General features: G+C 58.3%; 108 protein-coding genes, 6 tRNA genes and 3 rRNA genes (2 of these 117 cut by a window edge). 80 read left to right on the top strand and 37 right to left on the bottom strand.

The window, feature by feature from the left end; genetic code table 11:
• The 3 genes from rpoD to rpsU all read right to left on the bottom strand — a co-directional run.
• Positions 1-992: the 5' portion of an RNA polymerase sigma factor RpoD gene (gene rpoD / locus ACSSVC_RS00825; RefSeq protein ID WP_123726509.1), read on the bottom strand. 856 nt of this gene lie to the left of the window's left edge; the window shows 992 of its 1,848 coding nt (coding positions 1-992); its start codon is at positions 990-992; its stop codon lies off the left edge, out of view.
• Between the two features lie 67 nt (positions 993-1,059).
• Positions 1,060-3,033, bottom strand: a complete 1,974-nt coding sequence (gene dnaG, locus ACSSVC_RS00820) for a DNA primase (protein ID WP_346633099.1) — start codon at positions 3,031-3,033, stop codon at positions 1,060-1,062.
• 480 nt (positions 3,034-3,513) lie between these two features.
• Positions 3,514-3,729 carry a 30S ribosomal protein S21 gene (gene rpsU / locus ACSSVC_RS00815; protein ID WP_002551877.1) on the bottom strand — a complete coding sequence of 72 codons (216 nt, stop codon included), beginning with the start codon at positions 3,727-3,729 and terminating at the stop codon, positions 3,514-3,516.
• Between the two features lie 200 nt (positions 3,730-3,929).
• Between rpsU and tsaD the strand changes: the two genes are divergently transcribed.
• On the top strand, positions 3,930-4,955 hold the full coding sequence (gene tsaD / locus ACSSVC_RS00810) for a tRNA (adenosine(37)-N6)-threonylcarbamoyltransferase complex transferase subunit TsaD (RefSeq protein WP_404937787.1): 1,026 nt from the start codon (positions 3,930-3,932) through the stop codon (positions 4,953-4,955).
• Positions 4,956-5,002: 47 nt separating this feature from the next.
• Here tsaD and plsY read toward each other — a convergent pair whose 3' ends face one another.
• Positions 5,003-5,572 (bottom strand): glycerol-3-phosphate 1-O-acyltransferase PlsY, encoded by a 570-nt coding sequence (plsY, locus tag ACSSVC_RS00805; RefSeq protein ID WP_346633097.1) that lies wholly within the window; start codon positions 5,570-5,572, stop codon positions 5,003-5,005.
• Between the two features lie 74 nt (positions 5,573-5,646).
• Between plsY and folB the strand changes: the two genes are divergently transcribed.
• Positions 5,647-6,000 carry a dihydroneopterin aldolase gene (gene folB / locus ACSSVC_RS00800; RefSeq protein WP_123726505.1) on the top strand — a complete coding sequence of 118 codons (354 nt, stop codon included), beginning with the start codon at positions 5,647-5,649 and terminating at the stop codon, positions 5,998-6,000.
• Positions 5,991-6,506: a 2-amino-4-hydroxy-6-hydroxymethyldihydropteridine diphosphokinase gene (folK, locus tag ACSSVC_RS00795; RefSeq protein ID WP_492611901.1), complete on the top strand. Its 516-nt coding sequence runs from the start codon at positions 5,991-5,993 to the stop codon at positions 6,504-6,506. Before folB ends, folK begins: the two co-directional genes overlap by 10 nt.
• Before the next feature lie 51 nt (positions 6,507-6,557).
• On the opposite strand, the gene ACSSVC_RS00790 is transcribed toward folK, so the two are convergent.
• The 11 genes from ACSSVC_RS00790 to ACSSVC_RS00740 form a co-directional block, all read right to left on the bottom strand.
• A complete protein-coding gene (locus ACSSVC_RS00790) occupies positions 6,558-7,787 on the bottom strand; it encodes a multifunctional CCA addition/repair protein (protein ID WP_346633095.1) in 1,230 nt (409 codons plus the stop codon).
• 65 nt (positions 7,788-7,852) lie between these two features.
• Entirely contained in the window at positions 7,853-9,415 is a 1,563-nt protein-coding gene (locus tag ACSSVC_RS00785) for a SpoVR family protein (RefSeq protein ID WP_346633094.1), read from the bottom strand.
• Positions 9,412-10,686, bottom strand: a complete 1,275-nt coding sequence (locus tag ACSSVC_RS00780) for a YeaH/YhbH family protein (protein ID WP_446439318.1) — start codon at positions 10,684-10,686, stop codon at positions 9,412-9,414. Before ACSSVC_RS00780 ends, ACSSVC_RS00785 begins: the two co-directional genes overlap by 4 nt.
• 118 nt (positions 10,687-10,804) lie before the next feature.
• Positions 10,805-12,727 carry a PrkA family serine protein kinase gene (locus ACSSVC_RS00775; protein ID WP_011063831.1) on the bottom strand — a complete coding sequence of 641 codons (1,923 nt, stop codon included), beginning with the start codon at positions 12,725-12,727 and terminating at the stop codon, positions 10,805-10,807.
• Between the two features lie 299 nt (positions 12,728-13,026).
• Positions 13,027-13,356 (bottom strand): thiosulfate sulfurtransferase GlpE, encoded by a 330-nt coding sequence (gene glpE / locus ACSSVC_RS00770; protein WP_102861924.1) that lies wholly within the window; start codon positions 13,354-13,356, stop codon positions 13,027-13,029.
• Between the two features lie 33 nt (positions 13,357-13,389).
• Positions 13,390-14,259, bottom strand: a complete 870-nt coding sequence (locus tag ACSSVC_RS00765; RefSeq protein ID WP_346633092.1) for a symmetrical bis(5'-nucleosyl)-tetraphosphatase — start codon at positions 14,257-14,259, stop codon at positions 13,390-13,392.
• Complete coding sequence (gene apaG / locus ACSSVC_RS00760; RefSeq protein ID WP_025131262.1) at positions 14,259-14,639, bottom strand: Co2+/Mg2+ efflux protein ApaG; 381 nt, start codon at positions 14,637-14,639, stop codon at positions 14,259-14,261. The genes ACSSVC_RS00765 and apaG overlap by 1 nt, the downstream gene beginning before the upstream one ends.
• Positions 14,640-14,765: 126 nt before the next feature.
• Positions 14,766-15,578, bottom strand: a complete 813-nt coding sequence (rsmA, locus tag ACSSVC_RS00755) for a 16S rRNA (adenine(1518)-N(6)/adenine(1519)-N(6))-dimethyltransferase RsmA (RefSeq protein ID WP_346633091.1) — start codon at positions 15,576-15,578, stop codon at positions 14,766-14,768.
• Positions 15,575-16,564, bottom strand: a complete 990-nt coding sequence (pdxA, locus tag ACSSVC_RS00750) for a 4-hydroxythreonine-4-phosphate dehydrogenase PdxA (protein WP_346633090.1) — start codon at positions 16,562-16,564, stop codon at positions 15,575-15,577. Before pdxA ends, rsmA begins: the two co-directional genes overlap by 4 nt.
• Positions 16,561-17,877: a peptidylprolyl isomerase SurA gene (surA, locus tag ACSSVC_RS00745; RefSeq protein ID WP_148059765.1), complete on the bottom strand. Its 1,317-nt coding sequence runs from the start codon at positions 17,875-17,877 to the stop codon at positions 16,561-16,563. The genes pdxA and surA overlap by 4 nt, the downstream gene beginning before the upstream one ends.
• Positions 17,858-20,683: an LPS-assembly protein LptD gene (locus ACSSVC_RS00740; protein WP_346633089.1), complete on the bottom strand. Its 2,826-nt coding sequence runs from the start codon at positions 20,681-20,683 to the stop codon at positions 17,858-17,860. Before ACSSVC_RS00740 ends, surA begins: the two co-directional genes overlap by 20 nt.
• Before the next feature lie 130 nt (positions 20,684-20,813).
• On the opposite strand from ACSSVC_RS00740, the gene ACSSVC_RS00735 reads away from it, so the two are divergent.
• Genes ACSSVC_RS00735 through ACSSVC_RS00725 form a run of 3 tightly spaced genes read left to right on the top strand, consistent with a single transcriptional unit; the run spans position 20,814 to position 23,279 of the window.
• Positions 20,814-21,839 (top strand): aminoglycoside phosphotransferase family protein, encoded by a 1,026-nt coding sequence (locus ACSSVC_RS00735; RefSeq protein ID WP_492611900.1) that lies wholly within the window; start codon positions 20,814-20,816, stop codon positions 21,837-21,839.
• A complete protein-coding gene (murU, locus tag ACSSVC_RS00730; RefSeq protein ID WP_404937785.1) occupies positions 21,836-22,510 on the top strand; it encodes an N-acetylmuramate alpha-1-phosphate uridylyltransferase MurU in 675 nt (224 codons plus the stop codon). The genes ACSSVC_RS00735 and murU overlap by 4 nt, the downstream gene beginning before the upstream one ends.
• A gap of 1 nt (position 22,511) precedes the next feature.
• A complete protein-coding gene (locus tag ACSSVC_RS00725; protein WP_404937784.1) occupies positions 22,512-23,279 on the top strand; it encodes a TerB family tellurite resistance protein in 768 nt (255 codons plus the stop codon).
• Positions 23,280-23,328: 49 nt separating this feature from the next.
• On the opposite strand, the gene ACSSVC_RS00720 is transcribed toward ACSSVC_RS00725, so the two are convergent.
• Positions 23,329-24,318, bottom strand: coding sequence for an alpha/beta hydrolase family protein (locus ACSSVC_RS00720; protein WP_346633085.1), 990 nt, complete (start codon positions 24,316-24,318; stop codon positions 23,329-23,331).
• Positions 24,319-24,392: 74 nt separating this feature from the next.
• On the opposite strand from ACSSVC_RS00720, the gene ACSSVC_RS00715 reads away from it, so the two are divergent.
• The 14 genes from ACSSVC_RS00715 (at position 24,393) to ACSSVC_RS00650 (ending at position 39,830) form a co-directional block, all read left to right on the top strand.
• On the top strand, positions 24,393-26,792 hold the full coding sequence (locus ACSSVC_RS00715) for a PAS domain-containing sensor histidine kinase (protein WP_346633084.1): 2,400 nt from the start codon (positions 24,393-24,395) through the stop codon (positions 26,790-26,792).
• A gap of 13 nt (positions 26,793-26,805) precedes the next feature.
• The gene (locus ACSSVC_RS00710; protein ID WP_346633083.1) at positions 26,806-27,435 is read left to right on the top strand and encodes a response regulator; all 630 of its coding nucleotides are present in this window, start codon (positions 26,806-26,808) and stop codon (positions 27,433-27,435) included.
• Positions 27,436-27,683: 248 nt separating this feature from the next.
• Complete coding sequence (locus ACSSVC_RS00705; protein ID WP_346633082.1) at positions 27,684-28,808, top strand: ABC transporter ATP-binding protein; 1,125 nt, start codon at positions 27,684-27,686, stop codon at positions 28,806-28,808.
• A 43-nt stretch (positions 28,809-28,851) separates the two neighbouring features.
• Positions 28,852-29,913 carry an ABC transporter substrate-binding protein gene (locus ACSSVC_RS00700; protein WP_346633081.1) on the top strand — a complete coding sequence of 354 codons (1,062 nt, stop codon included), beginning with the start codon at positions 28,852-28,854 and terminating at the stop codon, positions 29,911-29,913.
• Between the two features lie 145 nt (positions 29,914-30,058).
• Entirely contained in the window at positions 30,059-31,306 is a 1,248-nt protein-coding gene (locus ACSSVC_RS00695; protein WP_346633080.1) for an ABC transporter permease, read from the top strand.
• Positions 31,307-31,319: 13 nt separating this feature from the next.
• Positions 31,320-32,144 (top strand): ABC transporter permease, encoded by an 825-nt coding sequence (locus ACSSVC_RS00690; RefSeq protein WP_016963813.1) that lies wholly within the window; start codon positions 31,320-31,322, stop codon positions 32,142-32,144.
• A 141-nt stretch (positions 32,145-32,285) separates the two neighbouring features.
• On the top strand, positions 32,286-33,434 hold the full coding sequence (locus ACSSVC_RS00685) for an iron-containing alcohol dehydrogenase (protein ID WP_492611899.1): 1,149 nt from the start codon (positions 32,286-32,288) through the stop codon (positions 33,432-33,434).
• Between the two features lie 80 nt (positions 33,435-33,514).
• Positions 33,515-34,189, top strand: a complete 675-nt coding sequence (gene rpe / locus ACSSVC_RS00680) for a ribulose-phosphate 3-epimerase (RefSeq protein WP_123726489.1) — start codon at positions 33,515-33,517, stop codon at positions 34,187-34,189.
• Positions 34,186-35,004 carry a phosphoglycolate phosphatase gene (locus tag ACSSVC_RS00675; protein WP_123726488.1) on the top strand — a complete coding sequence of 273 codons (819 nt, stop codon included), beginning with the start codon at positions 34,186-34,188 and terminating at the stop codon, positions 35,002-35,004. Before rpe ends, ACSSVC_RS00675 begins: the two co-directional genes overlap by 4 nt.
• Positions 35,005-35,075: 71 nt before the next feature.
• Positions 35,076-36,563 carry an anthranilate synthase component I gene (gene trpE / locus ACSSVC_RS00670; RefSeq protein ID WP_346633078.1) on the top strand — a complete coding sequence of 496 codons (1,488 nt, stop codon included), beginning with the start codon at positions 35,076-35,078 and terminating at the stop codon, positions 36,561-36,563.
• Positions 36,564-36,575: 12 nt separating this feature from the next.
• Positions 36,576-37,169, top strand: coding sequence for an aminodeoxychorismate/anthranilate synthase component II (locus ACSSVC_RS00665; RefSeq protein ID WP_446439315.1), 594 nt, complete (start codon positions 36,576-36,578; stop codon positions 37,167-37,169).
• Positions 37,170-37,178: 9 nt separating this feature from the next.
• Positions 37,179-38,228, top strand: coding sequence for an anthranilate phosphoribosyltransferase (gene trpD, locus ACSSVC_RS00660; RefSeq protein WP_346633076.1), 1,050 nt, complete (start codon positions 37,179-37,181; stop codon positions 38,226-38,228).
• Entirely contained in the window at positions 38,225-39,061 is an 837-nt protein-coding gene (trpC, locus tag ACSSVC_RS00655; RefSeq protein ID WP_346633075.1) for an indole-3-glycerol phosphate synthase TrpC, read from the top strand. Before trpD ends, trpC begins: the two co-directional genes overlap by 4 nt.
• Positions 39,062-39,128: 67 nt before the next feature.
• Entirely contained in the window at positions 39,129-39,830 is a 702-nt protein-coding gene (locus ACSSVC_RS00650) for a lipoate--protein ligase family protein (protein WP_346633074.1), read from the top strand.
• Here ACSSVC_RS00650 and crp read toward each other — a convergent pair.
• Positions 39,827-40,471: a cAMP-activated global transcriptional regulator CRP gene (crp, locus tag ACSSVC_RS00645; RefSeq protein WP_123389764.1), complete on the bottom strand. Its 645-nt coding sequence runs from the start codon at positions 40,469-40,471 to the stop codon at positions 39,827-39,829. The two genes, ACSSVC_RS00650 and crp, sit on opposite strands and share 4 nt — an antisense overlap.
• A gap of 234 nt (positions 40,472-40,705) precedes the next feature.
• Here crp and ACSSVC_RS00640 point away from each other — a divergent pair, with 234 nt between their 5' ends.
• Positions 40,706-41,128 carry an OsmC family protein gene (locus ACSSVC_RS00640; protein WP_009045862.1) on the top strand — a complete coding sequence of 141 codons (423 nt, stop codon included), beginning with the start codon at positions 40,706-40,708 and terminating at the stop codon, positions 41,126-41,128.
• 75 nt (positions 41,129-41,203) lie between these two features.
• On the opposite strand, the gene coq7 is transcribed toward ACSSVC_RS00640, so the two are convergent.
• From coq7 to hemJ, 6 genes are all read right to left on the bottom strand, one after another.
• Positions 41,204-41,851 carry a 2-polyprenyl-3-methyl-6-methoxy-1,4-benzoquinone monooxygenase gene (gene coq7, locus ACSSVC_RS00635; RefSeq protein WP_011063796.1) on the bottom strand — a complete coding sequence of 216 codons (648 nt, stop codon included), beginning with the start codon at positions 41,849-41,851 and terminating at the stop codon, positions 41,204-41,206.
• A 127-nt stretch (positions 41,852-41,978) separates the two neighbouring features.
• Positions 41,979-42,317, bottom strand: a complete 339-nt coding sequence (locus tag ACSSVC_RS00630) for a histidine triad nucleotide-binding protein (RefSeq protein WP_011063795.1) — start codon at positions 42,315-42,317, stop codon at positions 41,979-41,981.
• A gap of 69 nt (positions 42,318-42,386) precedes the next feature.
• Positions 42,387-43,175, bottom strand: a complete 789-nt coding sequence (locus ACSSVC_RS00625) for an SDR family NAD(P)-dependent oxidoreductase (protein WP_346633073.1) — start codon at positions 43,173-43,175, stop codon at positions 42,387-42,389.
• Between the two features lie 61 nt (positions 43,176-43,236).
• Positions 43,237-44,154, bottom strand: a complete 918-nt coding sequence (locus ACSSVC_RS00620) for a DUF805 domain-containing protein (protein WP_492611898.1) — start codon at positions 44,152-44,154, stop codon at positions 43,237-43,239.
• Positions 44,155-44,249: 95 nt separating this feature from the next.
• The gene (locus tag ACSSVC_RS00615) at positions 44,250-45,218 is read right to left on the bottom strand and encodes an NAD(P)H-dependent flavin oxidoreductase (RefSeq protein WP_346633071.1); all 969 of its coding nucleotides are present in this window, start codon (positions 45,216-45,218) and stop codon (positions 44,250-44,252) included.
• A 33-nt stretch (positions 45,219-45,251) separates the two neighbouring features.
• Complete coding sequence (gene hemJ / locus ACSSVC_RS00610) at positions 45,252-45,683, bottom strand: protoporphyrinogen oxidase HemJ (protein WP_011063791.1); 432 nt, start codon at positions 45,681-45,683, stop codon at positions 45,252-45,254.
• Between the two features lie 135 nt (positions 45,684-45,818).
• Between hemJ and argC the strand changes: the two genes are divergently transcribed.
• On the top strand, positions 45,819-46,853 hold the full coding sequence (gene argC, locus ACSSVC_RS00605; protein ID WP_346633070.1) for an N-acetyl-gamma-glutamyl-phosphate reductase: 1,035 nt from the start codon (positions 45,819-45,821) through the stop codon (positions 46,851-46,853).
• A gap of 169 nt (positions 46,854-47,022) precedes the next feature.
• On the top strand, positions 47,023-47,373 hold the full coding sequence (gene erpA / locus ACSSVC_RS00600; protein WP_011063789.1) for an iron-sulfur cluster insertion protein ErpA: 351 nt from the start codon (positions 47,023-47,025) through the stop codon (positions 47,371-47,373).
• A 70-nt stretch (positions 47,374-47,443) separates the two neighbouring features.
• Here the strand turns inward: erpA and ACSSVC_RS00595 are convergent, their stop codons facing one another.
• A complete protein-coding gene (locus tag ACSSVC_RS00595; RefSeq protein WP_346633069.1) occupies positions 47,444-48,535 on the bottom strand; it encodes an anhydro-N-acetylmuramic acid kinase in 1,092 nt (363 codons plus the stop codon).
• 3 nt (positions 48,536-48,538) lie between these two features.
• Positions 48,539-49,960 carry a peptidoglycan DD-metalloendopeptidase family protein gene (locus ACSSVC_RS00590; protein ID WP_404940114.1) on the bottom strand — a complete coding sequence of 474 codons (1,422 nt, stop codon included), beginning with the start codon at positions 49,958-49,960 and terminating at the stop codon, positions 48,539-48,541.
• Positions 49,961-50,169: 209 nt separating this feature from the next.
• Between ACSSVC_RS00590 and tyrS the strand changes: the two genes are divergently transcribed.
• The 55 genes from tyrS (at position 50,170) to bfr (ending at position 93,258) form a co-directional block, all read left to right on the top strand.
• Positions 50,170-51,369: a tyrosine--tRNA ligase gene (tyrS, locus tag ACSSVC_RS00585; RefSeq protein WP_404937778.1), complete on the top strand. Its 1,200-nt coding sequence runs from the start codon at positions 50,170-50,172 to the stop codon at positions 51,367-51,369.
• A 552-nt stretch (positions 51,370-51,921) separates the two neighbouring features.
• A 16S ribosomal RNA gene (locus ACSSVC_RS00580) occupies positions 51,922-53,460 on the top strand.
• 123 nt (positions 53,461-53,583) lie between these two features.
• Positions 53,584-53,660 (top strand) — tRNA-Ile (locus ACSSVC_RS00575).
• A 10-nt stretch (positions 53,661-53,670) separates the two neighbouring features.
• Positions 53,671-53,746 (top strand) — tRNA-Ala (locus ACSSVC_RS00570).
• 235 nt (positions 53,747-53,981) lie between these two features.
• Positions 53,982-56,873, top strand: a 23S ribosomal RNA gene (locus ACSSVC_RS00565).
• 148 nt (positions 56,874-57,021) lie between these two features.
• Positions 57,022-57,137, top strand: a 5S ribosomal RNA gene (rrf, locus tag ACSSVC_RS00560).
• The 16S, 23S and 5S rRNA genes sit together here with 2 tRNA genes alongside, the layout of an rRNA operon.
• Before the next feature lie 170 nt (positions 57,138-57,307).
• A complete protein-coding gene (gene birA, locus ACSSVC_RS00555; RefSeq protein WP_346635583.1) occupies positions 57,308-58,270 on the top strand; it encodes a bifunctional biotin--[acetyl-CoA-carboxylase] ligase/biotin operon repressor BirA in 963 nt (320 codons plus the stop codon).
• Positions 58,271-58,428: 158 nt separating this feature from the next.
• Positions 58,429-58,875 (top strand): hypothetical protein, encoded by a 447-nt coding sequence (locus ACSSVC_RS00550; protein WP_346635584.1) that lies wholly within the window; start codon positions 58,429-58,431, stop codon positions 58,873-58,875.
• A gap of 142 nt (positions 58,876-59,017) precedes the next feature.
• A tRNA-Tyr gene (locus ACSSVC_RS00545) sits at positions 59,018-59,102 on the top strand.
• A 24-nt stretch (positions 59,103-59,126) separates the two neighbouring features.
• A tRNA-Gly gene (locus tag ACSSVC_RS00540) sits at positions 59,127-59,200 on the top strand.
• Between the two features lie 26 nt (positions 59,201-59,226).
• Positions 59,227-59,302 (top strand) — tRNA-Thr (locus tag ACSSVC_RS00535).
• Positions 59,303-59,386: 84 nt separating this feature from the next.
• The gene (gene tuf, locus ACSSVC_RS00530; protein ID WP_492611897.1) at positions 59,387-60,580 is read left to right on the top strand and encodes an elongation factor Tu; all 1,194 of its coding nucleotides are present in this window, start codon (positions 59,387-59,389) and stop codon (positions 60,578-60,580) included.
• A gap of 54 nt (positions 60,581-60,634) precedes the next feature.
• Positions 60,635-60,710 (top strand) — tRNA-Trp (locus ACSSVC_RS00525).
• Positions 60,711-60,755: 45 nt separating this feature from the next.
• Entirely contained in the window at positions 60,756-61,124 is a 369-nt protein-coding gene (gene secE / locus ACSSVC_RS00520; protein WP_011063783.1) for a preprotein translocase subunit SecE, read from the top strand.
• Between the two features lie 9 nt (positions 61,125-61,133).
• A complete protein-coding gene (gene nusG, locus ACSSVC_RS00515; protein ID WP_002555501.1) occupies positions 61,134-61,667 on the top strand; it encodes a transcription termination/antitermination protein NusG in 534 nt (177 codons plus the stop codon).
• Positions 61,668-61,785: 118 nt separating this feature from the next.
• A complete protein-coding gene (rplK, locus tag ACSSVC_RS00510) occupies positions 61,786-62,217 on the top strand; it encodes a 50S ribosomal protein L11 (protein ID WP_003176435.1) in 432 nt (143 codons plus the stop codon).
• Entirely contained in the window at positions 62,217-62,912 is a 696-nt protein-coding gene (gene rplA, locus ACSSVC_RS00505) for a 50S ribosomal protein L1 (protein ID WP_123723271.1), read from the top strand. The genes rplK and rplA overlap by 1 nt, the downstream gene beginning before the upstream one ends.
• A 198-nt stretch (positions 62,913-63,110) precedes the next feature.
• Positions 63,111-63,611 carry a 50S ribosomal protein L10 gene (gene rplJ, locus ACSSVC_RS00500; RefSeq protein WP_025132369.1) on the top strand — a complete coding sequence of 167 codons (501 nt, stop codon included), beginning with the start codon at positions 63,111-63,113 and terminating at the stop codon, positions 63,609-63,611.
• Between the two features lie 80 nt (positions 63,612-63,691).
• On the top strand, positions 63,692-64,057 hold the full coding sequence (gene rplL, locus ACSSVC_RS00495) for a 50S ribosomal protein L7/L12 (RefSeq protein WP_060841342.1): 366 nt from the start codon (positions 63,692-63,694) through the stop codon (positions 64,055-64,057).
• A 221-nt stretch (positions 64,058-64,278) separates the two neighbouring features.
• Positions 64,279-68,352, top strand: a complete 4,074-nt coding sequence (rpoB, locus tag ACSSVC_RS00490) for a DNA-directed RNA polymerase subunit beta (RefSeq protein ID WP_346635585.1) — start codon at positions 64,279-64,281, stop codon at positions 68,350-68,352.
• Between the two features lie 64 nt (positions 68,353-68,416).
• Positions 68,417-72,616 (top strand): DNA-directed RNA polymerase subunit beta', encoded by a 4,200-nt coding sequence (gene rpoC / locus ACSSVC_RS00485; RefSeq protein ID WP_346635586.1) that lies wholly within the window; start codon positions 68,417-68,419, stop codon positions 72,614-72,616.
• Positions 72,617-72,817: 201 nt separating this feature from the next.
• Positions 72,818-73,189 (top strand): 30S ribosomal protein S12, encoded by a 372-nt coding sequence (gene rpsL, locus ACSSVC_RS00480; protein WP_003186084.1) that lies wholly within the window; start codon positions 72,818-72,820, stop codon positions 73,187-73,189.
• Between the two features lie 111 nt (positions 73,190-73,300).
• Positions 73,301-73,771: a 30S ribosomal protein S7 gene (rpsG, locus tag ACSSVC_RS00475; protein ID WP_007925959.1), complete on the top strand. Its 471-nt coding sequence runs from the start codon at positions 73,301-73,303 to the stop codon at positions 73,769-73,771.
• A gap of 30 nt (positions 73,772-73,801) precedes the next feature.
• On the top strand, positions 73,802-75,949 hold the full coding sequence (fusA, locus tag ACSSVC_RS00470) for an elongation factor G (RefSeq protein WP_025132366.1): 2,148 nt from the start codon (positions 73,802-73,804) through the stop codon (positions 75,947-75,949).
• Between the two features lie 34 nt (positions 75,950-75,983).
• On the top strand, positions 75,984-77,177 hold the full coding sequence (tuf, locus tag ACSSVC_RS00465; RefSeq protein ID WP_060841339.1) for an elongation factor Tu: 1,194 nt from the start codon (positions 75,984-75,986) through the stop codon (positions 77,175-77,177).
• A 140-nt stretch (positions 77,178-77,317) separates the two neighbouring features.
• On the top strand, positions 77,318-77,629 hold the full coding sequence (gene rpsJ, locus ACSSVC_RS00460; protein WP_003186070.1) for a 30S ribosomal protein S10: 312 nt from the start codon (positions 77,318-77,320) through the stop codon (positions 77,627-77,629).
• A gap of 80 nt (positions 77,630-77,709) precedes the next feature.
• The gene (gene rplC / locus ACSSVC_RS00455; RefSeq protein WP_007924205.1) at positions 77,710-78,345 is read left to right on the top strand and encodes a 50S ribosomal protein L3; all 636 of its coding nucleotides are present in this window, start codon (positions 77,710-77,712) and stop codon (positions 78,343-78,345) included.
• Between the two features lie 12 nt (positions 78,346-78,357).
• Entirely contained in the window at positions 78,358-78,960 is a 603-nt protein-coding gene (gene rplD / locus ACSSVC_RS00450; protein ID WP_007924200.1) for a 50S ribosomal protein L4, read from the top strand.
• Positions 78,957-79,256 (top strand): 50S ribosomal protein L23, encoded by a 300-nt coding sequence (gene rplW, locus ACSSVC_RS00445; RefSeq protein ID WP_002555488.1) that lies wholly within the window; start codon positions 78,957-78,959, stop codon positions 79,254-79,256. The genes rplD and rplW overlap by 4 nt, the downstream gene beginning before the upstream one ends.
• A gap of 14 nt (positions 79,257-79,270) precedes the next feature.
• A complete protein-coding gene (gene rplB, locus ACSSVC_RS00440) occupies positions 79,271-80,095 on the top strand; it encodes a 50S ribosomal protein L2 (protein ID WP_011063775.1) in 825 nt (274 codons plus the stop codon).
• Positions 80,096-80,111: 16 nt separating this feature from the next.
• Complete coding sequence (gene rpsS, locus ACSSVC_RS00435; RefSeq protein WP_002555486.1) at positions 80,112-80,387, top strand: 30S ribosomal protein S19; 276 nt, start codon at positions 80,112-80,114, stop codon at positions 80,385-80,387.
• A gap of 13 nt (positions 80,388-80,400) precedes the next feature.
• Positions 80,401-80,733 (top strand): 50S ribosomal protein L22, encoded by a 333-nt coding sequence (rplV, locus tag ACSSVC_RS00430; RefSeq protein ID WP_003103908.1) that lies wholly within the window; start codon positions 80,401-80,403, stop codon positions 80,731-80,733.
• 13 nt (positions 80,734-80,746) lie between these two features.
• Positions 80,747-81,433, top strand: coding sequence for a 30S ribosomal protein S3 (gene rpsC / locus ACSSVC_RS00425; RefSeq protein WP_007924192.1), 687 nt, complete (start codon positions 80,747-80,749; stop codon positions 81,431-81,433).
• A 12-nt stretch (positions 81,434-81,445) separates the two neighbouring features.
• The gene (rplP, locus tag ACSSVC_RS00420) at positions 81,446-81,859 is read left to right on the top strand and encodes a 50S ribosomal protein L16 (RefSeq protein ID WP_003228729.1); all 414 of its coding nucleotides are present in this window, start codon (positions 81,446-81,448) and stop codon (positions 81,857-81,859) included.
• Positions 81,859-82,050: a 50S ribosomal protein L29 gene (gene rpmC, locus ACSSVC_RS00415; RefSeq protein ID WP_002555481.1), complete on the top strand. Its 192-nt coding sequence runs from the start codon at positions 81,859-81,861 to the stop codon at positions 82,048-82,050. The genes rplP and rpmC overlap by 1 nt, the downstream gene beginning before the upstream one ends.
• Before the next feature lie 2 nt (positions 82,051-82,052).
• Positions 82,053-82,319, top strand: coding sequence for a 30S ribosomal protein S17 (gene rpsQ / locus ACSSVC_RS00410; RefSeq protein WP_003194644.1), 267 nt, complete (start codon positions 82,053-82,055; stop codon positions 82,317-82,319).
• 23 nt (positions 82,320-82,342) lie between these two features.
• Positions 82,343-82,711: a 50S ribosomal protein L14 gene (gene rplN / locus ACSSVC_RS00405; RefSeq protein ID WP_002555479.1), complete on the top strand. Its 369-nt coding sequence runs from the start codon at positions 82,343-82,345 to the stop codon at positions 82,709-82,711.
• Between the two features lie 11 nt (positions 82,712-82,722).
• A complete protein-coding gene (gene rplX / locus ACSSVC_RS00400) occupies positions 82,723-83,037 on the top strand; it encodes a 50S ribosomal protein L24 (RefSeq protein ID WP_007896770.1) in 315 nt (104 codons plus the stop codon).
• Between the two features lie 20 nt (positions 83,038-83,057).
• Positions 83,058-83,597: a 50S ribosomal protein L5 gene (gene rplE / locus ACSSVC_RS00395; protein ID WP_003210069.1), complete on the top strand. Its 540-nt coding sequence runs from the start codon at positions 83,058-83,060 to the stop codon at positions 83,595-83,597.
• Between the two features lie 13 nt (positions 83,598-83,610).
• Entirely contained in the window at positions 83,611-83,916 is a 306-nt protein-coding gene (gene rpsN, locus ACSSVC_RS00390; protein WP_003228726.1) for a 30S ribosomal protein S14, read from the top strand.
• A 207-nt stretch (positions 83,917-84,123) separates the two neighbouring features.
• Positions 84,124-84,516, top strand: coding sequence for a 30S ribosomal protein S8 (gene rpsH, locus ACSSVC_RS00385; RefSeq protein ID WP_011063773.1), 393 nt, complete (start codon positions 84,124-84,126; stop codon positions 84,514-84,516).
• Between the two features lie 12 nt (positions 84,517-84,528).
• Positions 84,529-85,062, top strand: coding sequence for a 50S ribosomal protein L6 (rplF, locus tag ACSSVC_RS00380; RefSeq protein ID WP_025129400.1), 534 nt, complete (start codon positions 84,529-84,531; stop codon positions 85,060-85,062).
• A 10-nt stretch (positions 85,063-85,072) separates the two neighbouring features.
• Positions 85,073-85,423, top strand: coding sequence for a 50S ribosomal protein L18 (gene rplR, locus ACSSVC_RS00375; protein WP_003186037.1), 351 nt, complete (start codon positions 85,073-85,075; stop codon positions 85,421-85,423).
• Positions 85,424-85,426: 3 nt separating this feature from the next.
• The gene (gene rpsE, locus ACSSVC_RS00370) at positions 85,427-85,927 is read left to right on the top strand and encodes a 30S ribosomal protein S5 (RefSeq protein ID WP_007924184.1); all 501 of its coding nucleotides are present in this window, start codon (positions 85,427-85,429) and stop codon (positions 85,925-85,927) included.
• A gap of 2 nt (positions 85,928-85,929) precedes the next feature.
• Positions 85,930-86,106 carry a 50S ribosomal protein L30 gene (gene rpmD / locus ACSSVC_RS00365; RefSeq protein WP_003176408.1) on the top strand — a complete coding sequence of 59 codons (177 nt, stop codon included), beginning with the start codon at positions 85,930-85,932 and terminating at the stop codon, positions 86,104-86,106.
• Between the two features lie 3 nt (positions 86,107-86,109).
• The gene (gene rplO / locus ACSSVC_RS00360; RefSeq protein WP_043192539.1) at positions 86,110-86,544 is read left to right on the top strand and encodes a 50S ribosomal protein L15; all 435 of its coding nucleotides are present in this window, start codon (positions 86,110-86,112) and stop codon (positions 86,542-86,544) included.
• Positions 86,545-87,873 (top strand): preprotein translocase subunit SecY, encoded by a 1,329-nt coding sequence (secY, locus tag ACSSVC_RS00355; RefSeq protein WP_007924182.1) that lies wholly within the window; start codon positions 86,545-86,547, stop codon positions 87,871-87,873. It begins immediately after the preceding gene.
• Positions 87,874-87,897: 24 nt separating this feature from the next.
• A complete protein-coding gene (gene rpmJ / locus ACSSVC_RS00350) occupies positions 87,898-88,014 on the top strand; it encodes a 50S ribosomal protein L36 (RefSeq protein WP_002555468.1) in 117 nt (38 codons plus the stop codon).
• 130 nt (positions 88,015-88,144) lie between these two features.
• A complete protein-coding gene (rpsM, locus tag ACSSVC_RS00345) occupies positions 88,145-88,501 on the top strand; it encodes a 30S ribosomal protein S13 (RefSeq protein WP_003186020.1) in 357 nt (118 codons plus the stop codon).
• 30 nt (positions 88,502-88,531) lie between these two features.
• Positions 88,532-88,921: a 30S ribosomal protein S11 gene (rpsK, locus tag ACSSVC_RS00340; RefSeq protein WP_007924177.1), complete on the top strand. Its 390-nt coding sequence runs from the start codon at positions 88,532-88,534 to the stop codon at positions 88,919-88,921.
• 18 nt (positions 88,922-88,939) lie between these two features.
• A complete protein-coding gene (rpsD, locus tag ACSSVC_RS00335; protein ID WP_011063772.1) occupies positions 88,940-89,560 on the top strand; it encodes a 30S ribosomal protein S4 in 621 nt (206 codons plus the stop codon).
• A gap of 22 nt (positions 89,561-89,582) precedes the next feature.
• Positions 89,583-90,584 (top strand): DNA-directed RNA polymerase subunit alpha, encoded by a 1,002-nt coding sequence (locus ACSSVC_RS00330; protein WP_007970428.1) that lies wholly within the window; start codon positions 89,583-89,585, stop codon positions 90,582-90,584.
• 42 nt (positions 90,585-90,626) lie between these two features.
• The gene (gene rplQ / locus ACSSVC_RS00325) at positions 90,627-91,013 is read left to right on the top strand and encodes a 50S ribosomal protein L17 (RefSeq protein ID WP_007924175.1); all 387 of its coding nucleotides are present in this window, start codon (positions 90,627-90,629) and stop codon (positions 91,011-91,013) included.
• A gap of 176 nt (positions 91,014-91,189) precedes the next feature.
• The gene (locus ACSSVC_RS00320) at positions 91,190-92,638 is read left to right on the top strand and encodes a catalase (protein WP_346635588.1); all 1,449 of its coding nucleotides are present in this window, start codon (positions 91,190-91,192) and stop codon (positions 92,636-92,638) included.
• A 155-nt stretch (positions 92,639-92,793) separates the two neighbouring features.
• On the top strand, positions 92,794-93,258 hold the full coding sequence (gene bfr, locus ACSSVC_RS00315; RefSeq protein WP_025129396.1) for a bacterioferritin: 465 nt from the start codon (positions 92,794-92,796) through the stop codon (positions 93,256-93,258).
• Between the two features lie 117 nt (positions 93,259-93,375).
• On the opposite strand, the gene uvrA is transcribed toward bfr, so the two are convergent.
• Positions 93,376-96,210, bottom strand: coding sequence for an excinuclease ABC subunit UvrA (uvrA, locus tag ACSSVC_RS00310; RefSeq protein WP_346635589.1), 2,835 nt, complete (start codon positions 96,208-96,210; stop codon positions 93,376-93,378).
• Between the two features lie 178 nt (positions 96,211-96,388).
• Here uvrA and ACSSVC_RS00305 point away from each other — a divergent pair, with 178 nt between their 5' ends.
• Together ACSSVC_RS00305 and ACSSVC_RS00300 are read left to right on the top strand one after the other, a co-directional pair.
• A complete protein-coding gene (locus tag ACSSVC_RS00305; RefSeq protein ID WP_346635590.1) occupies positions 96,389-97,783 on the top strand; it encodes an MFS transporter in 1,395 nt (464 codons plus the stop codon).
• Positions 97,784-97,792: 9 nt separating this feature from the next.
• A complete protein-coding gene (locus ACSSVC_RS00300) occupies positions 97,793-98,302 on the top strand; it encodes a single-stranded DNA-binding protein (RefSeq protein ID WP_011063767.1) in 510 nt (169 codons plus the stop codon).
• Positions 98,303-98,398: 96 nt separating this feature from the next.
• Here ACSSVC_RS00300 and ACSSVC_RS00295 read toward each other — a convergent pair whose 3' ends face one another.
• From ACSSVC_RS00295 to ACSSVC_RS00245, 11 genes are all read right to left on the bottom strand, one after another.
• Positions 98,399-99,451, bottom strand: a complete 1,053-nt coding sequence (locus tag ACSSVC_RS00295) for a hypothetical protein (protein WP_492611896.1) — start codon at positions 99,449-99,451, stop codon at positions 98,399-98,401.
• A gap of 14 nt (positions 99,452-99,465) precedes the next feature.
• Positions 99,466-101,292, bottom strand: a complete 1,827-nt coding sequence (locus ACSSVC_RS00290; RefSeq protein WP_492611895.1) for a hypothetical protein — start codon at positions 101,290-101,292, stop codon at positions 99,466-99,468.
• 3 nt (positions 101,293-101,295) lie between these two features.
• On the bottom strand, positions 101,296-102,582 hold the full coding sequence (locus ACSSVC_RS00285) for a hypothetical protein (protein ID WP_492611894.1): 1,287 nt from the start codon (positions 102,580-102,582) through the stop codon (positions 101,296-101,298).
• A 13-nt stretch (positions 102,583-102,595) separates the two neighbouring features.
• Positions 102,596-103,543 carry a hypothetical protein gene (locus ACSSVC_RS00280; RefSeq protein WP_346635594.1) on the bottom strand — a complete coding sequence of 316 codons (948 nt, stop codon included), beginning with the start codon at positions 103,541-103,543 and terminating at the stop codon, positions 102,596-102,598.
• 66 nt (positions 103,544-103,609) lie between these two features.
• Positions 103,610-106,030 (bottom strand): hypothetical protein, encoded by a 2,421-nt coding sequence (locus tag ACSSVC_RS00275; protein ID WP_346635595.1) that lies wholly within the window; start codon positions 106,028-106,030, stop codon positions 103,610-103,612.
• Between the two features lie 12 nt (positions 106,031-106,042).
• Positions 106,043-107,230: a hypothetical protein gene (locus ACSSVC_RS00270; RefSeq protein ID WP_492611893.1), complete on the bottom strand. Its 1,188-nt coding sequence runs from the start codon at positions 107,228-107,230 to the stop codon at positions 106,043-106,045.
• The gene (locus ACSSVC_RS00265; RefSeq protein WP_492611892.1) at positions 107,209-108,654 is read right to left on the bottom strand and encodes an alkaline phosphatase family protein; all 1,446 of its coding nucleotides are present in this window, start codon (positions 108,652-108,654) and stop codon (positions 107,209-107,211) included. The genes ACSSVC_RS00270 and ACSSVC_RS00265 overlap by 22 nt, the downstream gene beginning before the upstream one ends.
• Positions 108,644-109,882: a metabolite traffic protein EboE gene (eboE, locus tag ACSSVC_RS00260; protein ID WP_346635598.1), complete on the bottom strand. Its 1,239-nt coding sequence runs from the start codon at positions 109,880-109,882 to the stop codon at positions 108,644-108,646. Before eboE ends, ACSSVC_RS00265 begins: the two co-directional genes overlap by 11 nt.
• The gene (locus ACSSVC_RS00255; protein WP_346635599.1) at positions 109,879-110,763 is read right to left on the bottom strand and encodes a TatD family hydrolase; all 885 of its coding nucleotides are present in this window, start codon (positions 110,761-110,763) and stop codon (positions 109,879-109,881) included. Before ACSSVC_RS00255 ends, eboE begins: the two co-directional genes overlap by 4 nt.
• Positions 110,764-110,817: 54 nt before the next feature.
• A complete protein-coding gene (locus ACSSVC_RS00250; RefSeq protein WP_492611891.1) occupies positions 110,818-111,585 on the bottom strand; it encodes an EboA domain-containing protein in 768 nt (255 codons plus the stop codon).
• On the bottom strand, positions 111,582-112,280 hold the 3' portion of the coding sequence (locus ACSSVC_RS00245; protein WP_492611890.1) for a UbiA family prenyltransferase. 186 nt of this gene lie beyond the right edge of the window; the window shows 699 of its 885 coding nt (coding positions 187-885); its start codon lies off the right edge, out of view; its stop codon occupies positions 111,582-111,584. Before ACSSVC_RS00245 ends, ACSSVC_RS00250 begins: the two co-directional genes overlap by 4 nt.

Genomic DNA, 112,280 nt, shown 5'->3' with positions numbered 1-112,280 from the left:
GCTTCGGCGTACTTGCTCTTGCCTTTGGCCAGGGCGTCGGTCCAGCTTTCATCTACTTCGTTGCCCGGGAACTGGCGCAGGAAGTCGGCACGCGGCATGCGGGCATCACGCACACAGAGCTGCATGATGGCGCGTTCTTGCTGACGCAGACGATCCAGGGCGCTGCGTACACGTTCAACCAGGCCTTCGAATTGCTTCGGAACCAGTTTGATCGGCATGAACAGTTCGGCCAGGGCCAACATCTCGGCGATGGCTTGCTTGTTCTCGCGGCCGTGCTTCTTCAGCGCCTTGCGGGTGATTTCCATCTGGTCGGAGACGGCGCCAAAGCGCTGTGCAGCGACGACCGGATCCGGACCGCTTTCGGCTTCTTCTTCGTCTTCGGTCGCTTCAGCTTCTTCGTCATCGCTGTCGTCATCCGCTTTCGCAGTTTTGGTGTCGACAGGAGGCGGTACTTCGGCGGCAGGCGGCGTAATGCCGTCGTCCGGGTCGATGTACCCGCTGAGAACGTCAGACAGGCGGCCACCTTCGGTGGTGACGCGAGTGTATTCGGAGAGGATGTGATCAACCGTGCCAGGGAAGTGCGCGATTGCGCCCATCACTTCACGGATGCCCTCTTCGATACGCTTGGCGATTTCGATTTCGCCTTCACGTGTGAGCAGCTCTACCGTACCCATTTCGCGCATGTACATGCGCACTGGGTCGGTAGTGCGACCAATGTCGGTTTCCACAGCCGCCAACGCTGCGGCGGCTTCTTCAGCTGCTGCTTCGTCGGTGTCGGCTTCGGCCAACAAAAGGGCATCCGCATCCGGAGCACTCTCGAATACGTTGATCCCCATGTCGTTGATCATGCGGATGATGTCTTCCACCTGTTCCGGATCTGAAATATCCTCCGGCAGGTGGTCGTTGACCTCCGCGTAAGTCAGGTAACCCTGCTCACGTCCACGGCTGATCAACTCTTTGAGGCGAGACTGCTGTTGCGCTTTTCCGGACATAACACCCTATCCACTGAAGGTCTTGGCGGGCAAAAAACAAGCCGAGGATTATACCCGAGCTATGACCTCACGCGCCAGTTGAGGTCGGGTTTGATGCGGGAACATTGCGTTTTAGAAGCTCAACCAGCTGTATTTTCTCTTCGCTGCTGAGCTCGCTTTGACGCGATTTCCTGAGAAGTTGTTCTAAAACACGCTCGCGTTGGCGAGCGGACAAGCTATTAATGGTGTCGAAAAACTGTTGTTCAAGGTTATCTCCGTCGATCAGCCACTCTTTTTCTGCCAGTGCGGTAAGCAGGTGCCCCTGTTGAGTGCCGTGCCAGCGCGCCATCAGTTGATGAATAGAGCGTAGCTTAGGATTTTTCTGTACGGCTTCGATCAGGGCCACCAGCAACTGAGTGTTGGTGTTGTCGTCATCGGCAAAGTGCCCGGCGTCTTCAACTTTTTCTGCCAGTTGCGGGTGATGCAGCAGGGTGCGCAAGGCTGCCAGCGTAGGAGGCTCCACCGCCGCCGGGACGCGAGGGCCGCGAGGCTGGTCCCGATCGCCCTGGCGCTTGCCTTTGCCGTTCTTGTCCCAGGGCTTGTTTTCCCATTTCTTGCCGCCGCCGCTTTTCTTCGGCGTCCACTCTTGTTGAGGGGCGTACGCTTCCTGATGGGGCTCATGGTAGTCGGCATAATCCGGCATGGCATCGTAGTCGATGCCGGCGTCATAGATCGGGGGGGCTTCCGGTGGGGCGCTGTGAGCTAGCTGATTCACCGTTTCATTGGTCAGGCCGGTGATTTCAGTCAGGCGCTGGCGCATCAGGGTGCGCAGGTTGGCCCCTGGGATTTTCTCGATCAGCGGTGCTGCCAGGGTCGCCAGGTGAGCCTTGCCTTCCAGCGAGCGGGGGTCGGCTTCGTCGATCAGTTGTTGAAAGAAGTAGTCCGCCAACGGTTGGGCGTGCTGGTTGATTCGGGCGCGGAAGGCGTCTGTGCCTTCGGAGCGGACCAGGGTGTCCGGGTCCTCCCCTTCAGGGAGAAACAGGAAGCGTGCGCGGCGTCCGTCCTGCAGGCAGGGCAGGGTGGCCTCAAGGGCGCGCCAGGCAGCCTTGCGTCCGGCTTGGTCGCCGTCAAAACAGAATAATACGTTGGGCACAATGCGGAACAGGCGCTTGAGGTGTTCCTCACTGGTGGCGGTGCCGAGGGTCGCGACGGCATTGCGCAGGCCTTGCTGGGCCAGGGCGATGACGTCCATATAGCCTTCGACGACGATGATCTCGTCGAGGTTGCGATTGTTCTTGCGGGCCTCGAACAGGCCGTAAAGCTCTTGGCCCTTATGGAATACCGGGGTTTCCGGAGAGTTCAGGTATTTGGGTTTGTCGTCCCCCAGAACCCGGCCACCGAAGGCAATGATCCGGCCGCGGGTATCGCGGATCGGGAACATCACGCGATCGCGAAAGCGGTCATAGCGCTTGCCGGTCTCGGCGTTCTCGATCAGCAGTCCGGCATCGATCATGGCCTTCTGCTGCAAAGTGTCGCTGCTCAGGTGCTTGAACAGGTTGTCCCAGCCGGGCGGCGCAAAACCCAGGCCGAAGTCCCGGGCAATTTCGCCGGTGAGGCCGCGCCCCTTGAGATAGTCGACTGCCGCCTTGCGTGCCGGGTGACTTTTCAGTGCCTGGCGATAGTAGTCGGCAGCGGCAGTGAGCAGTGGGTAGAGCGGTGAGTCGGTGGGCTGCCGGGGTTTGCGCTGGCCGCGATTGCTTTCCTCGCGGGGGATCTCCATGCCTGCAGCTTTCGCCAGTTCCTCGACGGCCTGGGGAAAGTCCAGGTTGTCGTGGTCCATGATGAAGCCGAGGGCATTGCCGCCTGCGCCGCAGCCGAAGCAGTAATAGAACTGCTTGTCGGGACTGACGCTGAAGGAGGGCGTCTTTTCCTTGTGGAATGGGCAGCAGGCGGTGTAGTTCTTGCCGGCTTTCTTGATCTGCAGGCGCGAGCTGACTACATCGACGATGTCGGTGCGGTTCAGAAGGTCGTCAATAAAGCTCTGGGGAATAAGCCCGGCCATTGCGTTCTCGTCATCACTGCGGGGAAAAATAGCCCTGGCGACGCTGTCGAAAGATCAGGTGAGGTGAGGCGTGAAGAGTGCGCGGCTCGACCTGGTTTTCGGTGTGATCGCAGTCGGGAAGTGTATCTGCCGAACGTCCACTGACGTTAATTTCAATCAGTATTCGACTATTTGAGGTGGTGCGCTGAGTCCGACAGTGGCTGTTGGAGGGCCTCGGATAGCTCATTTAGCGGGCGCTGCAGAAGGGCGCCTTGGGCTGATCGTCTGTAGGAATCAGTAAGGGTGTGCTCGTCAGTAGCCTTGGAAGGCTCGTCAGAAAAGACGTGCACCGCTGGCAAGAAGCCAGGTCTGACGTGGTGAAGCAGATTCGTCTGGGTCGCATGGGCGGCTTCGACGGTGAAGCATCAAGCGTATTCCGCAAATGCCATTAGCCCGGCTGAGGGCCGGGCTTGGCAGAAGCTTGCAGCGAACGTCTGTGTATTAGTACAGACGTACGGCGCGGCGCTGTTCGCGCTGAACTTTCTTAGCGTGACGCTTAACAGCAGCAGCTGCTTTGCGCTTACGCTCGGAAGTCGGCTTCTCGTAAAATTCGCGGCTACGAACTTCAGCCAGAACACCGGCTTTTTCGCAGGAGCGCTTGAAACGACGCAGAGCTACGTCGAAGGGTTCGTTCTCTTTAACTTTGACGGCTGGCATCCAGAGCTACCTTCATTCATTACCGGGGTCAACGTTCTCGTCGCAAAAATCGCGGCTGAGGTCGTCGGTTTTTAAGGGTTGCGGATGTTAACCCCTCAACGCTCGGAATGCAAAGCCTCTGATCGAAAACCGCTGGTCGGGCGCGGGAGTGGCGACTATTATGCGCGCCTTCGAATTCAGCCTCTACAAGGCGCAAACCCATGCTAGTACTGGGATTAGAAACTTCCTGCGACGAAACCGGCGTCGCGCTTTACGACAGTGAGCGTGGCCTGCTGGCCGACGCGCTGTTCAGTCAGATCGACTTGCATCGTGTCTACGGTGGCGTGGTGCCGGAGCTGGCTTCCCGTGACCACGTCAAGCGCATGCTGCCCCTGATCCGTCAGGTTCTGGCGCAAGCCGACTGTGTCACCACCGAGATTGATGCCATTGCCTACACTGCGGGTCCCGGCCTGGTGGGCGCCCTGCTGGTGGGGGCGTCCTGTGCCCAGGCACTGGCCTTTGCCTGGGGTATTCCAGCCCTGGGCGTGCATCACATGGAAGGTCACCTGCTGGCGCCGATGCTGGAAGAGCAGCCACCGGAATTTCCGTTCGTCGCTTTGTTGGTGTCGGGCGGTCATACCCAGTTGGTCCGGGTGGATGGCATCGGCCAATACCAGCTGTTGGGCGAGACCCTGGACGATGCGGCAGGCGAAGCATTCGACAAGACCGCGAAAATGATTGGCCTGAATTATCCCGGTGGTCCCGAGATCGCCCGCCTGGCAACCCAGGGCGTCCCCGGGCGCTTTGTCTTCCCGCGGCCAATGACTGATCGTCCGGGGCTGGACTTCAGCTTCAGCGGCTTGAAGACCTTCGCCCTGAACACCTGGCAGCAGTGCGTCAGTGCTGGAGACGACGGCGAGCAAACCCGTTGCGACATCTCTCTCGCGTTCCAGCAGGCGGTGGTAGAAACTTTGACCATCAAGTGCAAGCGCGCCTTGAAGCAGACTGGCCTCAAGCGTGTGGTCATTGCCGGGGGCGTGAGTGCCAACAAGGCCCTGCGCGCCTCTTTGGAAAAAATGCTCGCCGAGATGAACGGCAATGTGTTCTACGCTCGCCCCGAGTTCTGCACTGACAACGGCGCGATGATCGCCTATGCCGGCTGTCAGCGTTTGCAGGCCGGACAGCAGGAAAGCCTGGCGATCACTGTGCAGGCGCGCTGGCCGATGGAGCAGTTGTCAGCCCTCTGAGAGAGGCGCGCTAGCGCCTCAAACTGAAGTCTTTTCATCTGCCGGATTCAAAAATGCCGTTCGCGCCCGGCAAACAGGTCGCGTAAATTGCCGCGATGGCGCCAGACGATCAGCAGCGTGAGCACGCTCATCGGCAGTAGCGCCTCAGGCTCCTGCCAGGCCAGTAGCGGCAAAGTCAGGGGTGTGGCGATCAAGGCAGCCAGTGAGCTGGTGCGGGTGAGATAGAAGGTCAGCGCCCAGGCGGCGATAGCCAGGAGCGCCGCCGGCGGGTAGAGCCCCAGCAGCATGCCGGCAGCAGTGGCGACGCCTTTGCCGCCGCGAAAGCGGAAGTAGAGTGGGAACAGGTGGCCGAGTACGGCGTAGAGTCCGATCCACGCCTGTTGCTGCAACGAAAGCCCCGCAAGGTGGGCGATCAGCACGGGCACCAGGCCTTTGCACAGATCCCCCAGCAGGGTCAGGACAGCGAGTTTCTTACCGGCCAGGCGCAGCATGTTGGTGGCGCCGGCATTGCCCGACCCACTCATTCGCGGGTCGGGATTACCCGTGAGGCGGCTGAGCAAAATGGCAAAGGACAGAGAGCCAAGCAGGTAGGCGAGAATCGCCAGTAACCAAAACATGCTAACTATTCCGGGCGAGGACGCCCTGATTCTAACGGCGCATTGCGCCCTTGTCGTGCTGCGGAGAAGAGTGCTTGGACAGAGTGTTTATCGAAGGACTGGAAGTGGACACCGTAATTGGAGCCTACGACTGGGAGCGTGGCATCCGACAGTGTCTGCGTCTTGATCTGAGCTTTGCTTGGGATAATCGCCCGGCTGCCGCAGGGGACGATCTGACACTGGCGTTGGATTATGCCAGCGTCTCCGCGCGGATCCAGGCGTTTGCCGAGCAGGCCCAGTACCAGTTGGTGGAAACCTTTGCCGAGCGTCTTGCCGAAGTGTTGATGAGCGAGTTTCACATTCCTTGGCTGCATTTGAAGCTGACCAAGCCAGGCGCTGTTCCGGCTGCCACGGGTGTGGGTGTGGAGATCGAGCGCGGATGTCGCTGACTCAGGTGTTTCTGGGGCTCGGTAGCAACATCGAGCGTGAAGTTCATCTGCGGGCCGGGCTCGATGCCTTGGCCGGTTTCCTGGTGGACATGCGTTGCTCGGCGGTGTTTGAAAGCCAGCCGGTGGGAATCAAGAGCGGTCCGTTCTTCAATCTGGTGGTGTCGGGTTATACCGACTTGCCGTTGACCGAGCTGGACCGACGCTTGAAGTTCATCGAGGCGAACAACGGTCGTTATGCCCCGGACCGCAAAGGTTTGCCGCTGGACATCGATGTGTTGTTGTACGGTGATCTGACTGGCAATTTCGATGGCCTGATCCTGCCCCGTGCGGAGATTCTGAAGAATGCCTTTGTGCTTTGGCCGTTGTCGCTGATGGCGCCGGAGCGGCTACACCCATTGGCCGGCAAGAGTCTGGGGGCACTTTGGGATGAAGCACAGATTGATCAGGTTCTGGCGCCTGTGGCCTTCGAATGGCAGGGTAGGCAACTGACGCCTCCGGGCCTGTAGTTCCTCGAGCTCTCCTGGTGCGGACAAGGCTGGAGCCTCGTCCGCGGCTTCTCAATAGGCGTGCTGTTCCTTGTAGGCCTTGATTGCCTTCAGTCGCTCCAGCCTCAGCGCCTCGCCCAGTTGCGGGCCTTTGAAACCCTGCTCCAGCAAAGGTTGAACCGCAACTGAGCGCGCAGCATTGGCGGCACCGCGTAGGTAATCTGCTTGGGGGTAAGGTCGTGACTCCAGTCCCAGGCGGCCACGGGCGTCCATTTCGCAAGCGCCAATGAACTCCTCAAAGCGCTGCGGACGACGGAACACGTCGAAGCTTTGCAGTAGCTCAAGCAGTGTCGAAGCCTTCAGTTCCTGCGCCTTGTGGGCGTGGGTGTGATATTGGCCCACCAACAGCGCCAGCTCCTGGCATTCCCGTGGTGCCTTGAATCGCTCATTGACGGCCTTGATCAAGTCCAGCCCCTTGTGTTCGTGGCCGATGTGCCGTGGCCACTCTTCCTCGGGCGTCACGCCTTTGCCCAGGTCGTGGAGCAGGCAGGCCCAGCGTACCGAGAGGGGGTGCTGGTGCAGCGCCGCTTGCTGCAACACGCTGAGGGTGTGCAGGCCGGTGTCTATTTCAGGGTGGTGGGTCGGTGGCTGGGGAACGCCGAACAGAGCATCGACCTCAGGTATCAATACGGCCAGGGCGCCGCAGTCACGCAATACCTGGATAAAGACCTGGGGCTGATCTTCCATCAGGGCTCGAGACATCTCCTTCCAGCTGCGCTCGGCTGTCAGGGCCTGAAGCTCGCCTGACTCGCTGAGTTGACGCATCAGTTCAAGCGTCTCTGTGGCCACACTGAAGCCCAGGTCGGCGTAGCGCGCGGCAAAGCGTGCCACCCGCAGCACTCGAAGAGGATCTTCGGCGAATGCCGGTGAAACATGGCGTAATAGCCGGTTTTCAAGATCTTTTTTGCCGTTGTAGGGATCAGTTACCACACCTTGATCATCCTCGGCCATGGCGTTGATCGTCAGGTCGCGGCGAATCAGATCCTCTTCCAGGGTGACTTCCGGGCTGGCGTGGAAAGTGAAGCCGCCGTAACCCCGTCCGCTCTTGCGCTCGGTTCGAGCGAGGGCATATTCCTCGCCGCTCTTGGGGTGCAGAAACACCGGGAAATCGGCGCCCACCGGGCGAAAGCCCTTGGCGATCATGTCTTGCGCGCTGGCGCCCACCACGACCCAGTCGACGTCGGTGACTGGTCTACCCAGCAGGCGATCGCGTACAGCGCCGCCGACTTTATAAATCCGCATAAAAAACCTCCGTTAGCGCGACAGGATAACCCTTGTGCTGTGCTAACGGAGGCCTGTTGTTGGGCTCAGAGGTGGATGACTGCCAGGTCCAATCGCCCGTAGTCGTTTTCGTTGTGATCGCTTTTCGGCGGTACGTGATGGGTTTTCATCACCTGATCGCCCTGCAGGGTTTCCAGGTGAATATCGAAGCCCCAGAGGCGGTGCAGGTGCTTGAGCACCTCCTCGGTGGAGTCCCCCAGGGGTTTGCGATCGTGTTGCTGGTGGCGCAGGGTCAGCGAGCGATCGCCACGACGATCGATGCTCCAGATCTGCACATTGGGTTCACGGTTGCCCAGATTGTATTGCGCGGCCAGAGTTTCCCTGATGATCCGATAGCCGCTTTCGTCATGGATTGCCGGTACCAGCAGGTCATCCTTCTGGTCGTCATCCATGATGCTGAACAGCTTGAGGTCGCGGATCACCTTGGGCGACAGATACTGCAGGATGAAGCTCTCATCCTTGAAGCTGCTCATGGCGAACTTGATGCTCGACAGCCAATCGGTGCCGGCCAGTTCCGGGAACCAGCGACGATCTTCTTCGGTAGGGGCTTCGCATATGCGCCGGATGTCCCGATACATGGCAAAACCCAGAGCGTAGGGGTTGATGCCGTTGTAATAGGGGCTGTCGAATCCCGGCTGGTACACCACGCTGGTGTGGGAGGTGAGGAACTCCATCATGAAGCCATCGGTGACCAGCCCCTCGTCATACAGGTCGTTCATCAGCGTGTAGTGCCAGAAAGTGGCCCAACCTTCGTTCATCACCTGGGTTTGGCGCTGCGGGTAGAAGTACTGGGCGATCTTGCGCACGATGCGCACGATTTCCCGCTGCCAGGGCTCCAGCAATGGTGCATGTTTTTCGATGAAGTACAGGATGTTTTCCTGAGGCTCGGCGGGGAACCGCGCGTTGTCCTTGTCGCTGTACTTGTCCGCGCCTTTGGGAATCGTACGCCACAGGTCGTTGATCTGTTTCTGCAGGTGCTCCTCCCGGTCCTTCTGCCGACGTCGTTCTTCTTCCGCGGAGATCGGGTAAGGTCGTTTGTAGCGGTCGACGCCGTAGTTCATCAGTGCATGGCAGGAGTCCAGCAGATCTTCCACGGCATCGATGCCATGGCGTTCCTCGCATTGCATGATGTACTGCTTGGCGAACACCAGATAATCGATGATCGAGCTGGCATCGGTCCAGGTGCGGAACAGGTAGTTGCCCTTGAAGAAGCTGTTGTGGCCGTAGCAGGCATGGGCCACCACCAGCGCCTGCATGCAGATGGTGTTCTCCTCCATCAGATAGGCGATGCAAGGGTCTGAGTTGATCACGATTTCGTAGGCCAGCCCCATCTGACCGCGGCTGTAGGATTTTTCGGTGCTGAGAAAGTGTTTGCCGTAGGACCAATGGTGATAACCCAAAGGCATGCCCACCGAGGCATAGGCATCCATCATCTGCTCGGCGGTGATCACTTCGATCTGGTTGGGATAGGTATCCAGGGCATAGCGAGCGGCAATACGGCTGATTTCGCGGTCGTAGGCCTGGATCAGCTCGAAGGTCCATTCCGAGCCCGTGGAGATGGGTTGGCGCTTCTGCTCTCTGGCGGTCATGTCACTAACCTGCGCTGGAAGAGTTCACGGAAGACCGGATAGATATCTCCGGCCGAAACCAGTTGTTGCTGGGCGAAGGTGTCGGAGAAGGCCTCGGCGATACGTTCATACTCGAACCACAGGGCCTGGTGCTCCCGTGGAGTGATTTCCACGTAGGTGTAGTACTGCACGAAAGGCATGATCTGGTTGATCAGGATATCGCGGCAGATGGGGGAGTCATCGTTCCAGTTGTCGCCGTCGGAGGCTTGTGCGGCGTAGATGTTCCATTCGTTGCTCGGATAGCGCTCGGCCATGATCTCCTGCATCAGTTTCAAGGCGCTGGAGACGATGGTCCCGCCGGTTTCACGGGAATAGAAGAACTCTTCCTCATCCACTTCCCGGGCGCTGGTGTGGTGGCGGATGAAGACGACATCTATCTTGTCGTAGTTGCGCTTGAGGAACAGGTACAAAAGGATGAAGAAGCGTTTGGCGATGTCCTTGGTCGCCTGGGTCATGGAGCCGGAGACGTCCATCAGGCAGAACATCACCGCCTTGGAGCTGGGGTTGGGCTGTTTCACCAACAGGTTGTACTTGAGGTCGAAAGTGTCGAGAAAAGGCACGCGATGAATTCGAGCGCTCAGGCGTTCGATTTCCGCTTCCAGTTCCTGGATATCGCCGAAGTTATCCGGTTCTTCCCGCTTCAGGCGTGCCAGTTCCTCTTTGGCCTCCCGCAGTTTGGCTCGGCTGCTGCCGGACAGGGCAATGCGGCGGGCGTGGGCCGAGCGCAAGGTGCGGATGATGTTGATCCGCGACGGGTTGCCCTCGTTGCTGATCCCCGCTCGTACGGTCTTGAAGGTATCGGTGCCCGTCAGGTTGCGTTTGACCAGGTTGGGCAGCTCCAGGTCCTCGAACATGAATTCGAGGAATTCCTCCTGGGTAATCTGGAAGACGAACTCATCCATGCCCTCGCCGGAATTGCCCGCCTTGCCGCGGCCAGTTCCGCCTCCACCGCCGCCTTGAGGCCTGGCAATATGCTCGCCTGCAGTGAATTCCTTGTTGCCGGGATGGACCACGGTTTGCTTGCCGCCACGGCCGTGGTGCAGCACCGGTTCGTCGATGTCCCGTCCGGGAATGCTGATTTGTTCGCCATGCTCCATGTCGGTGATGGAGCGGCGGCTGACGGCCTCTTCGACGGCCTTTTTGATGTGGTCACGGTAGCGCCGCAGAAACCGCTGGCGGTTCACCGTGCTCTTGTTCTTGCCATTGAGACGTCGGTCGATCACATAGCTCATGGGCCCCTCCGGGGAGCTTCAAGACATAAGCCTCAAGCCGTAAGCAGCGCCGCAGCAGAGCCTGTGAGGGCTCTACGGCAACACGCTTGCAGCTTGTGGCTAGAAGCTTGCAGCTGCTTCACTGCGATTTTCTGACCCGCAGATACCATTCGGACAGCAGCCGTACCTGTTTGTCGGTGTAGCCGCGCTCGACCATTCGTGTGACGAAGTCGTTGTGTTTCTGCTGATCCTCCTTGCTGGCCTTGGCGTTGAAGCTGATGACCGGCAGCAGATCCTCGGTGTTGGAGAACATTTTCTTCTCGATGACCACCCGCAGCTTCTCGTAGCTGAGCCAAGTGGGGTTCTTGCCATTGTTGTTGGCTCGGGCCCGCAGGACGAAGTTGACGATTTCGTTGCGGAAGTCTTTCGGGTTGCTGATGCCCGCAGGTTTTTCGATCTTCTCCAGCTCTTCGTTGAGGGCGACGCGATTGAGGATCTCGCCGGTTTCCGGATCGCGGTATTCCTGATCCTGAATCCAGAAGTCTGCGTAGAGAACATAACGGTCGAAGATGTTCTGGCCGTACTCGCTGTAGGACTCTAGGTAGGCGGTCTGGATCTCCTTGCCGATGAACTCGATGTAGCGCGGTGCCAGGTACTCCTTGAGGAAGCGCAGGTAGCGCTCGCGGGTTTCTGCCTGGAACTGCTCCTGCTCGATCTGCTGTTCCAGCACATACAGCAGGTGCACTGGGTTAGCCGCCACTTCATGGGGATCGAAGTTGAAGACTTTTGACAGAATCTTGAAAGCGAATCGAGTCGACAGGCCATTCATGCCTTCATCGACGCCGGCACTGTCGCGGTATTCCTGGATCGACTTGGCCTTGGGATCGGTGTCCTTCAGGTTCTCGCCGTCATAAACCCGCATCTTCGAGTAGATATTGGAGTTTTCCGGCTCCTTGAGGCGCGATAGCACAGTGAACTGCGCGAGCATCTTCAGGGTGTCGGGGGCGCAATGGGCCTTGGCCAGGGAACTGTTGAACAGCAGTTTGTCGTAAATCTTCACCTCATCAGTGACCCGCAGGCAGTAAGGCACCTTGACGATGTAGATACGGTCAATGAAGGCTTCGTTGTTCTTGTTGTTGCGGAAGGTGTGCCACTCCGATTCGTTGGAGTGGGCCAGCAGGATGCCTGTGAAGGGAATCGCTCCCAGCCCTTCGGTACTGTTGTAGTTGCCTTCCTGGGTGGCGGTGAGCAAAGGGTGCAGCACCTTGATCGGTGCCTTGAACATTTCGACGAACTCCATCAGGCCCTGGTTGGCCCGGCACAGTGCTCCGGAGTAGCTGTAGGCGTCGGCATCGTTCTGCGGGAATTCTTCCAGTTTACGGATATCCACCTTGCCCACTAGGGCGGAGATGTCCTGGTTGTTCTCATCGCCAGGTTCGGTCTTGGCCACGGCGATCTGGTTGAGAATCGATGGGTAAAGTTTCACTACCCGGAACTGGCTGATGTCACCACCGAATTCCGACAGGCGCTTGGTGGCCCACGGCGACATGATGGTGTTGAGGTAGCGCCGTGGGATGCCGAAGTCTTCTTCGAGAATGGCGCCATCTTCCGTGGCGTTGAACAGGCCCAGTGGCGACTCGAAGACCGGAGAGCCCTTGATGGCGTAGAAGGGCACTTTTTCGATCAGTTGTTTGAGCTTTTCGGCCAGGGAAGATTTACCACCCCCCACCGGTCCCAGGAGATAGAGGATCTGTTTCTTCTCTTCCAGGCCCTGAGCGGCATGGCGGAAATAGGAGACGATCTGGTCGATGCACTCTTCCATGCCATGGAAGTCTTCAAAGGCCGGATACCGCCTGATGACCTTGTTGGAGAAGATTCGCGACAGCCTCGAGTTGGTCGAGGTGTCCAGCAGCTCGGGTTCGCCGATGGCCAATAGCAAGCGCTCGGCGGCGGATGCATAGGCGCTTCGGTCCTTTTTGCACAGTTCCAGGTATTCCTGCAGCGAAAACTCTTCCTGGCGTGTGGATTCGAAGCGTTGTTGGAAGTGGCTAAAAATACTCATGACGTCACCTCGCTCGATACGTGGAGCCGGCGTCGGATCAGTCAGTCAAGTGCTGGCATGCAACTGAGTTTCCAGTTGCTGTTTACCCCCCAGAACACTTTCAAAGCTATCGACCTTGAAAGCTAGTACCGATGACCCGCTCGCCGGTGTACCGGCTCTCCCCTGATTTGGATGGCCTGAGGCTAAGGATAGTTCGGAATCCGGGAGGTCAAGGCGAGATGGGGAATTAGTTGCGCACTACCGTTCGTCCGGTGGCGCGTGAGCCCGCGTAGTACGCGGGCTAGAGCCGCTGAAAAAAATTATTCGGCGGTGCCTTGGGCGATTTCCGTCGGATAGGTGCTGCGCCATAGTTCGAAGCCGCCATCGAGGCTGTAAACGTCGGAAAAGCCCTGGCTCACCAGATACGCCGCAGCGCTCTGGCTGGAGTTGCCGTGATAGCAGACCACCACCAATGGGGCATCGAGATCGGCGCCGCGAATGAAGTCGGAAATGGAGTGATTATCCAGGTGTTGCGCGCCGCTGATATGGCTCAGTGCATAGGTTTGCGGGTCGCGGATATCCACGACCACTGCACCTTGTTCGCGCAGTGCCTGGGCCTGTTCTGGAGGGATGCGTTTGAATTCGCTCATGGCGGGCTCCTGGAGCTTGATAGTCAGCGCCGACTAGCGCTTTGCCGGGATGGGCAAGGGTTCGGGGGAAAGGGGCGCGGTATGCCCCTGTGCGTCGCAATCGCAGGTCAGGCGCACGCCTGTATCGACATTCAGCAAGGTCATGGCCCCGCCCCAGACGCAGCCGCTGTCCAGGGCGAAGATGCCGGGTTCGTTGCTATGGCCTTCCAGGGCCGCCCAGTGGCCGAAGATGATCTTCATGTCCCGGGTCTTGCGCTCCTTGTGACTGAACCAGGGGGCGTAGCCCGGTGGTGCGGTGTCCAGTCCTTCCTTGCTCTTGAGGTCGAGCTTGCCCTCGCTGGTGCAGAAACGCATGCGGGTGAAGTAGTTGGTGATGACGCGCAGGCGGGTCACGCCCTTGAGGTCGCTGTCCCATTTCGCTGGATCGTTGCCGTACATGCCGTCCAGGAAGGGCTCGAAGAGGTTGTCGTCGCGTAGCGCTTCCTCGACTTCGGCGGCGCACTTGAGGGCCTTCTTCAGGGACCATTGCGGGGCGATGCCGGCATGGACCAGGGCCACGTTGCGGGTTTCGTCGTAATGCATCAGTTTTTGCTGGCGCAACCACTGCAACAGTTCTTCGCAATCTGGGGCTTCAAGGATTTCCCGCAGTGTGTCGGACTTTTTCAGCCGTTCGATGTTGCGCCAGGCTGCCAGCAGGTGCAGGTCGTGATTGCCCAGCACGCAGACCAGCGAATCGCGAATGGAATAAAGGTAGCGCAGGGTTTCCAGTGACTGTGGACCGCGATTGACCAGGTCGCCCACCAGCCACAGGCGGTCCCGGGCAGGGTCGAAGGCGACTTGTTCAAGCAGGCACTGCAGCGGCTCCAGGCAGCCTTGCAGGTCGCCGACGGCGTAGGTCGCCATCAGTGCAGGGCTCCAGGGACTGCCAGGCGGAAGGGGGCAATGATGGCGTCGAACTGTTTGCCGTCCTCGGCCAGCATCTGGTAACTGCCCTGCATGTTGCCGACTCGGGTGGTCATCACCGTGCCGCTGCTGTAGGTGTGGCTCTTGCCGGCGGCAATCAATGGCTGCTGGCCAACCACGCCAGCGCCGCGAACTTCTTCTACATGGCCGTCACCGTCGGTGATCACCCAGTGCCGGGACAGCAGCTTGGCTGGGAGTGATCCGTTGTTCTGAACGGTAATGGTGTAGGCGAAAGCGAAGCGGTTCTGCTCGGGTTGCGATTGGTCTGCCAGAAAGCGGGTGACGACGCTGACGTCGACCTGATAACGAGGATCGGACATGCAAAAGGCCTTTAAAGCAAAGCGGGGCGCGGGACAAAGCTGATGGAGGTCAGTCTAGGTCAAGTATCGGGTAGTAAACCAGACATCCTGTCCGGCGTCCTACCCGATCTCGGGCAAGGGCGTTTCTCAGTCGGCGGCTGGCTTGGGCTGGTCGGCCAACTGATCGGCCAGACGCACGAAGGCGGCCAGGTCCAACTGCTCGGGGCGCAGGCTGCCATCGACACCGGCGGCTTCGATTTCGGCGCTGCTGAGGAGGGCCTTGAGGGTATTGCGCAGGGTCTTGCGGCGCTGGTTGAAGGCTTCGCGGACGATGCGCTCCAGCAGGCGATGATCCTTGGCTGGATGTGGCAGCACCGCGTGAGGCACCAGGCGCACGATGGCCGAATCAACCTTCGGTGGAGGATTGAAGGCGCCGGGGCCGACGTTGAACAGGTGTTCCACGCGGCAGTGATACTGAACCATGATCGACAGGCGACCCCAGTCACCGCCACCAGGGCCGGCGGCCAAACGCTCGACCACTTCCTTTTGCAGCATGAAGTGCATGTCGCGGATCAGCCCGGCGTTCTGCAGCAGGTGGAAGATCAGCGGGGTGGAGATGTTGTAGGGCAGGTTACCGACCACCCGCAGGCTGCTGGGGGCGGCGCCGAGGGTGTTGAAGTCGAACTTCAGGGCATCGCCCTGGTGCAGGTTGAAGTTGCTCTTGCTGGCGAACTGCTGGTTGAGGATCGGGATCAGATCCTTGTCCAGTTCCACCACGTCCAACTGGGCCCCGCTGCTCAGCAAGCCTTCGGTCAGTGCGCCCTGGCCCGGGCCGATTTCCAGCATGCGGTCTTCGGGTTTGGCGTGGATAGCTCGCAGGATACGGTCGATAACGCCGGCGTCATGCAGGAAGTTCTGGCCGAAGCGCTTGCGCGCCCGGTGTTGGTATTGCTCGCTCATAAACGGTTCTCGGCCATCTGGTAGGCGGTTTCCAGGGCGACCTGCAGGCTGCCGGTGTCGATCTTGCCGCTGCCGGCCAGATCCAGGGCGGTGCCGTGGTCGACGGAGGTGCGGATGATCGGCAGGCCGAGCGTCACATTGACGGCCGCGCCGAAGCCTTTGTATTTCAGCACGGGCAAGCCTTGGTCGTGGTACATCGCCAGCACTGCGTCGCAGTGCTCCAGATATTTGGGGGTAAACAGAGTGTCGGCAGGCAGTGGGCCGCGCAGGTCCATGCCTTCGTTGCGCAGACGCTCTAGGGTAGGTTCGATGATGTCGATTTCTTCACGGCCCAGATGCCCGCCTTCACCGGCGTGGGGGTTGAGTCCGCAAACCAGGATCCGTGGTTGGGCAATACCGAACTTGTGTTGCAGGTCGGCATGCAGAATCCGCGTGACTCGCTCCAGGCGTTCTGCGGTGATGGCGTCGGCTATCTCCCGCAAGGGCAGGTGCGTGGTCACCAGTGCCACGCGCAAGCCACGGGTGGCCAGCATCATGACCACTTGTTGGGTGTGGGTCAGGTCCGCAAGGAATTCGGTGTGCCCGGAAAAGGCGATCCCGGAATCGTTGATCACGCCTTTATGTACAGGGGCGGTGATCATGCCGGCAAAGTGTCCGTCCAGGCAGCCTTGGCCGGCCCGGGTCAGGGTTTCCAGGACGAAGGCCGCATTGGCCTGGTCCAGTTGGCCGCTGACCACTGGCTTGGCCAGGGGCGTGTCCCAGACATACAGGCTGCCCGCCGGAGCGGCTTCAGTCGGCAGTTGGTCCAAGGTCACTGGCAGCAGATTGACTGCCACGCCCAGCTGCGCGGCCCGCTCAAGGAGCAGGTCGCGGCTGGTAATGGCAATCAGGGGATATGGCTGGGGTTGCGAGGCGAGCAGCAGGCACAGGTCAGGACCTATACCCGCTGGTTCGCCGGGTGTCAGAGCGAAACGTCTGGGTTTCACTGTGCCGCCTGTTCAGCGCCAGGCAGTTTGATCTCGACGTAGGCCTCATCACGGATCTGCCGCAACCAGGTCTGCAGCTCTTCGTCGTACTTGCGGTTACGCAGCACGGTCATGGCTTGTTGCTCGCGGGCCTGACTGGTGCTGTCGGTGGCTCGACGACCAAGGACTTCCAGTACATGCCAGCCATAAGGGCTCTTGAACGGTTTGGACAGCTGACCTTGTGGGGTCTTGGCCATCACTTCGCGGAACTCAGGCACCAGAGCGTTCGGGTCGATCCAGTTGAGGTCACCGCCGTTGAGCGCCGAACCCGGGTCTTCCGAGTAGCTTTTCGCCAGTTCGGCAAAGTCTTCGCCGGCTTCGATGCGATCGTAGAGTTTCTGCGCCAGACGCTTGGTCTCTTCTTCGCTGCGAATCTCGCTTGGCTTGATCAGGATGTGGCGTACATGCACTTCGTCACGCACCTGATTGCCGCCGCCGCGCTTGTCCAGCAGCTTGAGAATGATAAAGCCGCCTGGGGTGCGGGCTGGCTGGGTGATATCACCCACTGCCATGGCGCTCAGCTCACGGTCGAACGGAGGAGGCAATTGAGCGGCTTTACGCCAGCCCATGTCGCCGCCTTCCAGGGCGTTGTCGCTGCCGGAGCGGGCAATCGCCAATTGCGCGAAGTCTGCACCTTGCTTGAGCTGCTGATACACGTCCATGGCCTGGCGAGCAGCACTCTGAATAGCTTCGGAGTTGGCGCTTTCCGGGGTCGGAATCAGGATGTTGGCCAGGTGCAGCTCTTCGGAGAGCTGCATCTTGCCAAGGTCCGAGGCCAGGAAGTTCTTCACTTCCTGTTCCGACACCTGAATACGCTCGGCCACCCGGCGCTGGCGCACGCGGCTGATGATCATTTCACGGCGCACTTGGTCACGAGCGTCTTCATAAGACAGACCGTCGTGGGCCAGGGCGGCACGGAACTGCTCGATGCTCATGCTGTTGCGCTGGGCAATGGTGCCAATGGCCTGGTTCAGTTCTTCATCGGTGATGCGGATGCCGGACCGTTCGCCAATCTGCAGTTGCAGGTTTTCAACGATCAGACGCTCCAGAACCTGCTGTTCCAGGACGCTGGTAGGCGGTACGCCACCGCCCCGCTTGGCGATGGTTTGCTGAACTTCGTGAACCCGCTGGTCCAACTGGCTCTGCATGACCACGTCGTTGTCGACGATGGCCACGACCTTGTCGATGGACTGCACTGCGGCGCTGGCCGCAGTGCTCAGGAACAGCGCGCCCAGCATCAGCGGGCGCAGACAATCAGAAAGCTTGGTCTTCACGTTCACGATAACCTTGGATGCCTTTGTCGAGGAAGCTCTCTACTTTGGTGCCCATGACGCCACCGAGACCCTTCAGAACAATTTGGAGGAAGATGCCGCGGTCGCCTTTCTCGTTTTCCGGAGCGTTCTGACTGAACTCGTCATACTTGACCCAGTAACGGCTGATCAGGCGCAGTTTCCAGCAGCAGTTGTCGTATTCGAAACCACCAAAGGCCTCGAGCGTGCGGTTACGGTTGTAGTCGTACTGCCAACGGCTGATGGCGTTCCATTGCGGCACGATCGGCCAGATCACCGAGAAGTCATGCTGCTGGATCTTGTAGTAGTCCTTCACGTAACCAGGCGTGCCCGGAGTACCGTAGTCGCCGCCCATTTTCCAGGTACCGCTGTTCTGGTCGTAGCGGATCTGGTCGTTGCGGTAGCGATAGCCGGCGTTGACCACCTTGTTCGGGTTGTCTTCAGGCTGGTAGTGGAACATCGCACTGCCGGAACGTGGGCTGTGGCTGTCCGGATCCCAGTTGTACTCTGCGTTGGCGCGCCAGTCGCGGTTGAAACGGTATTCGTATTCAAGGGCGTAAGGCGAGACGTTGGACGTTGCATCGTCACGAGTGCGGTAGTCGATACCCGGCAGTTGGACGGTGCGATCCTTGAGGTACAGAGCCTGGCCAACGCTGACGCGCTGACGCTGGAAACCGTTGTCTTCAATCCAGCGGCTGGTCACACCCAGCGACAGCTTGTTCTCGTCGCCGACGCGGTCCGAACCGGAAAAGCGGTTGTCGCGGAACAGCGAAGCGTAGTTGAAGGTCGATTCACCTGTATCGAATACCGGGATGTCCTTCTGGTCTTCCTCAGGTACATAGAGGTAGAACGCGCGCGGTTCCAGGGTCTGGCGGTAGTTTTTGCCAAACCATTGGGTATCGCGGTCGAAATACAGGCCACCGTCCACACTGGCGATTGGAACGCCGCGGTTTTGTGAGCTCTTGTACGACTCACCCAAGGCAGCAGCTCTATTCCTGTTGGTGACCAAGTCGTTTTTGCCTTGGCCATCCAGATCAAGATTGTACTGGGTGTACATGTACTTCAGGGATGGAGTCAGATAGCCATAGCTCCAGTTCAGCGGCAGGCTGACACCGGGCTTGAGGTTCAAGCGATCACCATTGGCGCGGGCCAGGCCCGCTACGTTAGTGTCCAGGCGCGGATTGCCTACCAACCCGGTGATAGGGTCAATCGGTCCGCCATCTTTATCTGTGTAATTACCCTTGAGCAGATCCCGCTCAAACCGAACCAGCTCGGTTTCATAGGTGAAATCCAGACCCTGCGGATGGTACGGCAGTGCGCCATTGAAGGTGATCTGCGGCAAGCGGTTGTAAGGCGTGATGTTGGCCACGCTCGCCAGCTCATACGCCTGCACGTTGAGGCGTGCGGTGTAATCGTCGCCACGGTAGGTTACGGCGCCTTGCTGGTTGACGTAGTCAGTGGACTTCACGCCGATCTGATCGGTCTGCAGATCCTGGAAGTAGTACGGATCGCTGATCTTGGTGTAGTCGACCTCGGTCATCACCCGCGAATCAAGCCCGCCCTTGTGCTGCCAGTTGAGCATGTAGCGGGTTTTTTCGTAGTCGGTCTGCTTCTTGCGATCAGTGTCGTCGTCGTTGAGGTACGCGGCGCCGAACTGACCTTCGCTGCTCTTGGTCAGGTAACGGAACTCGCCTTCCATCAACAGGCCGCGCTTGGACATGTAACGCGGGTACAACGTGGCATCGTAGTTCGGTGCCAGGTTGAAGTAGTACGGCGTGACCAGCATGAAACCGGTATCGCTGCCGGTGCCGATGCTCGGCGGCAGGAAGCCTGATTGACGACGGTCATCGATCGGGAAGTAGATATACGGGGTGTAGAGCACCGGAATATCTTTGACCCGCAAGGTCACGTTGGTCGCGGTACCGAAGCCGGTGGCCGGGTTCAAGGTGATGTTGTTGCCCTTGAGCTGCCAGGCGTTGCTGTTCGGTTCGCACGTGGTGTACGTACCATCCTTGAGGCGGATGATGGCGTTTTCGGCACGCTTGGCGTACAGCGCACTGCCGCGAACCCGCGACTTGTGCATCACGTATTCGGCGTTATCGACCTTGGCTTCGCCAGTGTCGAGCTGCACGTCGGCGTGGTCGCCGACCATCAGCGTGCCGTTATCGCGGATGCGTACGTTGCCGCTCAACTCGCCACGGTTCTCGGCCTGATACAGGTTGGCCTCGTCGGCCTCGACCTGCATGCTGCCCTGGCGCATGACCACGTCACCGGCCAGGGTCGCCACCTGTTCTTCCTGCTGATAACGCGAGGCCTTGGCACCGATAAAGGTGGGGGCGTCACTTTTATTCGTCTTGTCATTCATGCCAGGACGAATCGGTTCGATATAGGAACCAGAGCAGTAAGGACCGGTTTCGGCCAATTGAGCGGCGGTGAGCTTCTCGCGCGGTACCCAGTCGAGGTGGCTGTAGTCCGCACTGCGTGACTTCAGACCCCGGCCTTTGGCCTCGGTGACCAGCACCGGCTTGTCGCCGGCAGCTTGTTCTGCGGCGCCGCTGTCGGTTGCGGTGGCACCGTTGGAACTGACCGAGCTGGCATCGTGAACCGGCCGTGGAGGCAGTGGCGCTGCTGCGGTTTTCGGCGCACAGGCCCAGCCACCCGAAGCAGAGACTGAGCAGTCATACTGTTCCGCGGCGACCACGAAGGAAGTGGCTAGAGGTTGCAGGGCCAGCAAACCGCCGGTAACCAGCAACGGAAATTTTTTACGAAACGCGGGGGATTTCAATGCCATCTTATTAGTCCGGGCTTCCTGCGTGCCATCTGCCCGCGGTGTGGGCCGCACGCCTCTCGATGGTCTGAAAAAGATGCTGGATAATAAAGCATGACCCGCTTGACGGCTAGCGCCGTCGGAGACCCTTGTAATGCCTGACCAAGATGTACGCTTGCAACACCTGAAAGTTTGGCTCGATGAGCAGTTGGCGATTGTTTATGCAGCACAAGGCTGGGGCGAAGTACCCCCGGCAACATTGACCGCGGCCAGCAGTGACGCGAGTTTCCGCCGTTATTTCCGTTGGCAGGGTGCAGGCCGCAGCTTCGTGGTCATGGATGCTCCGCCACCCCAGGAAAACTGCAAACCCTTCGTGGATATCGCCCAATTGTTGGCGACTTCCGGCATCAACGTGCCGAAAATTTATGCCCAGGACTTGGTCCAGGGCTTTTTATTGCTCAACGACCTGGGCAACAAGACCTATCTCGATGTGATTGACGAAAGCAATGCCGATGCACTTTTCGAGGATGCACTGCAGGCCCTGCTGGCGTTTCAACAGCTACCGATGGATGCGCCACTGCCCAGCTACGATGTCGCTCTGCTGCGCCGTGAACTGGAGTTGTTTCCTGAGTGGTACGTCGGACATGAACTGGGTGTCACGTTCAGCGCGCAGCAGCGCGAACAGTGGCAGCGGGTCAGTGACCTGCTAATCGACAGCGCCCTGGCGCAACCCAAGGTGCTGGTGCATCGCGACTATATGCCACGCAACCTGATGCTCAGCGAACCGAATCCTGGGGTGCTGGACTTTCAGGATGCGGTCTACGGCCCAGTGACCTACGACGTGACCTGCCTGTTCAAGGATGCCTTCCTCAGTTGGCCGCAGCCCCGGGTGCGTGGCTGGCTGGAGGGTTATTGGCACCAGGCTCGAGCGCTGGGGATCCCCGTCCAGGAAGACTTCGAGGAGTTCCTCCGGGCCAGTGACCTGATGGGCGTACAGCGTCACCTCAAGGTGATCGGTATCTTCTCGCGGATATGCCACCGCGACGGCAAGCCTCGTTACCTGGCCGACGTGCCACGGTTCTTTGCCTATATAGAAGCAGTGCTGGCCCGTCGCCCCGAATTGGCCGAGCTTTCGCAACTGCTGCTCAGCCTGCGCCAGCCAGCAGGAGCCGATGCATGAAGGCGATGATTCTGGCCGCTGGCAAGGGCGAGCGCATGCGCCCCCTGACCCTGACCACCCCCAAGCCGCTGTTGCCTGTAGCCGGCATGCCCCTGATCGAATACCACCTGCTGGCGCTGGCCAAGGCGGGCTTTTGCGACATCGTGATCAACCATGCCTGGCTTGGTCAGCAGATCGAAGAAGCCCTTGGCAACGGTCAACGCTGGGGCCTGAACATCCAGTACTCGGCGGAAAGCGAGCCTCTGGAGACCGCCGGCGGCATTTTCAAAGCCTTGCCCTTGTTGGGGGATGAGCCGTTTTTGGTGGTCAATGGCGATATCTGGACCGACTACGACTTCGCCTCTCTGCGTCGGCCCCTGGCTGGACTGGCTCACTTGGTGATGGTGGATAACCCGGCGCACCATCCCAGTGGTGGCGATTTCTGCCTGCAGGACGGGATGTTGCACGATGCCCAGCCCGGATCTGAAGCCCTGACCTTCAGTGGTATTTCGGTCCTGCATCCAGGTTTGTTCCAGCACTGTGTCCCGGGCCCATTCAAACTGGCGCCGCTATTGCGCGAGGCCATGGCCCGGGGCCAGGTCAGCGGCGAGCATATGCAGGGGCAATGGATCGACGTGGGTACGGTCGAGCGCCTGGCGCAGGTTGAAGCCCTGCTGCAAGCGAGGCGCTGATATGTGGTGGCCAGGGACTCTGATCGGAGCCGGAGCGGGTTTTGCAATTGCCAGCATTCCTGGGGCCATGCTTGGTGCGTTGTTGGGACAGGCTCTGGACCGACGTCTGCAACTGCACAGCTGGGCGCATGTACGTGAGCGTCTGGGCGGTCGCCCGGCGTTGCGCAACGATGAACTGCTGTTCGTGTTGCTGGGACGCTTGGCTAAAAGTGATGGCAGGGTGGTGGATGGACATATCCAGCAGGCGCGTCAGGAAATGCGTTCGCTGGACATGAACGACTCAGCCCAGCGCCGAGCGATTGCAGCCTTCAATCGAGGCAAGTCGGGCAATGACCGTCTACGTGGTTATCTACGGCGCCTGAGTGCCCAGCCCTATGCCGCGGAAGGTGTACTGCGCGCCTGCTGGCGAATGGTCTGGGCCGATGGCCGGGTGGGCCCGACGGAGCGCGAACTGATCCAACTCTGGGGCAAATGGCTGGGCTGGACCACGGAACAGATCCAGGCGCTGGCGCAGGAATATGGCCCGGCGCGCAGGTCGCTGACCGAGGGAGCTCTCACCTATCAGGAAGCGCTGCGCTTGTTGGGGGTTGCCGCCACCGCTGAGCCGGCGCAGATCAAGCGCGCCTATCGCCGCCTGCTTAGCCGTCATCACCCGGACAAGATCGCCGGTAGTGGTGCCAGTGCCGCCCAGGTGCGGGAGGCGACGGAAACGACCCGTGAATTGCACAGCGCCTATGCCCTGATACGCGAGCGCCGGGATTTCCGCTGAGGCCTGGTCGGGCCGCCGTTACCAGTCAGGCAGCGGCGGCTCAAGCTCTTCAGCTGTCGGGGTTCTGCGGGTTCAACCAGCCACGTACCCGGCGGAACAGTTGCTCTTGCTGGGCCGCATGATTGCCAGGCAAGGCTTTCAGGGGGATCTGGCTGAAGTTTGAATGCTTCAGGCGCTTACTGGCTTGCAGTCGTTCCAGTGCCGCTTTCTGCGCGGCGCTCTTGTCGACATAGAAGAAGTCTGCGGTTGCCAGCTTCAAGGTCGGTGTCAACTCTGCCAGTTGTGGCTTGCCATTGGTGGGGGTCTGGGCGGCCACCATCACCAGTTTCTGTACCTGGGACGGCTGTTTTTCGCTCAGGTAGCGTGCGGCCCAGTAGGCGCCAGTGCCATGGCCCAGGAGCACAATGCTGCGGGCATTCTGCTGTTCGGCGAAGGCCAGGGCTGCATCAATCCGGGTGAAGATGCGCTCGGCATCGGCCTTGACCTGCTCCTCGGTGCTTTCTGCGACCGCGCGGTCCGCCACGTCGGCTTCGCCACCGGCGGCTTGCTCGATGGGCTTGGCCTCGGCGCTGGCGTCCTTAGCGGTATTGCTGGTGTCCGCTGGTGGCGGTGCGGCCTCGACGATCCGCGGTTGTGCCGCGTCGCTGAGCATGTCCGGCAGGGTCAGGCTCAGACTGCCCCAATCGGTGTCCGGCAGTTTATTGCGCAGTGGGGCCACGGCTTGTGGCCAGTCGGCGCTTTCACCGGCTCCCGGGAGGATAATCACCACGCCCTTGGGTTCGCTGGTGTTGGCCGGTTTCCACAGGGCCAGGAAGGTATCGCCACCGGCTTGCAACTGCTGTTGCTCCTGGACAGGCAACTGACGCTCCAGGGCGCTGGCATCTTCCTGGCTGCGTTCAGGCAGGGTTTGGCGTTGCGCCGGTTGTTCCTCGGGGCTCTTGGTTTCCGGGGCCGGGTCGGCGGCTTCCACAGAAAAGGTCCAAGGCAGGATCAGCGACAGGCACAATGCAGGCAGTGCCGAGCGGTGGACAAGGGGCATCGGATATTCCAGGCCAGAAGTAATTCCGGCAGCCTAATGGGTTGGTCAGTATTTGTCAGGGTGTGAGACTTCAGATGATGCTTTTTCGCTGCCTTCTGCTTATCGGCTGTCTGTGCCTTCCCTTGATAGGCAGGGCGGCGCCGCCGTCCCACGTGCCCACCGCGCCTTTGAGCCATGAACAGCGCCAGTGGCTTGAACGGCACCCGGAGTTGCGGGTGGGGCTGGTACTGCAGGCACCGTTCGCCCAATACGACCGGCGCCTGCAACGTCTGTCCGGGGCAAACGTCGAACTGATGCAGGCCTTGGCCCAGGCCCTGAAGATCGAACTCAGCTGGCGCAACTTTCCCGATCAGGCACAGCTGGAAAGAGCCCTGCGCGACGGTGAAGTGGACATGGCCCCCGGCCTGACCCAGACCCCCGCGGGCCTGAGGTTGTGGCTGTTCAGTGACCCTTATATGCGTGTGCCGCAGTTGGTGGTGGGGGAGCGCAAGGGCGCGGGGGCGGTGGAGCTGGAGAAGCTCGACAGCCAGGCCCGAGTCGCGGTGCGCATGCCCAGCGCGGTGGCCGACTACCTGCGCCTGACCTACCCCAACCTGAATCTGCAAGGGGTTCCCCTGGAGCGCCAGGCTCTGCAACTGCTGCTGAGCCAGCAAGCCCGCTATGCGGTAGTGGATGAAGCCCAGCTCAGTCGCCTGTCGGCGGAAGCAGAGTTTTCCGGGTTGGCGGTGGTGGGGGATATCGGCCTGCCGCAGTTGTTACGGGTAGCGACCCGTCGCGACTGGCCGGAGCTGGCCAGTATCGTAGAAACAGCCCTGCACGCGATCCCGGCCAAGGAGCTGGAACAACTGCACAGTCGTTGGCTGCAGCCCAAGTACCCGCGCCTGGGAGAGTCTCCCGGTGTTTGGCAGAACCTCGCCTTGCTGCTGATGATCCTGTTGCTGGCCAGCTTGGCGATTGTCTTCTGGCAGCGTCGTCAGCAACGCAGTCTGGAACAGCGGTTATTGGCGGCGCGGGAGGATATCGCCCTGCGCGCCGCCAGCGAAGAAGCCCTGCGCCTGACCCAGTTTTCCATTGATCAGAGCACCGTGGGCATTCTCTGGGTCAACTGGGACAGCCATGTTCGTTATGCCAACCGAGCCGCTGAAGAGATGCTCGGTTACCCGGCAGGCGGAGTGATCGACCGCCCGCTGATCGATTTCGAGCCCAACCTGCACATGGATCGGTGGCTCAACCTGTGGAAGCGTGCCCGGGCCAGTGAGGAGGGCGCGCAGAGTTTCGAGACCCAGTGCGTGCGTGCCGACGGCAGCATCCTGCCGGCGGACGTGTCCTTGAGCTTCCTGCGTTTTCGCGACAGTGAATACCTGGTGGTCTACCTCAATGACGTCACCGAGCGACGCCGGGCGCTGGCGGCCCTGCGGGAAAGCGAGGCACGCCTGCAGGGCATCGCCGCCAACGTCCCGGGTCTGGTGTTCCGCCTGGAGCGGGCGCCGGTCACCGGGCAGATCGATTTCGCCTATATCAGTGAAGGCAGTGAAACCCTGGTGGGCTACTCGCCGGCGACACTTGCCCACCGGGACACGGGCCTGCGCAGCCTGGTGCACCCCGATGACAAGGCCAGTTATCACCAGACCCAGGATCAAGCGCTGGACACCGATAGCGACTGGTCCTGGCAAGGTCGCATCCTGACCCGTCAGGGCCAGCAGCGCTGGGCCGAGATCAAGGCCATCACCCGACGCCTGGATGACGGCGCTTTTGTCTGGGACGGCATTGTCTGGGACATCAGCGAAAGCAAGCGCATCGAGCTGGAGCTGGCCAGCTCCCGTGAACAACTGCGGGAATTGTCAGCGCATCTGGAAAGTGTGCGCGAAGAAGAAAAGGCCCGCATTGCCCGGGAAGTCCATGACGAACTGGGGCAGATGCTCACCGTGCTCAAGCTGGAAACCTCCATGTGCGAACTGGCCTATGCCCAACTCGACCCGGGCCTGCACGAACGGCTCAACAGCATGAAGCGCCTGATCGCCCAACTGTTCCAACTGGTGCGCGATGTGGCCACGGCCCTGCGGCCGCCGATCCTCGATGCGGGCATCGCGTCGGCCATCGAATGGCAGGCCCGACGGTTTGAGGCACGCACCCAGATTCCCTGTCTGGTTCAAGTACCGGAAAACCTGCCGCGGCTGAGCGACGCCAAGGCCGTCGGCCTGTTCCGTATCCTCCAGGAGGCCCTGACCAATGTCATGCGCCATGCCCAGGCGCATACTGTGGAACTCACCCTGGCCCTGGAAGAGGGCGAGTTGTGCATGACCATCAGCGATGACGGTCTTGGTTTCGATACCGCCTCTGCACGCCCGACGTCCTTTGGCCTGGTGGGCATGCGCGAGCGGGTGCTGATCATGGGCGGCAGCCTGTCGCTGCACAGTGAAGAGGGAGAGGGCACCATCCTGAGTGTCCGGGTGCCCCTGGACCGAGAACAATAACGAGGAGACGCGCGTGATCCGTGTACTGGTAGCCGAAGACCACACCATTGTCCGCGAAGGCATCAAGCAGTTGATCGGTCTGGCCAAGGACCTGATCGTGGTGGGCGAGGCGAGCAACGGTGAACAGCTGTTGGAAACCCTGCGCCAGGTGCCCTGTGAAGTGGTGCTGCTGGATATCTCCATGCCCGGGGTAAATGGTCTGGAAGCCATTCCACGAATTCGGGCCCTGAACAATCCGCCGGCAATCCTGGTGCTGTCGATGCATGACGAGGCGCAGATGGCTGCGCGGGCGCTGAAGATCGGCGCTGCCGGCTACGCCACCAAGGACAGTGATCCGTCGTTGTTGCTGACGGCAATCCGCAAGGTTGCGTCCGGCGGGCGCTATATCGACCCGGACCTGGCGGACCGCATGGTCTTCGAGGTCGGCCTGACCGATGCCCGGCCCTTGCATTCGCTGCTTTCCGAGCGCGAGTTCTCGGTCTTCGAACGCCTGGCCCAGGGCGCCAACGTCAATGACATTGCCCAGCAACTGGCCCTGAGCAGCAAGACCATCAGCACCCACAAGGCACGGCTGATGCAGAAGCTCAATATCACCTCCCTGGCGGAGCTGGTGAAATACGCCATGGAGCACAAGCTGCTCTGAGGAGAATCGGGCCGCGGGGAGGAGCACGTATCCATTTGCGACATCCCCACCCCCAGGCTTTTGCCGGTTCTTGCAGCTTGTCGCTTGAACGTTGCGGCTGCCCTTATCCAATCCCGCCATCCTTGTAGGGCAATCCCTACACGCAACCTTCCAGGCGGCTGAGGCGAATCTCTCCTGCGCCCCGATTTGCGCGGCCTGCGGCCTCCACTAGGCTTGTTCCACAGCCGTCTAAAACAAAAGGTGTGGGTATGAGCGAGGTCGATTCAAGCGCTGGGGCCAACGATGTTCTGGTCAGCTTTCGTGGTGTGCAGAAAAGCTACGACGGTGAAAACCTGATCGTCAAAGACCTCAACCTGGATATTCGCAAAGGCGAGTTCCTCACCCTGCTGGGGCCGTCCGGGTCCGGCAAGACCACCAGCCTGATGATGCTGGCCGGTTTCGAGACCCCAACCGCGGGCGAGATCCAACTGGCCGGGCGCTCCATTAACAATGTACCGCCGCACAAGCGCGACATCGGCATGGTGTTCCAGAACTACGCGCTGTTCCCGCACATGACCGTGGCCGAGAACCTGGGCTTTCCGCTGTCGGTGCGTGGCCTCAGCAAGACCGACATCAGTGAACGGGTCAAGCGGGTGCTGAGCATGGTCCAGCTCGATGCTTTCGCCCAGCGTTATCCGGCGCAATTGTCCGGTGGCCAGCAGCAGCGTGTGGCCCTGGCCCGTGCCCTGGTGTTCGAGCCGCAGTTGGTGCTGATGGACGAACCCCTCGGTGCCCTCGACAAGCAACTGCGTGAACACATGCAGATGGAGATCAAACACCTGCATCAGCGCCTGGGTGTGACTGTGGTCTACGTGACTCACGACCAGGGTGAGGCCCTGACCATGTCCGATCGGGTGGCGGTGTTCCATCAGGGCGAAATCCAACAGATTGCCCCGCCGCGAACCCTCTACGAAGAGCCCAAAAACACCTTCGTCGCCAACTTCATTGGCGAGAACAACCGTCTTAACGGTCGCCTCCACAGCCATGCCGGCGAGCGTTGTGTGGTGGAGCTGGGGCGTGGCGAAAAAGTCGAGGCGTTGGCGGTGAATGTCGGCCAGATCGGCGGGCCAGTGACCCTTTCCATCCGTCCGGAGCGCGTGAGTCTTAACGGCTCCAGCGAACGCTGCGTCAACCGCTTCTCCGGGAGGGTGGCGGAATTCATCTATCTGGGCGACCACGTCCGGGTGCGCCTGGAAGTCTGCGGCAAGAGCGACTTCTTCGTGAAACAGCCGATTGCCGAGCTTGATCCTGCGCTGGCGGTGGGCGACGTGGTGCCGCTTGGCTGGCAAGTCGAGCACGTTCGCGCGCTTGACCCGCTTCTAGAGGCGAATTGATCGCCCCCCTGCAACACCAACCTGCACGTGGAGAACACAATAAATGTTGAGATCCCTGAAATTCACCGCCCCCCTCAGCGCTATCGCTGTGGCACTGGGCATGCTGGGTGCGGCGCACGCCATGGCGGCGGGACCGGACCTGACCGTGGTGTCCTTTGGCGGGGCGAACAAGGCGGCTCAGGTCAAAGCCTTCTACGCGCCCTGGGAAGCGGCGGGCCATGGCAAGATCGTCGCTGGCGAATACAACGGCGAGATGGCCAAGATCAAGGCCATGGTCGACACCAAGAGCGTGTCCTGGGACCTGGTAGAGGTCGAATCCCCTGAACTGTCCCGCGGTTGCGACGAGGATATGTTCGAGCAACTGGACCCGGCCCTGTTCGGCAAGAGCGAAGACTACGTCAAGGGTGCCATCCAGCCTTGCGGCGTGGGCTTCTTCGTCTGGTCCACGGTGCTGGCCTACAACGCTGACAAACTGAAAGCACCACCAGGCAGTTGGGCCGATTTCTGGGACACCAAGCAGTTCCCGGGCAAGCGCGGTCTGCGCAAGGGCGCCAAGTACACCCTGGAGTTCGCTTTGATGGCCGACGGCGTCGCGCCCAAGGATGTCTATAAAGTCCTGGCAGGCAAGGACGGCCAGGATCGCGCCTTCAAGAAACTCGATGAGCTCAAGCCTTACATTCAGTGGTGGGAAGCCGGCGCCCAGCCGCCGCAGTACCTGGCTTCCGGCGACGTGGTCATGAGCTCGGCCTACAACGGCCGGATCGCCGCGGTGCAGAAGGAAAGCAACCTGAAAGTGGTGTGGAACGGCGGTATCTACGATTTCGATGCCTGGGCCATTCCAAAGGGCCTGGACAAGGCTCGCGCTGAAGCCGCGAAGAAATTCATCGCCTACTCGGTGCAGCCGCAGCAGCAGAAAACCTATTCGGAAAACATTGCCTACGGTCCAGCCAACATCCAGGCCGTGCCGCTGCTGGCCAAGGACATTCTCAAGGACATGCCCACCACCCCGGAAAACATCGCCAATCAGGTGCAGATCGACGTCAGCTTCTGGGCTGACAACGGCGAGCAACTGGAACAGCGCTTTAACGCCTGGGCAGCCAAGTAACCACCCCCAGCTGTTGTAGGAGCGAGCTTGCTCGCGAAGGCGTGATCAGCGGCACCACTGGTGTTGCCTGATGCGCCTTGTTCGCGGGCAGCCCGCTCCTGCCTCCGGTGGTTTGTATTCGAAAGTTCGATTCACGGAGTTTGTCATGACCATCACCGTTCCCTTGAACGCGGTCACCGGCCCGACCTTGAAGCAGCGGCTGGCCCGTGCCGAGCGGGTCAACCGCTGGAAGGCACAGGCCTTGATCGCGCCCCTGGTGCTGTTTCTGCTGCTGGTGTTCCTGGTACCGATTGTGGCGCTGCTGTACAAGAGCGTCGGCAACCCGGAAGTGGTCGGGGGCATGCCGCGCACTGTCGCGGCCGTGAGTGCCTGGGATGGTCGTGGGCTGCCCGCCGAAGCGGCCTACAAAGCCTTGAGCGAAGACCTGTTCGAAGCCCGCAAGAATCAAACCCTGGGCGACTTGTCCAAGCGCCTGAACATGGAGTTGGCCGGCTATCGCAGCCTGCTGACCAAAACCGCCCGTGCCTTGCCGTTCAAGGCCGAGCCCGAATCCTATAAAGAAGCCATGGAGAGTCTGGACGAGCGCTGGGGCGATCCGGCCTACTGGCAGGCGATCCGTCGCAACACCAGCAGCCTGACGCCCTATTACCTGCTGGCGGCGGTGGACCATCGCATCGATGACCTGGGAGAGCTGGCCCCGGCCACCCCGGATCAGTCCATCTACCTGGATATCTTTGCCCGGACCTTCTGGATGGGCCTGGTGATCACCGCTATCTGCCTGGCGCTGGCCTATCCCCTGGCTTACCTGCTGGCCAACCTGCCGGCGCGTAAAAGCAATCTGTTGATGATCCTGGTGCTGCTGCCGTTCTGGACTTCGATCCTGGTGCGGGTAGCGGCGTGGATCGTGCTGCTGCAGTCCGGCGGCCTGATCAACAGTGCGCTGCTGGCCATGGGGGTGATCGATAAGCCTCTGGAATTGGTGTTCAACCGCACCGGGGTCTACATCTCCATGGTGCATATCCTGCTGCCGTTCATGATCCTGCCGATCTACAGCGTAATGAAGGGCATCTCACCCACTTACATGCGCGCAGCGATCTCCCTGGGCTGCCATCCATTCGCCAGCTTCTGGCGCGTGTATTTCCCGCAGACCTACGCCGGGGTCGGCGCCGGCTGTCTGCTGGTGTTCATCCTGGCCATCGGCTACTACATCACCCCGGCGCTGCTGGGCAGCCCGAACGATCAGATGGTCAGCTACTTCGTCGCTTTCTACACCAACACCAGTATCAACTGGGGCATGGCTACGGCCCTGGGCGGCCTGTTGTTGCTGGCGACCATCGTGCTCTATCTGATTTACAGCTGGCTGGTGGGCGCCAGTCGCCTGCGCCTGAGCTAAGGAGAGAATCGAAATGCTGAGCCCCTACATGTCGCCCGTCGAACGGGTCTGGTTCTACAGCTTGCGGATTCTCTGCGGCTTGATCCTGTTGTTCCTGGTATTGCCGGTGCTGGTGATCATCCCGCTGTCGTTCAACTCCGGGAGCTTTCTGGTGTACCCACTGCAGGGCTTCTCGCTGCACTGGTACCAGGACTTCTTCGCCTCCGCCGAATGGATGCGAGCGCTGAAGAACAGCATCATCGTCGCCCCGGCCGCGACCTTGCTGGCGATGGTCTTCGGCACCCTGGCGGCCATCGGTCTGACCCGTGGCGATTTCCCCGGCAAGGCGCTGGTGATGGCCCTGGTGATTTCGCCGATGGTGGTGCCGGTGGTGATCATCGGTGTTGCCAGCTATCTGTTCTTTGCCCCGCTGGGCATGGGCAACAGTTTCTTCTCGCTGATCATCGTGCACGCGGTGCTGGGGGTGCCCTTCGTGATCATCACCGTGTCGGCGACCCTGCAAGGCTTCAACCACAACCTGGTGCGGGCTGCAGCCAGCCTCGGCGCTTCGCCGTTGACCACCTTTCGCCGGGTGACCTTGCCCCTGATTGCCCCCGGAGTAATCAGTGGTGCGCTGTTCGCCTTCGCCACCTCGTTCGACGAAGTGGTGGTGACCCTGTTCCTCGCCGGCCCCGAGCAAGCGACGTTGCCACGGCAGATGTTCAGCGGTATCCGCGAAAACCTCAGCCCGACCATCGCCGCCGCCGCCACGCTGCTGATCGCCTTCTCGGTGATCCTGCTGCTGACCCTGGAGTGGCTGCGTGGGCGCAGCGAGAAACTGCGCACCGCCCAGGTGTGAAGTCCTTGGCCTTCCTGACGGGTGTTGCCAGGCGCGACATCGGTCAGGAAGAGAAGGGAATTCGTCTGCTGAATAGGCGACAATCGACAATCCGCGACTACGCTTGTGCCGGCTCCCACCTTTATATAAGAGGCTGCGCACATGAGTATTTCCTCTTTCAAGATCGCCCATAAACTGCTCACCGGCAGTACCGCCATCGAGCAGTTGGCCGCCGAGTTGACCCGCCTGGATGTGGATAACCCGCTGATTGTCACCGATGCCGCGTTGCTCAAGTCGGGCACGGTGGAGCTGGCGCTGGCACATCTGGGTGAGCGCAGTTACGAGATTTTCGACCGGGTGCAGCCCGACCCGGAGATCGCCATCGTCGAAGACTGCATGCAGGTCTACCGCGAGGGCGGGCATGACGGCCTGATCGGCCTCGGGGGCGGCAGCGCCATTGATATCGCCAAGAGTGTCGCGGCTTACGCGGGCTACCATGGCGCCCTGGAGGATCTGTTCGGCGTTGATCAGGTGCCTCGCAAGGGACCACCGTTGATCGCTATTCCTACCACGGCCGGCACCGGCTCGGAAGTGACCAACGTGGCCATCCTTTCGGACAAGGCTGCGCAGTTGAAAAAAGGCATTGTCAGTGATTACCTGCTGCCGGACGTGGCCCTGGTCAGTCCGCAGATGACCCTGACCTGTCCCCGCAGCGTAACGGCCGCCAGTGGCGTCGATGCCCTGGTACACGCTGTCGAGTCCTATCTGTCCCTCAACGCCTCATCCATCACCGACTCCCTGGCCATTGGTGCGATCAAACTGATCGCCAAGGCGTTGCCCAAGGCTTATGCCAACCCGGCCAACCTGCAGGCCAGGGAGGATATGGCCACCGCCAGCCTGATGGCCGGCATGGCCTTCGGTAATGCCGGGGTCGGGGCGGTACATGCCCTGGCCTATCCGCTGGGTGGGCGTTTTCATGTGTCCCATGGCGTCAGCAATGCCTTGCTGCTGCCCTATGTCATGACCTGGAACAAGATGGCCTGCGTCGAGCGTATGCAGGATATCGCCGAAGCCATGGGGGTCCAGACGGCGCACTTGAGTGCCAGCGAGGCCGCTGATCGGGCCGTGGAGGCGATGACGGCGTTGTGCGCTGCGGTGGAAATTCCCAGCGGCTTGCGCAGTTTTGGCGTGCCGGAGGAGGCCATCCCCGCCATGGCGGTCGAGGCCGCGGGTATCGAGCGCCTGATGCGCAATAATCCGCGCAAACTGAGTCCTGCCGATATCGAGAAGATCTATCGTGCGGCTTACTGAACATCGCGGTTACGGTGTGCGCTCCAAAGCATGAGGTATACAATGCGCGCCATCGTGATTCTGCTCAAAAAAGGTGCGTCATGCAGCCCTTCGCTATTGCTCCGTCGATTCTCTCCGCCGACTTCGCCCGTCTGGGCGAGGAAGTGGACAATGTCCTGGCCGCCGGTGCCGACATCGTCCACTTCGATGTCATGGACAACCACTATGTGCCGAACCTGACCATCGGCCCGATGGTCTGTTCTGCGCTGCGCAAGTATGGGATCACCGCGCCGATCGATGCGCACCTGATGGTGACCCCGGTGGATCGCATCATTGGTGACTTCATCGAGGCAGGCGCGACCTATATCACCTTTCACCCGGAAGCCACGCTGCATGTGGACCGTTCCCTGCAGATGATCCGCGAGGGCGGCTGCAAGGCTGGCCTGGTGTTCAATCCGGCGACCCCGTTGGACGTGCTCAAGTACGTGATGGACAAGGTCGACATGGTCTTGCTGATGAGCGTCAACCCGGGCTTTGGCGGGCAGAAGTTCATTCCCGGCACTCTCGACAAGCTGCGTGAGGCGCGGGCCCTGATCGACGCTTCCGGTCGCGACATCCGCCTGGAGATCGACGGTGGGGTGAACGTCAACAATATTCGTGAAATCGCCGCTGCGGGCGCCGATACCTTTGTGGCCGGCTCGGCGATCTTCAATGCGCCGAACTATCAGGAAGTGATTGAGAAAATGCGCGCCGAACTGGCGCTGGCTCGGTCATGAGCGCATTTGAGCAGCTGTTCCCGGGGCGTCTGCCGCGGCTGGTGATGTTCGACCTGGATGGCACCCTGGTCGATTCGGTACCGGACCTCGCTGCCGCCGTGGACCAAATGCTGCTCAAGCTGGGGCGCAAGCCCGCAGGTATCGAGGCGGTGCGCGAGTGGGTCGGCAACGGTGCGCCGATGCTGGTGCGCCGGGCCCTGGCCAATAGCCTGGATGCCCAGGGCGTCGACGATGTCGAGGCTGAGCACGCTCTTGAGTTGTTCAACACCGCGTACGAGGATAGCCACGAACTGACTGTGGTCTATCCCGGTGTCCGCGAGACGCTCAAGTGGCTGCACAAGCAGGGCGTGGAAATGGCCCTGATCACCAACAAGCCCGAGCGTTTTGTCGCACCACTTCTGGATCAGATGAAGATCGGCCGGTATTTCCGCTGGATCATCGGCGGCGACACCCTGCCGCAGAAGAAGCCCGACCCGGCGGCACTGTTCTTCGTGATGAAGATGGCCAGCGTACCAGCGTCGCAATCACTGTTCGTCGGCGACTCGCGCAGCGATGTGCTGGCGGCCAAGGCGGCGGGGGTCAAGTGCGTGGCCCTGAGCTACGGCTATAACCATGGTCGGCCGATTGCCGAGGAGTCGCCGGCGCTGGTGATCGACAACCTGCGGGCGCTGATCCCCGGTTGCTTAGAACCTGCCGCTGAGATAACGTTGCCCGACGCTGTTCCATCCCCTTCTGGAAACTCCATCGTGGTGGTCACTCGCAAACTCTGGATGAAAGTCATCAAGGCCTTGGCCCGTTGGCGTTGGCGCGCCTGATTTTTGTCTGGCCGGCCCTGCCGGCACGTTTGCATACCTGACTGTTAGACCCTCAAGCCACGAGGCACCCCATGATTCGCGAAGAATTCCTGCGTTTGGCCGCAGCCGGTTACAACCGTATCCCGCTGGCCTGCGAAACCCTTGCCGACTTCGACACGCCGCTGTCGATCTACCTGAAACTGGCCGATCAGCCCAACTCCTACTTGCTGGAGTCGGTGCAAGGCGGTGAGAAGTGGGGGCGTTATTCGATCATCGGCCTGCCGTGCCGCACCGTATTGCGTGTGCACGGGCATCAGGTCAGCGTGACCCATGACGGCGTCGAGATCGAAAGCCATGAAGTGGCTGATCCACTGGCCTTCGTCGAGGAATTCAAAGCCCGTTACAACGTGCCGACCATCGCCGGTCTGCCACGCTTCAACGGTGGCTTGGTGGGGTATTTCGGCTATGACTGCGTGCGTTATGTCGAGCCGCGTCTGGGCCAGTGCCCGAATCCGGACCCGATCGGCGTGCCGGATATCCTGCTGATGGTCTCCGATGCGGTGGTGGTGTTCGACAACCTGGCGGGCAAGATGCACGCCATCGTGCTGGCCGACCCCAGCCAGGACAACGCCTTTGAGGCCGGGCAGGCGCGTTTGCAGGAGTTGCTTGCGCAACTGCGTCAGCCGATCACTCCGCGTCCCGGGCTGGACTTCAGCAAGCAGCAGGCGGCCGATCCGGTATTCCGCTCCAGCTTCACCCAGGCGGACTACGAGCGGGCCGTGGACACCATCAAGGAATACATCCTGGCCGGTGACTGCATGCAGGTGGTGCCGTCCCAGCGCATGTCCATTGATTTCAAGGCTGCGCCCATCGATCTGTACCGGGCGCTGCGCTGCTTCAACCCGACTCCCTATATGTACTTCTTCAACTTCGGCGACTTCCATGTAGTGGGCAGCTCGCCGGAGGTGCTGGTGCGGGTTGAGGACAATCTGATCACCGTGCGGCCAATCGCCGGCACTCGTCCGCGGGGCGCCACCGAGGAAGCCGACCTGGCCCTGGAGCAGGACCTGCTGTCGGACGCCAAGGAGATCGCCGAACACCTGATGCTGATCGACCTGGGGCGCAACGACACCGGTCGCGTATCCGAAATTGGCAGCGTGAAACTCACCGAGAAGATGGTGATCGAGCGTTATTCCAACGTGATGCACATCGTCTCCAACGTCACCGGTCAACTGAAAGCCGGGCTGACGGCGATGGACGCTCTGCGGGCGATCCTGCCGGCAGGGACCTTGTCCGGGGCGCCGAAGATCCGCGCCATGGAAATCATCGACGAGCTGGAGCCGGTCAAGCGCGGGGTCTACGGCGGCGCCGTGGGTTACTTCGCCTGGAACGGCAACATGGATACCGCCATTGCCATTCGCACGGCGGTGATCAAGAACGGTGAGCTGCATGTACAGGCCGGTGGCGGGATTGTCGCCGACTCAGTGCCGACCCTGGAGTGGGAAGAGACGCTGAACAAGCGTCGCGCAATGTTCCGTGCCGTGGCACTGGCAGAACAAACCCCCGCATCCAAGGTTTGAGGAGTTTCCATAATGTTGCTGATGATCGATAACTACGACTCCTTCACCTATAACGTCGTCCAGTACCTGGGCGAGTTGGGTGCCGAAGTGAAAGTGGTACGCAATGACGAGCTGAGCGTGGCTGAAATCGAAGCCCTCAAGCCCGAGCGTATCGTGGTCTCGCCTGGCCCTTGCACGCCGACCGAAGCCGGTATCTCCATCGAGGCGATCAAGCATTTCGCCGGCAAACTGCCGATTCTGGGTGTATGCCTGGGCCACCAGTCCATCGGCCAGGCCTTTGGTGGCCAAGTGGTGCGAGCCCGGCAAGTGATGCACGGCAAGACCAGCCCGGTGTATCACCGTGACCTGGGCGTGTTCAGCGGTTTGAACATGCCGCTGACCGTGACCCGTTACCACTCACTGGTGGTCAAGCACGAGAGCCTGCCCGAGTGCCTCGAAGTCACGGCCTGGACCCAGCTGGAAGACGGCTCCGTTGACGAAATCATGGGGCTGCGCCACAAGACGCTGAATATCGAGGGTGTGCAATTTCACCCCGAGTCTATCCTCACCGAGCAGGGCCACGAGCTGTTCGCCAACTTTCTCAAACAGAGCGGCGGCACGCGCTAAGGACTTTTCATGGATATCAAGACTGCCCTGAGCCGTATTGTCGGCCATCTGGACCTGAGCACCGATGAGATGCGCTCGGTGATGCGTGAAATCATGACCGGCCAATGCACCGATGCGCAGATTGGCGCCTTCATGATGGCCATGCGCATGAAAAGCGAAAGTATCGACGAGATCGTCGGCGCGGTATCGGTGATGCGCGAACTGGCGGACAAGGTCGAACTGAAAACCCTCGACGGCGTGGTGGATGTGGTCGGTACCGGCGGTGACGGTGCGAACATTTTCAACGTTTCCACAGCGTCTTCCTTTGTCGTTGCCGCTGCCGGCTGCACTGTCGCCAAGCATGGTAACCGGGCGGTATCCGGCAAGAGCGGCAGCGCCGATCTGTTGGAAGCGGCCGGGATCTACCTGAACCTGACGCCGGTCCAGGTGGCGCGCTGCATCGACAACGTCGGCATCGGTTTCATGTTTGCCCAGTCTCACCACGGTGCCATGAAATATGCCGCCGGCCCGCGCCGTGACCTCGGCCTACGCACCCTGTTCAACATGCTTGGCCCGCTTACGAATCCGGCCGGCGTGAAACATCAGGTGGTGGGAGTATTCACTCAAGCCTTGTGCCGGCCATTGGCTGAAGTCTTGCAACGTCTGGGCAGCAAGCACGTCTTGGTGGTGCATTCCCAGGATGGCCTGGACGAGTTCAGCCTGGCGGCGCCGACCTATGTCGCCGAGCTGAAGAACGATCAGATCACTGAGTACTGGGTACAGCCCGAGGACTTGGGCATGAAGAGCCAGAGTCTGTTTGGCCTGGTGGTCGAGAGCCCGGCGGCTTCCCTTGAGCTGATCCGCGATGCCTTGGGGCGTCGCAAGACCGAGCACGGTCAGAAGGCTGCCGAGATGATTGTGCTCAATGCCGGTGCGGCGCTGTATGCCGCGGATCATGCCAGCAGCTTGAAAGAGGGCGTGGCACTGGCGCACGATGCCTTGCACACCGGCCTGGCCCGGGAAAAGCTCGAAGAACTGGGCGCCTTTACCGCGGTGTTCAAGCAGGAGAATGAAGGATGAGTGTGCCGACAGTTCTGGAAAATATCCTTGCCCGCAAGGTTGAGGAAGTGGCTGAGCGCAGTGCTCGCGTCAGTCTGGCCGAGCTGGAGAGCCTGGCGCGGGCAGCCGATGCGCCGCGGGGCTTCGCCAGGGCGTTGCAGGAGCAGGTCAAGCTCAAGCAGCCAGCGGTGATTGCCGAGATCAAGAAAGCTTCTCCGAGCAAAGGTGTGATCCGCGAAAACTTCGTGCCGGCAGATATCGCCAAGAGTTACGAGAAGGGCGGTGCCACTTGCCTGTCGGTGTTGACTGACGTCGATTACTTCCAGGGGGCCGATGCCTACCTGCAGCAGGCTCGCGCGGCCTGCAAACTGCCGGTGATCCGCAAGGATTTCATGATCGATCCCTATCAGATCGTCGAAGCCCGTGCGCTTGGGGCTGACTGTGTGCTGCTGATTGTCGCCGCGCTGGACGACAAGCGGATGGCCGAGTTGGCTGCGGTGGCCAAGGGCGTCGGTCTGGATGTGCTGGTGGAAGTGCACGACGGCGACGAGTTGGAGCGGGCGCTGAAGACCCTTGATACACCGTTGGTGGGGGTCAACAACCGTAATTTGCATACCTTCGAAGTCGACCTGGAAACCACTCTCGACCTACTGCCGCGGATTCCTCGCGATCGCCTGGTGATTACCGAGAGTGGCATTCTCAACCGTGCCGATGTCGAGCTGATGGAAATCAGCGATGTCTATTCGTTCCTGGTGGGCGAGGCATTCATGCGCGCGGAGAGCCCGGGCAGCGAGTTGCAACGCCTGTTCTTCCCCGAGCGCGGCGTACCGGTCAGCGGCTCGACTCTGGACTGAACCTGAAACAATGAATAAGCCGGCGATGCCGGCTTTTTCATATCTATCGCAAAGGATTTCCACTGTCATGACCCAACCCCTTGCCTTGACTGTCGAAGCTGGCCTGCAGGCCGAACAGGATCTGTTGGCGCTGGTGTGCGCTGGCGAGCAGGAGTTTGGGCTGCTGTTCTGGCAGCCCAGCGACCGGGCGCTGGTGATGCCTCGGCGCTTGAGTCGCCTGCCGGGGTTCGAGCAGGCCTGTCAGGCGTCGGCGGCCAACGGCTGGCCGGTGCTGCTGCGGGAAACCGGCGGTGAGCCGGTCCCGCAATCGGCCGCCACGGTGAATATCGCGCTGGTCTATGCGCCACCGCGCAGCGAGGGGGATCAGGGGCGGATCGAAACAGCCTATCGGCGTCTGTGCCAGCCGATTTGCGATCTGCTCAGTGAACTGGGAGGCAGTCCGTCGCTGGGGGAGGTGGACGGAGCCTTTTGCGATGGGCGTTTCAACGTCAATCTGGAGGGGCGCAAGATGGTCGGTACAGCCCAGCGCTGGCGCCAGAGCAAAGGCGGACAGCGCCCTGTGGGGCTGGTACACGGTGCCCTGCTGCTGGATAACGAGCGTGATTCGATGGTGGGGGCGGTCAATACCTTCAATCAGGCTTGCGGCCTGGAGCAGCGTTGCCGGGCCGAAAGCCATATTGCCCTGCATGAGGCGTTTACCGCAGCAGATGCCATGGCCCGGCTGGACAGTCTGTACCGGCAGATGCTCAAGAGCTTTCTGCCGGATTAGCGGGTGCCGAACACCACCATGGTCTTGCCTTTGACGTGAACCAGGTTGCGCTCCTCAAGATCCTTGAGGACGCGGCCGACCATCTCTCGGGAGCAGCCGACAATCCGGCCAATCTCCTGGCGAGTGATCTTGATCTGCATGCCGTCGGGATGGGTCATGGCATCCGGTTGCTTGCACAGCTCCAGCAGGCAGCGGGCAACCCGTCCGGTCACGTCGAAGAACGCCAGGTCGCCGACCTTGCGCGTGGTATTGCGCAGGCGCTGGGCAATCTGCCCGCTGAGGACGTACAGAATGTCCGGGTCGTTCTGCGACAGTTCGCGAAACTTGGCGTAGCTGATCTCGGCGACTTCGCATTCCACCTTGGTCCGTACCCAGGCGCTGCGCTGCTGTTCGTGACCGGCCTCTTCGAAAAGTCCCAGTTCACCGAAGAAATCCCCGGCGTTGAGGTAGGCGATGATCATCTCCCGGCCATCGTCGTCCTCGATGAGGATGGTCACCGAGCCCTTGATGATGAAGTACAGGCTGTCGGATGCATCACCGGCGCAGATGATGTTGCTCTTGGCCTGATACCGGCGGCGTTGACAGTGCATCAGCAACTTGTCGAGATTTTTGATCCTGGGGGTGGGGGCAATAGCAACCATGGTTGTATCCCGAGAAGACTGCACGGTATGAGGTGATTTTTTATGGGCGTAAAACGAGGACGTTGAACGCTGGCTAAACGCCAGTCATTTGGCGTCAGCTTAACAGACACATCCTTGGTGGATTTAAGATTTTTCTTAGTGAGGATCGGTGATCAGCCGTGAACGTGCAAAGCGCGGCCCGTGCAAAACCCTGTGCTAAGCTGGCGACCCTTTTTTTACAGTGGAGTCTTGGCGATGAAGGCACGCATCCAATGGGCTGGCGAAGCCATGTTCCTCGGTGAGTCGGGCAGTGGCCACGTTGTGGTGATGGACGGGCCGCCAGAAGCCGGTGGACGCAACCTGGGTGTTCGCCCCATGGAGATGCTCCTGCTCGGTGTGGGCGGTTGCAGCAATTTCGACGTGGTCAGCATCCTGAAGAAGTCGCGTCAGGCGGTTGAAAGCTGTGAGGCCTTCCTTGACGCCGAGCGTGCTACTGAAGACCCGAAGGTCTTCACCAAGATACACATGCATTTCGTGGTCAAGGGGCGTGGGCTGAAGGAAGCTCAGGTCAAGCGGGCCATCGAACTGTCCGCCGAGAAGTATTGCTCGGCTTCGATCATGCTTGGCGCTGCCGGCGTGGCCATTACCCACGATTACGAAATCGTCGAGTTGGGTTGAGTCGGGGCGCAGTTCATCGGCAAAAGAAAAGGGCGCCTCAAGAGCGCCCTTTCTTGTGCCCGGTACTGGCCGGGATCAGATCCGATAGGTGCTCTTGGTCATGACCTTGGCCAACAGGCTCATGCCGAACTTCACCGGTGCCGGGAAACGGAAGCCGCCCGCTTCGAGTGCTGTCTCGGCGTGGTGCTCTTCGTCGATGCGCATCTGCTCCAGAATGGCCCGGGACTTTTCGTCTTCTGCCGGCAGTTGTTCCAGATGCTCGTTCAGGTGCTTACAGACCTGGTCTTCGGTGGCGGCGACGAACCCCAGGCTGACTTTGTCGCTGATCAGGCCAGCGGCGGCGCCGATGCCGAATGACAAGCCATAGAACAACGGGTTGAGAACGCTGGGGTGGCTGCCCAGTTGGCGGATGCGCTGTTCGCACCAGGCCAGGTGGTCGATTTCCTCTTCGGCAGCATGCTCCATGGCCTGGCGTACCTGGGGCAGCTTGGCAGTCAGGGCCTGGCCCTGATAGAGCGCCTGGGCGCAGACTTCCCCGGTGTGATTGATGCGCATCAGGCCGGCGACGTGCCGGGTATCCTCGTCACTCATCTGCGCTTCCGGCTGCACGATGGCCGGTGACGGGCGATAAGGTTGGCCGCTGAAAGGCAGCAGCGTACGCATTGCCATGTCGGCTTGCAGCAGCAGACGGTCAATCGGCGAGTAGTGACGTTGGGTAGTCATGCTTATCTCCGGGAAGAATCACGGCGGCCAGTTTACTCCAATCGATAGGGTGAAAACTGCGCTGGATCAGCGCACCCTCGCCTGGGAGTGGGCGAGAGGGCGCGGCACACGAGTGTCAGCGAGGCAATCAGCCCGGAGGCCAGTTCATCTGACGCTGACCCAGCACGTGCATATGAATGTGGTAGACGGTCTGACCGCCCAGCTCATTGCAGTTCATCACAACCCGGAAGCCGTCTTCACAACCTTGTTCCTTGGCCAGGCGCTGGGCGGTGAACAGGATGTGTCCGGCTAGGGTCTTGTCGTCCTCGGTGAGGTCGTTGAGGGTGCGAATGGGCTTCTTCGGAATGACCAGGAAGTGCACCGGCGCTTGCGGAGCAATATCGTGGAAGGCCAGAACCTGGTCGTCCTCGTAGATAATCTTCGCGGGTATTTCTCTGTTGATGATCTTGGTGAACAGAGTATCCACAGCTGTTTCTCCATTGGGTTGGTCCGGGGGAGTGTACTCAGGCTTACAATGTGCGCCCAGCCCGAACATCTAACGTGGGCAATAGGCCCGATTGAAGTAACCGACGATCTTGCGGGTCAGCCAGCGAGAGCCCAGACGGCTGCTGAAGGCCATCCAGCGGTTCAAGCGGCCGGGGATGATGATGGCGCGGTTCTTTTCCAGGGCTCGGACTGCGTACAGGGCGACTTCCTCTGGGCTCATGAGCAACTTGCTGTCGTTGAGCTTCTGGGTGTCCATCTGCGCGGTGCGGAAGAACGCGGTGCGTGTGGGGCCGGGGCAGAGCACCGAGACCTTGACCGCGCATTTTTTCAGTTCTTCCCGAAGCCCTTCGGAAAAGTGCAGGACATAGGCCTTGCTGGCGTAGTAGGTACTCATCCAGGGGCCGGGATAGAAGGCCGCTACCGAGGCGACGTTGAGAATCTGTCCGCCACCCAGCAGAGCCATGCTGTTGCCCAAGGCATGGCAAAGGCGGGTGAGGGCGAGGATGTTGACCTCGATCAGGTCTTGTTCGGTCATCCAGTCCTGGGCCAGGAATGGGCCGCTGGTGCCGATACCGGCGCAGTTGACCAGCAGGTCGATCTGGCGGTCGCCTTCCTCAAGTTCCAGCAGGAAGCCGGACAGTCGCAGAGGCTCTCCCAGATCGCAGGCCCGGAACAATACTTCGACACCGAAGCGTTGGGTCAGCTCCAGGGCGATGCTTTCCAGCTGATCACGCTGACGGGCCACCAGAATCAGGTTGCGGCCACGCCGGGCCAGTGCTTCGGCCAGGGCCAGGCCTATGCCGCTGGAAGCACCGGTGATCAGAGCGTAACGGGTCATGCATTTCTCCATCGCAACGGCCGGCTGCCTGCGACAGGAAAGGTCGCAGGCTCGGGCGCGTTTATTCTTGCTCGGATTCTACAGAGGGTGCGGCACTATCGGCTGGTTCAGCGTCCTCATCGGCGCTGGTGGAGTCGATGGTTTCGCTGTAGCTGGTTTCGCTGTAGCGGTCTTCGAGGGAGCTCAGACCTCCGGCTACCATGCCGACGATGAGGAGGACGATCAGTACCACCCACATCCAGGACAGGACCTTGACCGCTGTGGTGTTGGGCGGTGGCGGGGCGCCGTAGCGGTTGGCGACGTTGCTGCCGGGGCTGACCATGAGGACCAGAGGGAAGATGCTGCCGACGATAGGCACGAAGTTCAGCAGCCAGAGCCAGCCGGACCAGCCCAGGTCATGCAGGCGCTGTACGCTGATCTGGATGCTGACGACGAGGAAACCGATGAATGCCACGACACCACCGATGATCCCCAGCCCGGTGAGGAGCGTGGAGTTGAGTACCGCTGCGGTAAGAATACCGAAGAAGGCGCCTACCCCGACCACCGCCAGCATGGCTACCGTCAGGACCAGGGTCCAGGCCAGATAGCGCAGGCGACCGATACGGCCTTCGAAGCTGAATACGTTGAGATTGGCGTATTGAGGCAGGGTTTCGCCGACTGCCGCTCGCGGAGGGGCATAGGGCGACTCGCTGATACTGGCGGGGCTGGGGGCCTGGGTTATCGAGTCCAGGTTCAGATCCAGGCTTGGTTCAGCCTCGATGCGAGCATCGATCCCGGCATTTGTCAGGGCTTCCAGATACCGTTGGGCATCCGCCTGGGTCAGGTCGCGCTTGAGCTCCACCCGCTGGCCATTGAACAGGCGCTCTATTGCAGCTGTGTCACTTTTGAACAGTTCGGCCAGGTTCAGTTGGGCAGTGGATTTTTCGACACCGGGCAGCAATGTGCCGTCGAAAACAATCTTGTAGCGGGTCTCGCTCATGGGGGCATCCCTGTCACTTGAAAAGAAGGTTTACATAAAAGATGCATAGTTTAAGGCCAGCGCCACCCGGCTGGCCAAAAAACAATGAGAACTGGTTAGCGTGGCCAGCGTTTACTGAGTTGGGCCGAGCTTTCCTGAGCGGCTTGGTATTCGCTGTCCAGACGGGCAATCAGTTGATCGACGCTGGGCAGGTCGTCGATCTCACCGACGCCCTGTCCGGCTGACCATACGGTTTTCCAGGCTTTGGCTTCGTCGCTGATGGGCTTGAGCTTGGAGCCGAAGTTGACTTCGCCCTTGCCTTGCAGGGCTGCCAGGTCGAAACCGGCATTTTCCAGGCTCTGGCGCATGAAGCTGGCGGGGACTCCTGAGACGGCGGCGGTGTGCACGATATCCGCAGCGCGAGAACTGAGCAGCATCTCTTTATAGGCGTCCGGCGCATGGCTTTCGGTGGTGCCGATAAAACGGGTACCCAGGTAGGCCAGGTCGGCGCCAAGCAGCTGTGCGGCGAGAATCTCGTGACCGCGGTTCAGGCAGCCGGCCAGCAGCAGGGTCTTGTCGAAGAACTGGCGAATTTCGGCAATAAGGGAGAACGGGCTCCAGGTGCCGGCATGCCCGCCCGCCCCTGCCGCGACAGCGATCAGTCCGTCGACTCCGGCTTCTGCCGCCTTCTCCGCGTGTCGGCGAGTGGTCACGTCATGGAATACCAGGCCGCCATAGCTGTGTACGGCGTCTACCACTTCCTTGACCGCGCCCAGGCTGGTGATGACGATCGGCACCTTGTGTTCGATGCAGATCTGCAAATCTGCCTGCAGACGCGGGTTGCTGTTGTGCACGATCAGGTTGACTGCGTAGGGGGCAGGGTTCTCCAGCTTGGCCAGCCCTGCTTCGATCTCCTCGAGCCAGGCCTTGAAGCCACTGCTTTCGCGCTGGTTGAGGGCAGGGAAGCTGCCTACCACGCCATTGCGACAGCAGGCCAGGACCAGTTCAGGGTTGGAGATCAGGAACATCGGCGCCGCCACCAGAGGCAGGCGCAGGCGTTGTTCGAGCAGAGCGGGCAGTGACATTGGAGTACCCCCAGGGGAAGCGACTAGTAAGAGTTAGAACGGCCGTACAACGACCAAAATTACAATAGCCAGCAATATCAGAACCGGTACTTCATTGAACCAGCGATAAAAGACATGGCTGCGGGTGTTTTCGCCACGGGCGAAACGTTTCACTTGAGCGCCGCACATGTGGTGGTACCCGATCAGGATCACTACCAGGGTCAGTTTGGCGTGCATCCATCCACCCTGGCCGAAGTAGGCGCTGGGATTGAGGCTGATCAACCAGATGCCAAAGATCAACGCGGCGATCATTGCCGGGCCCATGATGAAGCGATACAGCTTGCGTTCCATCAGGCAGAAGCGCTCACGGCTGATGCTGTCTTCACTTTGGGCGTGATAGACGAACAGGCGTGGCAGGTAGAAAAGGCCGGCAAACCAGCAGACCACACTGACGATATGAAAGGCTTTGAGCCATAGATAGAGCATTTTTAGTTATTCCCAGGTTCACGGTGGCGAAGATAGTAGAGGGTAGAGCGGCCGCACGTCACCTTGACGGTTGTCGCAGGGGCGCGCCGCCCCTATTATCGGCAGCTTTCCAGTGGGTTCGTTGAGGGCAGGTTTATGGTCAAGGTCGGTATTGTCGGCGGCACGGGTTACACCGGTGTCGAACTGCTGCGTCTGTTGGCACAGCATCCGCAGGCGCGAGTGGAAGTCATCACTTCGCGATCCGAGGCGGGCCTGGCCGTAGCCGACATGTACCCGAACCTGCGCGGTCACTATGACGGCCTGGCCTTCAGCGTGCCGGACATCAAGACGCTGGGCGCCTGTGATGTGGTGTTCTTTGCGACACCTCACGGTGTGGCTCATGCCTTGGCCGGCGAATTGCTGGCGGCGGGGACCAAGGTCATCGATTTGTCGGCGGACTTCCGTCTGCAGGATGCCGATGAGTGGGCCAAATGGTACGGACAGCCCCATGGCGCTCCTGAGCTGCTGGATGAGGCGGTCTACGGGTTACCGGAAGTCAATCGCGAGCAAATCAAGAAGGCTCGTCTGATTGCTGTTCCCGGGTGCTATCCAACGGCTACCCAACTGGGCTTCCTGCCGTTGCTGGAGGCCGGTCTTGTCGACACCACGCGATTGATCGCTGATTGCAAGTCCGGTGTTAGTGGCGCAGGCCGTGGTGCCAGCGTCGGTTCGCTGTACTCGGAAACCTCCGAGAGCATGAAGGCCTATGCAGTCAAAGGGCATCGTCACTTGCCGGAAATCCGCCAGGGGCTGCGTCGGGCGGCAGGCAAGGACGTCGGTCTGACCTTTGTTCCGCATCTGACGCCAATGATTCGTGGTATTCACTCGACGCTCTACTCGACGGTGGTGGACCGCTCGGTTGATCTGCAAGCGCTGTTTGAGAAGCGTTATGCCAACGAGCCTTTCGTTGATGTGATGCCGGCGGGCAGTCATCCGGAGACTCGCAGTGTGCGGGGTGCCAACGTGTGCCGGATTGCCGTGCACCGGCCACAGGATGGTGATCTGGTGGTGGTACTGTCGGTTATCGACAATCTGGTCAAGGGGGCTTCAGGCCAGGCGGTGCAAAACCTCAACATCCTGTTTGGTCTGGACGAGCGCCTGGGGCTGTCCCACGCAGGCATGCTGCCTTAATGTTGGTTTAGCGCTGAACAGAAAGGCCCGTCTGACGGGCCTTTCTGCGTTATACGGGCAGCGGTACGACTATTGATATACCGTAACAATAGTTGACCGCTTTTCTGGGAGAAGCGGATAATGCGCGTCATTACGCAGTATGGCGGCTTAACGCCGGGAGATAGTCAGCATGAGCGTTGAATCCTTCACCCCCACGGCTTTGCAATTCACTCAAGGTGCGGCGCACAAGGTGAAGACCCTGGTCGATGAAGAGGGTAATGATCGCTTGAAGCTGCGCGTGTTCGTTACGGGCGGCGGTTGTTCGGGGTTTCAGTACGGTTTCACTTTTGATGAGGAAGTGGCCGAGGACGACACCATTGTCGAGCGCGAAGGCGTGAGCCTGGTGGTCGATCCGATGAGTTTTCAGTACTTGGCCGGTGCTGAAGTGGACTACCAGGAAGGTCTGGAAGGCTCGCGGTTCGTGATCAAGAACCCCAACGCCACCACTACCTGTGGTTGCGGGTCGTCGTTCTCGATCTGATCCGTCGGCAAAAGCCATTCGCCTAGCGCCGCAGTGTCTAACGACTCTGCGGCGTTTTGCTGTCTGAGGTTCAAGCCGGGTAGATGGCGCCCAGTACACGCAGGCCGCGGGCGCCGGTAACGCTGGGGCGGTTGGCGGCGATGCCTTCCAGGCAGCAATGGGCCAGCCAGGCGAAGGCCATGGCTTCTACCCAGTCGGGGTCCACACCATAAACGGCGGTACTGTTGACCTGTGTCCCGGGCAGCAGCGCGGTGAGACGCTGCATCAATGTGCCGTTATGGGCTCCGCCGCCACAAACCAAAAGCTCTTGGGTGTCGGCTTGTGCAGCTTGCAGCGAGTCGACGATGGTCAGTGCCGTCAGTTCCAGCAATGTGGCCTGTACATCTTCTGCGGGGATGGTGGGATGCTGGGCCAGATGTCGTATCAGCCACTGGAGGTTGAATACTTCGCGCCCCGTGCTCTTCGGGCCTTGAGTAGCGAAGAATGGGTCGCTGAGGAGGGTCTTCAGGAGAGCCTGGTCAAGCTGGCCGCTGGCCGCCCACTGGCCGTTGCGGTCGAAGGTTTCTGCTCGTTGAGTCTGTATCCATGCATCGAGCAGCACGTTGCCGGGGCCACAATCGAAGCCGGCGACCGGCTTGGCGGTTTCGATCAGGCTCAGGTTGCTGAAGCCACCGACGTTCAGAACGGCACGGTTCCCTGGGTGTTGCTCGAACAGAGCCTCATGAAAGGCTGGGACCAGGGGGGCGCCTTGGCCACCGGCAGCCACGTCGCGACTGCGGAAATCGCTGACGACGGTAATACCCGTGAGTTCTGTGAGTAATGCCGGGTTGCCGATCTGCACGGTAAATCCGCGGCTCGGCTCATGGCGCACGGTCTGCCCGTGACTGCCGATGGCGCGGATGTCTTGAGCCTGGAGTTGTTGTTGCTGCAGAAGGCGGTGGATGCCCTGGGCAGCCAGTTTGACCCAGTGTTGCTGGGCAATGGCGGAACGGGCTATCTCGTCAGGGCCGCTGGCGCACAAACTCAAGAGTTCGGCGCGCAGGGTTTCTGGCATGGGGATGTAGTGGGTGGCGATCAATCTGATCGCCGGGCTCTGCTCGATCAGGGCAATGTCCAGGCCGTCGAGGCTGGTCCCGGACATCACTCCTATATAGAGCGCCATGGCTCAGCGCTTGCTCGAGGCCAGCATGGTGGCCTTTTCCTGGTCCATCCGTGCCATCAGAGGTTGGCTCTGCTGCAGGAAGCGAGCCCGCTCTGCCTTGGCGATAGGGTCAGCCATCGGCAGTTTCTGGCCCAGTGGGTCCACGTGAACGCCGTTGACCTGGAACTCGTAGTGCAAGTGCGGGCCGGTAGACAGGCCTGTGGTGCCGATATACCCGATGACCTGGCCCTGTTTCACCGAGCCGCCGGTCTTGACGCCCTTGGCAAAGCCTTGCATGTGGCCATACAGGGTCCGGTAGGTGTTGCCGTGCTGGATGATCACGGTGTTGCCGTAACCACCGCGGCGACCTGCCAGCAAGACCTTGCCGTCACCGGCGGCCTTGATCGGCGTGCCTCGTGGTGCTGCGTAGTCGACGCCCTTGTGAGCGCGGATCTTGTTCAGAATCGGGTGTTTGCGACCCATGGAGAAGCGCGAACTGATACGGGCAAAGTCCACTGGCGTACGGATGAACGCCTTGCGCATGCTATTGCCGTCGGCGGTGTAGTAGCTGCTGGAGCCTTGTTTGTTGGTGTAACGCACGGCGGTGTAGGTTTTGCCGCGGTTGGTGAAGCGTGCGGAAAGGATATTGCCGGTACCGACTACTTTGCCGTTGGCTACTTTCTGTTCGTAGATGACGTCGAACTCGTCGCCCTGGCGAATATCCTGCGCGAAGTCGATGTCGTAGCCGAAAACGTTGGCCATATCCATGGTCAGGCTATGGGACAGGCCGGCACGTGCGGCGGACTGTGAGAGCGAACTATTGATGACGCCATGCACATAAGCCGAGCGGACTACTGGTTTAGTGATCACTCGGTTGAAGGTAAAGCCTTTGGGGCCTTTGGTCAGGGTGATAGTTTCCAGATCACTGACTTTACTGTGCAGATTGTTCAGTTGGCCGTCTTGAGTCAGTTCGAACTCAAGCTTTTGGCCGTGTTTCAGCTGGGAGAACTGCTTGGCTTGCTTGTCGCTTGCCAGGACTTCGTGAACGGATGTAGCTGGTAGGCCAACCTTCTCGAAGAGTGTCGACAAGGTATCGCCCTTGGCCACTATCACTTCTCTATGGCCTGGGGCTTTCTGCTCTTCCACGACAGCGGGTGCTGGTGCGGCTTCAGCAGTCTCCGGGGTGTCTTCGGCGGTGTTGTCGATCTGCGCGAAAGGAGAGGCAACGCTTTCACTTGTGGCTTGTTCGACGGAGGCGGCGTCTTGATCTTGTGTCAGTTGCTCGATCGGACTTTCCAGATCAAGGCTCAATGTCGTCTTTTTGGCTTCTACATCACTGGAAGGGAATACCAGTAGCGCCAGGCTTAGAAGGGCTGCGATGCCACTTGCGGCGAGCAGGTGGCTCTTCGGATAAAGCGGTGGCGCTTTAGACGGTTCGGTGGTCATAGGTAATTTGACTTTGAAAAGATGAAATGGAAAAGATGAATGACATGATGAAGATGAAATAACTGTATAAAATATAACCAAATCATCTGTGACGCAAGCTCGCGGACGCTCTGCTGCGTGAATGCGCCCGTACGCCGGGCAAAACTTGTAATTAGTCCGTGATCTTGTATGGTTGGTTCCCTTTTGAATCTGAGCCTTGCGGGTCTGTTATGAAGTCGGTTGAAGAGCAGCTAGCGCTGATCAAACGTGGTGCGGAAGAGTTGTTGGTCGAGTCCGAGTTGATCGAGAAGCTCAAGCGCGGCGAGCCGCTGCGTATTAAAGCTGGCTTCGATCCAACGGCTCCAGATCTGCATCTCGGTCATACCGTGCTTATTAATAAGCTGCGTCAGTTTCAGGATCTGGGGCACCAGGTGATCTTCCTGATTGGCGACTTCACCGGGATGATCGGTGATCCGAGTGGTAAAAGCGCTACTCGTCCGCCACTGACTCGCGAGCAGGTTCTGGATAATGCAGAGACCTACAAGAGTCAGGTTTTCAAGATTCTTGATCCTGCTAAGACTGAGGTCGCATTCAACTCTACTTGGATGGACAAGATGGGGCCGGCGGATTTCATTCGTCTGACGTCCCAATACACCGTTGCGCGCATGCTTGAGCGGGATGACTTCGACAAGCGCTATTCGACTAATCAGCCGATTGCCATTCATGAGTTCTTGTATCCGCTGGTGCAGGGGTATGACTCGGTGGCTCTGCGTGCCGATGTCGAGTTGGGTGGTACCGATCAGAAGTTCAACCTGTTGATGGGGCGTGAGCTGCAGCGTGGTTATGGTCAGGAGGCTCAGTGCATTTTGACTATGCCTCTGCTTGAGGGGTTGGATGGCGTTAAGAAAATGTCCAAATCCCTGGGTAACTATGTAGGCATTCAGGAAGCACCAGGGGTTATGTATGGCAAGCTGGTTTCTATTCCTGATGCGTTGATGTGGCGCTACTTCGAGCTGCTTAGCTTTCGCTCGATGGATGAGATCAATGCATTCAAGGCTGATGTCGAGGCGGGCGCCAATCCACGTGACATCAAGATCAAACTGGCAGAAGAGATTGTTGCGCGCTTCCATGGTGAAGAGGCGGCTGCAAATGCTCACCGCGCAGCAGGCAACCGCATGAAGGATGGTGAGCTGCCTGATGATCTGCCTGAGATCGAGCTGGTCGCCACGGAGGACATGCCAATTGCAGCTGTCCTTAATAAGGCAGGGCTGGTGAAGAACGCTGCAGTGGCACGGGATCTTCTGGGTTCGGGTGGTGTGCGGGTGGACGGTGAGGTTGTCGATCGTACCTATATATATGCAGTTGGTTCGACCCATGTGTGCCAGGCCGGCAAGAAGGCATTTGCACGTATTACGCTTAAATCCGAATAAAATCGGAAATAGGTATTGACGGCGAATTATATCTCTCTATAATTCGCCCCACTTCCGGCGCAGTCGAAACGGAAAACTCCTTGAGATTCAACGAGTTACGCAGTTTTCGGCAGCGGTTACGCTTCAGTTCATCGAAGCCAGAAGCAGTTGGTAAGGCAGTGTGTTTTCGCCTTATTAACGATTCGATCCTCTCGGTCGAAAGCGGTTGAAAAGAGGTGTTGACAGCAGCGTGTAACGCTGTAGAATTCGCCTCCCGCTAACGAGAGATCGGAAGCGCAAGTGGTTGAAGTTAAAAAGGAAACTTTGAAAACTTCTTAAAAAAATCACTTGACAGCAAATGAGGCTGCTGTAGAATGCGCGCCTCGGTTGAGACGAAAGATCTTAACCAACCGCTCTTTAACAACTGAATCAAGCAATTCGTGTGGGTGCTTGTGGAGTCAGACTGATAGTCAAAAAGATTATCAGCATCACAAGTTACTCCGCGAGAAATCAAAGATGTAACCAACGATTGCTGAGCCAAGTTTAGGGTTTTCTCAAAACCCAAAGATGTTTGAACTGAAGAGTTTGATCATGGCTCAGATTGAACGCTGGCGGCAGGCCTAACACATGCAAGTCGAGCGGCAGCACGGGTACTTGTACCTGGTGGCGAGCGGCGGACGGGTGAGTAATGCCTAGGAATCTGCCTAGTAGTGGGGGATAACGTCCGGAAACGGGCGCTAATACCGCATACGTCCTACGGGAGAAAGTGGGGGATCTTCGGACCTCACGCTATTAGATGAGCCTAGGTCGGATTAGCTAGTTGGTGAGGTAATGGCTCACCAAGGCTACGATCCGTAACTGGTCTGAGAGGATGATCAGTCACACTGGAACTGAGACACGGTCCAGACTCCTACGGGAGGCAGCAGTGGGGAATATTGGACAATGGGCGAAAGCCTGATCCAGCCATGCCGCGTGTGTGAAGAAGGTCTTCGGATTGTAAAGCACTTTAAGTTGGGAGGAAGGGCAGTTACCTAATACGTGATTGTTTTGACGTTACCGACAGAATAAGCACCGGCTAACTCTGTGCCAGCAGCCGCGGTAATACAGAGGGTGCAAGCGTTAATCGGAATTACTGGGCGTAAAGCGCGCGTAGGTGGTTTGTTAAGTTGAATGTGAAAGCCCCGGGCTCAACCTGGGAACTGCATCCAAAACTGGCAAGCTAGAGTATGGTAGAGGGTGGTGGAATTTCCTGTGTAGCGGTGAAATGCGTAGATATAGGAAGGAACACCAGTGGCGAAGGCGACCACCTGGACTGATACTGACACTGAGGTGCGAAAGCGTGGGGAGCAAACAGGATTAGATACCCTGGTAGTCCACGCCGTAAACGATGTCAACTAGCCGTTGGGAGCCTTGAGCTCTTAGTGGCGCAGCTAACGCATTAAGTTGACCGCCTGGGGAGTACGGCCGCAAGGTTAAAACTCAAATGAATTGACGGGGGCCCGCACAAGCGGTGGAGCATGTGGTTTAATTCGAAGCAACGCGAAGAACCTTACCAGGCCTTGACATCCAATGAACTTTCTAGAGATAGATTGGTGCCTTCGGGAACATTGAGACAGGTGCTGCATGGCTGTCGTCAGCTCGTGTCGTGAGATGTTGGGTTAAGTCCCGTAACGAGCGCAACCCTTGTCCTTAGTTACCAGCACGTTATGGTGGGCACTCTAAGGAGACTGCCGGTGACAAACCGGAGGAAGGTGGGGATGACGTCAAGTCATCATGGCCCTTACGGCCTGGGCTACACACGTGCTACAATGGTCGGTACAAAGGGTTGCCAAGCCGCGAGGTGGAGCTAATCCCATAAAACCGATCGTAGTCCGGATCGCAGTCTGCAACTCGACTGCGTGAAGTCGGAATCGCTAGTAATCGCGAATCAGAATGTCGCGGTGAATACGTTCCCGGGCCTTGTACACACCGCCCGTCACACCATGGGAGTGGGTTGCACCAGAAGTAGCTAGTCTAACCTTCGGGAGGACGGTTACCACGGTGTGATTCATGACTGGGGTGAAGTCGTAACAAGGTAGCCGTAGGGGAACCTGCGGCTGGATCACCTCCTTAATCGACGACATCAGCTGCTCCATAAGTTCCCACACGAATTGCTTGATTCATTGAAGAAGACGATAGAAGCAGCTTTAAGCTCCAAGCTGATAGCTCCAAGCTAACAGTTACAAGCTCGAAATTGGGTCTGTAGCTCAGTTGGTTAGAGCGCACCCCTGATAAGGGTGAGGTCGGCAGTTCGAATCTGCCCAGACCCACCAATTTTGTTATGGGGCCATAGCTCAGCTGGGAGAGCGCCTGCCTTGCACGCAGGAGGTCAGCGGTTCGATCCCGCTTGGCTCCACCATAAACTGCTTCTGAAAGCTTAGAAATGAGCATTCACTTTGAATGTTGATTTCTAGTCTTTTGATTAGATCGTTCTTTAAAAATTTGGGTATGTGATAGAAAGATAGACTGAACGTTACTTTCACTGGTAACGGATCAGGCTAAGGTAAAATTTGTGAGGCTCTTAATTGAGCAGCAATTGCAAATTTTCGGCGAATGTCGTCTTCATAGTATAACCAGATTGCTTGGGGTTATATGGTCAAGTGAAGAAGCGCATACGGTGGATGCCTTGGCAGTCAGAGGCGATGAAAGACGTGGTAGCCTGCGAAAAGCTTCGGGGAGTCGGCAAACAGACTTTGATCCGGAGATGTCTGAATGGGGGAACCCAGCCATCATAAGATGGTTATCTTGTACTGAATACATAGGTGCAAGAGGCGAACCAGGGGAACTGAAACATCTAAGTACCCTGAGGAAAAGAAATCAACCGAGATTCCCTTAGTAGTGGCGAGCGAACGGGGACTAGCCCTTAAGTGGCTTTGAGATTAGCGGAACGCTCTGGAAAGTGCGGCCATAGTGGGTGATAGCCCTGTACGCGAAAATCTCTTAGTCATGAAATCGAGTAGGACGGGGCACGAGAAACCTTGTCTGAATATGGGGGGACCATCCTCCAAGGCTAAATACTACTGACTGACCGATAGTGAACTAGTACCGTGAGGGAAAGGCGAAAAGAACCCCGGAGAGGGGAGTGAAATAGATCCTGAAACCGTATGCGTACAAGCAGTGGGAGCAGACTTTGTTCTGTGACTGCGTACCTTTTGTATAATGGGTCAGCGACTTATTTTCAGTGGCGAGCTTAACCGAATAGGGGAGGCGTAGCGAAAGCGAGTCTTAATAGGGCGTCTAGTCGCTGGGAATAGACCCGAAACCGGGCGATCTATCCATGGGCAGGTTGAAGGTTAGGTAACACTGACTGGAGGACCGAACCGACTACCGTTGAAAAGTTAGCGGATGACCTGTGGATCGGAGTGAAAGGCTAATCAAGCTCGGAGATAGCTGGTTCTCCTCGAAAGCTATTTAGGTAGCGCCTCATGTATCACTGTAGGGGGTAGAGCACTGTTTCGGCTAGGGGGTCATCCCGACTTACCAAACCGATGCAAACTCCGAATACCTACAAGTGCCGAGCATGGGAGACACACGGCGGGTGCTAACGTCCGTCGTGAAAAGGGAAACAACCCAGACCGTCAGCTAAGGTCCCAAAGTTATGGTTAAGTGGGAAACGATGTGGGAAGGCTTAGACAGCTAGGAGGTTGGCTTAGAAGCAGCCACCCTTTAAAGAAAGCGTAATAGCTCACTAGTCGAGTCGGCCTGCGCGGAAGATGTAACGGGGCTCAAACCATACACCGAAGCTACGGGTATCACGTAAGTGATGCGGTAGAGGAGCGTTCTGTAAGCCTGTGAAGGTGAGTTGAGAAGCTTGCTGGAGGTATCAGAAGTGCGAATGCTGACATGAGTAACGACAATGGGTGTGAAAAACACCCACGCCGAAAGACCAAGGTTTCCTGCGCAACGTTAATCGACGCAGGGTTAGTCGGTCCCTAAGGCGAGGCTGAAAAGCGTAGTCGATGGAAAACAGGTTAATATTCCTGTACTTCTAGTTATTGCGATGGAGGGACGGAGAAGGCTAGGCCAGCTTGGCGTTGGTTGTCCAAGTTTAAGGTGGTAGGCTGGAATCTTAGGTAAATCCGGGATTCTAAGGCCGAGAGCTGATGACGAGTTACCTTTTAGGTGACGAAGTGGTTGATGCCATGCTTCCAAGAAAAGCTTCTAAGCTTCAGATAACTAGGAACCGTACCCCAAACCGACACAGGTGGTTGGGTAGAGAATACCAAGGCGCTTGAGAGAACTCGGGTGAAGGAACTAGGCAAAATGGCACCGTAACTTCGGGAGAAGGTGCGCCGGTGAGGGTGAAGGACTTGCTCCGTAAGCTCATGCCGGTCGAAGATACCAGGCCGCTGCGACTGTTTATTAAAAACACAGCACTCTGCAAACACGAAAGTGGACGTATAGGGTGTGACGCCTGCCCGGTGCCGGAAGGTTAATTGATGGGGTTAGCTAACGCGAAGCTCTTGATCGAAGCCCCGGTAAACGGCGGCCGTAACTATAACGGTCCTAAGGTAGCGAAATTCCTTGTCGGGTAAGTTCCGACCTGCACGAATGGCGTAACGATGGCGGCGCTGTCTCCACCCGAGACTCAGTGAAATTGAAATCGCTGTGAAGATGCAGTGTATCCGCGGCTAGACGGAAAGACCCCGTGAACCTTTACTATAGCTTTGCACTGGACTTTGAATTTGCTTGTGTAGGATAGGTGGGAGGCTTTGAAGCGTGAACGCCAGTTTGCGTGGAGCCATCCTTGAAATACCACCCTGGCAACTTTGAGGTTCTAACTCAGGTCCGTTATCCGGATCGAGGACAGTGTATGGTGGGTAGTTTGACTGGGGCGGTCTCCTCCTAAAGAGTAACGGAGGAGTACGAAGGTGCGCTCAGACCGGTCGGAAATCGGTCGTAGAGTATAAAGGCAAAAGCGCGCTTGACTGCGAGACAGACACGTCGAGCAGGTACGAAAGTAGGTCTTAGTGATCCGGTGGTTCTGTATGGAAGGGCCATCGCTCAACGGATAAAAGGTACTCCGGGGATAACAGGCTGATACCGCCCAAGAGTTCATATCGACGGCGGTGTTTGGCACCTCGATGTCGGCTCATCACATCCTGGGGCTGAAGCCGGTCCCAAGGGTATGGCTGTTCGCCATTTAAAGTGGTACGCGAGCTGGGTTTAGAACGTCGTGAGACAGTTCGGTCCCTATCTGCCGTGGACGTTTGAGATTTGAGAGGGGCTGCTCCTAGTACGAGAGGACCGGAGTGGACGAACCTCTGGTGTTCCGGTTGTCACGCCAGTGGCATTGCCGGGTAGCTATGTTCGGAAAAGATAACCGCTGAAAGCATCTAAGCGGGAAACTTGCCTCAAGATGAGATCTCACTGGAACCTTGAGTTCCCTGAAGGGCCGTCGAAGACTACGACGTTGATAGGTTGGGTGTGTAAGCGCTGTGAGGCGTTGAGCTAACCAATACTAATTGCCCGTGAGGCTTGACCATATAACACCCAAGCAATTTGCTTAAGAAGCGAGTTGCGGTGTGTGAAGACGAAACAAACCGAAAGTTTGCACCGCTCACAAAGCACACAAATCTATTACATACCCATTTGCTGGCACGTTGCATAAGCGACGGTCTGGCTACCGAATTTCTTGACGACCATAGAGCGTTGGAACCACCTGATCCCATCCCGAACTCAGAAGTGAAACGATGCATCGCCGATGGTAGTGTGGGGTTTCCCCATGTGAGAGTAGGTCATCGTCAAGATTAAATTCCGAAACCCCAATTGCGAAAGCAGTTGGGGTTTTGTTTTGCGCGACAGAAAAGCGGTTTATATTTTTTAGCTGTCCCGATCGACTTGCTCGTCGGGTGGTGCTTCCTATGCAATGGCTTTGGGCGTGGCTATCATGCTTGGTTCATAGTAAGGCGGAAACTGCATGTCGACGTTGTTAGAGCTTCTGAAGGATGGGCACTTTCACTCGGGGCAGGCGCTCGGGGAGGCGCTGGGTGTTAGCCGTAGTGCTATATGGAAGCAGTTACAGCTTCTTGAAGCGGAATTGGGGCTGGTCATCCATAAAGTACGAGGTCGCGGGTACCAGTTGGCCACGCCAATCACTTTGCTGGACAGTGCTGAGATAAGTCGGCGCTCTTCTTCCAGTGATGCATGGGATGTCCGAATTTTTGACTCTATTGACTCCACGAATGCGGAGGCGCTGCGATCCATTGAGGGGGGGGTGGTGGCTCCTTTTCTTGTGCTGGCTGAGCGTCAGACCGCGGGTCGGGGGCGGCGTGGTCGCAAGTGGGTAAGCCCTTTTGCCGAGAATATCTATTACAGCCTGGTCTTGCGCATAGACGGAGGTCTCCGGCAATTGGAGGGGCTCAGTCTGGTCGTAGGGCTGGCGGTTATGCACACCCTTCGTGAGTATGGAATTCCTGGTGCAGGTTTGAAGTGGCCAAATGATGTTTTGGTTGGTCAGAAGAAGGTCGCGGGAATACTTTTGGAGTTGGTGGGCGATCCTGCGGATGTGTGTCATGTGGTCCTGGGGATTGGGATCAATGTGAATATGCGGAGCGCTGAGGAGGTCGATCAGGAGTGGACTTCGGTAAGGTTGGAGTCCGGCAAGGTTATTGATCGCAATCAGCTGGTCGCTCGATTGAGTGAGATCCTTGTGGCCTATCTTGAGCGTCATCGACTGAATGGTTTCTCCGCGATCCAGGGCGAGTGGGAGCAAGGCCATCTCTGGCAGGGGCGTGCAGTGTCTCTGATAGCGGGCGTAAATAAGGTTGATGGTGTCGTGCTGGGTATTGATCGCCAAGGGGCTTTGCGGTTGAGCGTTGAAGGTGAGGAGAAAACGTATAGTGGTGGGGAGCTCAGTCTAAGGTTGCGTGATGAGCCTTGAGTTTGGCCGCGAAATAGCTCCATGAAATGCGCCCGCGTGACCTTGGGCGAGGAGGTGGGGGTGGAAGTTCTGGGTGTTGTGTTGGTTCCGCAAGATCAGTTTGTTCGTGATCTGTTTTTTCGAGTTGACTAAGGCTTGTCCTCCGTCTCGAGGTTTTTATGCGCTGGCTGTTTCTGTTGTTATTGGTCCTCAATGGTTTCTATTACATCTGGCATCAGCAGGAAGCACCTCTTCGTGCGAAAGAGGTTATGCCTCTATCGCTCTATCGAGGATCTCAGCAAGATATCCGCTTGTTGAGTGAGTCTGCAGATTCGGTCGAGCGGCGGGATAAGGGCAAGATGGGGGAGGTTGATGCAAGCTGTCTCTATCTGGGGGGCTTTGCTCGTCGAGATATGGCTCAGATGCTTGAGCAGCGCCTGATGGGCCTGGGGGTAGATGTCAGGCTACTGTCCTTGAGTGTTGCTGGTTCTTCTGGTTTCTGGTTGCGTGTGACTCCTGAGAGCAAGCATTTGTTGGATGATCTGCAGCTGCAGAACCTTGCTAAGGAATTCAATGAGTTAAAACATAAAATAATGCCTTGTGAGGGGGTTGCAACTGTCGAATAGGTTGCATAGAATGGCGCCCGCTCCGCAGTGAAGACCTCTTGAGGTTAGAGCAGCAGGGCTAGGTCAACGCAGCTAACCTCAAGATTTTATTGAGAAAATGCTTGACAGAAGGGTGGCATGGTATAAAATGCTGCCTCGCTTAGGAGGGGTTCCCGAGCGGCCAAAGGGATCAGACTGTAAATCTGACGTCTACGACTTCGAAGGTTCGAATCCTTCCCCCTCCACCAGATTTAGCGAGAGCTGCAGGCTCCGCGGGTATAGTTTAGTGGTAGAACCTCAGCCTTCCAAGCTGATGATGCGGGTTCGATTCCCGCTACCCGCTCCAAGTTTGCAGGTTTTGCAAAGTGTTTCGCTCTTGTAGCTCAGTTGGTAGAGCACACCCTTGGTAAGGGTGAGGTCAGCGGTTCAAATCCGCTCAAGAGCTCCATATAACAAGGCAGATATGAAAATATCTGCCTTTGTTTTAATGGCTTGTGTGACTTGCTCAATTCTTCTCCTAGGGGTGATTTCGATGGCTAAGGAAAAGTTCGAACGTAATAAGCCGCACGTTAACGTGGGTACTATCGGTCACGTTGACCACGGTAAAACCACTCTGACTGCTGCTCTGACTCGCGTTTGCTCCGAAGTTTTCGGTTCGGCTCGTGTTGACTTCGACAAGATCGACAGCGCCCCAGAAGAAAAAGCTCGTGGTATCACCATCAACACTGCACACGTAGAGTACGATTCGCACATTCGTCACTACGCGCACGTTGACTGCCCGGGTCACGCCGACTACGTCAAGAACATGATCACTGGTGCTGCCCAGATGGACGGCGCGATCCTGGTTTGCTCGGCTGCCGATGGTCCGATGCCGCAAACTCGTGAGCACATCCTGCTGTCCCGTCAGGTGGGCGTTCCGTACATCGTTGTCTTCCTGAACAAGGCTGACATGGTTGACGACGCTGAGCTGCTGGAACTGGTTGAAATGGAAGTGCGCGATCTGCTGAGCACTTACGATTTCCCAGGCGACGACACTCCGATCATCATCGGTTCTGCTCTGATGGCTCTGAACGGCCAAGACGACAACGAAATGGGTACCACCGCTGTTAAGCGTCTGGTAGAAACTCTGGACACCTACATCCCAGAGCCGGAGCGTGCAATCGACAAGCCGTTCCTGATGCCAATCGAAGACGTATTCTCGATCTCCGGTCGTGGCACCGTGGTAACTGGCCGTGTTGAGCGTGGTATCGTTCGCATCCAGGAAGAAGTTGAGATCGTTGGTCTGCGCGACACTCAGAAGACCACTTGCACCGGCGTTGAAATGTTCCGCAAACTGCTCGACGAAGGTCGTGCTGGCGAGAACTGCGGCGTTCTGCTGCGTGGTACCAGGCGTGACGACGTTGAGCGTGGTCAGGTTCTGGTTAAGCCAGGCACTGTTAAGCCGCACACCAAGTTCACTGCTGAAGTTTACGTTCTGAGCAAAGAAGAAGGCGGCCGTCATACTCCGTTCTTCAAAGGCTACCGTCCACAGTTCTACTTCCGTACTACTGACGTGACTGGTAACTGCGAGCTGCCAGAAGGCGTTGAAATGGTAATGCCAGGTGACAACATCCAGATGACTGTCACTCTGATCAAAACCATCGCGATGGAAGATGGTCTGCGTTTCGCTATCCGTGAAGGCGGTCGTACCGTCGGCGCTGGCGTCGTAGCCAAAGTCATCGAATAAGTTCTTGAAATATCTCCATCGGGCCGACATAATGGTCGGCCTGATTTTGTTTTTAGGTCAGTAGCTCAATTGGCAGAGCGACGGTCTCCAAAACCGTAGGTTGGGGGTTCGATTCCCTCCTGACCTGCCAGATTCACTCAATGTGTCTGGCTTTCTTTTCACAGGATCTTCATAGATGACTCCTAAGGCTGAAGCTCAAGGCTCTCGCTTCGATCTGCTAAAGTGGCTCGTTGTGGTTGCTTTGGTGATTGTTGGTGTTGTTGGCAATCAGTACTATTCTGCTTCGCCGATCCTGTACCGCGTCCTTGCGCTGCTTGTCATTGCCGCTGTTGCTGCCTTTGTTGGTCTGCAAACTGCGAAGGGCAAGTCGTTCTTTGTACTGGTTAAGGAAGCGCGCACTGAGATTCGTAAAGTCGTGTGGCCAACTCGCCAAGAGACCACGCAGACCACTCTGATTGTAGTGGCTGTGGTTCTGGTTATGGCGTTGCTGTTGTGGGGGCTAGATTCCCTGCTCGGCTGGCTTGTTTCCTTGATTGTTGGCTAAGGGTGTCCCGTGGCTAAGCGTTGGTACGTTGTGCATGCTTACTCGGGTTACGAGAAGCATGTAATGCGTTCGTTGATCGAGCGTGTAAAGCTGGCTGGCATGGAAGATGGCTTCGGCGAAATTCTGGTCCCCACTGAAGAAGTGGTTGAGATGCGTAATGGCCAGAAGCGCAAGAGCGAGCGTAAGTTTTTTCCAGGCTATGTGCTGGTTCAGATGGACATGAATGAGGGGACTTGGCACTTGGTCAAGGATACTCCTCGTGTCATGGGTTTCATTGGTGGTACCGCTGATAAGCCTGCGCCTATCACTGATAAAGAGGCAGAAGCTATTCTGCGTCGTGTCGCCGATGGTAGCGACAAACCCAAACCGAAGACCCTATTCGAGCCGGGTGAGGTGGTCCGTGTTACTGACGGTCCATTCGCTGACTTTAATGGTACGGTCGAAGAAGTTAACTACGAAAAGAGCCGGATCCAAGTGGCGGTGCTCATTTTCGGTCGCTCTACTCCGGTAGAGCTAGAGTTCAGTCAGGTCGAGAAGGCATAACTGAACGAGAATCCCATACCCCGCAGCCTTAGGCTGTGGGGTTTTTTCGTCACTGGGATAAACGCGCAAGTAACCGGGGAGCCTTTCTAGGCGTCTGAACCCGTAATTGGAGTGCCTCATGGCTAAGAAGATTACTGCTTACATCAAGCTGCAAGTTAAGGCCGCTCAGGCCAACCCAAGCCCGCCCGTTGGTCCTGCTCTGGGTCAGCACGGCGTGAACATCATGGAATTCTGCAAGGCTTTCAACGCCCGTACTCAGGGTCTTGAACCAGGTCTGCCGACTCCTGTGATCATCACTGTTTACAGTGACCGCAGCTTCACTTTCGAAACTAAGAGCACCCCCGCTTCGGTTCTGCTGAAGAAAGCTGCTGGTTTGACCAGCGGTTCTGCTCGTCCAAACACCGTTAAGGTTGGCACTGTTACCCGTGCTCAGCTGGAAGAGATCGCGAAAACCAAAAACGCCGATCTGACTGCAGCTGATATGGATGCAGCCGTGCGTACTATCGCCGGTTCTGCTCGTAGCATGGGCCTTAACGTGGAGGGTGTGTAATGGCTAAGCTGACCAAGCGCCAAAAGGCTATCGCCGGCAAGATTGAAGCAGGCAAGGCCTACAACTTCGTAGAGGCCGCCGCTCTCCTGACCGAGCTGTCGACCGTTAAGTTCAGCGAGTCTGTAGACGTAGCTGTGAACCTGGGCGTAGACCCACGTAAATCTGACCAGGTTGTTCGTAGCGCTACCGTGCTGCCACACGGCACTGGCAAGACTGTACGTGTTGCTGTCTTCACCCAAGGTCCAGCTGCTGAAGCAGCTCTGGCTGCCGGTGCAGACCGCGTAGGTATGGATGATCTGGCTGCCGAAATGAAAGCTGGCGACCTGAACTATGACGTAGTTATTGCTTCCCCGGATGCAATGCGCGTTGTAGGTCAGTTGGGTCAGGTTCTGGGTCCTCGTGGCCTGATGCCTAACCCGAAAGTTGGTACCGTAACTCCAGACGTAGCTTCGGCAGTTAAGAACGCCAAGGCTGGTCAGGTTCGCTACCGTACCGACAAAAACGGCATTATCCACACCTCCGTTGGCAAGGTCGGCTTCGACGCCGTCAAGCTGAAGGAAAACGTTGAAGCCCTGATCGCCGACCTGAAGCGTATCAAGCCAGCTTCTTCGAAAGGTATCTACGTCAAGCGCGTTACCCTGAGCACCACTATGGGCCCAGGTCTGGTTATCGACCAGGGTTCGCTGGACGTATAAGACATAAACTAGCGCAAGCGATTGCGTCAGTTGAAAAATTGGGGTCCCTGCCTGGCGGGGGCTATCCAAGACCGTAGGCGGCGCAAGTCTTAAACCACAAGCCTACGCAGATGGTGCTCCCGGTTCCTTACCGAATCAGACACCAAAACGACATCCAGCTCCGGTTGGATGAAACGGTAACAAGCAGGAGTTAAACCCGTGGCAATTAAACTCGAAGACAAGAAGGCCATCGTCGCTGAAGTCAACGAGGCTGCCAAAGCCGCTCTGTCCGCTGTCGTGGCTGATGCCCGTGGTGTGACAGTAGGCGCTATGACCGGACTCCGTAAAGAGGCCCGCGAAGCTGGTGTTTATGTACGTGTCGTACGTAACACCCTGCTCAAGCGCGCTGTTGAAGGCACTCAATATGACGTGCTCAACGACGCGTTCGTCGGCCCTACCCTGATTGCATTCTCCAAGGAACATCCGGGCGCTGCTGCCCGTATTTTCAAAGAGTTCGCAAAGGGTCAGGACAAGTTCGAGATCAAGGCAGCTGCGTTCGAGGGCAAGTACCTCGCAGCAAACGAGATCGACGTGTTGGCTTCGCTGCCAACTCGCGACGAAGCTATTGCGAAGCTGATGAGCGTGATCCAAGGCGCTACCAGCAAGCTGGCTCGTACTCTGGCGGCTATTCGCGACCAGAAAGAAGCTGCTGCTGCCTAAGGCACTGCAAGCCCTTTCAAAATCATATGTTTAATTTGATGGCTGCGTAGGCTGTCACCCCAATACAGGAATTTATAGTCATGTCTCTGACTAACGAGCAAATCATCGAAGCAATCGGCCAGAAAACCGTTCTGGAAGTTGTTGAGCTGATCAAAGCAATGGAAGAAACCTTCGGCGTTACCGCTGCTGTTGCCGCTGCTGGCCCAGCTGCTGCTGCCGCTGTTGTTGAAGAGCAAACTGAATTCAACGTCATGCTGACCGAAGCTGGCGAGAAGAAAGTTAACGTGATCAAGGCTGTACGTGAACTGACCGGTCTGGGCCTGAAAGAAGCCAAGGCTGTAGTTGACGGCGCTCCTGCCATGGTTCTGGAAGCTGTTGCTAAAGAAGCAGCTGAAAAAGCCAAAGCAGCTCTGGAAGAAGCAGGCGCTAAAGTCGAGCTCAAGTAAGCATCGACTTTGTGTCTCCAGCCCAAGCGTTAAGCGAACGGCTGATGGCTGGTGGCTTTTGCCACCGGCCTTTTTCCGTTATTGGCGGCCGACTGGGTCGGTGCCTTTAACGTGCTGTAACCCACCCTGTGCGGTGGCGCAAACCAAAGGGTTTGCACGATTTTCTGGCTGCTCCCGTCGGGAGGAGCCGAATAAGCAGGTGACCAAGCTGGGGAACGCTGATGGCTTACTCATATACTGAGAAAAAACGTATCCGCAAGGACTTTAGCAAGTTGCCGGACGTCATGGATGTGCCTTACCTCCTGGCCATCCAGCTGGATTCGTATCGTGAATTCTTGCAAGCGGGAGCGACTAAAGATCAGTTCCGCGACGTGGGCCTGCATGCGGCCTTCAAATCCGTTTTCCCGATCATCAGCTACTCCGGCAATGCTGCGTTGGAGTATGTCGGTTATCGCCTGGGCGAACCGGCGTTTGATGTTAAAGAATGCGTGTTGCGTGGTGTGACTTACGCCGTACCTTTGCGGGTAAAAGTTCGTCTGATCATTTTCGACAAAGAATCGTCGAACAAAGCGATCAAGGACATCAAAGAGCAAGAAGTCTACATGGGGGAAATTCCCCTGATGACTGAGAACGGTACCTTCGTAATCAACGGTACCGAGCGTGTAATCGTTTCCCAGCTGCACCGTTCCCCTGGCGTATTCTTCGACCACGACCGTGGCAAGACGCACAGCTCCGGTAAGCTGCTGTACTCGGCGCGGATCATTCCTTATCGCGGCTCGTGGCTGGACTTCGAGTTCGATCCGAAAGACTGCGTGTTCGTCCGTATCGACCGTCGTCGCAAGCTGCCAGCGTCGGTTCTGCTGCGCGCGCTGGGTTACACCACTGAAGAAGTGCTGGACGCGTTCTACACCACCAACGTATTCCATGTGAAAGGCGAGAGCCTGAGCCTGGAGTTGGTGCCTCAGCGTCTGCGTGGTGAAATCGCTGTTCTGGATATCCAGGACGACAAGGGCAAGGTTATTGTCGAGCAAGGTCGTCGTATTACCGCTCGCCATATCAACCAGCTGGAAAAAGCCGGCATCAAGGAACTGGATGTGCCTCTGGACTACGTCCTGGGTCGTACCACTGCCAAGGCCATTGTGCACCCGGCTACCGGCGAGATCCTGGCAGAGTGCAACACCGAGCTGAACACCGAGATCCTGGCAAAAATCGCCAAGTCGCAGGTTGTTCGCATCGAAACTCTGTACACCAACGACATCGATTGCGGTCCGTTCGTTTCCGACACTCTGAAGATCGACTCCACCAGCAACCAATTGGAAGCGCTGGTCGAGATCTATCGCATGATGCGTCCAGGCGAGCCGCCGACCAAAGATGCTGCCGAGACTCTGTTCAATAACCTGTTCTTCAGTCCAGAGCGCTATGACTTGTCCGCCGTTGGCCGGATGAAGTTCAACCGTCGTATCGGTCGTACCGAGATCGAAGGTTCGGGCGTGCTGTGCAAGGAAGACATCGTTGCTGTACTGAAGACTCTGGTCGACATCCGTAACGGTAAAGGCATCGTCGACGACATCGACCACCTGGGTAACCGTCGTGTTCGCTGCGTAGGCGAAATGGCCGAGAACCAGTTCCGCGTTGGCCTGGTGCGTGTAGAACGTGCGGTCAAAGAGCGTCTGTCGATGGCTGAAAGCGAAGGCCTGATGCCGCAAGACCTGATCAATGCCAAGCCAGTAGCTGCGGCAGTGAAAGAGTTCTTCGGTTCCAGCCAGCTGTCGCAGTTCATGGACCAGAACAACCCGCTGTCCGAGATTACCCACAAGCGTCGTGTGTCTGCACTCGGCCCGGGTGGTCTGACTCGTGAGCGTGCAGGCTTTGAAGTTCGTGACGTGCACCCGACTCACTACGGTCGTGTATGTCCGATTGAAACGCCGGAAGGTCCGAACATTGGTCTGATCAACTCCTTGGCTGCCTATGCCCGCACCAACCAGTACGGCTTCCTCGAAAGCCCGTACCGTGTGGTGAAAGATGCGCTGGTAACCGATGAGATCGTGTTCCTGTCCGCTATCGAAGAGGCCGATCACGTGATCGCCCAGGCTTCGGCGACCATGAACGACAAGGGTCATCTGATCGATGAGCTGGTAGCTGTTCGTCACTTGAACGAATTCACCGTCAAGGCGCCAGAAGACGTCACCTTGATGGACGTTTCGCCGAAGCAGGTAGTTTCGGTTGCTGCGTCGTTGATTCCGTTCCTCGAGCACGATGACGCCAACCGTGCGTTGATGGGTTCCAACATGCAGCGTCAGGCTGTACCGACCCTGCGTGCTGATAAGCCGCTGGTAGGTACCGGCATGGAGCGCAACGTTGCCCGTGACTCCGGCGTTTGCGTCGTGGCTCGTCGTGGCGGCGTGATCGACTCTGTTGATGCCAGCCGTATTGTGGTTCGTGTTGCCGATGACGAAGTTGAAACTGGCGAAGCCGGTGTCGACATCTACAACCTGACCAAATACACCCGCTCCAACCAGAACACCTGCATCAACCAGCGTCCGCTGGTGAGCAAGGGTGATCGGGTTCAGCGCAGCGATATCATGGCCGACGGCCCGTCCACCGACATGGGTGAACTGGCTCTGGGTCAGAACATGCGTATCGCGTTCATGGCATGGAACGGCTTCAACTTCGAAGACTCCATCTGCCTGTCCGAGCGTGTGGTTCAGGAAGACCGCTTCACCACGATCCACATCCAGGAACTGACCTGTGTGGCCCGTGACACCAAGCTTGGTCCAGAGGAAATCACTGCGGACATCCCGAACGTGGGTGAGGCTGCACTGAACAAGCTGGACGAAGCCGGTATCGTTTATGTAGGTGCTGAAGTTGGCGCAGGCGACATTCTGGTGGGCAAGGTCACTCCGAAAGGCGAGACCCAGCTGACTCCGGAAGAAAAACTGCTGCGTGCAATCTTCGGTGAAAAAGCCAGCGACGTTAAAGACACTTCCCTGCGCGTACCTACCGGCACCAAGGGTACTGTCATCGACGTGCAGGTCTTCACTCGTGATGGCGTAGAGCGTGATGCTCGTGCTCTGTCCATCGAGAAGAGCCAGCTCGACGAGATTCGTAAGGATCTGAACGAAGAGTTCCGTATCGTTGAAGGCGCGACTTTCGAACGTCTGCGTTCCGCTCTGGTCGGCCACAAAGCCGAAGGCGGCGCCGGTCTGAAGAAGGGTCAGGAAATCACCGACGAAGTTCTCGACGGTCTTGAGCATGGTCAGTGGTTCAAGCTGCGCATGGCTGAAGATGCTCTGAACGAGCAGCTCGAGAAGGCTCAGGCCTACATCGTTGATCGCCGCCGTCTGCTGGACGACAAGTTCGAAGACAAGAAGCGCAAACTGCAGCAGGGCGATGACCTGGCTCCGGGCGTGCTGAAAATCGTCAAGGTCTACCTGGCAATCCGTCGTCGCATCCAACCGGGCGACAAGATGGCCGGTCGTCACGGTAACAAAGGTGTGGTCTCCGTGATCATGCCGGTTGAAGACATGCCGCACGATGCCAATGGCACCCCGGTTGACGTAGTCCTCAACCCGTTGGGCGTACCTTCGCGTATGAACGTTGGTCAGATTCTCGAAACTCACCTGGGCCTCGCGGCCAAAGGTCTGGGCGAGAAGATCAACCGGATGGTCGAAGAGCAGCGTAAGGTTGCAGAGCTGCGTACCTTCCTGGACGAGATCTATAACCAGATCGGTGGTCGCAACGAGGACCTGGACAGCTTCTCCGATCAGGAGATCCTGGATCTGGCGAACAACCTGCGTGGCGGTGTGCCTATGGCTACTCCGGTGTTCGACGGCGCCAAGGAAAGTGAAATCAAGGCCATGCTGAAACTGGCTGACCTGCCAGAAAGCGGCCAGATGCAACTGACCGACGGCCGTACCGGCAACAAGTTCGAGCGTCCAGTTACCGTTGGCTACATGTACATGCTGAAACTGAACCACTTGGTAGACGACAAGATGCACGCTCGTTCTACCGGTTCGTACAGCCTGGTTACCCAGCAGCCGCTGGGTGGTAAGGCGCAGTTCGGTGGTCAGCGTTTCGGGGAGATGGAGGTCTGGGCACTGGAAGCATACGGTGCTGCATACACTCTGCAAGAAATGCTCACAGTGAAGTCGGACGATGTGAACGGTCGTACCAAGATGTACAAAAACATCGTGGACGGCGATCACCGTATGGAGCCGGGCATGCCCGAGTCCTTCAACGTGTTGATCAAAGAAATTCGTTCCCTCGGCATCGATATCGATCTGGAAACCGAATAACACGTGACGCGAATCGAGAGCGGGGCAGGATTGCCCGCTCTCTGCTCCGCCAGGAGGAAAGGCCTTGAAAGACCTACTGAATTTGCTGAAAAACCAGGGTCAAGTCGAAGAGTTCGACGCCATCCGTATCGGATTGGCATCGCCTGAGATGATCCGTTCGTGGTCGTTCGGTGAAGTTAAAAAGCCGGAAACCATCAACTACCGTACGTTCAAACCTGAGCGTGACGGCCTGTTCTGCGCCAAGATCTTTGGCCCGGTAAAGGATTACGAGTGCCTGTGCGGTAAGTACAAGCGCTTGAAGCATCGCGGCGTGATCTGCGAGAAGTGCGGCGTTGAAGTTGCACTGGCCAAGGTTCGTCGTGAGCGCATGGCGCACATCGAACTGGCTTCGCCGGTTGCCCACATCTGGTTCCTGAAATCGCTGCCGTCCCGTATCGGCCTGCTGATGGACATGACCCTGCGTGATATCGAGCGCGTTCTCTACTTTGAGAGCTATGTCGTTATCGATCCAGGCATGACCACCCTTGAAAAAGGTCAACTGCTGAACGATGAGCAGTACTTCGAAGCGCTGGAAGAGTTTGGTGATGACTTCGACGCCCGTATGGGTGCCGAGGCTGTCCGCGAACTGCTGCACGCTATCGACCTGGAGCACGAGATTGGCCGTCTGCGCGAAGAGATTCCGCAAACCAACTCGGAAACCAAGATCAAGAAGCTGTCCAAGCGTCTGAAGTTGATGGAGGCCTTCCAGGGTTCCGGCAACCTTCCAGAGTGGATGGTGCTGACCGTTCTGCCGGTTCTGCCGCCAGATCTGCGTCCACTGGTCCCGCTGGATGGCGGTCGCTTCGCGACTTCTGACCTCAACGACCTGTATCGTCGAGTGATCAACCGTAACAACCGTTTGAAGCGCCTGCTGGATCTGTCCGCTCCGGACATCATCGTGCGCAACGAAAAGCGTATGTTGCAGGAAGCTGTCGACGCACTGCTCGACAACGGCCGTCGTGGCCGCGCTATCACCGGTTCCAACAAGCGTCCTCTGAAATCCCTGGCCGACATGATCAAGGGTAAGCAAGGTCGTTTCCGTCAGAACTTGCTCGGTAAGCGTGTTGACTACTCCGGTCGTTCGGTAATTACCGTAGGTCCGACCCTGCGTCTGCACCAGTGCGGTCTGCCGAAGAAGATGGCTCTCGAGCTGTTCAAACCGTTCATTTTCGGCAAGTTGGAAATGCGTGGCCTGGCTACCACCATCAAAGCCGCCAAGAAGATGGTTGAGCGCGAGCTGCCGGAAGTTTGGGACGTTCTCGCTGAAGTGATTCGCGAACACCCCGTGCTGCTCAACCGTGCACCGACCCTTCACCGTCTGGGCATCCAGGCGTTTGAGCCAGTATTGATCGAAGGTAAGGCTATCCAGCTGCACCCTCTGGTCTGTGCCGCGTACAACGCCGACTTCGACGGCGACCAAATGGCCGTGCACGTACCGCTCACGCTGGAAGCCCAGCTGGAAGCGCGTGCGTTGATGATGTCGACCAACAACATTCTGTCGCCAGCCAACGGTGAGCCAATCATCGTTCCGTCGCAGGACGTTGTATTGGGTCTGTACTACATGACTCGTGAAGCGATCAACGCCAAGGGCGAAGGTCGTGTGTTCGCGGACCTGCAGGAAGTCGATCGCGTATTCCGCGCCGGCGAAGCGGCTTTGCACGCCAAGATCAAGGTTCGTATCAACGAAACCGTTAACGATCGTGATGGCGGCAGCGTGAGCGCTACCCGTATCGTCGACACCACTGTTGGTCGTGCGCTGCTGTTCCAGGTCGTGCCAAAAGGTCTGTCGTTCGACGTCGTCAACTTGCCGATGAAGAAGAAGGCGATCTCCAAGCTGATCAACCAGTGCTACCGCGTGGTTGGTCTGAAAGAGACCGTGATCTTCGCTGACCAGTTGATGTACACCGGTTTCGCTTACTCGACCATTTCCGGCGTTTCCATCGGTGTTAACGACTTCGTTATCCCGGATGAAAAAGCCCGCATCATCGGTGCTGCCACCGATGAAGTTAAGGAAATCGAGAGCCAGTACGCCTCCGGCCTGGTAACCCAGGGCGAGAAGTACAACAAGGTGATCGACCTTTGGTCGAAAGCCAACGACGAAGTGTCCAAGGCGATGATGGCTAACCTCTCGAAAGAGAAGGTAATCGACCGTCATGGCGACGAAGTTGAGCAAGAGTCGTTCAACTCGATGTACATGATGGCTGACTCGGGTGCGCGGGGTTCCGCTGCACAGATCCGTCAGCTGGCCGGTATGCGTGGTCTGATGGCCAAGCCGGACGGCTCCATCATCGAAACGCCGATTACTGCGAACTTCCGTGAAGGTCTGAGCGTACTCCAGTACTTCATCTCGACTCACGGTGCTCGTAAAGGTCTGGCGGATACCGCGTTGAAAACAGCGAACTCCGGTTACCTGACTCGTCGTCTGGTAGACGTGGCGCAGGATCTGGTTGTGACCGAGATCGATTGCGGCACCGAGCATGGTCTGCTGATGACTCCGCACATTGAAGGCGGTGACGTTGTAGAGCCGCTGGGTGAGCGCGTATTGGGTCGTGTTATCGCCCGTGACGTATTCAAGCCGGGTACCGAGGACGTCATCGTTCCTGCTGGCACTCTGGTAGACGAGAAGTGGGTCGAGTTCATCGAGCTGAACAGCATCGACGAAGTGATCGTGCGTTCGCCGATCAGCTGCGAAACTCGTTATGGCATCTGCGCCAAGTGCTACGGCCGTGACCTGGCTCGTGGTCACCTGGTGAACATCGGTGAAGCGGTCGGCGTAATTGCTGCCCAGTCCATCGGTGAGCCGGGTACCCAGCTGACCATGCGTACGTTCCACATCGGTGGTGCGGCAAGCCGGACCTCGGCAGCAGACAGCGTACAGGTGAAGAATGGCGGTACTGTCCGTCTGCATAACCTGAAGCACGTTGAGCGTGTTGATGGTCACCTGGTAGCCGTATCCCGTTCTGGCGAACTGGCAATTGCCGATGACTTCGGTCGCGAGCGCGAGCGCTACAAGCTGCCGTACGGTGCTGTGATTTCGGTGAAGGAAGGCGATAAGGTCGACGCTGGTGCCATCGTGGCCAAGTGGGATCCGCACACTCACCCAATCGTTACCGAAATGAAAGGTACCGTGACCTACGTGGGCATGGAAGAAGGCATCACGATCAAGCGTCAGACTGACGAATTGACCGGTATGACCAATATTGAAGTGCTTGACGTCAAAGACCGTCCAGCTGCCGGTAAGGACATCCGTCCTGCGGTGAAGATGGTTGGTATGGATGGCAAGGATCTGCTGCTGCCAGGTACCGACGTACCGGCCCAGTACTTCCTGCCGGCTAACGCCCTTGTAGGTGTTGCCGACGGTGCGCAGATTGCGATCGGTGATGTTATCGCTCGTATTCCGCAAGAAACTTCGAAGACCCGTGACATCACCGGTGGTCTGCCGCGTGTTGCCGACTTGTTCGAAGCTCGTCGTCCGAAAGAAGCGTCGATTCTGGCTGAAGTCAGCGGCACCATCGCGTTCGGTAAAGAGACCAAGGGCAAGCGCCGTCTGGTCATTACCCCGAACGACGGTAGTGATCCGTATGAGGAGCTGATTCCTAAGTGGCGTCACCTGAACGTCTTCGAAGGCGAACAAGTGAACCGCGGCGAAGTTATCTCCGACGGTCCGAGCGATCCGCACGACATCCTGCGTTTGCTGGGTGTGAGTGCGTTGGCTAAGTACATCGTTAACGAGATCCAGGACGTTTACCGTCTGCAGGGCGTGAAGATCAACGATAAGCACATCGAGACCATTCTGCGTCAGATGCTGCGTAAGGTTGAGATTGCCGAGTCTGGCGACTCCAGTTTCATCAAGGGCGACCAGATGGAACTGACTCACGTACTGGTAGAAAACGAGCGTCTGAGCGCTGAAGACAAGTTCATCTCCAAGTTCACCCGCGTATTGCTGGGTATTACTAAGGCGTCCTTGTCCACTGAGTCGTTCATCTCGGCGGCCTCTTTCCAAGAGACCACTCGTGTACTGACCGAGGCAGCAGTGACCGGCAAGCGCGACTACTTGCGTGGCCTGAAGGAAAACGTGGTTGTGGGTCGTCTGATCCCGGCCGGTACCGGCCTGGCTTACCACAGCGAGCGTAAGCGTCGTCGTGATGCAGACAAGCCACTGCGCGTGAGCGCGAGCGAAGTCGAAGCAGCACTGACAGAAGCGCTGAACTCCAGCGGTAACTGAGGTCTGTAGTAGATTGAGATGGGGCCCCGGTTTTTCCGACTGAGAATCGAGACACTTTTTGTCGAGGTTCGCTGATCGGAGAGGCCGGGGCCTTGCCTTGACTGGGGGCGAGATCCTCTTTAGACTCTTGTACCCCTAAATTTGGTGGAGCTCCTGCTCTGCCATTTTGTTTATGTCGAAAGACAACAGTGGAGCTAGTAGATGGCAACTATCAACCAGCTGGTACGTCAGCCGCGTAAGCGTATCGTCGAGAAATCCGACGTGCCTGCGCTGCAGAACTGCCCGCAACGTCGTGGCGTGTGCACTCGCGTGTATACCACTACGCCGAAAAAACCTAACTCGGCACTGCGTAAAGTATGCCGTGTGCGTCTGACCAACGGTTTCGAGGTTTCCTCGTACATCGGCGGTGAAGGCCACAACCTGCAAGAGCACAGCGTCGTACTGATTCGCGGCGGCCGTGTAAAAGACTTGCCAGGTGTTCGTTACCACACCGTTCGCGGCTCCCTGGATACCTCCGGCGTTAAAGGTCGTAACCAAGGTCGTTCGAAGTACGGTACCAAGCGTCCGAAGTAATCGGTCGTTTTGCAGTTTTTAATTATATTGAGTCGATAAGAGTAAGGTCGGGCACGCGTCCATTGGATCAGCTGTCCCGAGCTAACCTGAAGACCGTTTGAGGGCTTATCAATGCCAAGACGTCGCGTAGCAGCCAAACGTGAGATTCTGGACGATCCGAAATACGGAAGCCAGATCCTCGCCAAATTCATGAACCACGTAATGGAGAGCGGCAAGAAAGCCGTTGCCGAACGTATCGTTTATGGTGCGCTGGAAAAAGTTAAAGAGCGCAAGAACAGCGATCCCCTGGAAATCTTCGAGAAAGCTCTCGACGCCATCGCTCCGCTGGTCGAAGTGAAGTCGCGCCGTGTAGGCGGTGCTACTTACCAGGTTCCGGTCGAAGTTCGTCCGTCCCGTCGTAACGCTCTGGCAATGCGCTGGTTGGTAGACTTCGCTCGCAAGCGCGGCGAGAAGTCTATGGCTCTGCGTTTGGCTGGCGAACTGCTGGATGCTGCCGAAGGCAAAGGTGCTGCAGTTAAGAAGCGTGAAGACGTTCACCGTATGGCTGAAGCCAACAAGGCTTTCTCGCACTACCGCTTCTAATCTCAGCATCATTCATTTTGCGAGGGCTTTATGGCTCGTACTACAGCAATCAACCGCTACCGTAACATTGGTATCTGTGCCCACGTTGACGCGGGCAAGACTACCACTACCGAGCGGATCCTGTTTTACACAGGTCTCAGCCACAAGATGGGTGAGGTGCATGACGGCGCTGCTACCACCGACTGGATGGTGCAGGAGCAGGAGCGGGGTATCACCATTACCTCCGCTGCTGTAACTACCTTCTGGAAAGGTTCGCGCGGCCAATACGATAACTATCGTGTAAACGTTATCGATACCCCAGGCCACGTTGACTTCACCATTGAAGTAGAGCGTTCTCTGCGTGTACTCGACGGCGCGGTCGTTGTGTTCTGCGGTACTTCCGGTGTTGAGCCTCAGTCTGAAACCGTATGGCGTCAAGCCAACAAATACGGCGTTCCACGTGTTGTTTACGTGAACAAGATGGACCGTGCAGGCGCTAACTTCCTGCGCGTTGTTGGTCAGATCAAAAACCGCCTGGGTCACACCCCGGTTCCGGTTCAGCTGGCTATCGGCGCTGAAGATAACTTCGAAGGTCAGGTTGATCTGATCAAGATGAAGGCTATCTACTGGAACGACGACGACAAGGGTACTACCTATCGCGAGGAAGAAATTCCTGCCGATATGCTGGACCTGGCTAACGAGTGGCGCTCCAACATGGTTGAAGCTGCTGCTGAAGCCAACGAAGAGCTGATGAATAAGTACCTTGAAGAAGGTGACCTGACCGTCGAAGAAATCAAGGCCGGCCTGCGTGCGCGCACCCTGGCTAGCGAGATCGTTCCGGCTGTCTGCGGTTCTTCGTTCAAGAACAAGGGTGTTCCCCTGGTTCTCGATGCCGTTATCGACTTCCTGCCTGCTCCTACCGAGATCCCTGCGATCAAAGGTATCCACCCGGATCTCATCGAGAAGCCGAAGGAAGAGCTGGTAGAAGCGGATTACGACGAGCGTCATGCTGACGATTCGGAACCGTTCTCGGCTCTGGCATTCAAGATCGCTACTGACCCGTTCGTTGGTACTCTGACTTTCGTGCGCGTTTACTCGGGCTTCCTGAGCTCGGGCGACTCCGTGATCAACTCGGTCAAGGGCAAGAAAGAGCGCGTTGGTCGTATGGTGCAGATGCATGCCAACCAGCGTGAAGAGATCAAAGAAGTACGTGCAGGCGACATCGCTGCCCTGATCGGCATGAAGGACGTCACCACTGGTGACACTCTGTGCGATCTCGACAAGCAGATCATCCTTGAGCGTATGGACTTCCCTGAGCCTGTGATTTCGGTAGCGGTAGAGCCGAAAACCAAGCAGGACCAGGAAAAGATGGGTATTGCACTGGGCAAGCTGGCTCAGGAAGACCCGTCGTTCCGCGTCAAGACTGACGAAGAGACTGGTCAGACCATTATCTCCGGTATGGGTGAGCTGCACCTGGACATCCTCGTTGACCGCATGAAGCGCGAGTTCAACGTCGAAGCCAACATCGGCAAGCCGCAGGTTTCGTACCGCGAGAAGATCAGCAAGAGCAACGTCGAGATCGAAGGCAAATTCGTTCGTCAATCCGGCGGTCGCGGTCAGTTCGGTCACTGCTGGATCCGTTTCTCGGAGCCGGACGTTGATGCGAACGGCAACATCACCGAAGGTCTGGTCTTCACCAACGAAGTTGTTGGTGGTGTGGTTCCTAAGGAATACATCCCGGCTATCCAGAAGGGTATCGAAGAGCAGATGAAGAACGGCGTCGTTGCCGGTTATCCGCTGATCGGCCTGAAGGCTACCGTGTTCGATGGTTCCTACCACGACGTCGACTCCAACGAGATGGCGTTCAAGGTGGCGGCCTCCATGGCGACCAAGCAGCTGGCCCAGAAGGGCGGCGGTGTTGTGCTCGAGCCGATCATGAAGGTTGAAGTTGTAACCCCAGAGGACTACATGGGTGACGTGATGGGTGACCTGAACCGTCGTCGTGGTCTGATTCAGGGTATGGATGACTCGGTGTCCGGCAAGGTTATCCGTGCCGAAGTGCCACTGGGTGAAATGTTCGGTTATGCAACTGACGTTCGTTCCATGTCTCAGGGTCGCGCGAGCTACTCCATGGAATTCTCCAAATACGCCGAAGCTCCGTCGAACATCGTCGAAGCTCTCGTTAAAAAACAAGGCTGATTCAGTCTCCCCTTTAGGCTAGGAGTTAATTGTCGTGGCTAAAGAAAAATTTGAACGTAACAAACCGCACGTCAACGTTGGCACCATCGGTCACGTTGACCACGGTAAAACCACTCTGACCGCTGCTCTGACTCGCGTTTGCTCCGAAGTTTTCGGTTCGGCTCGTGTTGACTTCGACAAGATCGACAGCGCCCCAGAAGAAAAAGCTCGTGGTATCACCATCAACACTGCGCACGTAGAGTACGATTCGCACATTCGTCACTACGCGCACGTTGACTGCCCGGGTCACGCCGACTACGTCAAGAACATGATCACTGGTGCTGCTCAGATGGACGGCGCGATCCTGGTTTGCTCGGCTGCCGATGGTCCGATGCCACAAACTCGTGAGCACATCCTGCTGTCCCGTCAGGTAGGCGTTCCGTACATCGTTGTCTTCCTGAACAAGGCTGACATGGTTGACGACGCTGAGCTGCTGGAACTGGTTGAAATGGAAGTGCGCGATCTGCTGAGCACTTACGATTTCCCAGGCGACGACACTCCGATCATCATCGGTTCTGCTCTGATGGCTCTGAACGGCCAAGACGACAACGAAATGGGTACCACCGCTGTTAAGCGTCTGGTAGAAACTCTGGACACCTACATCCCAGAGCCAGAGCGTGCAATCGACAAGCCGTTCCTGATGCCAATCGAAGACGTATTCTCGATCTCCGGTCGTGGCACCGTGGTAACTGGCCGTGTTGAGCGTGGTATCGTTCGCATCCAGGAAGAAGTTGAGATCGTTGGTCTGCGCGACACTCAGAAGACCACTTGCACCGGCGTTGAAATGTTCCGCAAACTGCTCGACGAAGGTCGTGCTGGCGAGAACTGCGGCGTTCTGCTGCGTGGTACCAAGCGTGACGACGTTGAGCGTGGTCAGGTTCTGGTTAAGCCAGGCACTGTTAAGCCGCACACCAAGTTCACTGCTGAAGTTTACGTTCTGAGCAAAGAAGAAGGCGGCCGTCATACTCCGTTCTTCAAAGGCTACCGTCCACAGTTCTACTTCCGTACTACTGACGTGACTGGTAACTGCGAGCTGCCAGAAGGCGTTGAAATGGTAATGCCAGGTGACAACATCCAGATGACTGTCACTCTGATCAAAACCATCGCGATGGAAGATGGTCTGCGTTTCGCTATCCGTGAAGGCGGTCGTACCGTCGGCGCTGGCGTCGTAGCCAAAGTTATCGAGTAATCGACGACTCATGAAGAAGCCCCCGCTTGCGGGGGCTTTTTTATTGGGTTGACACTCTGTGGGGCCGTCTATAGAATTGCGCCTCCTTTTAACGGGCGTATTGCGCCCGGTGGGAATAGCAGCCTGGAGTCTGAAATCCAATGCAAAATCAGCAAATCCGTATCAGGTTGAAGGCTTTCGACCATCGCCTGATCGACCAATCCACCCAGGAAATCGTGGAAACCGCGAAACGTACTGGTGCTCAAGTGCGTGGTCCAATTCCACTGCCTACCCGTAAAGAGCGGTTCACCGTTCTGGTCTCCCCGCACGTCAACAAAGACGCGCGTGACCAGTACGAGATCCGTACTCATAAGCGCGTACTGGACATCGTCCAGCCAACGGATAAAACCGTTGATGCTCTTATGAAGCTTGATCTTGCGGCAGGTGTGGAAGTGCAGATCAGCCTCGGCTAAGACTCGGTCTTAGTCGTGTAACGCTCTGAAATGGGCGGCCATAGCGGGTGAAAGCCCCGTACACTCATGAGGTTTACAACATGACTATTGGTGTAGTCGGTCGTAAATGCGGTATGACCCGTATTTTCACCGAAGAAGGTGTCTCCATTCCGGTCACGGTCATTGAGATCGAACCGAATCGCGTCACCCAGTTCAAAACTGAAGAAACCGATGGCTATCGTGCAGTGCAAGTCACTGTAGGTGAGCGTCGTGCTTCGCGCGTGACTGCTGCTCAGGCAGGTCACTTCGCTAAAGCGAACGTTGCTGCCGGTCGTGGCGTTTGGGAATTCCGTCTTGAAGAAGGCGAGTACCAAGCTGGCGATCTGATCAATGCAGAAATCTTCGCAGCTGGCCAACTGGTAGATGTTACCGGTCAGTCGAAAGGTAAAGGCTTCGCCGGTACCATCAAGCGTTGGAATTTCCGCGGTCAAGATAACACCCACGGTAACTCCGTTTCCCACCGCGTCCCGGGCTCTATTGGCCAGTGCCAGACTCCTGGTCGTGTATTCAAGGGCAAAAAAATGTCCGGTCATATGGGCGCTGAGCGCGTGACCGTGCAGTCCCTGGAAGTAGTGCGCGTCGACGCTGAACGCAATCTGTTGTTGGTCAAGGGTGCTGTTCCTGGCGCTACTGGCGGCAACCTGGTTGTACGTCCGGCGGCCAAGGCTCGCGGTTAAGGGGAAGCTGACATGCAATTAAATGTAAATGACGCTCAAGCGATCGAAGTTTCCGAACTGACATTTGGCGGCGAATTCAACGAGACGCTGGTTCACCAAGCAGTCGTGGCCTACATGGCTGGCGGCCGTCAAGGTAGCAAGCAGCAAAAGACCCGTTCCGACGTTTCTGGTGGCGGCAAGCGCCCATGGCGTCAGAAAGGTACTGGCCGCGCTCGTGCTGGTACCATCCGTAGCCCAATCTGGCGTGGCGGCGGTACCACTTTTGCAGCTCGTCCTCAGGATCACTCCCAGAAGCTGAACAAGAAGATGTATCGCGCAGCAATGCGTTCCATCCTTGCTGAGCTGGTGCGTACTGATCGTCTGGTCGTGGTTCAGGATTTCGCTGTTGAAACTCCGAAGACCAAAGATCTGCTGGGCAAACTGAACAACATGAGCCTGACCGACGTTCTGATCGTGTCGGACGCTGTTGATCAGAACCTGTACCTGGCTGCTCGTAACCTGCCACACGTTGATGTTCGTGACGTGCAAGGTTCCGATCCAGTTAGTCTGATCGCATACGACAAAGTGTTGATCACTGTGTCGGCCGTGAAGAAATTCGAGGAGCTGCTGGGATGAACCAGGAACGCGTATTTAAAGTTCTGCTTGGCCCGCACGTTTCCGAGAAGGCTACGGTTCTGGCAGACAAGAAAGGCCAGTTCGTTTTCAAGGTTGCTACTGATGCAACCAAGCTGGAAATCAAGAAGGCCGTCGAAAGCCTGTTCAGCGTGAAAGTGGAACGTGTTACTACCCTGAATGTTCTGGGTAAGAGCAAACGTACCGCTCGCGGTCTGGGCAAGCGTAATGACTGGAAGAAGGCAGTTATCTCCCTTCAGCCAGGCCAAGATCTCGATTTCAGCAGCAGTGCTGAGTAAGGAAGGGGTGCATCATGGCAATCGTTAAATGCAAACCGACTTCCCCTGGCCGCCGTTTTGTGGTCAAGGTGGTCAACCAGGAGCTGCATAAAGGCGCTCCTCACGCACCGCTGCTCGAGAAGAAGTCGAAGTCTGGTGGTCGTAACAACAATGGCCGCATCACTACTCGTCACGTTGGTGGTGGTCATAAGCAGCATTACCGTCTGGTCGACTTCCGTCGCAACGATAAAGATGGCATCGCTGCCACTGTCGAGCGTATCGAATACGATCCAAACCGTACTGCTCACATCGCTCTGCTGCTGTACGCAGATGGCGAGCGTCGCTACATCATCGCCCCTAAAGGCGTGAGCGCTGGCGACCAGCTGATCGCAGGTGCTCTGGCACCGATCAAGCCGGGCAACGCTCTGCAACTGCGCAACATTCCAGTTGGTAGCACCGTACACGGCATCGAACTGAAGCCAGGTAAAGGCGCGCAAATCGCTCGTTCGGCTGGTGCTTCGGCTCAGCTGGTCGCTCGTGAAGGTGTCTACGTGACCCTGCGTCTGCGTTCTGGTGAGATGCGTAAAGTGCTGGCTGAGTGCCGTGCGACCCTGGGCGAAGTCTCGAACTCCGAGCACAGCCTGCGTTCGCTGGGTAAAGCTGGTGCCAAACGCTGGCGTGGCGTTCGCCCAACCGTTCGTGGTGTTGCCATGAACCCGGTTGACCACCCACATGGTGGTGGTGAAGGTCGTACCTCTGGTGGTCGTCATCCGGTATCGCCATGGGGCTTCCCGACTAAGGGCGCGAAGACTCGTGGTAATAAGCGTACCGACAAAATGATCGTCCGTCGTCGCAAGTAAATAGAGGGATACGACAGTGCCACGTTCTCTGAAAAAAGGTCCTTTTATTGATCTTCACCTACTGAAGAAGATCGAAGTGGCGGCGGAAAAGAACGATCGCAAACCAGTTAAGACCTGGTCGCGCCGTTCCATGATCCTGCCACAAATGGTCGGTCTGACCATTGCTGTGCATAACGGTCGTCAACATGTTCCAGTTCTCGTGAACGAAGACATGGTCGGCCACAAACTGGGCGAGTTTGCCGGTACCCGCACTTATCGTGGGCACGTGGCAGACAAGAAAGCCAAGCGTTAAGGGGTAAGGAACGATGGAAGTAGCCGCTAAGTTGTCGGGCGCTCGAATCTCCGCCCAGAAAGCCCGCTTGGTCGCCGACCAGATCCGCGGGAAGAAGGTGGGCGAAGCGCTCAACCTGTTGGCTTTCAGCAGTAAGAAAGCCGCCGAGATCATGAAGAAAGTGCTGGAGTCGGCCGTAGCCAACGCCGAGCATAACGAAGGCGCAGACGTTGATGACCTGAAGGTCTCCACCGTTTTCGTCAACGAAGGGCGTTCGCTGAAGCGCATCATGCCACGTGCCAAGGGCCGTGCTGATCGCATCGTCAAGCGGTCTTGCCATATCACTGTCAAGGTTGCTGACAAGTAACGGAGTCGAAGAGATGGGTCAGAAAGTACATCCCATTGGCATTCGCCTGGGAATCGTCAAGGAGCACACCTCCGTCTGGTACGCAGACGGTCGGACTTATGCGGACTATTTGCTCGCAGATCTGAATGTGCGTGAGTATCTCCAAGACAAACTAAAAAGCGCGTCCGTAAGCCGTATCGATATCCATCGTCCGGCTCAAACTGCACGCATCACCATCCACACCGCTCGTCCCGGCATCGTGATCGGCAAGAAAGGTGAAGATGTTGAGAAGCTGCGTCAGGACCTGACCAAGCAAATGGGTGTGCCTGTGCACATCAATATCGAAGAGATCCGCAAGCCGGAGCTCGACGGTATGCTGGTTGCGCAGAGCGTAGCTCAGCAGCTGGAGCGTCGCGTAATGTTCCGTCGTGCTATGAAGCGCGCTGTACAGAACGCCATGCGCATTGGTGCCAAAGGCATCAAAATCCAAGTGAGCGGTCGTCTCGGCGGTGCTGAAATCGCACGTACTGAATGGTATCGCGAAGGTCGTGTGCCACTGCACACCCTGCGTGCCGATATCGACTATGCCACCTACGAAGCTCACACCACTTACGGTGTGATCGGTGTGAAGGTTTGGATCTTCAAAGGCGAAGTAATTGGTGGTCGCCAAGAAGAGCTGAAGCCGCAAGCACCTGCGCCTCGTAAAAAAGCTGCTAAGTAAGGGGTACGCCAAATGTTGCAACCAAAGCGTACGAAGTTCCGCAAGCAAATGACCGGCCACAACCGTGGTCTGGCATTGCGCGGTAGCAAAGTCAGCTTCGGCGAGTTCGCGCTGAAGTCTGTTGCTCGTGGTCGTCTCACCGCTCGTCAGATCGAGTCAGCGCGTCGTGCTCTGACCCGTCACGTAAAACGTGGTGGCAAGATCTGGATCCGTGTATTCCCGGACAAGCCTATTTCCAAGAAGCCACTCGAAGTTCGGATGGGTAAAGGTAAGGGTAACGTCGAATACTGGGTTGCCCAGATTCAGCCAGGCAAAGTCCTGTATGAAATCGAGGGTGTTTCTGAAGAGCTGGCGCGTGAGGCTTTCGCCCTGGCTGCTGCAAAGCTGCCGCTCGCCACCTCCTTTGTTAAACGGACGGTGATGTGATGAAAGCGAATGAACTTCGTGAAAAATCCGCACAGCAGCTGAACGAGCAACTGCTCGGCCTGCTGCGCGACCAGTTCAATCTGCGTATGCAGAAAGCAACTGGCCAGTTGGGGCAGTCTCATCTGCTCTCGCAAGTTAAGCGTGACATCGCTCGCGTGAAGACTGTGCTCAACCAGCAGGCAGGTAAGTAATCATGGCTGAAGCCGAAAAAACTGTCCGTACGCTGACTGGCCGTGTTGTCAGCGACAAGATGGACAAGACCATCACCGTTCTGATTGAGCGTCGCGTTAAGCACCCTATCTACGGTAAATACGTTAAGCGTTCGACTAAGCTGCACGCGCACGACGAAACCAATCAGTGCCACATCGGCGACAAAGTCACTATTCGTGAAACTCGTCCGATGGCCAAGACCAAGTCTTGGGCTCTGGTTGATGTTCTCGAACGCGCTGTGGAAGTCTAAGGGCTAGGGGTCGGAGAAATTATATGATTCAGACTCAATCCATGCTCGATGTGGCCGATAACAGCGGCGCTCGCCGCGTTATGTGCATCAAGGTGCTGGGTGGCTCCCATCGTCGTTACGCTGGTATCGGTGACATCATCAAAGTTACCGTCAAGGAAGCAATTCCTCGCGGTAAGGTGAAAAAAGGCCAAGTGATGACTGCTGTTGTAGTCCGCACTCGCCATGGTGTTCGTCGTGCAGACGGCTCCATCATCCGCTTTGATGGCAACGCTGCTGTTCTGTTGAACAACAAGCAAGAGCCGATCGGCACCCGTATCTTTGGGCCAGTGACCCGTGAACTTCGTACTGAGAAGTTCATGAAGATCGTCTCGCTCGCCCCAGAAGTGCTGTAAGGAGATCCGACATGCAAAAGATTCGTCGTGACGACGAGATCATCGTGATCGCCGGCAAAGACAAAGGTAAGCGCGGTAAGGTGCTTAAGGTTCTGGCTGATGACCGTCTGGTTGTCGGTGGCCTGAACCTGGTCAAGCGTCATACCAAGCCTAACCCGATGTCGGGCGTACAGGGCGGTATCGTCGAGAAAGAAGCGCCACTGCACGCTTCCAACGTCGCCATTTTCAACGGCGAAACCAACAAGGCTGACCGCGTTGGTTTCAAAGTAGAAGACGGCAAAAAAATTCGTGTCTTCAAGTCGACCCAAAAAGCGGTTGATGCTTGAACACTGCTAGGTAGAAGACCATGGCACGACTAAAAGAGATTTACCGGAAGGAAATCGCTCCGAAACTTAAGGAAGAACTTAAGCTTTCGAACGTGATGGAAGTTCCGCGCGTTACCAAAATCACCCTGAACATGGGTCTGGGCGAAGCTATCGGCGACAAGAAAGTCATCGAGCATGCTGTTGCTGACCTGGAAAAGATCACCGGCCAGAAAGTCGTTGTGACCTACGCTCGTAAATCCATTGCTGGCTTCAAAGTCCGCGAAGGATGGCCGATCGGCGTCAAAGTGACCCTGCGCCGTGAGCGTATGTACGAGTTCCTGGATCGTCTGCTGTCGATCTCCCTGCCTCGGGTTCGCGACTTCCGCGGCCTGAATGCCAAGTCCTTCGATGGTCGTGGTAACTACAGCATGGGCGTGAAAGAGCAGATCATTTTCCCGGAAATCGATTACGACAAGATCGATGCTCTCCGCGGTCTGGACATTACCCTGACCACCACTGCCAAGAACGATGATGAAGGCCGCGCTCTGCTGCGTGCTTTCAAATTCCCGTTCCGCAACTGATTGGAGTAGGAAAATGGCCAAGAAGAGCATGAAGAACCGTGAGCTGAAGCGTCAGCTCACCGTTGCCAAGTACGCCACCAAGCGTGCAGCGCTGAAAGCTATCATCGTGGATCTGAACGCAAGTCCAGAAGCTCGTTGGGAAGCTACCGTAGCTCTGCAGAAGCAGCCACGTGACGCAAGCGCCTCGCGCATGCGTAACCGCTGCCGCCTGACTGGTCGTCCGCACGGCGTTTACCGCAAGTTCGGCCTTGGCCGTAACAAGCTGCGTGAAGCTGCAATGCGTGGTGACGTACCAGGTCTGGTTAAGGCCAGCTGGTAATAGCTATCAAAGTCGCGGTGTTCGGGCTCACAAGATCCCGATCACCGGTGGCCTTGAACGTGAATCAAGCCCCTTTTGGGGCTTGATTCATTTCTGGGGTGTGTCTAGAATGACCGGCTCGCCTGAGCCCGTGTTTTTTGCCCGGAATTTCTCGGCGACAGTTGTAGCCGCAAGGCTAATTCTTTTTGTATCAGGAGCATCTAGCCCATGAGTATGCAGGACCCGTTAGCGGACATGCTAACTCGAATCCGTAATGCCCAGATGGCTGAAAAGTCCGTCGTAAGCATGCCGTCTTCCACGCTGAAGGTGGCTGTAGCAAAAGTCCTGAAGGACGAAGGTTACATCGCGGGTTATCAGATCAGCAGCGAAATCAAACCTCTGCTGTCCATCGAGCTGAAGTACTTCGAAGGCCGTCCGGTCATCGAAGAAGTGAAGCGCGTTAGCCGTCCAGGCCTGCGTCAGTACAAGTCCGTTGAAGAACTGCCGAAAGTACGTGGCGGTCTTGGCGTGTCTATCGTCTCCACCAACAAAGGTGTGATGACTGATCGTGCTGCGCGCGCTGCCGGTGTCGGCGGCGAAGTTCTTTGCACTGTGTTCTAAGGGGGGATAAGCATGTCTCGCGTCGCTAAGAACCCCGTTAAGCTGCCAGCTGGTGTCGAAGTTAAATTCGCCGGCCAACAGCTTTCGGTGAAGGGTGCCAAGGGCACTCTCGAACTGAACGTACACTCGTCCGTTGAAATTGTTGAGGAAGCTGGTGAGCTGCGTTTTGCTGCTCGCAATGGCGACCAACAAACTCGCGCAATGGCCGGTACCACTCGTGCTCTGGTAAACAACATGGTCCAAGGCGTAAGCCAAGGCTTCGAGCGCAAGCTCCAGCTGGTCGGTGTTGGTTACAAGGCACAAGCAAAAGGCACAGTGCTGAACCTGGCCCTCGGCTTCTCGCATCCAGTGGATTACGAACTGCCGGAAGGCATCACCGCTGAGACTCCTAGCCAGACCGATATCCTGATCAAGGGCATCGATAAGCAGCTGGTAGGTCAAGTGGCCGCTGAGATCCGCGACTTCCGTCCACCAGAGCCTTACAAAGGTAAAGGTGTGCGCTACGCGGACGAAGTCGTCCGTCGTAAAGAAGCCAAGAAGAAGTAGGGCATAGCAAATGACCGACAAAAAAGTTACTCGACTGCGTCGCGCTCGCAAAGCACGCCTGAAAATGCACGAACTCGAAGTCGTGCGTCTCTGCGTGTTCCGCTCTTCGCAGCACATCTACGCCCAGGTCATTTCGGCCGACGGCAACAAAGTCCTGGCAAGTGCTTCGACTTTGGATAAAGAACTGCGTGATGGCGCCACTGGCAACATCGACGCGGCCACTAAGGTTGGCCAGCTGGTCGCTACGCGTGCAAAAGCCGCTGGCGTCTCGCAGGTGGCTTTCGACCGCTCTGGCTTCAAGTACCACGGCCGCGTCAAGGCGCTGGCTGATGCTGCTCGTGAAGCTGGGCTGGAGTTCTAAGTTATGTCAAATAACGACCAAAAGCGCGACGAAGGCTACATTGAGAAGCTGGTTCAAGTTAACCGCGTAGCCAAAACCGTAAAAGGCGGCCGTATCTTCACCTTCACCGCGTTGACCGTGGTTGGTGATGGTAAAGGCCGTGTTGGCTTCGGCCGTGGCAAGTCGCGTGAAGTGCCTGCTGCGATCCAGAAGGCAATGGAAGCTGCTCGCCGCAACATGATCCAAGTTGATCTGAACGGTACCACTCTGCAGTACGCTATGAAGTCCGCTCACGGCGCTTCCAAGGTGTACATGCAGCCTGCTTCTGAAGGTACCGGTATCATCGCTGGCGGCGCTATGCGTGCCGTTCTCGAAGTTGCTGGCGTTCAGAACGTTCTGGCCAAGTGCTACGGCTCGACTAACCCGGTAAACGTGGTTCACGCCACTTTCAAAGGTTTGAAAGCTATGCAGTCCCCTGAATCCATTGCCGCCAAGCGTGGCAAAAGCGTCCAGGAGATCATCTGATCATGGCTACCGTTAAAGTAACGCTGATCAAAAGCATGACCGGCCGTATCCCTAACCACAAACTGTGCGTTAAGGGTCTGGGTCTGCGTCGCATCGGTCACACTGTAGAAGTCCAAGATACTCCCGAGAACCGCGGGATGATCAACAAGGCTTACTACATGCTGCGTGTCGAGGGTTAATCGATGAAACTCAATGATCTGAGTCCAGCGCCGGGTTCCCGTCGCGAAAAGCATCGTCCGGGCCGTGGTATCGGTAGTGGTTTGGGTAAGACTGGTGGCCGTGGTCACAAAGGTCAGACTTCCCGCTCCGGTGGCACCATTGCTCCAGGCTTTGAAGGCGGTCAACAGCCGCTGCATCGTCGCCTGCCGAAGTTCGGTTTCGTTTCCCTGAAGGCTATGGATCGCGCAGAAGTGCGTCTGTCCGAACTGGCCAAAGTGGAAGGCGACATCGTCTCCGTGCAGTCCCTGAAAGATGCCAACGTGATTAACCAAAACGTTCAGCGTGTGAAAATCATGCTGTCCGGCGAAGTTACTCGCGCTGTGACTATCAAGGGCATCGCAGCCACCAAAGGTGCGCGTGCGGCTATCGAAGCAGCTGGCGGCAAGTTCGAGGAATAAATGGCTAAGCAAGGTGCTCTCTCTGCGCTCGGCAAAGGCGGTATGTCTGAACTCTGGGCTCGTCTGCGTTTTCTGTTCCTGGCGATTATCGTCTACCGAATAGGCGCACACATCCCGGTTCCAGGTATCAACCCGGACCGACTCGCAGACCTGTTTCGACAGAATGAGGGGACCATTCTTAGCTTGTTCAACATGTTTTCCGGCGGCGCGCTGGAGCGGATGAGCATCTTTGCACTGGGGATCATGCCGTACATCTCGGCTTCGATCATCATGCAGTTGATGACAGCCGTCAGTCCGCAGCTGGAGCAGTTGAAGAAGGAAGGTGAAGCTGGCCGTCGCAAGATCAGCCAGTACACCCGCTACGGCACTGTCGTCCTAGCTCTGGTTCAGGCCATCGGTATGTCCGTTGGTCTGGCGGGGCAGGGCGTTGCGTTCACTGGTGACTTTGGCTTCCATTTCGTCGCAGTATCCACGTTTGTGGCTGGTGCGATGTTCATGATGTGGCTGGGTGAGCAGATTACTGAGCGTGGTGTTGGCAACGGTATCTCGATGTTGATTTTCGCAGGTATCGTCGCCGGTCTTCCGAGAGCGATCGGGCAGTCTTTCGAGTCTGCGCGTCAGGGTGATATCAATATTTTCGCCTTGGTTGCGATCGGTTTGCTGGCAGTAGCGATTATCGGTTTTGTGGTGTTCATTGAGCGTGGTCAGCGTCGTATTGCTGTTCACTACGCCAAGCGTCAGCAGGGCCGTAAGGTGTTTGCTGCGCAGACCAGCCACTTGCCGCTGAAAGTGAATATGGCCGGTGTAATTCCTGCTATCTTCGCGAGCAGCATTTTGCTGTTTCCGGCTTCGTTGGGTGCCTGGTTCGGTCAGTCTGAAGGTATGGGCTGGTTGCAGGACATCTCGCAGTCGATCGCTCCTGGTCAGCCGTTGAATATTCTGCTGTTTAGTGCAGGGATTATTTTCTTCTGCTTCTTCTATACGGCGTTGATGTTCAATCCGAAAGACGTAGCGGAAAACCTGAAGAAGTCCGGTGCCTTTATTCCGGGCATCCGTCCAGGTGAGCAGTCGGCGCGCTACATTGATGGCGTTCTGACCCGCTTGACCATGTTCGGTGCTCTATATATGACGGCCGTGTGTCTGTTGCCCCAGTTCCTGGTGGTTGCTGCAAACGTTCCGTTCTACCTTGGCGGGACCTCGTTGCTGATCGTGGTCGTGGTTGTTATGGACTTTATGTCGCAAGTACAATCGCACCTCGTTTCCCACCAGTACGAATCCCTGATGAAGAAAGCCAACCTGAAGGGTTACGGCAGCGGCATGCTGCGTTAATCCATAAGGTTCGAGGAGTTGGTGATGAAAGTTCGTGCATCGGTGAAAAAGCTGTGCCGTAACTGCAAGATTATTCGCCGCGAAGGTGTTGTTCGAGTAATTTGCAGCGCGGAACCGCGTCACAAACAGCGCCAAGGCTGAGTGTGATTGTGCTTCAAGCCCGGCAGCTAGTGCGCTGCCGGGTTGATTATTTGTTATTACAGCGATATTATCTCGCGCCCTATTTCTTGGCTTCCGGGGCGTAGGTAGCTGTCAATTGGAGTCCCACTGAATGGCCCGTATTGCAGGCGTTAACATTCCAGATAACAAGCATACTGTTATCTCGCTGACCTACATCTATGGTGTTGGTCGCACTACTGCGCAGAAAATCTGTGCAGTGACTGGGGTCAACCCAGCTGCGAAGATCAAGGATCTGAGCGACGAGCAAATTGAACAGCTGCGTGGCGAAGTGGCGAAGTTCACCACTGAAGGTGACCTGCGTCGCGAAATCAACATGAAAATCAAACGCTTGATGGATCTGGGCTGCTACCGCGGTCTGCGCCATCGTCGTGGTCTTCCAGTGCGCGGTCAGCGTACCAAGACCAACGCGCGTACTCGCAAAGGTCCGCGTAAGCCGATCCGCAAGTAATCGCACCAGCGAATCGACAGGAATTTAGTCATGGCAAAACCTGCTGCTCGTCCTCGTAAAAAGATTAAAAAGACAGTGGTTGATGGCATCGCCCACATCCACGCGTCTTTCAACAACACCATCGTGACCATTACCGACCGTCAAGGTAACGCTCTTTCCTGGGCAACCTCCGGTGGTTCGGGTTTCCGCGGTTCTCGCAAGTCCACCCCGTTCGCTGCTCAAGTAGCTGCTGAGCGTGCTGGTCAAGCTGCGCTGGAATATGGCCTGAAGAACCTCGACGTTAACGTCAAGGGCCCAGGTCCAGGTCGTGAATCCGCAGTCCGCGCTTTGAACGGCTGTGGCTACAAGATCGCCAGCATCACCGACGTGACGCCAATCCCGCACAACGGGTGCCGTCCGCCGAAGAAGCGCCGCGTGTAATCCAGGAGATTGTAAAGAATGGCTCGTTACATTGGTCCAAAATGCAAACTGGCTCGTCGCGAAGGCACCGATCTCTTCCTGAAGAGCGGCGTGCGCGCTATCGAATCCAAGTGCAACATCGAAGCAGCTCCTGGCATCCACGGCCAGCGTCGTGGTCGTCAATCCGACTACGGTACTCAGCTGCGTGAAAAGCAAAAAGTTCGTCGTATCTACGGCGTACTCGAGCGTCAATTCAGCGGCTACTACAAACAAGCAGCTGGCAAGAAGGGCGCAACCGGCGAAAACCTGTTGCAACTGCTCGAATGCCGTCTGGACAACGTTGTATACCGCATGGGCTTCGGTTCTACTCGTGCCGAATCCCGTCAGCTGGTATCGCACAAGTCGATCAGCGTAAACGGTCAGACCGTTAACGTTCCGTCCTACCAGGTTCGTGCTGGTGACGTGGTTGCTGTTCGCGAGAAAGCAAAAAATCAACTTCGCATTGTCCAAGCTCTCGATCTGTGTGCTCAACGTGGCCGCGTAGAATGGGTAGAAGTAGACACTGAGAAGAAGTCGGGCGTTTTCAAGAACGTTCCAGCTCGCAGTGATCTGTCCGCCGACATCAACGAAAGCCTGATTGTCGAGCTCTACTCCAAGTAAGGGCTAGAAAATAGGTGCATCCATGCAGATTTCGGTAAATGAGTTCCTGACACCCCGCCACATTGATGTGCAGGTTGTCAGTCCAACCCGCGCCAAGATCACCCTCGAGCCTCTCGAGCGTGGTTTTGGCCACACCCTGGGCAACGCGCTGCGCCGCATCCTGTTGTCCTCAATGCCCGGCTGTGCAGTAGTCGAGGCCGAGATTGACGGTGTGCTCCACGAGTACAGCGCCATCGAAGGTGTACAGGAAGACGTAATTGAAATCCTGTTGAACCTTAAAGGTCTGGCTATCAAGCTGCACGGCCGTGACGAAGTTACGCTGACCTTGTCGAAGAAGGGTTCGGGGGTGGTTACCGCTGCCGATATTCAGCTGGATCATGATGTCGAGATCGTTAACCCCGATCACGTAATCGCTAACCTGGCGTCTAACGGCGCCCTGAACATGAAGCTCGTAGTAGCTCGTGGTCGTGGTTATGAACCGGCCGACTCGCGTCAGAGCGATGAAGACGAAAGCCGCAGCATTGGTCGCTTGCAGCTTGACTCTTCGTTCAGCCCGGTTCGCCGTATCGCATACGTGGTGGAAAACGCCCGTGTCGAGCAGCGTACTAACCTGGACAAGCTGGTTATTGATCTGGAAACCAACGGTACTCTGGATCCTGAAGAGGCTATCCGTCGTGCTGCAACCATTCTGCAACAGCAGTTGGCTGCGTTCGTCGACCTCAAAGGTGACAGTGAGCCAGTGGTAGTCGAGCAGGAAGACGAGATCGATCCGATCCTGCTTCGCCCGGTTGACGATCTGGAACTGACTGTACGTTCGGCTAACTGCCTTAAGGCGGAAAACATTTACTACATCGGCGACCTGATTCAGCGTACCGAAGTAGAACTGTTGAAGACTCCGAACCTGGGCAAGAAATCCTTGACTGAAATCAAGGACGTTCTGGCCTCCCGCGGTCTGTCCCTCGGCATGCGCCTCGACAACTGGCCGCCTGCAAGTCTTAAGAAGGACGACAAGGCGACTGCCTGATCGTCGTAATCACCGAACGTTGTGTTTGGTAAGGAATGAACCATGCGTCATCGTAAAAGTGGGCGTCACCTGAGCCGCACCAGCTCGCACCGCAAGGCCATGTTCCAGAACATGGCGGTGTCGCTGTTCGAGCACGAGCTGATCAAAACTACACTGCCGAAAGCTAAAGAACTGCGCCGCGTTGCCGAGCCGCTGATCACTTTGGCCAAGACAGACAGCCTGGCTAACCGCCGTCTGGCTTTCGACCGTACTCGTTCGAAAGCTATCGTTGGTAAGCTCTTCAACGACCTGGGCAAGCGTTACGCTACCCGTGAGGGTGGCTACCTGCGCATCCTCAAGTGCGGTTTCCGCGCTGGCGACAACGCTCCTATGGCGTACGTTGAACTGGTTGATCGTGCTGTCGGCGGTGAAGCTGTATCCGCTGAGTAAGACGTCAGTCTGAAACAAAGAACCGGGCCTAGTGCCCGGTTTTTTGTGTCTGCATGTATTAGATATTTCTATCGTTAGCTAATGTGTAATGCATTGGATGTTGTAACACTGGTGGTCAATACTCTTTGTCAGCCGATTAGCCGGCAGTTTCACAGACTGACAGAGGAAGATTGAGCATGAGCCAAACTAAAACTCTTACTACCGCAAGTGGCGCTCCTGTCGCTGATAACCAGAACTCTCGTTCTGCCGGCCCTCGTGGCCCGTTGCTTCTCGATGACTTTCACCTGATCGAAAAGCTCGCTCATTTCAACCGCGAGAATATTCCTGAGCGCCGCGTGCACGCCAAGGGATCGGGCGCCTATGGCACCTTCACCGTCTCTCGCGACATTACGCAATACACCAGTGCCAAGCTGTTTGAGTCGGTAGGCAAGCAAACACCAACCTTCCTGCGTTTCTCTACGGTAGGTGGCGAGCGTGGTTCGGCAGACACCGAGCGCGATCCGCGTGGTTTTGCCCTCAAGTTCTACACCGAAGAAGGCAACTGGGACATCGTGGGTAATAACACCCCGGTTTTCTTCATCCGCGATCCACTGAAGTTCCCTGACTTTATCCACACTCAGAAGCGTCTGCCGCAAAGCAATCTGAAGAGTGCACAGATGATGTGGGATTTCTGGTCGCACTCGCCTGAGGCGCTGCACCAGGTCACTATTCTGTTCTCTGACCGAGGCATTCCTGATGGCTACCGTCACATGCACGGCTTCGGCAGCCACACCTACAGCCTGATCAACGCCAAAGGCGAGCGTCACTGGGTCAAGTGGCACTACAAGACCAAGCAGGGGATCAAGAACCTGGCGCCAGCAGAGGCTGCTCGTCTGGCGGGCACCGACCCGGATTACGCTCAGCGCGATCTGTTCACTGCGATTGAGCGAGGGGATTTCCCGAAATGGAGTGTGTGCATCCAGATCATGAGCGAGGCTCAAGCCGCAGCGCACTACGAGAATCCATTTGATGTGACCAAGACCTGGTCGCAGAAAGAGTTCCCGCTGATTGAAGTTGGCGAGTTGGAATTGAACCGTAATCCGCTGAATTACTTCGCCGAGGTCGAACAGGCCGCTTTCGGACCCAGCAACATGGTGCCAGGGGTCGGGCTTTCTCCAGACCGTATGCTGCAGGGCCGGGTGTTTGCTTACGCTGATGCTCACCGCTATCGCGTCGGTACCAATCACCAGCAACTGCCAGTGAATGCGCCTTTGAGCCCGGTGAACAGCTATCAGCGCGACGGCTCCATGGCTTTTGGTCCTAACGGCGGTGCTGCACCGAACTACGAGCCCAATAGCTACAGCGACGCGCCAAAGCAGGCACCACGCTACGCGGAACCACCATTGGCGCTCAAGGGAGCGGCAGATCGCTACGATCACCGCGAGGACACGGACTATTACAGCCACGCCGGTGCCCTGTTCCGCCTGATGAGCAATGAGCAGAAGGCGTTGCTGATCAACAACATCGCCGGTGCCATGGCTGGAGTGTCAGAGGATGTGGTCGATCGTCAGTTGCAGCACTTCTTCAAAGCCGATCCGGCTTATGGCGAAGGCATTGCCAAGGCTTTGGGCGTATCGCTCAAGTAAGTCTAAATAAGAAGCAGAACCGCCCTCATTTGGGCGGTTTTTGCGTTATTTATACTATTTTTCTCAGATAATCTTCACTTTTTCAGTTATTTCTAAGTGACCTGCAAGTCAGCTTGGTTCACACTATCGACTTTCAAGTAGGGAGATGTAGGGCGATGCAAGGTCACCCGGACGTAATCGATTACCTCAACACGTTGCTGACGGGCGAACTGGCAGCACGCGACCAATATTTCATCCACTCGCGGATGTACGAAGACTGGGGCTTTACCAAGCTCTACGAGCGTATCAACCACGAGATGGAAGAAGAGGCGCAACACGCCGATGCCCTGATGCGCCGCATTCTGATGCTGGAAGGCACGCCGCGCATGCGTCCTGACGATCTCGACACCGGGACCACGGTTCCGGACATGCTGGCCAGCGACTTGCGGCTTGAATACAAGGTCCGCGCTGCGCTGTGCAAAGGCATCGAGCTGTGCGAACTGCACAAGGACTACGTCAGCCGCGATATTCTGCGTATCCAGTTGGCAGACACCGAGGAAGATCACACCTACTGGCTGGAGAAGCAGTTGGGCCTGATCAAATCCATCGGGTTGGAGAACTACCTGCAGTCGCAGTTCTGACTGCGCAAGGCGTGGATGCCGGTTCGCGAGCAAGCTCGCTTCTACGGTAGATGCGTCAAGCCCGAGATGTAAAAAAGCCCCTGTCACCGCGAGGTGACAGGGGCTTTTTCATGGGCCTCAGGCGCGATCGCGGGTTAGAAGCGGCTTGAGGTAGTGCCCGGTGTGGGACTGCGGCATTTCTGCTACCTGTTCCGGGGTGCCGACGGCGATGATCTGGCCGCCTTTGGAGCCGCCTTCCGGCCCCAGGTCCACCAGCCAGTCGGCAGTTTTGATCACATCCAGGTTGTGCTCGATCACTACCACGGTATTGCCGTGATCGCGCAGGCGATGCAGAACATCCAGCAATTGCTGGATATCCGCGAAATGCAGCCCAGTAGTCGGCTCATCGAGGATATACAGGGTCTTGCCAGTGTCGCGCTTGGACAGCTCGCGTGACAGCTTGACCCGTTGTGCCTCGCCGCCAGACAGCGTAGTGGCCGACTGGCCGAGCTTGATGTAGGACAGGCCGACATCCATCAGGGTCTGCAGCTTACGCGCCAGGGCCGGTACGGGAGCGAAGAACTCGCGCGCCTCCTCAATGGTCATTTCCAGCACCTCGTGGATGCTCTTGCCCTTGTACTTGATCTCCAGAGTTTCGCGGTTGTAGCGCTTGCTCTTGCACACATCGCAGGGCACGTAGATGTCCGGCAGGAAGTGCATCTCGACCTTGATCAAGCCATCGCCCTGGCAGGCTTCACAGCGTCCACCCTTGACGTTGAAAGAGAAGCGTCCAGGCCCGTAGCCCCGGGAGCGGGACTCTGGAACCCCGGCGAACAGCTCACGGATCGGTGTGAACAGCCCGGTGTAAGTGGCAGGGTTGGAGCGCGGAGTACGACCGATCGGGCTCTGATCGATATCCACGACTTTATCCAGGTGCTGCAGACCATTGATGCTGTCGTGAGGCGCCGCCTCCAGGGTCGTGGCGCCGTTCAACGCCGTGGCACTCAAGGGGAACAGGGTGTTGTTGATCAGCGTCGACTTACCCGAGCCGGAAACCCCGGTCACGCAGGTCAGCAGGCCGATGGGGATTTCCAGGTCGACATTGCGTAGGTTGTTGCCGCGAGCGCCCTTGAGTGTCAGGGACAGTTTCTTGTTGCGCGGCGTACGTTTGGCCGGCACCACGATCTTCACCCGCCCCGACAAGTACTTGCCGGTCAACGAGTCCGGATGTGCCATGACTTCCGCAGCCGTGCCTTCGGCGACGATACGGCCACCATGCACACCGGCGCCCGGGCCGATATCCACTACATAGTCGGCCAGGCGGATGGCGTCTTCGTCGTGTTCAACCACGATTACGGTGTTGCCGATATCCCGCAGGTGTTTCAGGGTCCCCAGCAGCCGATCGTTGTCCCGTTGGTGCAGGCCAATGGACGGCTCGTCGAGGATGTACATGACCCCCACCAGACCAGCACCGATCTGGCTGGCCAGGCGAATACGCTGGGCCTCGCCGCCGGACAGGGTATCGGCGCTGCGATCCAGGGTGAGGTAGTCGAGCCCGACGTTCACCAGGAACTGCAGGCGTTCGCGGATCTCCTTGAGGATCTTGTCGGCAATTTCACCGCGGCGTCCGGTGAGTTTCAGCGTACCGAAGTAGTTCGTGGCATCGCCGATGGGCAGGCTGGTGACCGCCGGCAGGGTCTTTTCGCCGACCCAGACGTGGCGAGCCTCGCGACGCAGGCGCGTACCACGACAATCCGGGCAGGGCTGGGTGCTGAGGAACTTGGCCAGCTCTTCACGGACAGTGGCCGATTCGGTCTCCCGGTAGCGCCGCTCCAGGTTTGGCACTATGCCTTCGAAGGGGTGGGAGCGCTTGACGATGTCGCCCCGGTCGTTGAGGTACTTGAAGTCGACGTTCTGGTTGCCGCTGCCATGCAGAATGACCTTCTGCTGATCTGCGGGCAGTTGATTGAACGGGACCTCCAGGCTGAATCCGTAGTGTGCCGCTAGTGAGCCGAGCATCTGGAAGTAGTAGACGTTGCGCCGGTCCCAGCCGCGAATCGCCCCCTCGGCCAGGGTCAGCTCGCCATTGACCAGGCGCTTGATGTCGAAGAACTGCTTGACCCCCAGACCGTCGCAGGTAGGGCAGGCACCCGCCGGGTTGTTGAAGGAGAACAGCTTGGGTTCCAGCTCGCTGATGGCATGACCGCAAATCGGGCAGGCGAAGCGCGCGGAGAAGATCATCTCTTCCCCCGGCTCGTCGTCCATCGGCGCCACCAGGGCAATCCCGTCCGCCAGTTTCAGCGCGGTTTCAAAGGACTCCGCCAGACGCTGTTGCAGATCGCCACGTACCTTGAAGCGGTCGACCACCACATCGATGGAATGCTTCTTCTGTTTATCCAGCTTCGGTAGTTCGTCCAGTTCGAACAGCTTGCCGTTGACCCGAGCCCGCACGAAGCCCTGGGCCCGCAGCTCTTCAAAGACCGATAGGTGTTCGCCCTTGCGCTCACGAATGACCGGAGCCAGCAGCATCAGCTTGCTGCCTTCGGGCTGAGCCAGCACCAGGTCGACCATCTGGCTGACGGTCTGGGCTTCCAGCGGAATGTCGTGATCCGGACAGCGCGGGGTGCCGACGCGGGCGTAGAGCAGGCGCAGGTAATCGTAGATTTCGGTGATGGTGCCGACGGTGGAGCGCGGGTTGTGAGAGGTGGATTTCTGTTCGATGGATATCGCCGGCGACAGCCCTTCGATGGTGTCGACATCGGGCTTTTCCATCATCGACAGAAACTGTCGGGCGTAAGCCGACAACGATTCGACATAGCGGCGCTGGCCTTCGGCATAAAGCGTGTCGAAAGCCAGGGACGACTTGCCGGACCCAGACAGCCCGGTGATGACGATCAACTTGTCCCGTGGCAGGGTCAGGTCGATGTTCTTCAGGTTGTGGGTGCGGGCCCCACGAATCAGAATCTTGTCCAAAAGTGGCCTCGATCGGCGGGCGTAAAGGCAGGAGTATAAAACCAAACACTGGATGGATGCACACTATCATGCGGTGCTTTTTTGCTCGCTGGTGGGGGCTGCGCGGCAAAGCGTCGCCATATACCCCCTCAATCGATCGGACTGGTAGAATCGCCGCCGGTTCACATGAGGTTTATCCATGCACGATCCCCACAGCGAACGCATGAGTGGCAGCGAGACCCGAGCAGCGAGCGGTCTGGCCCTGGTGTTCGCCTTCCGTATGCTTGGCATGTTTATGGTACTGCCGGTCCTGGCGACCTATGGAATGGATCTCGCAGGAGCGACCCCGACTCTGATCGGCCTGGCGATTGGTGCCTATGGTCTGACCCAGGCGGTTTTCCAGATTCCCTTCGGCATCATTTCCGACCGTATCGGTCGTCGCCCAGTGATTTACCTGGGGTTGATCGTGTTCGCCGTGGGCAGTGTGCTGGCGGCCAATGCCGATTCGATCTGGGGCGTGATCGCCGGACGTATCTTGCAAGGTGCCGGGGCGATTTCCGCTGCCGTGATGGCGCTGCTTTCAGACCTGACCCGCGAGCAGCACCGGACCAAGGCCATGGCCATGATCGGCATGACCATCGGCCTGTCCTTCGCCGTGGCCATGGTGGTGGGCCCGCTGCTGACCCGCAGCTTTGGGCTGTCCGGGCTGTTCCTGGCCACGGGTGCCATGGCGCTGGTGGGCATCCTGATCATCGCCTTCATGGTGCCGCGCTCCACCGGGCCGTTGCAGCACCGCGAGTCCGGCGTGGCGCGCCAGGCACTGATCCCGACCCTCAAGCATCCTGATTTGCTGCGCCTGGATCTTGGTATCTTCGTGTTGCACGCGATGCTGATGTCGAGCTTCGTTGCCTTGCCCCTGGCGCTGGTGGAAAAGGCCGGCCTGCCCAAGGAACAGCACTGGTGGGTCTACCTCACCGCGTTGCTGATTTCCTTCTTCGCCATGATCCCGTTCATCATCTATGGCGAGAAAAAACGCAAGATGAAACGAGTTCTGCTCGGCGCGGTCAGTACGCTGCTGCTCACCGAGCTATTCTTCTGGGAGTTCGGCGACAGTTTGCGGGCGCTGGTGATCGGCACCGTGGTGTTCTTCACCGCATTCAACCTGCTAGAGGCGTCGTTGCCGTCGCTGATCAGCAAGGTCTCGCCGGCAGGCGGCAAGGGCACGGCGATGGGGGTGTATTCCACCAGCCAGTTCCTCGGCTCGGCACTGGGCGGCATCCTCGGCGGCTGGTTGTTCCAGCATGGCGGTTTGTCGGTTGTGTTCCTTGGATGCGCAGGTCTGGCTGCACTCTGGCTGGGCTTTGCTGTTACCATGCGCGAGCCTCCATATGTGACGAGCCTGCGCTTGCCGTTATCGCCTGAAGCGATCCGCGAAGCCGGTCTGGTCGAGCGCCTGAAAGCCGTCGCTGGAGTAACAGATGCCGTGGTGGTGGCCGAAGAGGCTGCCATTTACATCAAATTGGACACCGAATTATTGGATCGCGCGACGCTCGAGCAGCTGGTCAACTCAGCGCCGTCGCCGCGCGAAGCCTAGGAGAACGTTATGGCCCGTGGGGTTAACAAAGTCATATTGGTCGGTACTTGCGGCCAGGATCCCGAAGTTCGCTATCTGCCTAACGGTAACGCCGTGACCAACCTGAGTCTGGCCACCAGCGAACAGTGGACCGACAAGCAGACCGGTCAGAAGGTCGAGCGCACCGAGTGGCACCGTGTTTCGATGTTCGGCAAGGTCGCGGAGATTGCCGGTGAGTACCTGCGCAAGGGTTCCCAGGTCTACATCGAGGGCAAACTGCAGACTCGCGAGTGGGAAAAAGACGGCATCAAGCGCTATACCACCGAGATCATTGTCGACATGCAAGGCACCATGCAGCTGCTGGGCGGCCGTCCTCAGGGTGACCAGCAAGGCCAGGGCGGCATGTCCAACTCGGCACCGCGTCCTCAGCAGTCCCGTCCTGCTCCGCAGCCACAGCGTGAGTCGCGCCCAGCGCCACAGCAGGCCGCTCCGCAGCCGGCACCGGATTTCGACAGCTTCGATGACGATATTCCGTTCTGATCGCTCCCTCGAGCGTTCAGCATCAATGAGAAAGGGGCCCCGTACAGGGCCCCTTTTTTATGCCGGGTTGTTTCCTTGCAGGCGTTGGGATTGGGCTCAAAGTTGCAGCCTGCGCAATCGACCGCTCAGTGCCACCACCTGGCGATCCGGCGTGGGAATTGGCCGTCCGCTGAGGCCCATGCCTTCGCTCACCAGCACCGCTCCCTCGACGCAGCACAGGTTGGACGGCGTATCCAGGTTGTTGGCGAGCACCTGCACACTGCGTTGCTGCAGGTCGCAGCGCAGCAGCCGTCCACTGAAGCGGGCAAAGCCGCCGTGCAAGGCCTCGCCGGACCAGTCGGGCTGCAGGGGCTGCAACAACCGGTCGCACAGTTCCAGCACCAGAATCCGCTCTTGCGGGTCCAGCGCCAGCCCGGTGGGCAGTTGCAACCCGCGAATCAGCACCTCGATCCTGCCGCTCTCGGGCCAGACCCGGATCACCTGGCCGGCCTTGTCGGCGAAGTCGATGCCCTTTCGCGCCGGATCACGGTGCAGTTCGCCAGAGAACAGGCTGATCAGCACCGCGTCGGTCTGTGGCTCATGAACCAGGGTCACGGGCACGGCTTCCTGGCCTTGGTCCAGATCGGGCAGTTGGGCCAGGATCTGCTCCCCATCCTGGGTGAACTCCACCAACTGGTTGGTATCGGGCTTGACCGCCAGCCAGCTCTGGCGCGAGGGGTGATAGCACAGCGAGTTGAGGTTGCCGCGGCTGTGGAACAGTGGCTCGGGTGGACTGTATTGCAGGTCCAGAAGCTTGGAACCGGCGACGTAATCGGTCTGGCTGGCGAGGTAGAGCCCGGCACCGAAGGCAATGTCCGACAGCCCCATGATTTCGTCGCGCAGCATCCGCGACTGCATGTTCATCGAGCGAAAACCCTTGGCCAGAACCTCTGGCGGCAGGTAGGTGCCGGGGGCGAGGGGGTCTGGTCGCAGGCGACTGATGCGACCGCTGAACGCTTGGTCCGGCAGGCCTGAGCCGGCCTCCACCAGCAACAGGCTGCCATCGTTTTCCACGCAGACGCCACGCGGGTTGAGCAGCCCCTGGGCGATGATGCTGCCTGAGCGCAGCAACTGTTCCGGCTGGGCGGGAATGTGTAAAGCAACGGGCATGGTCTTCTCCTTGTTCAAGGCTGCCAGGGCGTGCCGTTGAGATAGGCGGTCAGCAGGGAGCGTTGGCTCGGCGACATCGAGCGCACCACGGACATGTACAAGGTGGTGTTCTGGTACTCGGGGGATATCCGGGCCAGGATCGCCTGTTTGTAACCCATCACCGCGTCGGGCTGATTGAGCTGGATGTAGCGCGACATGGCGGGAAAGGCCAGGTAATGAAAGCGCAGCACGTTTTGAAATGCCTGTTCCCAGGTGACGATGCTGCCTGTTGGAACGCCGAAGTCGCTCCAGGCGTACTTGCGGAAGTTGCTGAAGCTCTGGGTCAGCAGGTTGCCGTCGATGGTGTAGGTCAGTGTGGTGAAGCCTGCCTGGGTATTGGAGCCGGCGACGGGGACGACGTTGAAACTCACCGAAGGTTGACCGGCCGCTACCGTTAGCGAATTTGGAAGCTCCAGGAAGTTCCAGTAGCGGTTGGCTTGATAGACGGCGGTCGCCGAGGTATCGATGCTGATTGGTGTAGCCTTCTGCACCGGCGCTCCCAGGTAACGGACTTGCAAGGTGACCTGCACGCCTGTGCTGTCGGGGTCGAGATAGTTGTTGCGCTGATCGCTGTAGACCCGATACGGGCATTCGGGGGCCGACAGCGCCGGGTTGCGGGCATTCCCTGGGGCGCTGATGCACAAGGGCGTGTTCTGCACCAACTGTATCTGGGTCGAGTTGAGCGGCACGTCGATGATGCCACCGTACCGGTAGTAGTCCTGCAGCAGCGGATCGCTGGGCTCAAAGCTCGCCAGGGGCGTCGTTCCGGCCGCAATGGTCACGGTCCCGAAGTCGGCGTTGGGGCCGATGGGGCTGGTGATGTCGTCGCGTACAGCCCTGAACGTCTGCTTGGGGATCAGGTTGACCATGTCGATGCTCAGTTGCCCGTTGGCAACTTCGGCATAGGCCACGCTGTTGATGTTCAGGTCTTTGTCGGCATTGATGATTTGGCGGCCCGGCGGGCAGATCTGCGGCTCATCGGTAAACGCCGTGGCCAGGGTACCGATGACCCGGCCGATGCTCGGGTTCGGGCTGAACTGGTTGGCAGCGTAGTCGGCATTCAGTTGCTCGGTGGTCAGGGTCGGACACATTTCGAACATCACGAAACGCAGCACGATCCCGGTAGCGTTGGGCGCTTCGATCAGGGCCCTGAGGCCGGCACTTTCCTTGTTGTAGCTGACGATGCTGCTCAGCGGAAAGGTCAGTTGAAAGGTGCCGCTGGCGTGGAAGGAGCCCGGCGAGTCCATGGTTGCCGGCTCCAGCACCCGAGTGTTGAGGTCGAAGCTGCTGCACACGGTGTCCCAGCGAATCAATAGCTGAGGCGTGTTGCCGTTGCCGATCTGCAGGCCTCCGACAAAGATCTGGGTCGTGGTGCTGGCTGTGGGGTCCAGGTCGACCATCATCGGGCCGGAGTAGGGACCTTGTCCGGTGCCGGGGGTCACGGAGCCGAGCAGGTAAACCGGCTGGCCGACCATATCCCCTTCCAGCGCAATGTTGCCCGGGGTGCCTTGGGAACTGATCAACGCGTTGTGCAGCGTCACCACGTGTTCGCCATAGTGGTTCCAGCCGCCGGCCGTGTACCGGCTGTTGGGGCCAATTCTCGGGTCCGGGGCGTTGATCAGCTGGTACAGGTGCTCATCGCTATAGGTCTTGGCCTGGTCCGCCACGGTCGAGGTGGTCAGGTCGAACAGCTCAAGGGACGTGGTGATGCCATTGGGCAAGGTCGGTGAGTTGTTCGGCACGCTGACGTCGGTAGAGATGCCGCCCCAGAAGTTCAGTCGGGGTCCATTCAATATGCTCATGATCTATTCCTTATCCTTGGTGACGCTGCTGACCGGGGCTTGGGCGAATCTGAACAGGAAGGAGAAGTCGCTCTTGTACCGACTGTTGAGCGGTGCCGCCATGGAGTGGCAGTTCATGCAGCTACTGTTGGTCTGGATATAACTTTCCATGGTGACGTTGGCCGACAGTGATGGCGTTGGTTGCCCCAACGGGTTGCCGGGGTTGTCCGGCGACTGTGGGCGTTGGGTGGTGATCAACTGGTAGTACTTGAACACGCTTTGCTGTACCTGCGGATCGCCCTGGTATTGGGTATTGATCTGCTGGGTGGCGTCCGTGATCGGGGTGACCCGGTTGAGTGGGTCCGGGGTGCTGAAGCTGTTACCGGGTTTTGGGGTACAGACCATTTGTCCAGCTTGTTGCTGCCACAGGCAGGGGGATTGGTTGAGGCTTTCGGCGGGCGCCTTGGCGTTGAAGTAGGAGTAGAAAATCCCCGAGACCGGTTGGTCCACCCAACGGCCCCCCAGCTGGGTCTTGGGAGGCACGTTGTCGACCTGCTCGAAGGTCGACCAGATCCACTGCGGGAACCCCTCCACCTTGCTGATGATATGCAACCCCACCAATCCCAAAGTGGCCTCGGTGGTGCCGTTGGGCTGTCCCTGACTGTCGAACTGGGTGACCAGGGCCTTCATGGTCAGATAGCGGCTGCTGTCGTCGGCGCTGCTGAGGATGCGCCAGCTGCTCTTGATCTCGCCGGCGTTGTTGGGAAAGCTGATGTTCTTCGCGGCGTCGACGACCACCGCGTTGTAGAAGTCGTTATCGACGATGTAGTTGTAGGAGACCTCGTTGGCGGCGATGTCGTAGTAGGTCGGGTTGCCGCGCTGGTCAATCAGCCAGCCGCCCACCGCCTGGTTGTCGGCTTGCACCACCTGAGTGTTCTTGACCGCGGCGATGTTGATCAGGCTGAGATTTCTGCGGGGCAGTTGCGAGTTCCAGAGGCCCGGGTTCTTGGCCCCGGGGAGGAAGGTCTCGCTGACGCTCTTGTAGGTCTGCCACACGGTATCGCCAGGGCTGCCCAGGGGCTTGCTGCAGTCGGCCACTCCGCGCTGTCCCGCCTGGGCCGGCCAGTTCAAGTTGATGAACATCTGCCAGCTGTATTGATCGAAAGCCTGCTGCGACGCGCCCGCAGCCGGCACCGCGGCAGTGGGCGGGCAGCTGGTCTGCGGCGCCGCTGCGCTGGGTTGCAGGGCGCTGGCTTGCTGGCTGCCCAGGCCAAGCAACAACAGGGCGGTGAAACGGCTCCAATGGTTCATGAGGCTGCTCCTGTCACTGCGGGGTGGGTGAAAGTTGGTTCCACTGCGGCCGCGCACCGTTCTTCAGCGATGGCGGTGGCGTGAAAAGCTGGCAGTCAGGCGGGTTGGCCGGGCACATTTTCGCCACCTGGTCCCAGGTCTTGGCCGGGTCCGGCTTTGCATTGCTCCAGTTGCGATAGTTCTGGCTGACGATGGGCGCGTTGGCGACGCTGGCATCACCGGAGAAATAGAACGACTGCGGATGTTGGTAGGCCGGTTGGCCCGGCCCGTCGCTGGTGGCCTGCTTGTAGAAGGCATAGCCGAACAGGATGGGTGGGCTGCCTTTGCCGGGTTTGAGTTCCAAGGCGTAGGCCTGCACGCTGGCGTCCAGGTGCTGGCTGCGGGCGGCGCTGTAGGGCAGGTGCTTGATGAAGTCCCGGCGCGGCGGATGGTTCATGGGCGAGAACATGCAGCAGGCCGGCATGTCCTTGGGCCGGTCCTCGGGGTAGGTAAGGAAGTAGGCCTTGTTGCCCAGGGAGACGAAAGAGCAGGTGTAGTTGTTGTCCTTGATCGGGAAGATCGGCAGGCAGTATTTCTCGTAGTGCTCCATCATCGCCCCGGAGCCGTCGCCGTCGGCCGGGACATAGTCGTTGTCGTAATAGCTGCTGCCCTGGGACACGGTGTAGTCGGCAGGTTGCAGGGTGCTGGGCGGGCTGCTGTAGGGCGGCGGGTTCTTCTCGTAGTTGGCGGTGACCCGGTACATGGTCCAGTCACTGACCCAGGTTGCCGGATAGAGCGGATCGGCCGGCTCGCCGGCCTTGCGCTTGATCACGCAGTTGTTGTTCAGGGCGTCGCAGCCCTTGGTGTTGTGCACGCCCATGTTGAAGTAGACGTTGTCGGGGTACTTCTGGGCCCACAGTGTCTGGCTGGCGCACAGCAGGGTGGCGGCCAACAGCAGGCGCTTGAAGAAACTGGCGTTCATCTGACTCTCCTTTGCAAAGCCGGGCGACCCAGGTCGCCCGGTGTTCCAGTGCGTGGCCGTTGCGGCTCAGCCTTGCTGATAGTCGTCGAGGTTCAGCGGGGTCGGCGGGTAGCCGGTGCTTACCAGGTCATTGGCCCAGATTTCCAGCACCTGGCGTCGGCTCTGGGGCAGGTCTCGGGTGATGGGCATGGCCAGGGTGCTGGCCTCCTGATAGTCCTTGCTGATCAGTTTGATGAACTGATCGATCGCGCCCTCGATGCGTTGCAGGGAGTTGAGCGGCATGTACTTGTTCATGATCGGGTAGAGGTAATAGAAGGGCTGGAGGATTTGCGGAAAGATGAAGCCGTTCCAGATCCGCACGTTGGCGTCGTCGAACTTGTACACGCCGTTCCAGTAGTTGATGAAGTCCTTGAGCATCTGCGGTTCTTGCGGCAGCACCCGCAGCGGCGAAAGGAAGTCGGTGAAGGCGGCGGTGTAGGAGAAGCTGAACGGGATGCCCGTCGGATCGTCCTGGATGAAAAACCGTACAGTGGGGAAGCCCGGCGCCACGGCATGCACCGTCAACTGGGCAATGCCGTCGGCATTGGTCTGGATGCGGGTCAGGCTGTAGGTCACGGTGGAGCCCATGCCAGCGGTATTGTCCAGTTTCCCGCTCATCGCTTGCGGGTTTTCGAACCTCAGGCATGGCCTCAGATCGATAGCGGACGGGGTCTTCAGGAACTGCTGATAGGTGATGGCAGTGCCTGGCGGCGGATCGGTATCCTCAACGGTCATTGCTTTCAGGCGTCTGCCGCTGCCCTCCCTGAACAGGCTGGGATGCTCCGAGCCGTCGACGAACTGGGGCATTCCCGGCTTGTTCAACTCTCGCGCATCCGGATGGTCAGTGATCAACACGAAATCCGCGGGGTTGCTGAAAGCCAGGTAGTAGTTGCTGGTGGTCAGCATGTAGGCGTTGTTGTATTCGGCAACCCACAAGGTGACGCCGGCCTTAGCGGGCTTGCCGTTGTATTGCACCATGATGTTCAGCGTCCGGCTGTCACCGACGTCGATGAAGCTGCCGCTCTCGATGACTTCCGCGGTCCACATCTGCTGTTGGGCGGCGATGGTTTGCGTGCCCTGCAGCCGCAGTGCCAGGTTGCCGTTTTTCAACAGGGCCTGGGCACTGGCGTCGAGGGGCAGGTCCAGCAGGCCGGAGCGCTTGTCAAAGGCGGTCTGCTGATATTGCTCGTAGCTCACGCTGGTCAGGGGCTCGAAGTTGCTGCCCTGCTGGACCCCTAGCTCATAGTTGCCGACGTGGAACTTGGCCGCGACCGGAATACCGTTATTGCGCCCGTCGAGATCGGGAGCGGCCGGGCCGTCATGGACGTCCGGGTAGATCGGAAAGGTATTGCCCAGGTCCAGAGACAGCGTGTTGCCATTGAGCTCGGCGCTGATCACGCCCAGATTGACCAACTGTTCATCCGCATGGATCAGCGCATCTCCCGGAACCTTTTTGTAGAAAGGCACCGAACTATTGGGCACGAGGCGCTGGCCGGCCGGTGCGGTGGGGAACTCGTTGGCGAACCACAGGCCCAGGGTGCCGGAGGTGCGGCTGTAGGCCGGGTTGAAGAAGGTCTCGGTCGGGTTGTCCAGGCCGATCTGATACAGCATCTGCAGCCGGGACATGTCCCAGGGGGCCTGGGAATGGCTGTCGACGATCTTGAAGTCGTTGAAGATGCCATTCATGTCGTAGACGGTCAGGTAGGTGGTGAACCTGAGCATCAGCCCGAGGGCGTTCTGGTTGGTCATTTCCTGCTGCAGGTTCTTCAGCAACTGCGAGTCGCCGATGAACCATTCCAGATGGTCCTTGGGAAAACAGGTCTGCCAGGTGGTGGTGACGTAGACCAGGCCGCCAAAGGCTCCCCAGTTGAAGTCGAGAAAGCGGTTGAGCATGCGGTACTTGTGATTCAGGGTCAGGCCACAGGTGGTATCCCCCAGCACCAGCTTCTCGAAGTACAAGGCGGTGAAGGTGTTCTGCCAGGGGCTGACGTCGACAAATCGTGCGGCGGTCGGGGTTGGGTTACCGAACGGGTTGCCCTGCAGTTGGTAGGATTTGTTGATCAGTGGATCGTTGTCGATGTAGCTGTCGACCTTGGATTCCCCGCCGATGATCACCGAGCGCAGTTGCTGGTAATCCACGGTGCCGCAGGCGTTGTCGCCGAACAGGTCCCACTCCGCCGGGATCATCGGGTAAGCGCCTGCGTTGCCGTTGGTGGGCACCTGCAGCACATAGTCTGGGACGTTACTGTAGGCCAGGGGCGTGATGGCCCAGGGCATCAGCCGCTCGGGAGCATTGCGGTCGTTGATCCCGTAGTAGTTCAGAAAGGGCCAGTTGATCTGCATCTTCACCGCGTCATACAGCGGCAGCACATCGTTGTTGTTGAAGGTCGGCGGGTTCCAGAACATGAAACCGTTGAGGTAGATCCGTGGAAAGTTCAAGACGCTCATGAGCTGCTCTCCTTAGCGTTTCCACTGGGCGCGTTTGAGCGACCAGACGTAATCCAGTTTTTGATAACCGATGAAGTCTTTGTCCGGCAGTACGCTGGTGGGGTAGAGGATTCCGCCTGTGTGGTCGATGTTGAACGAGAAGAAGGTGTTCTTCTTCGTCGAATAGGCCGCCGTGCTGTGGCAGGCCAGGCACGATGAGGTGCCCTGGAACGCCGACTCCAGCTGGGAGTTGGCCAGCAACTTGGGCTCGGCCTGGTTGCGGTCGAACTGCACGCCGATCAGTTCGTACTGCGCCAGGTTCGGGTACTGCTGCTGGTAGCTGCTGTTCACCGGCTTGGCCGCCTCGGTGGGGCCGGTGGTATTGGTCATGGGCTGGGGCTTGGGGTCGTTGGTGACGGTGTACTTGGGATTGTTGCGGTTCTCGAAGGTGGTCCAGACCCAGTCCGGGGTCAGCTTGTTGATCACGTGCATGCCGCTCAGTGCGGCATAGCCCACCTGATACTGGCCCGTGCTGTCCACGTAATAGGCCTGGGAGATGTAGTACCCGTCCTGGGTCAACAGGGCCTTGAAGTCCTGGTCGGTGCCGATCCAGAACCAGGAGGTTTTCAGCTCCCAGGCCGTGTCTGGGAAGTCCAGGTTGCTGGTGAGCTTGGCCAGGCCATCGCGGTTGTAGATCTTGTTGGTGACGATGTAGTTGAAGGTGTCCTCGCCCATCAACAGGTGAAAGCGCACCAACTGTTCGTTTTTCGACGGCGGGACCGGCGGGCCACTGCGCATTTTCAAGGCCAGGCCATCCACCTGCTGGATGCCGTTCTGCGGGCTGCCAGCCATGTCGTTGCCGAGAAACTGAAACAGACCTTTGGGGTCCATGCCCTGCTTTTGTGCCAGATCCGGCACTTCGCTCGGCAGGTTCTCGTGGTCGGAATAGGGCAGGGGGGTGGCACCCTTCAACAGGTAGACCTGATCGGAAGGCTTGAACGTCTCCCAGACCAGATTGTTGTTGTGGCTGGCATCTGGCTGGTTGAGGCAGACAAACCAGTTCCACGCCATGGTTTCCGGGCTCTGCTTGAACGTGGCCAGGGTGGTCGTGGGGTCGTCTGCGAATGTGAGGAACTTGCCGCAATCGAAGGTGTTCGGGCCCTGTGCTTGAGCGAGGCCGCTCAACACACTGAGCACCGCTATAGGGATGGTTCGCCGCATGGAATCTCCTTGGCCTGAGCCGTGTCGTCATAGGGGCGCCCTAGGAAATGCTCTAGGAGCAGTTGCTTTACCGCAGTGGCCGGCAGGTGCTCCGGCAGTGGTAAATCGCAATCGGTGATCAGTAGCGGCCCCACCTCATCGTTGCTCGGCAAGCGTCCGTGGCTGCCGCGAATCAGTCGGGTATCCAGGGGAATCAGGTCCATGTAGTAGCGAAAGCCGAGCTTCTTCTGCAGCAGGCGGCGGGCGACCCGCAGCTTGGGAAAGCGAATCGCCGGATCGATGAACAGCTCCAGCGGGTCATAGCCCGGCTTGCGGTGGATATCCACGGTGCGGGCGAAGTCCGGGGCCAGGCGGTCGTCGAACCAGTAGTAGTAATCGAACCAGAAGCCCGGGGCGGCCACCGCCACCAACTCGCCGCTGCGCGGGTGATCCAGCTGCCAGGCCCGCTGTTCGGTTTTATCCAGCACCTGTTCGATGCCCGGCTGGCGCTGCAGCAGGGCCTTGACCCGAGCAATGTCCCTGGGCTGGCGCACGTAGACGTGGGCGATCTGATGGTCGGCCACGGCAAAGGCGGCACTGGCACCGGGGTCGAGCAACTCCCAGCTCAGGGACCGGCGTACTTGCAGCAGGCCCTGTTCCCGTAGCACGCGGTTGATGGAGATCGATTGCTGCACCGCTTCGATGCCGTATTCGGAAACCAGCATCACCGCCGCGCCTTGTTGCTGGGCAAAGTCCAGCAGGCGCCCGACTTCATGGTCGATGGCCTGCACTTCATCGCTGATGGACGGATGCTCGGGACCCAGGCGTTGCAGGCTGTAGTCCAGGTGCGGCAGGTAAATCAGTTGCAGGTCGGGGCGGCTGATCTGGAACTCGGCGATGGCGCAATCGACGATCCAGCGACTGGAGGCGATGCCCGCCGCCGGGCCCCAGAAGCCCGGAAAGGGAAACTCGCCGATCTGCCGTTCGATGCGCTCGTGTAGCCCGGGCGGTGACGAATAGAGGCCGAACATCTTGCGCCCGTCGGCCGGGTAGTGGGGGCGTGGCGTAATCGCGGCATCCACCTCGGCGTACATGTTGAACCACCAGAACAGCTGGCTGCAGCGCAGGCCGGGGATCTCACGTTGCAAGGTCTGCCAGACCTTTTCACCCTGGATCAGCGCATTGGGCTGCAGCCAGAAGCGCACTTCGGCCTGATCGCGGAAATACCAGCCGTTGCCGACAATGCCGTGTTGCGAGGGCGGCAATCCGGTAAGGATCGAGGCCTGTACCGTCGAAGTCACGGCCGGGAACACCGGGCGCAGCCGAGCCATTTTGGCCCGTTGCAGCAGGGCGTTGATCCGCGGCGTGTCCGGGCCCAGCAAGCTGGGGGTCAGGCCGACCACGTTGATCAGCAGCAGGGGCTGGCGCAGCGCTTCAGAGGGCATGGGCCGGCGCCTCCATGGGAGACGATTGCCCACGTAGCAAGTGCCGCTGGCGCAACTGTTCTTCGACCCATTGCAGTTCTGCGGCAATGCCGTGGAGCAGGGCTTGTTCGGTGTCCGGGCGCAGGGTGCCGGGCAGTACGTTCCAGCTGTAGGTCTCGACTTCCAGCACCGGCTGGCACTGCGGATGGGCGGCGAGAAAGTCGAAGGTGCGCATCAGGGCCTGCTGGCTGCCATTGAGCTCCGGCAGCAGGAACTGCTCACTGAACAAGGGCACGTGAAAGTGAATGCGCAACTCGGGGCAGTGGCCTTGCACCGCTTCCACCGCCTGCAATGCCTTGGGCAGGTCGGCCCAGGCCAGCAGTTGGCCTTTGAGGTCACGGGCCTTTACCTGATGCAGGTAGGTGGCTTCGGCGAAGGTGCCCAGGGCCTGCAGCACCTGCTCGCGGCGTTGCGGGTCAGTCGCGGGCAAGTGACAGATCAGTGCGTTGGACAGTTGGATCTTGCCCACCGGTATGCGCGCCTGCAGCAGCCGTTGCAGCGATTGGTAGCAGTCCTCGAAGACCACCGCCTGGTGGCAGACGTCGAAGCACAGCGCCAGGTATTGATGGTGGGGATCGGTGGCTTTCCAACGCTGAAAGAAGGCGATGGCCTGATCGGTGTTTTCCAGTACGCAGTCCGGCTCCATCTCCAGGCACAGCAGGATCTTCTTGCCGCTGCGCCGATGCAGGCTGGCCAGCCCGGCGGTCAACTGCAACAGCTGGGCCTCGGCCTGTTGTTGCTGGGCGTCGTCCCAAAGGGCCGCATAACCTAGAGGCACGCTGGAAATCACGCCCTGCTGGCAGTCCAGGGGCAGGGCGGCGGCGAGCAACTCCGCCAGTTGCAGGCTGTATTCCAGGCGTTGCGGTTCGGCCCAGGTCGGTCGGTAGACTTCGGCCTTCACCGCACCCAGATGAAACTGGCCATAGGGAAAACCGTTGAGGGACGTCAGGCGCAGCCCGCTGTCGTGCAACAGCCCGAGGAAGGCTTCGCGCACCGCGGGCTGCTGCAGTTCGGCGGCCGCCTGGGCACTGATCCACAGGCCGCTGTCCTGCACCGCCAGGCCACGCTGGCGGCGCACCCCCTGGAAGTGCTGGCGGATCGAACTCTCCAGGCCGGCCACGTCCCGTGCCGGATGCACGTTGCTGCAGTAACCGATCTGCGCGGCGCTCCAGCCGGCCCGGGCACTCATTTGACCACCGGTTCCTGGCCCCTCAGGGCCGAGTTGTCCTGCCACTGGCGACGCTGGTCGATGGGCAGCGGGGTACTCACCAGTTGCTTGTCGAGCTGCCCGCTCTGGGCGAAGAAATCCACCGGGTTATGGAACAGCACCTGTTCCACCTGGGCTTCGCTGAATCCGGCCGCGAGCATGGCCTGGCCGGTCTTGGGCACCTTGAGCGGATCGCTGATGCCCCAGTCGGCGGCGCTGTTGACCACCATCTTCTCGGTGCCGTACTCCTTGAGCAGGGCCACCATGCGCTGCTCCGACATCTTGGTGTTGGGGTAGATGGAGTGCCCGCGCCAGCAGTCGCTGTCCAGCACCAGGGGCAGGGTCAGTTCGTTGAGGTGGTCGATGATCACCAGATGCTCGGCGATAGCCACTTCCCGGATCACGGCCAGGGTGCGCTTGGTGCCGCCGATCTTGTCCCGATGCGGGGTGTGCACCAGCACCGGCAGGTTGAACTGCTTGGCCAGCTCCAGTTGCGCGGCGAGAAAACGGTCCTCCTCGGGGGTGATGTCGTCATAGCCAATCTCGCCGACTGCCACCACGCCGTCCTTGACCAGATAGCGCGGCAGGATCTCCAGTACCTCGTTGGCTACCGACAGGTCATTGGCTTCCTTGGGATTGAGGCCGATGGTGCAGAAGTGGTGAATGCCGAACATGCTGGCGCGAAAGCGCTCCCAGCCCAGAAGGGTGTCGAAGTAGTCAATGAAACTGCCGACGCTGGTGCGCGCCTGGCCTTGCCAGAAGGCCGGCTCGATCACCCCGGTGATACCGGCGGCGGCCATGTTCTGATAGTCGTCGGTGGTGCGGCTGACCATATGAATGTGTGGGTCGAAGTACTTCGGCATGGTGAGTCCCTGATGTAGTGGTAGAGAAACCTGGGTGGGTGCGCCGGTGTCGATTCAGGCGTCGGGTGGCAAGTGCTGGAGCCAGTGCGGTGGCAGTCGTCGCTGCTGGCACAGGTTGCGCAAGCGTTGGCGCTGGGCCTGGCTCAACAACTCGAAGGCGATCGCATGGGGCAGTCCGTCGCTGACACTGCGGAACGCCGCCAACTGCTCTTCCATATGCTCCAGGGCCAGTTGGTTGAGGTCGACGCTGTGGCGCTGGGCCAGGCCTTCGATGCGCCCACTGTCCAGGCCCATGCCCAGGGTCTTGAGCACCAACTGATGGAAGGCCCGGTCGTGGTAGTGGCGAGCGGGAAAGGGGTTGTCCAGGGCGATGGCGGCGAACACTTCACGGTTGTTGGTACGTCCTGCCTGGAGCGCCAGTTCGACGCTGCGACCCTCTGTGTCGAGGTCATCGAGGACCCTGAGCAGCACGCTTTTTTCCTGGTCGTCGCCCCAGAGAAACAGCTGGCGCAGCAGTGCCAGTTGATCGCCGCCGGCCTGCTGTTTCAGCAGTTGCTCCAGGAGCAAGGCCCGGGCCAGTTGGGTCCGGTTCCAGCCCGGGCTGGCGCTCACCCCTGTGTTGCCAAGGCGACGCTTGCACTGGCTGCTGAGCAGCACCAGGGTGTTGGCCGACGGTTGGCTGGCCAGTTGCTCCAGGGCTGCGTGCCACCAGCGGCGGTTCTCGTCGTCGAGCTGGTTGTCGAGTTGGCGGCGGCGCTCGGCAAAGGCCTCATGGCGCATGGCGAGCGGGAGCGAGGTGGGGAAAATGACGTCCATGGTCATGTCGGCTTGATCCAGCGTTGAAGGTGGGGCAGCAGGAAGAACACCAGCACGCACAGCAGGCTGCCCAGGGGTTGATTGGCCAGAGCCAGCACCAGGGCATCGAACAGCGGCAGGGCGGCGAGGCCGGCACCGATAAAGGCACGAATCTGCCGCTGGCGCGGGTTGGCCAGGTGCCGCCGGTAATGCCAGCCCAACCAGCCCAGCCACAGCAGCAGGACCAGCCAGAACACTCCGTTGTCTGCGTAAGCGGCGAGGGCCAGGGGGCTGAGCATCAGCAGCAGCGGCAGGCGGCCGAGCAGCTGGTTGCGATGCTCCAACCGGGCCAGGTAGGTCAGGCCGGCGATGTAGGTGCCCAGCAGCGCGGCGCACAGCCACAGCGGTTGCGGTGGCATGGCCAGGCTAGCGGCGGCGGTCAGGTACAGGGCTGAGCGGCAGCCGCCCATGAGCCAGACGCTGTGGGGGTATTTCTTGTGCAGCAGGTTGTAGGCCAGGATGAACAGCAGCAGCAAGCCGGCACTGGCCAGCAGCCAATGGGGCTGCGCGATCAGGTGGCTCAGGCCCAGGACCGATAGGGTCGCCAGCAACAACAGGGCGGCGGTGGCCAGGCTGACCTGGGTGCGGCTGACCAGACCGAGGACAATCGGCCGCGGGTTTTGATGCTGCTGGTCCCAATCGGCATCCAGCAGGTCGTTGAG

The sequence above is a fragment of the Pseudomonas sp. E1BtOHC1 genome, from assembly GCF_058744285.1.
The sequence above is the reverse complement of the archived record's forward strand: the minus strand, read 5'-3'. Positions and strand labels throughout refer to the sequence as shown.

Bases quoted from the DNA above. Each gene is read 5' to 3' on its own strand.
- dnaG (WP_346633099.1), bottom strand. From the start codon at position 3,033: ATGGCCGGGCTTATTCCCCAGAGCTTTATTGACGACCTTCTGAACCGC.
- rpsU (WP_002551877.1), bottom strand. From the start codon at position 3,729: ATGCCAGCCGTCAAAGTTAAAGAGAACGAACCCTTCGACGTAGCTCTG.
- tsaD (WP_404937787.1), top strand. From the start codon at position 3,930: ATGCTAGTACTGGGATTAGAAACTTCCTGCGACGAAACCGGCGTCGCG.
- plsY (WP_346633097.1), bottom strand. From the start codon at position 5,572: ATGTTTTGGTTACTGGCGATTCTCGCCTACCTGCTTGGCTCTCTGTCC.
- folK (WP_492611901.1), top strand. From the start codon at position 5,991: ATGTCGCTGACTCAGGTGTTTCTGGGGCTCGGTAGCAACATCGAGCGT.
- ACSSVC_RS00790 (WP_346633095.1), bottom strand. From the start codon at position 7,787: ATGCGGATTTATAAAGTCGGCGGCGCTGTACGCGATCGCCTGCTGGGT.
- ACSSVC_RS00785 (WP_346633094.1), bottom strand. From the start codon at position 9,415: ATGACCGCCAGAGAGCAGAAGCGCCAACCCATCTCCACGGGCTCGGAA.
- ACSSVC_RS00780 (WP_446439318.1), bottom strand. From the start codon at position 10,686: ATGAGCTATGTGATCGACCGACGTCTCAATGGCAAGAACAAGAGCACG.
- ACSSVC_RS00775 (WP_011063831.1), bottom strand. From the start codon at position 12,727: ATGAGTATTTTTAGCCACTTCCAACAACGCTTCGAATCCACACGCCAG.
- glpE (WP_102861924.1), bottom strand. From the start codon at position 13,356: ATGAGCGAATTCAAACGCATCCCTCCAGAACAGGCCCAGGCACTGCGC.
- ACSSVC_RS00765 (WP_346633092.1), bottom strand. From the start codon at position 14,259: ATGGCGACCTACGCCGTCGGCGACCTGCAAGGCTGCCTGGAGCCGCTG.
- apaG (WP_025131262.1), bottom strand. From the start codon at position 14,639: ATGTCCGATCCTCGTTATCAGGTCGACGTCAGCGTCGTCACCCGCTTT.
- rsmA (WP_346633091.1), bottom strand. From the start codon at position 15,578: ATGAGCGAGCAATACCAACACCGGGCGCGCAAGCGCTTCGGCCAGAAC.
- ACSSVC_RS00740 (WP_346633089.1), bottom strand. From the start codon at position 20,683: ATGGCATTGAAATCCCCCGCGTTTCGTAAAAAATTTCCGTTGCTGGTT.
- ACSSVC_RS00735 (WP_492611900.1), top strand. From the start codon at position 20,814: ATGCCTGACCAAGATGTACGCTTGCAACACCTGAAAGTTTGGCTCGAT.
- murU (WP_404937785.1), top strand. From the start codon at position 21,836: ATGAAGGCGATGATTCTGGCCGCTGGCAAGGGCGAGCGCATGCGCCCC.
- ACSSVC_RS00725 (WP_404937784.1), top strand. From the start codon at position 22,512: ATGTGGTGGCCAGGGACTCTGATCGGAGCCGGAGCGGGTTTTGCAATT.
- ACSSVC_RS00720 (WP_346633085.1), bottom strand. From the start codon at position 24,318: ATGCCCCTTGTCCACCGCTCGGCACTGCCTGCATTGTGCCTGTCGCTG.
- ACSSVC_RS00715 (WP_346633084.1), top strand. From the start codon at position 24,393: ATGATGCTTTTTCGCTGCCTTCTGCTTATCGGCTGTCTGTGCCTTCCC.
- ACSSVC_RS00705 (WP_346633082.1), top strand. From the start codon at position 27,684: ATGAGCGAGGTCGATTCAAGCGCTGGGGCCAACGATGTTCTGGTCAGC.
- ACSSVC_RS00700 (WP_346633081.1), top strand. From the start codon at position 28,852: ATGTTGAGATCCCTGAAATTCACCGCCCCCCTCAGCGCTATCGCTGTG.
- ACSSVC_RS00695 (WP_346633080.1), top strand. From the start codon at position 30,059: ATGACCATCACCGTTCCCTTGAACGCGGTCACCGGCCCGACCTTGAAG.
- ACSSVC_RS00690 (WP_016963813.1), top strand. From the start codon at position 31,320: ATGCTGAGCCCCTACATGTCGCCCGTCGAACGGGTCTGGTTCTACAGC.
- ACSSVC_RS00685 (WP_492611899.1), top strand. From the start codon at position 32,286: ATGAGTATTTCCTCTTTCAAGATCGCCCATAAACTGCTCACCGGCAGT.
- rpe (WP_123726489.1), top strand. From the start codon at position 33,515: ATGCAGCCCTTCGCTATTGCTCCGTCGATTCTCTCCGCCGACTTCGCC.
- ACSSVC_RS00675 (WP_123726488.1), top strand. From the start codon at position 34,186: ATGAGCGCATTTGAGCAGCTGTTCCCGGGGCGTCTGCCGCGGCTGGTG.
- trpE (WP_346633078.1), top strand. From the start codon at position 35,076: ATGATTCGCGAAGAATTCCTGCGTTTGGCCGCAGCCGGTTACAACCGT.
- ACSSVC_RS00665 (WP_446439315.1), top strand. From the start codon at position 36,576: ATGTTGCTGATGATCGATAACTACGACTCCTTCACCTATAACGTCGTC.
- trpD (WP_346633076.1), top strand. From the start codon at position 37,179: ATGGATATCAAGACTGCCCTGAGCCGTATTGTCGGCCATCTGGACCTG.
- trpC (WP_346633075.1), top strand. From the start codon at position 38,225: ATGAGTGTGCCGACAGTTCTGGAAAATATCCTTGCCCGCAAGGTTGAG.
- ACSSVC_RS00650 (WP_346633074.1), top strand. From the start codon at position 39,129: ATGACCCAACCCCTTGCCTTGACTGTCGAAGCTGGCCTGCAGGCCGAA.
- crp (WP_123389764.1), bottom strand. From the start codon at position 40,471: ATGGTTGCTATTGCCCCCACCCCCAGGATCAAAAATCTCGACAAGTTG.
- ACSSVC_RS00640 (WP_009045862.1), top strand. From the start codon at position 40,706: ATGAAGGCACGCATCCAATGGGCTGGCGAAGCCATGTTCCTCGGTGAG.
- coq7 (WP_011063796.1), bottom strand. From the start codon at position 41,851: ATGACTACCCAACGTCACTACTCGCCGATTGACCGTCTGCTGCTGCAA.
- ACSSVC_RS00625 (WP_346633073.1), bottom strand. From the start codon at position 43,175: ATGACCCGTTACGCTCTGATCACCGGTGCTTCCAGCGGCATAGGCCTG.
- ACSSVC_RS00620 (WP_492611898.1), bottom strand. From the start codon at position 44,154: ATGAGCGAGACCCGCTACAAGATTGTTTTCGACGGCACATTGCTGCCC.
- ACSSVC_RS00615 (WP_346633071.1), bottom strand. From the start codon at position 45,218: ATGTCACTGCCCGCTCTGCTCGAACAACGCCTGCGCCTGCCTCTGGTG.
- hemJ (WP_011063791.1), bottom strand. From the start codon at position 45,683: ATGCTCTATCTATGGCTCAAAGCCTTTCATATCGTCAGTGTGGTCTGC.
- argC (WP_346633070.1), top strand. From the start codon at position 45,819: ATGGTCAAGGTCGGTATTGTCGGCGGCACGGGTTACACCGGTGTCGAA.
- erpA (WP_011063789.1), top strand. From the start codon at position 47,023: ATGAGCGTTGAATCCTTCACCCCCACGGCTTTGCAATTCACTCAAGGT.
- ACSSVC_RS00595 (WP_346633069.1), bottom strand. From the start codon at position 48,535: ATGGCGCTCTATATAGGAGTGATGTCCGGGACCAGCCTCGACGGCCTG.
- ACSSVC_RS00590 (WP_404940114.1), bottom strand. From the start codon at position 49,960: ATGACCACCGAACCGTCTAAAGCGCCACCGCTTTATCCGAAGAGCCAC.
- tyrS (WP_404937778.1), top strand. From the start codon at position 50,170: ATGAAGTCGGTTGAAGAGCAGCTAGCGCTGATCAAACGTGGTGCGGAA.
- birA (WP_346635583.1), top strand. From the start codon at position 57,308: ATGTCGACGTTGTTAGAGCTTCTGAAGGATGGGCACTTTCACTCGGGG.
- ACSSVC_RS00550 (WP_346635584.1), top strand. From the start codon at position 58,429: ATGCGCTGGCTGTTTCTGTTGTTATTGGTCCTCAATGGTTTCTATTAC.
- tuf (WP_492611897.1), top strand. From the start codon at position 59,387: ATGGCTAAGGAAAAGTTCGAACGTAATAAGCCGCACGTTAACGTGGGT.
- secE (WP_011063783.1), top strand. From the start codon at position 60,756: ATGACTCCTAAGGCTGAAGCTCAAGGCTCTCGCTTCGATCTGCTAAAG.
- rplK (WP_003176435.1), top strand. From the start codon at position 61,786: ATGGCTAAGAAGATTACTGCTTACATCAAGCTGCAAGTTAAGGCCGCT.
- rplA (WP_123723271.1), top strand. From the start codon at position 62,217: ATGGCTAAGCTGACCAAGCGCCAAAAGGCTATCGCCGGCAAGATTGAA.
- rplL (WP_060841342.1), top strand. From the start codon at position 63,692: ATGTCTCTGACTAACGAGCAAATCATCGAAGCAATCGGCCAGAAAACC.
- rpoB (WP_346635585.1), top strand. From the start codon at position 64,279: ATGGCTTACTCATATACTGAGAAAAAACGTATCCGCAAGGACTTTAGC.
- rpsL (WP_003186084.1), top strand. From the start codon at position 72,818: ATGGCAACTATCAACCAGCTGGTACGTCAGCCGCGTAAGCGTATCGTC.
- rpsG (WP_007925959.1), top strand. From the start codon at position 73,301: ATGCCAAGACGTCGCGTAGCAGCCAAACGTGAGATTCTGGACGATCCG.
- fusA (WP_025132366.1), top strand. From the start codon at position 73,802: ATGGCTCGTACTACAGCAATCAACCGCTACCGTAACATTGGTATCTGT.
- rpsJ (WP_003186070.1), top strand. From the start codon at position 77,318: ATGCAAAATCAGCAAATCCGTATCAGGTTGAAGGCTTTCGACCATCGC.
- rplC (WP_007924205.1), top strand. From the start codon at position 77,710: ATGACTATTGGTGTAGTCGGTCGTAAATGCGGTATGACCCGTATTTTC.
- rplD (WP_007924200.1), top strand. From the start codon at position 78,358: ATGCAATTAAATGTAAATGACGCTCAAGCGATCGAAGTTTCCGAACTG.
- rplW (WP_002555488.1), top strand. From the start codon at position 78,957: ATGAACCAGGAACGCGTATTTAAAGTTCTGCTTGGCCCGCACGTTTCC.
- rplB (WP_011063775.1), top strand. From the start codon at position 79,271: ATGGCAATCGTTAAATGCAAACCGACTTCCCCTGGCCGCCGTTTTGTG.
- rplV (WP_003103908.1), top strand. From the start codon at position 80,401: ATGGAAGTAGCCGCTAAGTTGTCGGGCGCTCGAATCTCCGCCCAGAAA.
- rpsC (WP_007924192.1), top strand. From the start codon at position 80,747: ATGGGTCAGAAAGTACATCCCATTGGCATTCGCCTGGGAATCGTCAAG.
- rplP (WP_003228729.1), top strand. From the start codon at position 81,446: ATGTTGCAACCAAAGCGTACGAAGTTCCGCAAGCAAATGACCGGCCAC.
- rpmC (WP_002555481.1), top strand. From the start codon at position 81,859: ATGAAAGCGAATGAACTTCGTGAAAAATCCGCACAGCAGCTGAACGAG.
- rpsQ (WP_003194644.1), top strand. From the start codon at position 82,053: ATGGCTGAAGCCGAAAAAACTGTCCGTACGCTGACTGGCCGTGTTGTC.
- rplN (WP_002555479.1), top strand. From the start codon at position 82,343: ATGATTCAGACTCAATCCATGCTCGATGTGGCCGATAACAGCGGCGCT.
- rplX (WP_007896770.1), top strand. From the start codon at position 82,723: ATGCAAAAGATTCGTCGTGACGACGAGATCATCGTGATCGCCGGCAAA.
- rplE (WP_003210069.1), top strand. From the start codon at position 83,058: ATGGCACGACTAAAAGAGATTTACCGGAAGGAAATCGCTCCGAAACTT.
- rpsN (WP_003228726.1), top strand. From the start codon at position 83,611: ATGGCCAAGAAGAGCATGAAGAACCGTGAGCTGAAGCGTCAGCTCACC.
- rpsH (WP_011063773.1), top strand. From the start codon at position 84,124: ATGAGTATGCAGGACCCGTTAGCGGACATGCTAACTCGAATCCGTAAT.
- rplF (WP_025129400.1), top strand. From the start codon at position 84,529: ATGTCTCGCGTCGCTAAGAACCCCGTTAAGCTGCCAGCTGGTGTCGAA.
- rplR (WP_003186037.1), top strand. From the start codon at position 85,073: ATGACCGACAAAAAAGTTACTCGACTGCGTCGCGCTCGCAAAGCACGC.
- rpsE (WP_007924184.1), top strand. From the start codon at position 85,427: ATGTCAAATAACGACCAAAAGCGCGACGAAGGCTACATTGAGAAGCTG.
- rpmD (WP_003176408.1), top strand. From the start codon at position 85,930: ATGGCTACCGTTAAAGTAACGCTGATCAAAAGCATGACCGGCCGTATC.
- rplO (WP_043192539.1), top strand. From the start codon at position 86,110: ATGAAACTCAATGATCTGAGTCCAGCGCCGGGTTCCCGTCGCGAAAAG.
- secY (WP_007924182.1), top strand. From the start codon at position 86,545: ATGGCTAAGCAAGGTGCTCTCTCTGCGCTCGGCAAAGGCGGTATGTCT.
- rpmJ (WP_002555468.1), top strand. From the start codon at position 87,898: ATGAAAGTTCGTGCATCGGTGAAAAAGCTGTGCCGTAACTGCAAGATT.
- rpsM (WP_003186020.1), top strand. From the start codon at position 88,145: ATGGCCCGTATTGCAGGCGTTAACATTCCAGATAACAAGCATACTGTT.
- rpsK (WP_007924177.1), top strand. From the start codon at position 88,532: ATGGCAAAACCTGCTGCTCGTCCTCGTAAAAAGATTAAAAAGACAGTG.
- rpsD (WP_011063772.1), top strand. From the start codon at position 88,940: ATGGCTCGTTACATTGGTCCAAAATGCAAACTGGCTCGTCGCGAAGGC.
- ACSSVC_RS00330 (WP_007970428.1), top strand. From the start codon at position 89,583: ATGCAGATTTCGGTAAATGAGTTCCTGACACCCCGCCACATTGATGTG.
- rplQ (WP_007924175.1), top strand. From the start codon at position 90,627: ATGCGTCATCGTAAAAGTGGGCGTCACCTGAGCCGCACCAGCTCGCAC.
- ACSSVC_RS00320 (WP_346635588.1), top strand. From the start codon at position 91,190: ATGAGCCAAACTAAAACTCTTACTACCGCAAGTGGCGCTCCTGTCGCT.
- bfr (WP_025129396.1), top strand. From the start codon at position 92,794: ATGCAAGGTCACCCGGACGTAATCGATTACCTCAACACGTTGCTGACG.
- ACSSVC_RS00305 (WP_346635590.1), top strand. From the start codon at position 96,389: ATGCACGATCCCCACAGCGAACGCATGAGTGGCAGCGAGACCCGAGCA.
- ACSSVC_RS00300 (WP_011063767.1), top strand. From the start codon at position 97,793: ATGGCCCGTGGGGTTAACAAAGTCATATTGGTCGGTACTTGCGGCCAG.
- ACSSVC_RS00295 (WP_492611896.1), bottom strand. From the start codon at position 99,451: ATGCCCGTTGCTTTACACATTCCCGCCCAGCCGGAACAGTTGCTGCGC.
- ACSSVC_RS00290 (WP_492611895.1), bottom strand. From the start codon at position 101,292: ATGAGCATATTGAATGGACCCCGACTGAACTTCTGGGGCGGCATCTCT.
- ACSSVC_RS00285 (WP_492611894.1), bottom strand. From the start codon at position 102,582: ATGAACCATTGGAGCCGTTTCACCGCCCTGTTGTTGCTTGGCCTGGGC.
- ACSSVC_RS00280 (WP_346635594.1), bottom strand. From the start codon at position 103,543: ATGAACGCCAGTTTCTTCAAGCGCCTGCTGTTGGCCGCCACCCTGCTG.
- ACSSVC_RS00275 (WP_346635595.1), bottom strand. From the start codon at position 106,030: ATGAGCGTCTTGAACTTTCCACGGATCTACCTCAACGGTTTCATGTTC.
- ACSSVC_RS00270 (WP_492611893.1), bottom strand. From the start codon at position 107,230: ATGCGGCGAACCATCCCTATAGCGGTGCTCAGTGTGTTGAGCGGCCTC.
- ACSSVC_RS00265 (WP_492611892.1), bottom strand. From the start codon at position 108,654: ATGCCCTCTGAAGCGCTGCGCCAGCCCCTGCTGCTGATCAACGTGGTC.
- eboE (WP_346635598.1), bottom strand. From the start codon at position 109,882: ATGAGTGCCCGGGCCGGCTGGAGCGCCGCGCAGATCGGTTACTGCAGC.
- ACSSVC_RS00255 (WP_346635599.1), bottom strand. From the start codon at position 110,763: ATGCCGAAGTACTTCGACCCACACATTCATATGGTCAGCCGCACCACC.
- ACSSVC_RS00250 (WP_492611891.1), bottom strand. From the start codon at position 111,585: ATGACCATGGACGTCATTTTCCCCACCTCGCTCCCGCTCGCCATGCGC.